97 protein-coding genes, 5 tRNA genes, 3 pseudogenes and 1 riboswitch (2 of these 106 running past the window's edge) are annotated in these 114,539 nt (G+C 72.6%); of the genes and pseudogenes, 47 read left to right on the top strand and 58 right to left on the bottom strand.

What is annotated here, in order from left to right:
• Window positions 1-566, bottom strand: the 5' portion of a protein-coding gene (locus JEK78_RS06610) for a hypothetical protein (protein ID WP_200263172.1). It extends 166 nt beyond the left edge of the window; only the first 566 of its 732 coding nucleotides appear in the window; its start codon is at window positions 564-566; its stop codon lies beyond the left edge, outside the window.
• Window positions 567-864: 298 nt separating this feature from the next.
• Between JEK78_RS06610 and JEK78_RS06615 the strand changes: the two genes are divergently transcribed.
• The 3 genes from JEK78_RS06615 to JEK78_RS06625 are packed head-to-tail and all read left to right on the top strand — an operon-like array spanning window position 865 to window position 3,917.
• On the top strand, window positions 865-2,133 hold the full coding sequence (locus tag JEK78_RS06615; protein ID WP_200263173.1) for a CBS domain-containing protein: 1,269 nt from the start codon (window positions 865-867) through the stop codon (window positions 2,131-2,133).
• A gap of 1 nt (window position 2,134) precedes the next feature.
• Entirely contained in the window at window positions 2,135-2,740 is a 606-nt protein-coding gene (locus JEK78_RS06620; protein WP_200263174.1) for a DUF1003 domain-containing protein, read from the top strand.
• 43 nt (window positions 2,741-2,783) lie between these two features.
• Window positions 2,784-3,917: an Mrp/NBP35 family ATP-binding protein gene (locus tag JEK78_RS06625; RefSeq protein WP_200263175.1), complete on the top strand. Its 1,134-nt coding sequence runs from the start codon at window positions 2,784-2,786 to the stop codon at window positions 3,915-3,917.
• 68 nt (window positions 3,918-3,985) lie between these two features.
• Here JEK78_RS06625 and JEK78_RS06630 read toward each other — a convergent pair whose 3' ends face one another.
• The 5 genes and pseudogenes from JEK78_RS06630 to sigE all read right to left on the bottom strand — a co-directional run bounded on the left by JEK78_RS06630 (window position 3,986) and on the right by sigE (window position 8,947).
• On the bottom strand, window positions 3,986-4,678 hold the full coding sequence (locus JEK78_RS06630; RefSeq protein WP_200263176.1) for a hypothetical protein: 693 nt from the start codon (window positions 4,676-4,678) through the stop codon (window positions 3,986-3,988).
• Window positions 4,679-4,916: 238 nt separating this feature from the next.
• On the bottom strand, window positions 4,917-5,357 hold the full coding sequence (locus tag JEK78_RS06635; protein WP_200263177.1) for a sec-independent translocase: 441 nt from the start codon (window positions 5,355-5,357) through the stop codon (window positions 4,917-4,919).
• Window positions 5,358-5,451: 94 nt separating this feature from the next.
• Window positions 5,452-6,669, bottom strand: a pseudogene (locus JEK78_RS06640) (trypsin-like peptidase domain-containing protein); the annotation flags it as partial.
• A gap of 539 nt (window positions 6,670-7,208) precedes the next feature.
• On the bottom strand, window positions 7,209-8,177 hold the full coding sequence (locus JEK78_RS06645) for a zf-HC2 domain-containing protein (protein ID WP_200263179.1): 969 nt from the start codon (window positions 8,175-8,177) through the stop codon (window positions 7,209-7,211).
• The gene (gene sigE / locus JEK78_RS06650) at window positions 8,174-8,947 is read right to left on the bottom strand and encodes an RNA polymerase sigma factor SigE (RefSeq protein ID WP_200263180.1); all 774 of its coding nucleotides are present in this window, start codon (window positions 8,945-8,947) and stop codon (window positions 8,174-8,176) included. Before sigE ends, JEK78_RS06645 begins: the two co-directional genes overlap by 4 nt.
• A gap of 135 nt (window positions 8,948-9,082) precedes the next feature.
• Between sigE and JEK78_RS06655 the strand changes: the two genes are divergently transcribed.
• On the top strand, window positions 9,083-9,757 hold the full coding sequence (locus tag JEK78_RS06655) for an O-methyltransferase (protein WP_200264021.1): 675 nt from the start codon (window positions 9,083-9,085) through the stop codon (window positions 9,755-9,757).
• An 84-nt stretch (window positions 9,758-9,841) separates the two neighbouring features.
• Here the strand turns inward: JEK78_RS06655 and JEK78_RS06660 are convergent, their stop codons facing one another.
• Window positions 9,842-10,009, bottom strand: a complete 168-nt coding sequence (locus tag JEK78_RS06660; RefSeq protein ID WP_200263181.1) for a DUF3117 domain-containing protein — start codon at window positions 10,007-10,009, stop codon at window positions 9,842-9,844.
• 386 nt (window positions 10,010-10,395) lie between these two features.
• On the opposite strand from JEK78_RS06660, the gene JEK78_RS06665 reads away from it, so the two are divergent.
• Entirely contained in the window at window positions 10,396-11,199 is an 804-nt protein-coding gene (locus tag JEK78_RS06665; protein WP_200263182.1) for an enoyl-CoA hydratase-related protein, read from the top strand.
• A gap of 119 nt (window positions 11,200-11,318) precedes the next feature.
• Here JEK78_RS06665 and JEK78_RS06670 read toward each other — a convergent pair whose 3' ends face one another.
• Both JEK78_RS06670 and JEK78_RS06675 read right to left on the bottom strand, forming a co-directional pair.
• Window positions 11,319-11,921: a DNA-3-methyladenine glycosylase I gene (locus tag JEK78_RS06670; protein ID WP_277953064.1), complete on the bottom strand. Its 603-nt coding sequence runs from the start codon at window positions 11,919-11,921 to the stop codon at window positions 11,319-11,321.
• Complete coding sequence (locus tag JEK78_RS06675) at window positions 11,918-12,280, bottom strand: DivIVA domain-containing protein (protein WP_200263183.1); 363 nt, start codon at window positions 12,278-12,280, stop codon at window positions 11,918-11,920. The genes JEK78_RS06670 and JEK78_RS06675 overlap by 4 nt, the downstream gene beginning before the upstream one ends.
• A 205-nt stretch (window positions 12,281-12,485) precedes the next feature.
• Here JEK78_RS06675 and folP point away from each other — a divergent pair, with 205 nt between their 5' ends.
• Window positions 12,486-13,346 (top strand): dihydropteroate synthase, encoded by an 861-nt coding sequence (gene folP / locus JEK78_RS06680; RefSeq protein ID WP_200263184.1) that lies wholly within the window; start codon window positions 12,486-12,488, stop codon window positions 13,344-13,346.
• Between the two features lie 46 nt (window positions 13,347-13,392).
• On the opposite strand, the gene JEK78_RS06685 is transcribed toward folP, so the two are convergent.
• A complete protein-coding gene (locus tag JEK78_RS06685; RefSeq protein WP_200263185.1) occupies window positions 13,393-14,148 on the bottom strand; it encodes a TIGR00730 family Rossman fold protein in 756 nt (251 codons plus the stop codon).
• Window positions 14,149-14,252: 104 nt separating this feature from the next.
• Window positions 14,253-15,332: a succinyl-diaminopimelate desuccinylase gene (gene dapE, locus JEK78_RS06690; RefSeq protein ID WP_200263186.1), complete on the bottom strand. Its 1,080-nt coding sequence runs from the start codon at window positions 15,330-15,332 to the stop codon at window positions 14,253-14,255.
• 86 nt (window positions 15,333-15,418) lie between these two features.
• On the opposite strand from dapE, the gene JEK78_RS06695 reads away from it, so the two are divergent.
• Complete coding sequence (locus JEK78_RS06695) at window positions 15,419-16,432, top strand: heavy metal transporter (RefSeq protein ID WP_242483289.1); 1,014 nt, start codon at window positions 15,419-15,421, stop codon at window positions 16,430-16,432.
• Window positions 16,433-16,559: 127 nt separating this feature from the next.
• Here JEK78_RS06695 and dapC read toward each other — a convergent pair whose 3' ends face one another.
• Both dapC and fdxA read right to left on the bottom strand, forming a co-directional pair.
• Window positions 16,560-17,654 (bottom strand): succinyldiaminopimelate transaminase, encoded by a 1,095-nt coding sequence (dapC, locus tag JEK78_RS06700; protein WP_200263187.1) that lies wholly within the window; start codon window positions 17,652-17,654, stop codon window positions 16,560-16,562.
• Between the two features lie 82 nt (window positions 17,655-17,736).
• Window positions 17,737-18,057, bottom strand: coding sequence for a ferredoxin (fdxA, locus tag JEK78_RS06705; RefSeq protein WP_200263188.1), 321 nt, complete (start codon window positions 18,055-18,057; stop codon window positions 17,737-17,739).
• Window positions 18,058-18,198: 141 nt separating this feature from the next.
• Between fdxA and JEK78_RS06710 the strand changes: the two genes are divergently transcribed.
• Window positions 18,199-19,224, top strand: coding sequence for a GNAT family N-acetyltransferase (locus JEK78_RS06710; protein ID WP_200264024.1), 1,026 nt, complete (start codon window positions 18,199-18,201; stop codon window positions 19,222-19,224).
• Window positions 19,225-19,292: 68 nt separating this feature from the next.
• On the opposite strand, the gene JEK78_RS06715 is transcribed toward JEK78_RS06710, so the two are convergent.
• The 16 genes from JEK78_RS06715 to JEK78_RS06790 all read right to left on the bottom strand — a co-directional run bounded on the left by JEK78_RS06715 (window position 19,293) and on the right by JEK78_RS06790 (window position 40,297).
• Complete coding sequence (locus JEK78_RS06715) at window positions 19,293-21,350, bottom strand: hypothetical protein (protein ID WP_200263189.1); 2,058 nt, start codon at window positions 21,348-21,350, stop codon at window positions 19,293-19,295.
• A gap of 245 nt (window positions 21,351-21,595) precedes the next feature.
• Window positions 21,596-22,027, bottom strand: coding sequence for a DUF6113 family protein (locus tag JEK78_RS06720; protein ID WP_200263190.1), 432 nt, complete (start codon window positions 22,025-22,027; stop codon window positions 21,596-21,598).
• Complete coding sequence (gene mshB / locus JEK78_RS06725; RefSeq protein WP_200263191.1) at window positions 22,024-22,890, bottom strand: N-acetyl-1-D-myo-inositol-2-amino-2-deoxy-alpha-D-glucopyranoside deacetylase; 867 nt, start codon at window positions 22,888-22,890, stop codon at window positions 22,024-22,026. Before mshB ends, JEK78_RS06720 begins: the two co-directional genes overlap by 4 nt.
• Before the next feature lie 62 nt (window positions 22,891-22,952).
• Window positions 22,953-23,147, bottom strand: a complete 195-nt coding sequence (locus JEK78_RS06730; RefSeq protein ID WP_200263192.1) for a hypothetical protein — start codon at window positions 23,145-23,147, stop codon at window positions 22,953-22,955.
• 350 nt (window positions 23,148-23,497) lie between these two features.
• The gene (locus tag JEK78_RS06735) at window positions 23,498-24,583 is read right to left on the bottom strand and encodes a dipeptide ABC transporter ATP-binding protein (protein WP_200263193.1); all 1,086 of its coding nucleotides are present in this window, start codon (window positions 24,581-24,583) and stop codon (window positions 23,498-23,500) included.
• Window positions 24,576-25,559 (bottom strand): ABC transporter ATP-binding protein, encoded by a 984-nt coding sequence (locus JEK78_RS06740; RefSeq protein WP_200263194.1) that lies wholly within the window; start codon window positions 25,557-25,559, stop codon window positions 24,576-24,578. Before JEK78_RS06740 ends, JEK78_RS06735 begins: the two co-directional genes overlap by 8 nt.
• A 6-nt stretch (window positions 25,560-25,565) precedes the next feature.
• Window positions 25,566-26,570, bottom strand: a complete 1,005-nt coding sequence (locus JEK78_RS06745) for an ABC transporter permease (RefSeq protein ID WP_200263195.1) — start codon at window positions 26,568-26,570, stop codon at window positions 25,566-25,568.
• Entirely contained in the window at window positions 26,563-27,486 is a 924-nt protein-coding gene (locus JEK78_RS06750; RefSeq protein ID WP_200263196.1) for an ABC transporter permease, read from the bottom strand. The genes JEK78_RS06745 and JEK78_RS06750 overlap by 8 nt, the downstream gene beginning before the upstream one ends.
• A gap of 8 nt (window positions 27,487-27,494) precedes the next feature.
• Entirely contained in the window at window positions 27,495-29,117 is a 1,623-nt protein-coding gene (locus tag JEK78_RS06755; RefSeq protein ID WP_200263197.1) for an ABC transporter substrate-binding protein, read from the bottom strand.
• Window positions 29,118-29,356: 239 nt separating this feature from the next.
• Window positions 29,357-30,466, bottom strand: coding sequence for a dipeptide ABC transporter ATP-binding protein (locus JEK78_RS06760; protein ID WP_200263198.1), 1,110 nt, complete (start codon window positions 30,464-30,466; stop codon window positions 29,357-29,359).
• Window positions 30,467-30,480: 14 nt separating this feature from the next.
• A complete protein-coding gene (locus JEK78_RS06765) occupies window positions 30,481-31,542 on the bottom strand; it encodes an ABC transporter ATP-binding protein (protein ID WP_200263199.1) in 1,062 nt (353 codons plus the stop codon).
• Between the two features lie 12 nt (window positions 31,543-31,554).
• On the bottom strand, window positions 31,555-32,532 hold the full coding sequence (locus JEK78_RS06770) for an ABC transporter permease (protein ID WP_200263200.1): 978 nt from the start codon (window positions 32,530-32,532) through the stop codon (window positions 31,555-31,557).
• Between the two features lie 99 nt (window positions 32,533-32,631).
• On the bottom strand, window positions 32,632-34,425 hold the full coding sequence (locus tag JEK78_RS06775; protein ID WP_200263201.1) for an ABC transporter substrate-binding protein: 1,794 nt from the start codon (window positions 34,423-34,425) through the stop codon (window positions 32,632-32,634).
• A gap of 101 nt (window positions 34,426-34,526) precedes the next feature.
• The gene (locus JEK78_RS06780) at window positions 34,527-35,573 is read right to left on the bottom strand and encodes an ABC transporter permease (protein ID WP_200263202.1); all 1,047 of its coding nucleotides are present in this window, start codon (window positions 35,571-35,573) and stop codon (window positions 34,527-34,529) included.
• 407 nt (window positions 35,574-35,980) lie between these two features.
• Complete coding sequence (typA, locus tag JEK78_RS06785) at window positions 35,981-37,897, bottom strand: translational GTPase TypA (RefSeq protein ID WP_200263203.1); 1,917 nt, start codon at window positions 37,895-37,897, stop codon at window positions 35,981-35,983.
• 153 nt (window positions 37,898-38,050) lie between these two features.
• Window positions 38,051-40,297, bottom strand: coding sequence for an ABC transporter family substrate-binding protein (locus tag JEK78_RS06790; protein WP_200263204.1), 2,247 nt, complete (start codon window positions 40,295-40,297; stop codon window positions 38,051-38,053).
• A 285-nt stretch (window positions 40,298-40,582) separates the two neighbouring features.
• On the opposite strand from JEK78_RS06790, the gene JEK78_RS06795 reads away from it, so the two are divergent.
• Window positions 40,583-40,876 (top strand): hypothetical protein, encoded by a 294-nt coding sequence (locus tag JEK78_RS06795; RefSeq protein WP_200263205.1) that lies wholly within the window; start codon window positions 40,583-40,585, stop codon window positions 40,874-40,876.
• A gap of 204 nt (window positions 40,877-41,080) precedes the next feature.
• Here the strand turns inward: JEK78_RS06795 and JEK78_RS06800 are convergent, their stop codons facing one another.
• The 4 genes and pseudogenes from JEK78_RS06800 to JEK78_RS06815 form a co-directional block, all read right to left on the bottom strand.
• The gene (locus JEK78_RS06800; RefSeq protein ID WP_242483290.1) at window positions 41,081-43,738 is read right to left on the bottom strand and encodes a SpoIIE family protein phosphatase; all 2,658 of its coding nucleotides are present in this window, start codon (window positions 43,736-43,738) and stop codon (window positions 41,081-41,083) included.
• 592 nt (window positions 43,739-44,330) lie between these two features.
• Complete coding sequence (locus JEK78_RS06805) at window positions 44,331-44,522, bottom strand: SPOR domain-containing protein (protein ID WP_200263207.1); 192 nt, start codon at window positions 44,520-44,522, stop codon at window positions 44,331-44,333.
• Between the two features lie 369 nt (window positions 44,523-44,891).
• A complete protein-coding gene (locus JEK78_RS06810) occupies window positions 44,892-45,644 on the bottom strand; it encodes a GntR family transcriptional regulator (protein WP_200263208.1) in 753 nt (250 codons plus the stop codon).
• Window positions 45,645-45,860: 216 nt separating this feature from the next.
• Window positions 45,861-46,306 (bottom strand): annotated as a pseudogene (locus tag JEK78_RS06815) (EamA family transporter); the annotation flags it as partial.
• A gap of 159 nt (window positions 46,307-46,465) precedes the next feature.
• Here JEK78_RS06815 and JEK78_RS06820 point away from each other — a divergent pair.
• A complete protein-coding gene (locus tag JEK78_RS06820) occupies window positions 46,466-48,313 on the top strand; it encodes a glycoside hydrolase family 3 protein (protein ID WP_200263209.1) in 1,848 nt (615 codons plus the stop codon).
• 147 nt (window positions 48,314-48,460) lie between these two features.
• Window positions 48,461-49,090: a hypothetical protein gene (locus JEK78_RS06825; RefSeq protein ID WP_200263210.1), complete on the top strand. Its 630-nt coding sequence runs from the start codon at window positions 48,461-48,463 to the stop codon at window positions 49,088-49,090.
• Window positions 49,091-49,118: 28 nt separating this feature from the next.
• Here JEK78_RS06825 and JEK78_RS06830 read toward each other — a convergent pair whose 3' ends face one another.
• Both JEK78_RS06830 and JEK78_RS06835 read right to left on the bottom strand, forming a co-directional pair.
• On the bottom strand, window positions 49,119-50,549 hold the full coding sequence (locus JEK78_RS06830; RefSeq protein WP_200263211.1) for a S28 family serine protease: 1,431 nt from the start codon (window positions 50,547-50,549) through the stop codon (window positions 49,119-49,121).
• 99 nt (window positions 50,550-50,648) lie between these two features.
• Window positions 50,649-54,380 (bottom strand): ABC transporter ATP-binding protein, encoded by a 3,732-nt coding sequence (locus JEK78_RS06835; protein WP_200263212.1) that lies wholly within the window; start codon window positions 54,378-54,380, stop codon window positions 50,649-50,651.
• A 443-nt stretch (window positions 54,381-54,823) separates the two neighbouring features.
• On the opposite strand from JEK78_RS06835, the gene JEK78_RS06840 reads away from it, so the two are divergent.
• Complete coding sequence (locus JEK78_RS06840) at window positions 54,824-55,612, top strand: endonuclease (RefSeq protein ID WP_200263213.1); 789 nt, start codon at window positions 54,824-54,826, stop codon at window positions 55,610-55,612.
• Between the two features lie 25 nt (window positions 55,613-55,637).
• Here JEK78_RS06840 and speB read toward each other — a convergent pair whose 3' ends face one another.
• Window positions 55,638-56,606: an agmatinase gene (gene speB, locus JEK78_RS06845; RefSeq protein ID WP_200263214.1), complete on the bottom strand. Its 969-nt coding sequence runs from the start codon at window positions 56,604-56,606 to the stop codon at window positions 55,638-55,640.
• A gap of 425 nt (window positions 56,607-57,031) precedes the next feature.
• Between speB and JEK78_RS06850 the strand changes: the two genes are divergently transcribed.
• On the top strand, window positions 57,032-58,189 hold the full coding sequence (locus JEK78_RS06850; protein WP_200263215.1) for an acyl-CoA dehydrogenase family protein: 1,158 nt from the start codon (window positions 57,032-57,034) through the stop codon (window positions 58,187-58,189).
• A 34-nt stretch (window positions 58,190-58,223) separates the two neighbouring features.
• Complete coding sequence (locus JEK78_RS06855; RefSeq protein ID WP_200263216.1) at window positions 58,224-59,099, top strand: acyl-CoA thioesterase II; 876 nt, start codon at window positions 58,224-58,226, stop codon at window positions 59,097-59,099.
• A 74-nt stretch (window positions 59,100-59,173) separates the two neighbouring features.
• Here the strand turns inward: JEK78_RS06855 and JEK78_RS06860 are convergent, their stop codons facing one another.
• Together JEK78_RS06860 and JEK78_RS06865 are read right to left on the bottom strand one after the other, a co-directional pair.
• Entirely contained in the window at window positions 59,174-59,965 is a 792-nt protein-coding gene (locus JEK78_RS06860; protein ID WP_200263217.1) for a phosphatase, read from the bottom strand.
• A gap of 91 nt (window positions 59,966-60,056) precedes the next feature.
• A complete protein-coding gene (locus JEK78_RS06865; RefSeq protein ID WP_200263218.1) occupies window positions 60,057-60,671 on the bottom strand; it encodes a TetR/AcrR family transcriptional regulator in 615 nt (204 codons plus the stop codon).
• Window positions 60,672-60,767: 96 nt separating this feature from the next.
• Here JEK78_RS06865 and JEK78_RS06870 point away from each other — a divergent pair, with 96 nt between their 5' ends.
• The 4 genes from JEK78_RS06870 to JEK78_RS06885 are packed head-to-tail and all read left to right on the top strand — an operon-like array spanning window position 60,768 to window position 66,457.
• A complete protein-coding gene (locus tag JEK78_RS06870; RefSeq protein WP_200263219.1) occupies window positions 60,768-62,384 on the top strand; it encodes a carboxyl transferase domain-containing protein in 1,617 nt (538 codons plus the stop codon).
• Between the two features lie 14 nt (window positions 62,385-62,398).
• Complete coding sequence (locus tag JEK78_RS06875; protein ID WP_200263220.1) at window positions 62,399-64,342, top strand: acetyl-CoA carboxylase biotin carboxylase subunit; 1,944 nt, start codon at window positions 62,399-62,401, stop codon at window positions 64,340-64,342.
• Between the two features lie 14 nt (window positions 64,343-64,356).
• Window positions 64,357-65,292 (top strand): hydroxymethylglutaryl-CoA lyase, encoded by a 936-nt coding sequence (locus JEK78_RS06880; RefSeq protein WP_200264025.1) that lies wholly within the window; start codon window positions 64,357-64,359, stop codon window positions 65,290-65,292.
• A gap of 4 nt (window positions 65,293-65,296) precedes the next feature.
• A complete protein-coding gene (locus JEK78_RS06885) occupies window positions 65,297-66,457 on the top strand; it encodes an acyl-CoA dehydrogenase family protein (protein ID WP_200263221.1) in 1,161 nt (386 codons plus the stop codon).
• Window positions 66,458-66,587: 130 nt separating this feature from the next.
• Here the strand turns inward: JEK78_RS06885 and JEK78_RS06890 are convergent, their stop codons facing one another.
• The gene (locus JEK78_RS06890; RefSeq protein ID WP_200263222.1) at window positions 66,588-66,938 is read right to left on the bottom strand and encodes a nuclear transport factor 2 family protein; all 351 of its coding nucleotides are present in this window, start codon (window positions 66,936-66,938) and stop codon (window positions 66,588-66,590) included.
• A 123-nt stretch (window positions 66,939-67,061) separates the two neighbouring features.
• On the opposite strand from JEK78_RS06890, the gene JEK78_RS06895 reads away from it, so the two are divergent.
• From JEK78_RS06895 to glmS, 3 genes are all read left to right on the top strand, one after another.
• Entirely contained in the window at window positions 67,062-67,841 is a 780-nt protein-coding gene (locus JEK78_RS06895; RefSeq protein ID WP_200263223.1) for a helix-turn-helix transcriptional regulator, read from the top strand.
• A gap of 214 nt (window positions 67,842-68,055) precedes the next feature.
• Window positions 68,056-68,313, top strand: coding sequence for a hypothetical protein (locus JEK78_RS06900; RefSeq protein ID WP_200263224.1), 258 nt, complete (start codon window positions 68,056-68,058; stop codon window positions 68,311-68,313).
• A gap of 14 nt (window positions 68,314-68,327) precedes the next feature.
• Window positions 68,328-70,145 (top strand): glutamine--fructose-6-phosphate transaminase (isomerizing), encoded by a 1,818-nt coding sequence (glmS, locus tag JEK78_RS06905; protein WP_200263225.1) that lies wholly within the window; start codon window positions 68,328-68,330, stop codon window positions 70,143-70,145.
• A gap of 96 nt (window positions 70,146-70,241) precedes the next feature.
• Here glmS and JEK78_RS06910 read toward each other — a convergent pair whose 3' ends face one another.
• On the bottom strand, window positions 70,242-70,769 hold the full coding sequence (locus JEK78_RS06910) for a universal stress protein (RefSeq protein WP_200263226.1): 528 nt from the start codon (window positions 70,767-70,769) through the stop codon (window positions 70,242-70,244).
• Between the two features lie 931 nt (window positions 70,770-71,700).
• Between JEK78_RS06910 and JEK78_RS06915 the strand changes: the two genes are divergently transcribed.
• From JEK78_RS06915 to JEK78_RS06935, 5 genes are all read left to right on the top strand, one after another.
• Window positions 71,701-72,945: a helix-turn-helix domain-containing protein gene (locus JEK78_RS06915; RefSeq protein WP_200263227.1), complete on the top strand. Its 1,245-nt coding sequence runs from the start codon at window positions 71,701-71,703 to the stop codon at window positions 72,943-72,945.
• A 161-nt stretch (window positions 72,946-73,106) separates the two neighbouring features.
• On the top strand, window positions 73,107-73,709 hold the full coding sequence (gene orn / locus JEK78_RS06920) for an oligoribonuclease (RefSeq protein WP_200263228.1): 603 nt from the start codon (window positions 73,107-73,109) through the stop codon (window positions 73,707-73,709).
• 129 nt (window positions 73,710-73,838) lie between these two features.
• Window positions 73,839-73,911 (top strand) — tRNA-His (locus tag JEK78_RS06925).
• Between the two features lie 321 nt (window positions 73,912-74,232).
• The gene (locus JEK78_RS06930; protein ID WP_200263229.1) at window positions 74,233-74,403 is read left to right on the top strand and encodes a hypothetical protein; all 171 of its coding nucleotides are present in this window, start codon (window positions 74,233-74,235) and stop codon (window positions 74,401-74,403) included.
• A gap of 44 nt (window positions 74,404-74,447) precedes the next feature.
• Window positions 74,448-74,639 carry a hypothetical protein gene (locus JEK78_RS06935; RefSeq protein WP_200263230.1) on the top strand — a complete coding sequence of 64 codons (192 nt, stop codon included), beginning with the start codon at window positions 74,448-74,450 and terminating at the stop codon, window positions 74,637-74,639.
• Window positions 74,640-74,742: 103 nt separating this feature from the next.
• Here JEK78_RS06935 and JEK78_RS06940 read toward each other — a convergent pair whose 3' ends face one another.
• Window positions 74,743-75,174: a hypothetical protein gene (locus tag JEK78_RS06940; protein ID WP_200263231.1), complete on the bottom strand. Its 432-nt coding sequence runs from the start codon at window positions 75,172-75,174 to the stop codon at window positions 74,743-74,745.
• Window positions 75,175-75,480: 306 nt separating this feature from the next.
• Between JEK78_RS06940 and JEK78_RS06945 the strand changes: the two genes are divergently transcribed.
• Window positions 75,481-76,866, top strand: coding sequence for a hypothetical protein (locus JEK78_RS06945; RefSeq protein ID WP_200263232.1), 1,386 nt, complete (start codon window positions 75,481-75,483; stop codon window positions 76,864-76,866).
• Between the two features lie 220 nt (window positions 76,867-77,086).
• Here JEK78_RS06945 and JEK78_RS06950 read toward each other — a convergent pair whose 3' ends face one another.
• Complete coding sequence (locus tag JEK78_RS06950; RefSeq protein WP_200263233.1) at window positions 77,087-77,686, bottom strand: histidine phosphatase family protein; 600 nt, start codon at window positions 77,684-77,686, stop codon at window positions 77,087-77,089.
• A 195-nt stretch (window positions 77,687-77,881) separates the two neighbouring features.
• Between JEK78_RS06950 and JEK78_RS06955 the strand changes: the two genes are divergently transcribed.
• From JEK78_RS06955 to JEK78_RS06980, 6 genes are all read left to right on the top strand, one after another.
• Window positions 77,882-78,883, top strand: a complete 1,002-nt coding sequence (locus tag JEK78_RS06955; RefSeq protein ID WP_200263234.1) for a phosphatase PAP2 family protein — start codon at window positions 77,882-77,884, stop codon at window positions 78,881-78,883.
• Entirely contained in the window at window positions 78,786-79,973 is a 1,188-nt protein-coding gene (locus JEK78_RS06960; protein WP_242483291.1) for a hypothetical protein, read from the top strand. Before JEK78_RS06955 ends, JEK78_RS06960 begins: the two co-directional genes overlap by 98 nt.
• Complete coding sequence (locus JEK78_RS06965) at window positions 79,964-81,556, top strand: hypothetical protein (RefSeq protein ID WP_200263235.1); 1,593 nt, start codon at window positions 79,964-79,966, stop codon at window positions 81,554-81,556. Before JEK78_RS06960 ends, JEK78_RS06965 begins: the two co-directional genes overlap by 10 nt.
• On the top strand, window positions 81,556-82,923 hold the full coding sequence (locus tag JEK78_RS06970; protein ID WP_200263236.1) for an AAA domain-containing protein: 1,368 nt from the start codon (window positions 81,556-81,558) through the stop codon (window positions 82,921-82,923). Before JEK78_RS06965 ends, JEK78_RS06970 begins: the two co-directional genes overlap by 1 nt.
• Before the next feature lie 368 nt (window positions 82,924-83,291).
• On the top strand, window positions 83,292-83,657 hold the full coding sequence (locus JEK78_RS06975) for a hypothetical protein (protein ID WP_200263237.1): 366 nt from the start codon (window positions 83,292-83,294) through the stop codon (window positions 83,655-83,657).
• A gap of 258 nt (window positions 83,658-83,915) precedes the next feature.
• A tRNA-Lys gene (locus JEK78_RS06980) sits at window positions 83,916-83,989 on the top strand.
• On the opposite strand, the gene JEK78_RS06985 is transcribed toward JEK78_RS06980, so the two are convergent.
• Window positions 83,955-85,280 carry a M6 family metalloprotease domain-containing protein gene (locus JEK78_RS06985; RefSeq protein WP_242483371.1) on the bottom strand — a complete coding sequence of 442 codons (1,326 nt, stop codon included), beginning with the start codon at window positions 85,278-85,280 and terminating at the stop codon, window positions 83,955-83,957. The two genes, JEK78_RS06980 and JEK78_RS06985, sit on opposite strands and share 35 nt — an antisense overlap.
• 519 nt (window positions 85,281-85,799) lie before the next feature.
• On the opposite strand from JEK78_RS06985, the gene JEK78_RS06990 reads away from it, so the two are divergent.
• Window positions 85,800-87,662, top strand: coding sequence for an EAL domain-containing protein (locus JEK78_RS06990; RefSeq protein ID WP_242483292.1), 1,863 nt, complete (start codon window positions 85,800-85,802; stop codon window positions 87,660-87,662).
• On the opposite strand, the gene JEK78_RS06995 is transcribed toward JEK78_RS06990, so the two are convergent.
• Together JEK78_RS06995 and JEK78_RS07000 are read right to left on the bottom strand one after the other, a co-directional pair.
• Window positions 87,638-88,735 (bottom strand): LLM class flavin-dependent oxidoreductase, encoded by a 1,098-nt coding sequence (locus JEK78_RS06995; protein ID WP_200263238.1) that lies wholly within the window; start codon window positions 88,733-88,735, stop codon window positions 87,638-87,640. The two genes, JEK78_RS06990 and JEK78_RS06995, sit on opposite strands and share 25 nt — an antisense overlap.
• Window positions 88,736-89,210: 475 nt before the next feature.
• Entirely contained in the window at window positions 89,211-89,960 is a 750-nt protein-coding gene (locus JEK78_RS07000) for a decarboxylase (RefSeq protein ID WP_200263239.1), read from the bottom strand.
• A 639-nt stretch (window positions 89,961-90,599) separates the two neighbouring features.
• Here JEK78_RS07000 and ehuB point away from each other — a divergent pair.
• The 5 genes from ehuB to JEK78_RS07025 all read left to right on the top strand — a co-directional run bounded on the left by ehuB (window position 90,600) and on the right by JEK78_RS07025 (window position 93,883).
• Complete coding sequence (gene ehuB, locus JEK78_RS07005) at window positions 90,600-91,523, top strand: ectoine/hydroxyectoine ABC transporter substrate-binding protein EhuB (protein ID WP_200263240.1); 924 nt, start codon at window positions 90,600-90,602, stop codon at window positions 91,521-91,523.
• A complete protein-coding gene (gene ehuC / locus JEK78_RS07010; RefSeq protein ID WP_200263241.1) occupies window positions 91,520-92,236 on the top strand; it encodes an ectoine/hydroxyectoine ABC transporter permease subunit EhuC in 717 nt (238 codons plus the stop codon). Before ehuB ends, ehuC begins: the two co-directional genes overlap by 4 nt.
• A complete protein-coding gene (ehuD, locus tag JEK78_RS07015; protein WP_200263242.1) occupies window positions 92,233-92,883 on the top strand; it encodes an ectoine/hydroxyectoine ABC transporter permease subunit EhuD in 651 nt (216 codons plus the stop codon). Before ehuC ends, ehuD begins: the two co-directional genes overlap by 4 nt.
• On the top strand, window positions 92,873-93,658 hold the full coding sequence (ehuA, locus tag JEK78_RS07020) for an ectoine/hydroxyectoine ABC transporter ATP-binding protein EhuA (RefSeq protein ID WP_200263243.1): 786 nt from the start codon (window positions 92,873-92,875) through the stop codon (window positions 93,656-93,658). Before ehuD ends, ehuA begins: the two co-directional genes overlap by 11 nt.
• Before the next feature lie 151 nt (window positions 93,659-93,809).
• A tRNA-Lys gene (locus JEK78_RS07025) sits at window positions 93,810-93,883 on the top strand.
• Between the two features lie 59 nt (window positions 93,884-93,942).
• Here the strand turns inward: JEK78_RS07025 and JEK78_RS07030 are convergent.
• Together JEK78_RS07030 and JEK78_RS07035 are read right to left on the bottom strand one after the other, a co-directional pair.
• Complete coding sequence (locus JEK78_RS07030) at window positions 93,943-94,953, bottom strand: SPFH domain-containing protein (RefSeq protein WP_242483372.1); 1,011 nt, start codon at window positions 94,951-94,953, stop codon at window positions 93,943-93,945.
• A 98-nt stretch (window positions 94,954-95,051) separates the two neighbouring features.
• The gene (locus tag JEK78_RS07035; protein WP_200263245.1) at window positions 95,052-95,852 is read right to left on the bottom strand and encodes an NlpC/P60 family protein; all 801 of its coding nucleotides are present in this window, start codon (window positions 95,850-95,852) and stop codon (window positions 95,052-95,054) included.
• Between the two features lie 197 nt (window positions 95,853-96,049).
• On the opposite strand from JEK78_RS07035, the gene JEK78_RS07040 reads away from it, so the two are divergent.
• From JEK78_RS07040 to JEK78_RS07050, 3 genes are all read left to right on the top strand, one after another.
• Window positions 96,050-96,123 (top strand) — tRNA-Lys (locus tag JEK78_RS07040).
• 484 nt (window positions 96,124-96,607) lie between these two features.
• Window positions 96,608-98,605: a cellulose synthase catalytic subunit gene (locus tag JEK78_RS07045; RefSeq protein WP_200263246.1), complete on the top strand. Its 1,998-nt coding sequence runs from the start codon at window positions 96,608-96,610 to the stop codon at window positions 98,603-98,605.
• The gene (locus JEK78_RS07050; protein WP_200263247.1) at window positions 98,602-100,539 is read left to right on the top strand and encodes a kelch motif-containing protein; all 1,938 of its coding nucleotides are present in this window, start codon (window positions 98,602-98,604) and stop codon (window positions 100,537-100,539) included. Before JEK78_RS07045 ends, JEK78_RS07050 begins: the two co-directional genes overlap by 4 nt.
• 59 nt (window positions 100,540-100,598) lie before the next feature.
• Here the strand turns inward: JEK78_RS07050 and JEK78_RS07055 are convergent, their stop codons facing one another.
• A complete protein-coding gene (locus tag JEK78_RS07055) occupies window positions 100,599-101,621 on the bottom strand; it encodes a glycoside hydrolase family 6 protein (RefSeq protein ID WP_200263248.1) in 1,023 nt (340 codons plus the stop codon).
• A gap of 178 nt (window positions 101,622-101,799) precedes the next feature.
• Window positions 101,800-102,372, bottom strand: a complete 573-nt coding sequence (locus tag JEK78_RS07060) for a hypothetical protein (RefSeq protein WP_200263249.1) — start codon at window positions 102,370-102,372, stop codon at window positions 101,800-101,802.
• Between the two features lie 214 nt (window positions 102,373-102,586).
• Here JEK78_RS07060 and JEK78_RS07065 point away from each other — a divergent pair, with 214 nt between their 5' ends.
• The gene (locus JEK78_RS07065) at window positions 102,587-103,366 is read left to right on the top strand and encodes an HAD-IIA family hydrolase (RefSeq protein ID WP_200263250.1); all 780 of its coding nucleotides are present in this window, start codon (window positions 102,587-102,589) and stop codon (window positions 103,364-103,366) included.
• Window positions 103,367-103,486: 120 nt separating this feature from the next.
• A complete protein-coding gene (locus JEK78_RS07070) occupies window positions 103,487-104,500 on the top strand; it encodes an SEC-C domain-containing protein (protein ID WP_200263251.1) in 1,014 nt (337 codons plus the stop codon).
• A 106-nt stretch (window positions 104,501-104,606) separates the two neighbouring features.
• Here the strand turns inward: JEK78_RS07070 and JEK78_RS07075 are convergent, their stop codons facing one another.
• Both JEK78_RS07075 and JEK78_RS07080 read right to left on the bottom strand, forming a co-directional pair.
• On the bottom strand, window positions 104,607-105,962 hold the full coding sequence (locus JEK78_RS07075; RefSeq protein ID WP_200263252.1) for a DUF445 domain-containing protein: 1,356 nt from the start codon (window positions 105,960-105,962) through the stop codon (window positions 104,607-104,609).
• A 268-nt stretch (window positions 105,963-106,230) separates the two neighbouring features.
• Window positions 106,231-106,938 carry a DUF1707 domain-containing protein gene (locus JEK78_RS07080; RefSeq protein WP_200263253.1) on the bottom strand — a complete coding sequence of 236 codons (708 nt, stop codon included), beginning with the start codon at window positions 106,936-106,938 and terminating at the stop codon, window positions 106,231-106,233.
• Window positions 106,939-107,363: 425 nt separating this feature from the next.
• Between JEK78_RS07080 and JEK78_RS07085 the strand changes: the two genes are divergently transcribed.
• Entirely contained in the window at window positions 107,364-109,826 is a 2,463-nt protein-coding gene (locus tag JEK78_RS07085) for a transglycosylase domain-containing protein (protein WP_242483373.1), read from the top strand.
• A gap of 87 nt (window positions 109,827-109,913) precedes the next feature.
• Here the strand turns inward: JEK78_RS07085 and JEK78_RS07090 are convergent.
• From JEK78_RS07090 to JEK78_RS07105, 4 genes and pseudogenes are all read right to left on the bottom strand, one after another.
• A pseudogene (locus JEK78_RS07090) lies at window positions 109,914-110,321 on the bottom strand (RNA-guided endonuclease TnpB family protein); the annotation flags it as partial.
• Between the two features lie 42 nt (window positions 110,322-110,363).
• A complete protein-coding gene (locus JEK78_RS07095) occupies window positions 110,364-110,678 on the bottom strand; it encodes an SMR family transporter (RefSeq protein ID WP_200263255.1) in 315 nt (104 codons plus the stop codon).
• 53 nt (window positions 110,679-110,731) lie between these two features.
• A riboswitch (guanidine-III (ykkC-III) riboswitch) is annotated at window positions 110,732-110,796 on the bottom strand.
• 71 nt (window positions 110,797-110,867) lie between these two features.
• Window positions 110,868-111,224, bottom strand: a complete 357-nt coding sequence (locus JEK78_RS07100) for a co-chaperone GroES (protein ID WP_200263256.1) — start codon at window positions 111,222-111,224, stop codon at window positions 110,868-110,870.
• Window positions 111,225-111,247: 23 nt separating this feature from the next.
• A complete protein-coding gene (locus JEK78_RS07105) occupies window positions 111,248-111,577 on the bottom strand; it encodes a DUF3618 domain-containing protein (RefSeq protein ID WP_200263257.1) in 330 nt (109 codons plus the stop codon).
• A 232-nt stretch (window positions 111,578-111,809) separates the two neighbouring features.
• Here JEK78_RS07105 and bcp point away from each other — a divergent pair, with 232 nt between their 5' ends.
• Together bcp and JEK78_RS07115 are read left to right on the top strand one after the other, a co-directional pair.
• Entirely contained in the window at window positions 111,810-112,277 is a 468-nt protein-coding gene (gene bcp, locus JEK78_RS07110; RefSeq protein ID WP_200263258.1) for a thioredoxin-dependent thiol peroxidase, read from the top strand.
• A 172-nt stretch (window positions 112,278-112,449) separates the two neighbouring features.
• Window positions 112,450-112,536, top strand: a tRNA-Leu gene (locus JEK78_RS07115).
• 48 nt (window positions 112,537-112,584) lie between these two features.
• On the opposite strand, the gene rdgB is transcribed toward JEK78_RS07115, so the two are convergent.
• The 3 genes from rdgB to rph all read right to left on the bottom strand — a co-directional run.
• The gene (gene rdgB / locus JEK78_RS07120) at window positions 112,585-113,187 is read right to left on the bottom strand and encodes an RdgB/HAM1 family non-canonical purine NTP pyrophosphatase (RefSeq protein WP_200263259.1); all 603 of its coding nucleotides are present in this window, start codon (window positions 113,185-113,187) and stop codon (window positions 112,585-112,587) included.
• A gap of 117 nt (window positions 113,188-113,304) precedes the next feature.
• Window positions 113,305-113,703 carry a hypothetical protein gene (locus JEK78_RS07125; RefSeq protein WP_200263260.1) on the bottom strand — a complete coding sequence of 133 codons (399 nt, stop codon included), beginning with the start codon at window positions 113,701-113,703 and terminating at the stop codon, window positions 113,305-113,307.
• A gap of 161 nt (window positions 113,704-113,864) precedes the next feature.
• On the bottom strand, window positions 113,865-114,539 hold the 3' portion of the coding sequence (rph, locus tag JEK78_RS07130) for a ribonuclease PH (RefSeq protein ID WP_200263261.1). Its footprint extends 63 nt past the window's final position; 675 of the gene's 738 nt are visible here — the last part of the coding sequence; its start codon lies off the right edge, out of view — the gene reads right to left on this strand; the stop codon is at window positions 113,865-113,867.

The raw sequence follows: 114,539 nt of genomic DNA on the forward strand, positions 1-114,539 counted from the left end.
CCGGCGCCGTCGTCCCCGGTGACGCGGACGGTGGGGACGCCCCCCAGCTCGCGGCGACCGTCCGTCCGCACGCTGCCGTGCAGCGCCAGCACCCCGTCGAGCAGAGTGTCCTTGTCGGCGAACCCCAGGAACCTCTTGTACGACGGGTCGCCGTGAGGCACCGTCACGTACTTCCCGCCCAGCGTCTCCGCCGCCGCGGCCTCGGCGTCGCCGCTCCAGAACTCCGCGTCCGCCTCCAGGAAGAGTCGGTCCCCGATCCGCAGCAGCGAGAACGAGCCGTCGCCGCTGGTGACGGTGCCCATGCCGCCCTGGGAACGCAGCCGCATGTCGAGCCGGTAGGTCCGCCCGCCGGAGGACACCTCCCCGGAGAGCCGCACGGCCGAGGCCGACTCGGCGGCGGCACGTGTCCGAGCCTCGATCTCCTGGGCCGGGAGCCGACCTACGCCGTTGGTGCCGGCGTCCGGATCCTCGGCGCACCCCGTGAGCCCGGTTGCCGCCATCGCCAGCGCGCACGCCGCGCCCACCAGAGCGCCCCAGCGGTCTCCCGGCCGGCGAGTCACAGTCACGAATCGGGCTGCCTTTCTGTCTCCGAGGAAGCGGCGGAGGCGCCGCGAGGCCGGTGCGCGTGAGGGGTCGTGGCGGTGCACCGCAGCGTACCCGCACGCCTCACGAGATCCGAGGGCACTCCGTCCGGGCCGGCCGCCAAGGCGGGGCGCTCCCGGTCGGGCTAGCCTGGAGGCCGTTCGAGCGGACGGCGCGGACGCCGCGAAGGGCGGCGACGCACGACCCCGGCACCCACGACCCCCGGTGGGCGGGCCGACGACCCGAGGTCGCCGGGGTCCACCGCCGAAAGGAGGATCCGGCATGGCAGCGGGCGCCGCCCGGATCTTCGTGTCGCACCTCTCGGGTGTAGCCGTCTTCGACCCCAACGGCGACCTCGTCGGCCGGGTGCGCGATCTGGTCGTCATGCTCCGGGTCGGACACAAGCCGCCCAGGCTTCTCGGCCTCGTCGTCGAGCTGACGACGAGGCGTCGGATCTTCCTGCCGATGACCAGGGTGACCGGGGTCCAGTCCGGCCAGGTGCTCACCACCGGCGTCCTCAACGTCCGGCGCTTCGAACAGCGACCCACGGAACGGCTGGTCTTCGGCGAGTTGCTGGATCGGCGGGTGACGCTCGTGGACACCGCCGAGGAGGCCACCGTCCTGGACCTGTCGGTGCGGCAGTTGCCCAGGCGCGACTGGGTGATCGATCGGGTGTTCGTACGCAAGGGGAGGAAGGGCGGTGCCTTCCGGCGGGGCAAGGGCGAGGCCGTCACCGTCGAGTGGTCGGCGGTGACCGGTCTGTCACTGGAGGAGCACGGCCAGGGGGCGGAGAACCTGCTGGCCACCTTCGAGCAGCTGCGTCCGGCGGACCTGGCCAACGTGCTGCACCACCTCTCGGCGAAGCGTCGCGCCGAGGTCGCCGCCGCGCTCGACGACGACCGGCTGGCCGACGTGCTGGAGGAACTCCCGGAGGACGACCAGATCGAGATCCTGGGCAAGCTGGCCGAGGACCGCGCCGCCGACGTCCTGGAGGCCATGGACCCGGACGACGCCGCCGACCTGCTGGGCGAGCTGCCGGAGGCGGACAAGGAGCGCCTGCTCGGCCTGATGCGTCCGGACGACGCCGCGGACGTGCGACGGCTGATGGCCTACGAGGAACACACCGCGGGTGGTCTGATGACCACCGAGCCGATCGTGTTGCGGCCGGACGCCACGATCGCGGACGCCCTGGCCCGGGTCCGCAACCCGGACCTGTCCCCCTCGCTGGCGGCGCAGGTGTACGTGTGCCGGCCGCCCGACGAGACGCCGACGGGCAAGTACCTGGGGACCGTGCACTTCCAGCGGTTGCTCCGCGATCCGCCGTACACGCTGGTCGGATCCGTCCTCGACGACGACCTGAACCCTCTGACCCCGGAGGCGGAGCTGCCGGCGGTCGCGGGTTTCTTCGCGGCGTACGACATGGTGGCCGCGCCGGTGGTGGACGAGTCCGGGTCGCTGCTGGGCGCGGTGACCGTGGACGACGTGCTGGACCACATGCTGCCGCAGGACTGGCGGGAGACGGACTTCCACCTCCCCGGGGAGGTGGACTGAGATGGCCTCCGAGCGCGAGACCACCCGCGACCGCGCGGTGGCCGACTCCCTGGCGGCCGACAGGCACCGACACCGGTTGGATCAGCCCCGGCCCCGGCGGCGGCGGATCTTGCCGGAGTGGGATCCGGAGGCCTTCGGCAGGATGTCGGAGCGGATCGCCCGTTTCCTCGGCACCGGACGCTTCATCGTCTGGATGACGTTCTTCATCATCGTCTGGGTGTTGTGGAACGTCTCCGCGCCGGACCACCTGCGGTTCGACCAGTATCCCTTCATCTTCCTCACCCTGATGCTGTCCCTCCAGGCCTCCTACGCGGCGCCGCTGATCCTGCTCGCGCAGAACCGGCAGGACGACCGGGACCGGGTCAATCTGGAGCAGGACCGCAAGCAGAACGAGCGGTCGATCGCCGACACCGAGTACCTGACGCGCGAGATCGCCGCGCTGCGCTTCGGGCTGGGCGAGGTCGCCACCCGGGATTGGATCCGCTCGGAGCTACAGGACCTGGTCAGGGATCTGGATCGGTCCCCGGTCGACGGGGAGGCCGAAGGCCGCGAGTCGGCCGGCGCCGGGCGTGCCCGCTCTCCGGAGAGCGGGCCGGACGAGGGCTGACTGCCTTTCCGACGAGCGGGAGGGGCGCCGTACCATCGGTCTCATGGTTACGGAAGACGCGGTGCGCGAGGCTCTGTCGACGGTGCACGATCCCGAGATCAACCGCCCCATCACGGAGCTGGGGATGGTCAAGTCGGTCGAGATCGCCCAGGACGGGGCGGTCGCCGTCGCCGTGTACCTGACGGTCTCCGGGTGCCCGATGCGGGACACCATCACCCAGCGGGTGACGGACGCGGTCTCCCGGGTCGACGGCGTCACCTCGGTCGCGGTCGAGTTGGACGTGATGAGCGACGAGCAGCGCCGCGAGCTGGCGGCGGCCCTGCGGGGCGGCCAGGCCGAGCGAGAGGTTCCGTTCGCCAAGCCGGGCAGTCTGACCCGGGTGTACGCGGTGGCCTCGGGCAAGGGCGGTGTCGGGAAGTCCTCGGTCACGGTGAACCTGGCGGCGGCCATGGCTGCCGACGGATTGAAGGTGGGTGTCGTCGACGCCGACATCTACGGTCACAGCGTGCCGCGCATGCTGGGGGCGGAGGGGCGCCCCACGCAGGTCGAGAACATGATCATGCCGCCCTCGGCCAACGGGGTGAAGGTCATCTCCATCGGCATGTTCACGCCGGGCAACGCCCCGGTGGTCTGGCGCGGACCGATGCTGCACCGCGCCCTGCAGCAGTTCCTGGCGGACGTCTACTGGGGGGACCTGGACGTCCTGCTGCTCGACCTGCCTCCGGGGACCGGCGACATCGCGATCTCGGTCGCGCAGCTGGTGCCGAACGCCGAGATCCTGGTCGTCACGACGCCCCAGCAGGCGGCGGCGGAGGTGGCCGAGCGGGCCGGGGCGATCGCGGTGCAGACCCACCAGAAGATCGTGGGCGTGGTGGAGAACATGTCCGGCCTGCCGTGCCCGCACTGCGGCGAGATGGTCGACGTCTTCGGCACCGGCGGCGGCCAGGCGGTGGCCGACGGCCTGACCCGCACGACCGGCGCGTCGGTGCCGGTGCTCGGCTCCATCCCGATCGACGTCCGTCTCCGGGAGGGCGGCGACGAGGGCAGGCCGGTGGTCCTGACGGACCCGGAGTCCGACGCCGGCTCGGCACTGCGGGCCATCGCCGGCAAGCTGGGCGGTCGACAGCGGGGCCTGTCCGGCATGACGCTCGGCATCACGCCGCGCAACAAGTTCTGACCCACCCGCCCCGCCCGGTCCGGGCGGGGCGCCTCCTGACGACGGGGACGAGCGGGCGCGGGTCCCGCTCAGGTACCGCCGGAGTCGTGGCCGGTGTGGGCGGCCACGTCCGCCACCGCGGCGAACCCCAGTCCGTAGGCGCTCATCCCCCGGCCGTAGGCGCCGAGGTGGACCCCCCGCCCGGTGCTACCGGCGAGCACCCAGCCGAACTCCGACTCCCGGTAGTGGAAGGCGGTCGGCCTCCCGTCCACGGGCAGGGTCAGCGTCGACCAGGCGTCGCCGTCGAGATCGTCGGCGAGGGCCCACGCGGTCTCGGTCTGCTGCTCCAGCCACTCGTCGCGCAGGGTGTGGTCGACCTGGCCGGGCCAGGTGAAGGACAGCAGGCCCACCCCCGCGAGCCACGCGGCGGAGGACACCGACGTGGCCTCCCACAGCACCTTCCCGTCGACACTGTGGTGGTCGGGGCTGGCCGCGACGGTGACGACCACGGCGAACCTCTCCCGGGCCCCCCGGCCGGACCCCGCCGTGTGCTCGTTGCGGATCGAGGGTTCGTCCCCGTGGCCGAGGGAGCCGTGCCGCACCGTCCCGTCGGCGGCCGTCCCGACGCGGACCGGCCAGCGCGGACCGGTGAAGGCCCCGTCGAGGGCGTACCAGTCGAAGGGCGCGCGCAGGTAGTCCTCGTAGGCGCTCGGGGCGGGGGGAGGCGGCTCCTCCGCCGCCGCGACCGTCCGCCGGGCGGCTTCCCGACTCGTCGTCTCCATGTCCCCGCGCCTCCTCGCTCTCGTCGGGCGGCGCCGCCCACGCGGGCCGCGCCGCCGGCTCACAGGGCCCGCACAACAATTCGGCAGCATATCCGCCGTAAGGAAGACGATAGGGAAATCACCCGCGCATGGGGCGCGCAGAAGGCGCGCTCGCCTCTCACGCGCCCCTCCACAGCGGGACGGAGGCACCAACGGGCGGGTTCCGCCACCCGGGTGCGGCGAGGCGGTCCGACCTCCCTCAGGTGGCGTCCGCGTCGAACGGTGGCGGGGCGTCCGGGGCCAGGGGGCCCGGGCCCTTCGTCATGTCGACCGGCTTCCGCGTGTCGACCGGACCGGAGGCGCTCGACCGGCCGGACTCGCGCCCGTTGACCGCGTCGGCCACCTCCGACATCTCCTGCCTCAGGTCGAAGCCGCTGCGGATCTCCTTGAGCCCCAGTTCGTCGTTGTCCAACTGCTTGCGCAGGAAGGTCTTGGGGTTGAGGTCCTCGAACTCGAAGTCCTTGAACTCCGGTCCCAACTCCTGCCGGATGTCCTGCTTGGCGCTCTCGGAGAACTCCCGGATCTTCCGGATCGTGCGAGCCACGTCCTGGATCATCTTGGGGAGCTTGTCCGGGCCGAAGACGAGCACGGCGAGGACGACGATGGTCACCAACTCTAGGGCGCCTATGTCATTGAACACCTGAAGCTCCTTGGGGACGTCCGGACCGGCTCCACGGTACCCGGCCGCCCGAGAGGACCGGAACGTGCCATACCTCCTGACCCGCCTGGAGCGTTCACGCCGTCCCGCCGCCGGAGGACCCCAGCACCAGGGAGACGGTCCGCGTCTCGCCGGCGCGCTCCAGGGTCAGCTCCAGACGGTCCCCGGGGCGGTGGGCCCGGGTCCGGACGATGAGTTCCTCCCCCGAACGGATCCGCCGGCCGTTCACCGAGGTGATCACGTCTCCCGGTTCGATGCCCGCCCGGTCCCCCGGGCCACCCACGCTGACCGGCGGCCCGCCGTCGCCGTCCCCCGTGTCCACCCGGGCACCGTCACCGGTGTAGTCCATGTCCAGGGACACACCGATCACCGGATGCGTGGCCCGTCCGGTGTCGATCAACTCGGCGGCGACCCGCTTGCCCTGGTTGATCGGGATGGCGAAGCCGAGACCTATGGAACCGCCTTGCCCACCGTCGGCTTCCTCGCCGTCCCCGGCGGAGCGGATGGCGGAGTTGATGCCGACGACCCGCCCCCGGGCGTCCAGCAGCGGACCACCGGAGTTGCCCGGGTTGATCGCGGCGTCCGTCTGCAACGCGTCCACGTACGACACCTCGTCGCCGTCTCCCTCGTCCCCGACGGCGGTGATGGGCCGCTCGGTGGCGCTGATGATGCCCGACGTGACGGTGCCGGCCAGGTCGAAGGGGGCTCCGATGGCGACCACGGGATCACCGACCCGCACGGTCCCCGAGTCGCCGAGGAGCGCGGGGGTCAGGTCCGACACGCCCCCGACGCGCACCACGGCGAGGTCGTACCCGCTGTCGCGGCCGACCACCACCGCCCCCGCCGAGTCGCCGCCGTGGAAGGTCACGGTGATCTCGCCGCTCTCGCCCCCCGGCTCGACGACGTGGTCGTTGGTGAGGATGTGGCCGCGGTCGTCGAGCACGAAGCCCGTGCCGGTGCCCGTGGAACCGGTGCCGCTCACGTGCAGGGTGACGACGCTGGGCAGAGCCCGCGCGGCGATCCCGGCGACACCGCGCGGCACTCCGCCGAGTGGCCCCGGGAACGCCTCGGCCCGCTCACGTGCTCCCGGGCCGCCCCCCGGGTCCAGACGGGATCCGACCAGACCGCCCACCCCTCCGGAGACGAGGGACAGGGCCACGGCGCCCACGATCAACGGACCCGCTCGGCGGCGCGCGTTCGCCGCCGTGAGGGCCGCGGGGCCCGCGCCCGGGGTCCCGGGGCGCGCCCAGGGGTCGTAGCGTGCCCAGGGTCCCGGCTCGGCGGCGGGCGGCGGCGGTCCCGGTCGGGGCGCGGCGGGGAGTGCGGGAATCCGGTGGTCGGGAGCGCCTCCGTACGGCCCCGCCGGTCCGGGGGTCGAGGCGACGCGCTCACCCGGGGGCGGCCCGAGGCGCTCCCGTGATTCCGGAGGGGGCGGTCGGAGGCGGTGGTCCCGGGGTGGCGCGGTCGGGTCGTCGCCGGCGAGCCGGCGAGCGCCCGCCGGGGCCCGCCGTGGCTCGGGACCGGCCAGGAGGTAGTCTCCGCCCGCCGGCTCGCCGGGTCGGGACGTCCCCTGGCGCGGGGCCGTGGCACCCGGCTCGTCGCCCGCCTCCGACGCGACCGCCAACCGCGGGTCCGACGGGGGGCCCTCCGGCCCCCGATGGCCCCGGCGGGACGCCCACCAGGGCTTCCCCTCGTCCATGCTCCCCCCAACCGACCGCGGCTCGGCACGTCGGCGGTGGCCGCGAATCCTCGAACACGTCCGCCCCGATGCTCGGCGGACCGGACGCCACCACGGATTCAATCAGGTACGGGACCGTCCGCGCAGGAGTCCTGTCAGGACCGCGGGGGAGTCGCCCCCGGCTGCGGCGGCGAGGCCGTGGCGGCGTAGGTCGGCGAGGGTGGCCGCGTGGTGGTCGGGGACGGCCCCGCGAGCGGGGCGGGCGGCCGGAGATCCACCGGACGGGTCGGTGCCGTCACGACGGGACCGGTCGCCGCCGTCGTCTCTCCGGTCGAACCGCTCCCGACGGGGCGGTCCGGCGGCGTCGGGACCCCCGGCAAGAGGGGTGCGGCCACCGGGAGCGGCGCCACCGGCGTGTCCCCCGGCGTCGCCCGGCCCTGAAGCTGGCCCAGGAGCGGCACGGAGCGGCGGCGCGAGGAGTCGGGGACCGTGCCGACCCCCGCTCCCTGGGTACGTGCCGGGGACACGTTGCTGCCCGAACCCGACCCGCTCCGGTCCCCGGCCGGCTCGGGGGTGCCGAGGGTGACTCCGCCCAGCGCGACGGCGGCCAGGGAGACCGCTCCGGCCGCCACGAAGACGAACCGCAGCCCTCGCGAGCCGGGCCGGTCGGAATCGGGGCGGCCGATGGCGTGGACACGGAGGCCGACATCCGCCGGCGCGGGCTCCGGCGTCGGGCGGGAGTCGGGGACCGGGACGTAGGCGAAGGCGAACCGATCGCGCCGTCCGCCCGTCGGAAGGCCGTCCCTCGCGCCGGGCCACCCGCCGATCCCCCCGTGTCCCGACCGTCCGTCGCCGGAGGCGCCGTCGACGGGCGCGGTGTCGGCCAGTCCCTGGAGTCGGGCGAGGAAGGACGGCGAGGGTCCCGGTGGGGGGGCGTCGGCGAAGACGCTCTTCAGCCGTCGTTGGGCGTCGACCTCGTCCCTGCAGTCGACGCAGGTGGCCACGTGGGCGAGCACGCGCTCGCGGGCGTCGTGGCCCAGCTCTCCGTCGACGAGCGCGGCGAGCCGGTCTCCCAGGTGCTGCTCCGCGAGGTCACCGTCGGGTGTGGGCCGTGATCCGCTCACGCGCTCGCGCCTCCCCCTCCCAGGACGGGGACGGCCGGCAGGAAGGAGCGCCGGCCGGCCCGTGCCTGGGGCGAGCGGTGTGCCAGGGCCTTGCGCAGTTGGGAACGGCCCCGGTGGATTCGGGAACGGACGGTTCCCAGCTTGACCCCGAGCGTTGCGGCGATCTCCTCGTAGGACAGCCCCTCGATGTCGCACAGTACGACCGCCGCCCTGAACTCCGGGGCGAGCGTGTCCAGAGCCTGTTGGACGTCGGCGTCGAAGTGGGAGTCGTTGAGGACCTGCTGGGGGCTGGGCTCGCGGCTGGGCAGGCGCTCGGCGGCGTCCTCGCCGAGCGCGTCGAACCGGATGCGCTGCTTGCGACGGACCGTGTCCAGGAAGAGGTTGGTGGTGATGCGGTGCAGCCAGCCCTCGAAGGTGCCCGGCGTGTAGGTGGACAGAGAACGGAAGACCCGGACGAAGACCTCCTGTGTGAGGTCCTCCGCGTCGTGCTGGTTACCGGTCAGACGGTAGGCGAGCCGGTAGACCCGGCCGCTGTGCGTACTGACGATCTCCTCCCAGCTGGGCGGAGTCCACGCCTGCCCGTCCGCTTCGGTGGTGAAGGTCGCGGTCCGGTCGCGACCGGTCGCGGGGCTGACGTCGGCAGCGGTGTCGTTCACGGATTTCGGCCTGCCCGCCGATCCGATGAGGCGCCGCAGCGCTCCTCGGCGATCCCCGGGCGGGGCCGCACCTCCCCTTGTGGCTCCGGTGGTGTCCAGTGGAGCCCCTACCATAGCCACCCCGCCCGTCAGCTCCGGATAAACGGTTTTACGCGCATTTCACCTGACCCGCGGCGACCACGAGGCCGCGCCGGTTCCCCTCGCTCTTCCAAACGACCGGTCCCGTCCGCAGGTTCCCGACGCCAGCGGATACAGTCACGCCGAGGCAACCCCCGGGGACAGGAGAGGGCCATTACCGGCAACCGGCAGACGAGCTGGGCGTTCGCCGACGCCTATGTCGCCGAGGACGAGGCACTGCGCTGGGCCCGCGACCGGGCCCTGGAGGCGGGCCTGCGTTCCGTGACGCCCAGCACCGGCGCCACCCTGGGGTTGCTGGCCGCCGCCGTGGACGCGAAGGCGGTCGCCGAGATCGGCACCGGCTGCGGGGTCTCCGGGATCCACCTGCTGCACGGGATGCGCGCGGACGGGGTCCTGACCACGGTCGATCCCGAGGCGGAGCACCAGCAGGTCGCCCGCCAGGCCTTCCGCGCGGCGGGGTTCGCCGGCAACCGGGCCCGGTTCATCCCCGGCCCGGCCCTGGACGTGCTGCCGCGCCTCGCCGACGCCGCATACGACCTCGTCTTCTGCGACGGAGACCGGCTGGAGTACCCCTGCTACCTCGCGGAATCGTTGCGCCTGCTGCGCTCCGGGGGGCTCATCGTCTTCGAGGGGGTCTTCGCGCACGGTCGGACGGTGGACGCCGGACCGCAGCCCCAGGAGGTGCTGCGGCTGCGCGAACTGCTGCGGGCGGTGCGGGAGAGCGAGGACCTGGTGCCCTCGCTGTTGCCGGTCGGCGACGGCCTGCTCTGCGCCGTGCGGCGTTGACGCCCGCTCCGGGACCGGGGAAGCCGGTCGCCCCGGTGCCGGGCACGGCACCGGGGCGACCGGTCGGGTGGGGCCGGGTGGGCGTCAGCCGACGACCTGCTTGAGGGCGTCGCCCAGCGCACCGGCCTCGTCGGGGGTCAGCTCGACGACGAGTCGACCGCCGCCTTCGAGCGGAACGCGCATGACGATGCCCCGCCCCTCCTTGGTCACCTCGAGCGGGCCGTCACCCGTCCGCGGCTTCATGGCCGCCATGCTCGTTCCCCTTCCTGATACCAGCTCATCGTCTAAGCCGACGGCCCACCAAGGGCACGCACATCCCGGCACGGGGCGTACGACACCGGCATCGAACACATTGCTTCCTGGCCATTATCCCGCATCGGCGGACCCGATGACCAACATCGGTCGGCATCGCTTGGGCAACGCACACGAGCAAAAGCCCCCAATTCGTCGACGGGCCTGCGATACTGCGCGGCTTGGATCACTTCGACCGAACGCGCCCAGACCGGAATTGTTTGACGCAGGTCACACGCACGGGGTGACGCGCGACCGGCCGTCTCCGCCATGCTGTCTCTCGCATCACGGGCCTACCCGCCGGTAGCCCCGCCGAGGAGAACACCGCGAAGCGAAGGGGATGCCTCATGGCCGACACCGTGCTCTACCAGGTGGACGAGGGACTCGCGACGATCACGCTGAACCGTCCGGAGGCGATGAACGCGCTGAACGCGCAGACCAAGGTCGCGTTCCGGGAGGCCGTCCGCGCCGCGGCCGACGACGACGCCGTGCGCGCGGTGTTGTTGACCGCCGCCGGTGATCGGGCGTTCTGCGTGGGGCAGGACCTGAAGGAACACATCGGCTTGTTGACCTCCGCCCGCCGAGGCGAGTCGGATGGCGCCATGACCACCGTACGCGAGCACTACAACCCCGTCGTGCGGGCGCTGGTGGAGGCTCCCAAGCCGGTGGTCGCCGCAGTGAACGGGGTCGCGGCGGGAGCGGGTCTCGGCTTCGCGTTGGCCGCCGACCACCGGATCGTGGCGGACACCGCGTCGTTCAACACCTCGTTCGCCGGCGTCGCGCTCACGGCCGACTCCGGCGTCTCCTGGACCCTGCCCCGGGTCGTGGGCCCCGGGCGCGCGACCGACCTGCTGCTCTTCCCCCGCAACGTCCCGGCGGAGGAGGCGCTCCGGTTGGGCATCGCCGACCGGGTCGTTCCCGCGGCCCAGCTGCGGGCGACGGCGGAGAAGGTGGCGCGGACCCTGGCCGAGGGGCCGACGGTCGCCTACGCGGCGCTCAAGGAATCCGTGGCCTACGGGATGACCCACACGCTGACGGAGACCCTGGACAAGGAGGACGAGTTGCAGTCCCACGCCGGGGCCTCGGAGGATCACGCGGCGGCCGTGCGGGCGTTCGTCGAGAAGGAGCGGCCCCGCTACGTGGGGCGTTGACCCCGGGCCGGGTGGTCCGCCCCGGCTCACCGGGGGCGGACCACCCGGCCCGGCGAAGCCTCGCGACCCGGCGGGCGGCACCGACCACGGAGCGCTCGGGGCCCGGTCGACGCCAGGGCTCAGGCGGGTTCGCGGAGCCCGCCGGACCGGGCCTCACAGGCCGCCAGGTGGTCGTCGACCAGGCCGCACGCCTGCATCAGGGCGTAGGCGGTGGTGGGGCCGACGAAGCGCAGGCCACGCCTCTTCAGCTCCCGGGCGAGCGCCGTCGACTCGGGTGTGACCGCCGGAACGTCGGCGAGTGTCCTCGGCGCCCGCCGCGCGGCCGGATCGGGCGCGTACGACCAGATCAGCGTGTCCAGCTCGTCCGGCGCCCACTCCGCCAGCCTCCGCGCGTTGGCGAGCGTGGCGTCGATCTTGGCCCGGTTGCGGACGATGCCGGCGTCGCCGAGCAGCCGGGCGCGGTCCTCCTCGGTGAAGCGGGCGACGGCGGCGATGTCGAACCCCGCGAAGGCGGCGCGGAAGCCCACCCGGCGTCGGAGGATGGTGATCCAGGACAGGCCGGACTGGAACGCCTCCAGACTGAGCCGTTCGAACAGAGCGTCGTCGCCGTGGACGGGGCGACCCCACTCCTCGTCGTGGTAGGCCGTGTAGTCGGCGGCCGACAGGGCCCAGGGGCAACGCGCCGCGCCGTCCGGTCCGACGGCGACCTCCTCCTGGCTCACCGTCGCGCCTCCCCGTCCGGCTCCGCGCCCGACTCCTCGCCCGGCGTCGGCGGGGCGGGGGCACGCGCGCCCGCCAAGGCCGACTCCAGGTCGGCGATCCGGGCGTCCCGTTCGGCGAGCTCGGCCGCGAGACGGTCGAGCGCTCCGTCGACCTCCGGCATGCGATAGCCGCGCAGAACCAGCGGGAAACGCAACCCCTCCACGTCGGCCCTCCGCAGTGGTCGATGCGAGGGCAGCGCGTCCACCCGCAGCTCGGGCGCCGCTTCCGGCAAGGGGCCGGTGCCGCCGCCCACCACGACGACCGCCACGACCGCGACCACGACCACCAGCGCGACGACGAGGAACAGGAACATCACCATCGCGGGGCCTCCAGGATCGGACCGACGGCCGCATCGGTCGGGCCGGGTGCACGGACCCGGCCCGGAACGGAGTCCGATGTGCCGTCTCCGATGGTGACATGCGACTCTGACAGCCGGGACCGCGGGCGCCGTGGCGGCGCGTGCGGGCGGCGCGCGCGGCGACGCGGGGCCGCGGCAGACGACGCGGGAGAGAGGGCCACAGGGGATGCTCAGGCTGGGCAAGCGCACGTTCGCGGCGCACGAGCCGGTAATCATGGCGATCGTGAACCGGACCCCGGACTCCTTCTACGACCAAGGGGCGACCTTCGACGACGCGCCGGCGCTGGCCCGGGTGGAGAGGGCCGTCGCCGAGGGCGCGGCCATCGTCGACATCGGCGGGGTGAAGGCCGGGCCGGGCGAGGAGGTGACCGCGCGGGAGGAGGCGCGCCGCACGGTCGGTTTCGTGGCCGAGGTCCGCCGGCGCTTCCCCGAGGTCGTGATCAGCGTCGACACCTGGCGACACGAGGTGGCGGAGGCCGTCTGCGAGGCCGGAGCCGACCTGCTGAACGACGCCTGGGGCGGGGTCGACCCGAGGCTCGCGGAGGTCGCGGCCCACCACGGCGTCGGACTGGTGTGCACCCACGCCGGGGGCACCGAGCCCCGTACCCGCCCGCATCGGGTGGCCTACGACGACGTCGTGGCCGACATCCTGCGGGTGACGCTGGGGTTGGCGGAGCGAGCGGTGGCCCTCGGTGTGCCGCGCGAGTCGGTGTTGATCGATCCCGGGCACGACTTCGGCAAGAACACCCGCCACAGCCTGGAGGCCACCCGGCGGCTGGGGGAGATGGTGGACACCGGCTGGCCGGTCCTGGTCTCCCTGTCCAACAAGGACTTCGTCGGGGAGACCTTGGACCGCCCGGTCAAGGAGCGGGTGGTCGGCACCCTGGCGACCACGGCCGTCTCGGCCTGGTTGGGCGCGCGGGTGTACCGGGTGCACGAGGTGGCGGAGACCCGTCAGGTCCTGGACATGGTCGCCTCCATCGCGGGCCACCGGCCGCCGGCGGTCGCCCGCCGGGGCCTTGCGTAGGCGCGCCTCGACGACCGCCCTCACCGGGATCGGGCCGGGGAAGGGTTCAGCGCCCCGCCTCCTTGGAGACCAGCGCGACAGCCTCTTCCACGTCGTCCGTGACATGGAAGAGGCTCAGGTCCTTCTCGGCCGCCTTGCCGTCTGCGATCACGGTGCCGCGCAGCCAGTCCACCAGCCCACCCCAGTAGGACGTGCCGAACAGGACGATGGGGAACCGGGTGACCTTGTGCGTCTGGACCAGGGTGAGCGCCTCGAACAACTCGTCCAGGGTGCCCAGCCCGCCGGGGAGCACCACGAACCCCTGGGCGTACTTGACGAACATCATCTTCCGGACGAAGAAGTAGCGGAAGTTGAGCCCGATGTCGACGTAGCGGTTCAACCCCTGCTCGAAGGGCAGCTCGATCCCGAGCCCCACCGAGACGCCGCCGGCCTCGCAGGCTCCCTTGTTGGCCGCCTCCATGGTGCCCGGCCCGCCCCCGGTGACGACGGCGAACCCCGCCTCGACCAGGCCCCGCCCGAGCAGCACGCCCGCAGCGTAGTCGGGAGAGTCGACAGGGGTGCGCGCGGAGCCGAAAACGCTGATCGCCGGAGGGAGTTCGGAGAGGGTGCCGAACCCCTCGACGAACTCCGCCTGGATCCGCAGTACCCGCCAGGGGTCCGTGTGCACCCAGTCCGTGGGGGCGCGCTCGTCCAGCAGCCGCTGGTCCGTGGTGCTCTCCTGGACCTGGTCCCGCCGACGCAGGACGGGCCCCAGACGCTGCTCCTCCGGTGGCCGCCCTCCCCGGGGCATTCCCGTCGCCATGTGCGCTCCCTCCGTCGTGCCGAACTCCACCCCAGCGTAGGTCTACGCGGGACCCGGGGGAGGCCGTCGGCGTGTCCGGCGTGCGGCGCGCCGACGGCCCCGGGTCAGGCCCCCAGCCAGGCCCGCATCCGCTCCTCGCCCGCCAGCACCTTCGCGACCTCCACCCGCTCGTCCCGGCGGTGGGCCAGGTGCGGGTTGCCCGGACCGTAGTTGACCGCGGGCACGCCCAGCGCCGAGAAGCGGGACACGTCCGTCCAGCCGAACTTGGGCGACGGCGTCCCGCCCACCGCCTCGATGAAGGCCGCCGCCGCCGGGTGGGAGAGGCCGGGGAGCGCGGCGGGGCTGTGGTCGTCGACCACGAAATCGGCCACCCCGCAGTCCGCGAAGACCTCCCTGACGTGGGCGACCGCGTCCTCCATGGAGCGGTCCGGGGCGTATCGGAAGTTGACCGTGACCACGCACTCGTCGGGGATCACGTTCCCCGCGACGCCGCCGGACACCCCCACCGCGTTGAGGCCCTCGCGGTACTCCAGGCCGTCGATCACCGGGCGACGGGGCTCGTAGGCGGCGAGGCGGGCGAGCACCGGGGCGGCGGCGTGGATCGCGTTGGACCCCATCCAGCCGCGCGCCGAGTGGGCCCGCTCGCCCGTGGTCCTCAACAACACGCGCAGGGTCCCCTGGCACCCGCCCTCGACCTGGCCGTCGGAGGGCTCCAACAGCACCGCGAAGTCCGCCTCCAACCACTCCGGGTGTGCCTCCGCCAGGTGTCGCAGACCGTTCAACTCGGCGGCGACCTCCTCGTTGTCGTAGAAGACGAAGGTCAGGTCGCGGTTGGGGGCGGGGACGGTGGCGGCGATCCGCAGCTGCACCGCGACGCCGGACTTCATGTCGCAGGTGCCGCAACCCCAGAGCACGCCGTCCTCGTCCCGTCGCGAGGGGAGGTTGTCGGCGATCGGCACGGTGTCGATGTGGCCCGCCAGCACGACCCGCTCGGACCTGCCCAACCGGGTGCGCGCCACCACGTTGTTGCCGTACCGGTCGACCGTCAGGTGGGGCAGCTCGCGCAGCGCGGCCTCGATCGCGTCGGCGAGCGTCCGCTCGGCGCCGCTGACGGAGGCGATGTCGACGAGCCGGGCGGTCAGCTCCCCGGCGTCCAGGGTGAGGTCGAGTGAGGTGTCGGCCATGGTGTCGACCTTATCGCGCCACCGGCCGGGCACCGCCGGGCATCGAAGCTCCCCCCGGGGGGAGGCGCCTCCCGTACCTTGGAGGTGTGCCACAGACCTCCCCGCCCCGCCGCCTGGGCCGGTCCGCCCGGTCCGGTGCGGCCGTCGCGGTGCTGCTCGCCGTCGCCGGCTACCTGGCGTCTCAGTACGTGACGGGGAGCGCGGGCCGGCCCGGATGCGTGGTCGTCTCCGCCGAGGACGACGGGGCGGTCCACACGATCGAACCGGAGCAGGCGGCCAACGCGGCGGCCATCACCGCCGTGGGCACCGCTCGCGGGCTGCCCGAGCGCGCGGTCACCATCGCCCTGGCGACCGCGTTGCAGGAGTCCGGGCTCCGGAACATCGACTACGGCGACCGCGACTCCGTCGGACTCTTCCAACAACGTCCCTCGCAGGGCTGGGGATCACCCGAGGAGATCATGGAACCGACGTACGCGGCCGGTCGGTTCTACGACCACCTGGCCGAGGTCCCCGGCTACACCCGGCTGCCGCTGACGGTGGCGGCGCAGCGGGTGCAGCGCAGCGCGTTCCCCGAGGCCTACGCGAAGCACGAACCGGAGGCCGCGCTGCTCGCCGCCGCCCTGACCGGACGGACCGAGGCGGCGTTGACGTGCCGAGGCCTGGACACCGACGGCCCCGGGGACCCGGAGGAGGTCCGGGCCGCGCTGGCCCGGGACTTCGGACCCGACGTGCTCCGACCCACCGGGACGCGGACCGACCCGGTCGGCGGAACCCCGGCGGCGGACGGCTCCGCCGGAGCCTCCCCCGGACCGTCCGAGTCTCGCCCGGACGACCCGACCCGACGCACGGTGACGCTGCCGGTGGGGGCCTATCCGGACGGGGGCGGCGAGGAGGAGGCGCGACGCCGCGGCTGGCAGGTGGCGCACTGGGCCGTGGCCAACGCCTCGGCCCTGGGGATCGAGCGAGTGTCCTACGCCGACCGGGAGTGGGCCGTCGGCTCGACCGACCCGGGTTGGCGGCCGGCGACGTCCGCCGAGGGCACGCCGGGAGAGGGGAGTTCCCCCGACGGCGGGGACGTGCGGATCGTGGTGTCCGGCTGATTCCACGGGCAGGAGCGGCCCGGCCGCCCCGGAGCGAGGCGTTCCCCGGAGCACCACCGGAACGCGCGCCGGCCCTCCCGGCCGGGCGGCGACCGCCGGGGTCCCACGCGGAGACCCCGGCTCGGGGTCAGCGGAGTCGGTCCGCCGCGGCGCGGACCCGCTCGTCGCTCGCCGTGACGGCCACCCGGACGAAGCGCTCGCCGGCCGGACCGTAGAAGTCCCCGGGGGCCACCAGGACGCCGCGGTCGGCGAGCCGGGCGACGGTGTCCCAGCAGGACTCGTCGCGCGTGGCCCACAGGTAGAGGCCGGCCTCGCTGTGCTCGATCCGGAAACCGTGCCCGAGCAGCGCCTCGCGCAGGGTCTCGCGCCGCGCCGCGTAGCGCTCGCGCTGGTGACGGACGTGCTCGTCGTCCCCGAGCGCCACGATCGTCGCGGCCTGAGTGGGGGCCGAGGTCATCAGGCCGCCGTGCTTGCGGATCTCCAGAAGCGGCCCCAGGACCGCGGGGTCGCCGACGAGGAACGCCGAGCGGTACCCGGCGAGGTTGGACCGCTTGGACAGCGAGTGGACCGCGATCAGCCCGTCGTGGGAACCACCGTTGACGTCGGGACGCAGGACCGAGACGGGCTCCGCCTCCCAGCCCAGCTCCAGATAGCACTCGTCGGAGACGACGAGCACCCCGTGCTCACGGGCCCAGGCGACGATCCGGGCCAGTTCCGGGCCGGTCAGGACGGCACCGGTCGGATTGGAGGGGGAATTCAGCCAGAGCAGCCTCAGCCCGGTCGGGTCCAGATCCGTCGGATCGTCGTAGGGCTCGAACTCCGCACGGGCCAGGCGCGCCCCGACCTCGTAGGTGGGATAGGCCAGACGTGGGACGGCGACCCGGTCGCCCGGCCCCAACCCCAGCTGGGTGGGCAGCCAGGCCACCAGTTCCTTGGAACCGACGACCGGCAGGACGTGACGGTGGGTCACGTTGCGCGCGCCGAGCCGACGCTCGGCCCACCCCGTGATCGCGTCGCGCAGCTCGGGAGTGCCCCAGACCGTCGGATACCCCGGCGAGTCCGCCGCGTCGGCCAACGCGCGGCGGATCGGCTCGGGCACAGGGTCGACGGGGGTGCCGACCGACAGGTCGACGATGCCGCCCGGGTGAGCGGCGGCCTTCCGCTTGAAGGGCTCCAGCTTGTCCCAGGGGAAGAGGGGCAACCGGTCGGTGACTGCGGACACGGACGAAGCTCGCTTTCTGGTACGGCGAACGCCTCGGCCCCCGACGGGACCGAGGCGGAGCGGGGTGCCGATCGCCGGCCGGTCAGCCGGCCTGCGGCGGCAGCGCGGCGATGAACGGGTGGTCCCGCTCGATCAGACCGAGCTTGCTGGCGCCGCCGGGCGAACCGAGTTCGTCGAAGAACTCCACGTTCGCCTTGTAGTAGTCCTTCCACTCCTCGGGAGTGTCGTCCTCGTAGAAGATCGCCTCGACCGGGCAGACCGGCTCACAGGCACCGCAGTCGACGCATTCGTCCGGGTGGATGTACAAGGACCGCCGGCCCTCGTAGATGCAGTCGACCGGGCACTCCTCGATGCACGCCTTGTCCTTGACGTCGACACAAGGCTGCGCGATGACGTAGGTCACGCTGTCGTTCCTCCTCGATACGGGCGCTGGCGGGCCACCTCAGGCTCCGCCGCCTGGCGCGCGGGAGCGCGGCGTCGTCGATGCCCACCCCTAGTATCTCCGTTCCGGGGCGTGATCCGAACAGGAGGGGTGTACCGACTCGTGGAAATATCGACCGGCGGCCGGCTTGAGGTCCGCATCACCCGGGCTGACGTGGGAAGACGGGTCTCCGTGCGTCGCCTGCTCACCCCTCACGGCACGGCGCACCGGTTCGCCGACGCGGTCGGGACGCTCACTTCCTGGGACGACGGTGTGCTCGTGATCACACGAAAGGACGGGGACACCGTACAGATTCCGGAATCCGCGCTCGTCGCCGGCAAGGTCGTCCCGCCTTCGCCCGCGCGTCGACGAGGAACCGTCACTTCCTTCGAGGAACTGGCCCGGGTGTCCGCGGCGGCCTGGCCGCCCGTGGAAAGCGAGCGGCTGGGCGACTGGGTGCTGCGCGCCTCCGGCGGCTTCACCCGTCGCGCCAACTCGGTTTTGCCGCTGGGCGATCCGGGGATGCCGCTGGACCGGGCGCTGGAAACGGCGCGCCGCTGGTACGCCAAGCGGGGCCTGCCGCCGCTGCTCCAGACGGCGACCGGCCCGGAGGACTCCCGGGAGTCACTGGGCGCGCGGCTCGACCGACGGGGCTGGGTGCGCGAGGGCGCCGCCGAGGTGTGGGTCGGCGCGCCGGCGCCGATCGGCGATCTGGCGGGAGGTGCCGACGTCGCGCTCTCCCGGGAGGCGGACGACGCGTGGATCGCCCGCTACGGGCGCGTCGGCGAGTCCGAGGCGGCGCGGCGTGTGTTGGCCGGCGGGTCGTCGGTGTGGTTCGCGACCGTGCCGGGGCCGTCGGCCCCACGCGCGATCGGGCGGTGTGTCGTCGAGGGCAGGTGGGCGGTGTTCGGGGCGGTTGAGGTGGATCCCACCGCGCGGCGACGCGGTCTCGCCACCGCCGTGATGGGGGCGCTCGCGGAGCGCGCGCTCGACGAGGGCGCCTCGGCCGCCTGCCTTCAGGTCGAGACCGGCAACGTCGCGGCGCGGGCCCTGTACGCGGGGATGGGGTTCGCCCCCCACCACGCCTACCACCACCGGGCGCCCGGCCCGCCCGGCGACTCCGTGCCCGGACGGGGCGATACCGCCTGACGACTTCCGCCGGGTCGGCCGGGCCGGGTGCGCACGAGAGCCCGCCCCGGTCCCCCGGGGGACGGGCGTCAGCTCGGGTCGGTGTCGATCACACCGACGCGGTCGGTGGGGCTGGTGAGGGCGGGGCGCAGCGCGGCGTAGACGTCCTGCGGGGTCACGGGGGTACGCTCGCCGTTGCCCCGGGTGACGAGCACGCCGTCGAAGGCCCCGCCGTACAGTTCCGCCAAAGCGTCCAGATCCGGCTTGTCGACGAGCTTGCCGTCGACGGCCTCCACGCCGAGGAACTTCCACAGCGAGTTCTGCGGGCTCATCGGCACCGCGGCGGCCTCGTCGGTTCGCACCACCACGTTCGCCGACATGGCCGGTTCCGCGAACTCCCGCATCATCCGGTCGACTTCCGCCTTGGTGACGGTGGGTTCCCGGGTGGTGGTGGGGACCGGCACCGGTGTGGAGCCACCGGACTCCAGTCGGACCCGGTAGGCGCGGACCACCGCGTCGGCCGCCGCTTCCACGTCGACCCCTTCTCCCGCCTCGGGATACACGGCGACGGCGCGCCCCGACTCGAAGCGGATGGACCCCTCGGTGACCGATCCGCTCTCGCCCGCCGTCCGCTCCAGGGCCGCGTACAGCTTCTCCCGGTCGACGGGGAGAACCGGTTCGACGGCGCGTTCGCGTCCGAGGAGCGAGCCGATCACGGAGACCGGGTGGTAATCGCTGCGCGCCGCCGTGGCGACGGTCGCCTGGGTGTCGAGGCGGAGCCCCGCCTGGTCCGGTCGGAGATCGACCGTGGCACCGTCGACGGTCAGCCCGAGCGGCAGCGCCGCTCGCTCGCCGAGGGCCGATTCCAGCTTCCGCACCGCGTCGTCGTGGGTACCTCCGCCGATGTCGACGCCCAGCACGGTGGTTCCCTTCGGCACGTCGGAGTGGTTCATCAACAACCCGCCGCCGTAGGCGCCGCCCACGACGAGGAGCACTCCGAGTCCGAGCAGGGCGAGTTTGTTCCGCCCCTTCGCCTTCGCCGGTGCGGACGGCTCGTCTGCCGGTGGGAGCGGATCGGCGGGCCGCGCCGTCTGCCGGCCCCGCCCGTCGCCGGGCCCACCCGGGACGAAGGGCGCGGCGCTTCGGTCGGGCGAGGGGGTCGGGAACGCGGCCGCGGGGTCGGGGGTGTGGAGCTGCGGGGTGAGCGCCGCGGTGTCCTCGACCGAACGGGCGTCGGCAGGGCCGGTGACGCCGAAATCCGGTTCCCCGAGGCTCTCGTGGTCCGGCGTCCGGGGTACCCCGGAGGGGACTCCGGTGACGCCCTGCCCGACCGAGGCGTGCGCGGGGGGACCGCCGGCGGCGAAGGGGCCCGCCGCGGTGAGGCCGCCGGGCGCCGGGTCGGGCGTCACCGGACCGCCGGTGGGCCCGGGCCGCGGGTGGCTCCGACCGTCCGCCGGACGGGTCGGGTCACCGGCCTGGGAGGCCGGATCCGTGCCGTGGGTCATCGCCCGGTCGGCGCGCGGCGCGGACCCGAGGGCGCCGGTCAGGTCGAAGGAGCCGGTGCCTCCGCCGTGTCCGGGGGCGACCGGGCCGCCGGTGGCGCTGGGCAGGTCCCCGCCCCGGGTTTGGCCGGGGCCGCTCGTGGCGCCCGGACCGCCGGTGCCTCGACCGGGCGCGGGAGGTCCGACGGTTCCGCCGGCGCCGGGCGGGACGACGGGCCCGGGGCGGCGCGGGGCGAACCAGTCGCTGGTCGGCTTCTCGCCGGCGCTCCCGGGCGGCTCGGCGGTGGCGGGACCGCCGGACGCGGCCGGGCGCGGCGTGGGAGGGGGGGACGCGGCGGGAGCCGGCGGGGCGTCGGGGGCGGGTGCGGCCGTGGTGGCCTCCGGGTCCGCGGGGCTCTCCCCGCCCCCCTCGACGGTCTTGCGCATCACGACCGGCGGGATGGGCCGCGATCCCGGGATGTTGATCCGGATCCGGGTCGTCATCGTCGTCTCGGTCCTGCGTTGCTCCGCCCGCGTGGCCGGACGGACCTCGTCCGTGCCGGCGTCGGGAGCCGTCGGTGTCCCGTAGGGCGGCGTGCCGGAGGGGTACGCGGCGTCACCGGCCCCGCCGGACCCGGCGGACGGACTGTCAGTTTCACGACTCAAGGCTGGTTCTCCCGGTTGGCTCCACCGCCCGCACTGCGTCAAGCTGGGAGTCCGCCCTGCTCGGAGAGCACGGGGCGGCTCGGCGGCGCGCTCCACCATACTGGCCGTCGCCGGCGCTCGGCCCGGGGCCGCGACGAAACCCGCCCGTACCGTGCCGCGCCGTCGGCCCCGTACTCGGCATACGGAGCGCCTTCATTCGAAGGGCCGTCGCCGGGCGGGCGGACCGCGGTCCGGCCTCGGGCGTGTCAGGCGTCCTCTTCGGTTGGTCCACCGGGGAGAGGGCCCCCGGCGGCCCCGAACCTCACCGGGGCGAGGGTGGCGCAGAGCACGGCGAGGGCGATACCGCCCAGCAGGAAGAGGTACGAACCCGCCTGCGCCGCGAAGAGGAAGTCGCCCTCCGGGCGGCTGGTGGTCAGCAGGACGACGGCCAGCGACCAGCCCGCCGCCGTCACGACGGCGGCCCCCCGGGTACCGACGAGGACGGCCGCGCCGACGCAGACCCCCACCTCTGCCGCGAGGGCGAGCAGCAGGCCGCCGGGCGGGCGCGCCGACTGCGTCAGCGCGCCCGCCGTCCCCACCACGGCGCCCGCGACGAGCAGCAGGAGGTACGCCAGGGCGCGTCCGAGGGAGGGCCGCGCCGGCGGCCGGAGGGGGCGCGGGGAGTCGACGCCGGTCATCCGACGGCCTCCGGGATGCCGGCGAAGAGGTCCGTGTGGGGCGCGCTCGGGGCGTCTGCGTCGGCGAGTTCGTACCATTCGGTGGTGAACAACGGCTGGGCCAGGCCGTTGGAGAGCGCGAAGTACGGTTCGGCCACCTCGATCTGGGTGGCGTGCGCCCGCATGGCGGCGGCCTTCGCCGCGGCGTGGGGCGTGCTCTCGGCGGCGATCCGCACGGCGACGCGGTCGTCCGCGACGACCCCGGGGACGTCGTCGAGGGAGGCCGCCCGGGCGAAGGGCAGGTCGGGCAGGGCTTCCCGCAGGCGGGCGAAGGCCCGTTCCCCGACCGAGCGCGGCACCCGGTTCCAGTAGACGCGTTCGACCGGGCAGCCGGTCTCGGCCGCTAGTGCGACGGCGCGGGTGGCGACCCGGTGGGCCTGGATGTGGTCCGGGTGGCCGTAGCCGCCGTTCGCGTCGTAGGTGACGAGGACCTGGGGGCGGACCTCGCGGACGATGTCGGCGAGCAGCGAGGCGGCCTCCTCGACGTCCGCCTGCCAGAAGCACCCCGGGTCCTCGTTGTCGGGCAGCCCCATCATGCCGGAGTCGGCGTATCGGCCCGGCCCGCCGAGCAGCCGTACGTCGTGGACGCCGAGGGCGGCGGTGGCGGCGGCCAGTTCACGGAGGCGGTGCTCGCCGAGGGCCGCTCCGGTCAGGTGGCGCAGGGCGGGCGGCACGACCTCGCCCCGCTCGCCGAGCGTGCAGGTCACCAGCGTGACCCCGGCGCCCTCGGCGGCGTACCGGGCCATCGTCGCGCCGTTGTTGATCGACTCGTCGTCCGGGTGCGCGTGCACCAGCAGCAGACGCCTGGAGGGCTCTTCCGTCATGACCCCAGCCTAAGCTCAGGTCGCGCTCACCGGGTCCGCCTCGGTGGGGCGTGGTCGGGACGTCAGAACTTGAGGCTGCCGATCATCCCCGCGATGTTGGACGTCACCTCGCTGATCGTGGGTCCGATGGTGGAGGAGGCGAGGTAGAAGCCCAGCAGCATGCAGACGATCGCGTGGCCGGCCTTCAGTCCCGACTTCTTGATCAGCAGGAAGACGATGATCGCCAGCAGCACCACCGCCGAAATCGAGAGTGCCACGGCGGCTCACCTCCAAAGAGCCCGGGGACAGAGGACGGACGGACGGTCCGCGAGGACGGGCATCGCCTCCCTCACGACCCGCACGGGTGGATCCAGTCGAGCACATCCACACGGGTAATTCCACATGGAGAGCGTCCTGTTGATACCCACCACGCACCAGTGATCATAGCCATCCGGATCCGTGCATCGTTGGGCGCACGGCCGCACGGGGGGCGCACGGCCGGGGGAGCCGGTCGATGACCTGCGCGTCCACGGCCCGCCGCGACGCCACGCCCCCGGGGGGTGGACGGCACCGGCGACGACGGAGGCCGCGGAGAGGCCCGGGCGCGACCGGGCGGTGGGGACGTCGGTCAGCGCGGGCGATCGGCCGGCGGGTCGGCCGGCCCTCCGGGGGTCCGGGCGAGGGGACGGTCGTCCGGGGGCTCGGCGAAGAGACACGCCGAGTCGTGGGCCGCCGGCCCCGACGCCGAGCGCAGCGAGACGGGTACCGTCAATTCCGGCACCTCCCACGCGCACCGCTCCCGGGCGCGGAAACACCGGGTGCGGAAGCGACAGCCGGAGGGGATGTCCGCCGGTGAGGGGACGTCCCCGGAGAGGACGATCCGCCGGCGGTGGGCGCGGGCGCCGGGATCGGGAACCGGCACCGCCGAGAGCAGCGCCTGGGTATAGGGGTGGGTGGGGTGTTCGTAGATCTCGGTGTCGCTCCCGGTCTCCACGATCCGCCCCAGGTACATGACCCCGACCCGGTCCGAGATGTGCCGGACGATGGACAGATCGTGCGCGATGAACACGTAGGACAGCGCGAACTCGCGTTGCAGCCGCGCCATCAGGTTCACCACCTGGGCCTGGACCGAGACGTCGAGTGCCGAGACGGGCTCGTCGGCCACGATGATCTCGGGGCGGAGGGCCAACGCCCGGGCGATGCCGACGCGCTGGCGCTGACCGCCGGAGAACTGGTGGGGATAGCGGTTGACGAACGACGGATCCAGGCCGACGACGTCCAGCAACTGGCGCACTCGGGCACGCCGCTCGCCCTTCGGCGCGACCTCGGGATGGATGTCGAAGGCCTCGCCGACGATGTCCCCGACGGTCATCCGCGGGTTGAGCGAGGTGTAGGGGTCCTGGAAGACCATCTGGATGTTCCGGCGGACCGCCTTCAACGCCCGGCCGGACAGCCGGGTGATGTCCTCGCCCCGGTAGCGGACGCTGCCCGAGGTCGGTCGTTCCAGGCTGACCAGCAGCCGCGCCATCGTGGACTTGCCGCAGCCGGACTCCCCCACGATGCCCAGCGTCTCGCCGGCGCCCAGGGTGAGGTCGACACCGTCGACGGCCCGGACGGCGCCGACGCGTCGGCGGAGGAGGCCACCGGTCGACAGGGGGTAGTGCTTGACCAGACCGCGGACCTCCAGGAGGGGCTCGGTGCCGGCTTCAGCCACGGAGGCACTCCTTCCAGAAGTGGCAGGCGCTGACCCGGTCGCCGTGGGCGCCCGGGATCGGGTGCGGCGGCGGCGCGTCGGCGCGGCACACGTCCCGGGCCGCCGGGCAGCGCGGGTGGAAGGCGCACCCGGGCGGCACCCGGGTGGGACCGGGCGGCAGTCCCCTGATCGCGTGGAGTTCCCCGCCCTTGCGGTCCAGGCGCGGGATCGACTCCAACAGGCCCCGGGTGTAGGGGTGGGCGGGCGCCTTGTAGAGGTCGTGCACCGACGCCGACTCCACGACCCGCCCCGCGTACATGACGACGATCCGGTCGGCGACGTCCGCGACCACGCCGAGGTCGTGGGTGATGAGGACGAGCCCCATGCGGTACTCGCGGCGGAGTTCCGCCAGCAGGTCCATGATCTGGGCCTGGACCGTGACGTCGAGGGCGGTGGTGGGCTCGTCGGCGATGATCAGACTGGGCCGGAGGGCCAAGGCCATGGCGATCATGACCCGTTGGCGCATGCCTCCGGAGAGTTGGTGCGGGTAGTGGCGCGCTCGCTGGCGGGCGGCGGGGATGCGCACCCGGTCCATCAGCTCCACGGCCCGCGCCCGGGCGTCCTTGCGGGACATCCCCCGGTGCACGACGAACATCTCGCCGAGTTGGTCGCCCACCGGAAGCACGGGGTTGAGGGAGGACAGGGCGTCCTGGAAGATCATCGCCATCTCGGATCCCCGGACCCTGCGGCGCTGGTCCCTGCCCAGGGTCAGCAGGTCGCGTCCCGCGAAGAGCACCTCGCCGCCGGTGATCCGGGCGGGTGGGCTGTCCAGGATGCCCATCACCGCCTGGGCGGTGACGGACTTGCCGGAACCGGACTCGCCGAGGACGGCGAGGGTCTCGCCCGCGTCCACGTGGAACCGGGCGCCGTCGACCGCCCGGACGATCCCGTCCCGGGTGCGGAACTCCACGCTCAGGTCGCGTACGTCGAGCAGCACGGCGGCTCACCTCAGCTTCGGGTCGAGGGCGTCGCGCACGGCGTCGCCGAGCATGATGAACGCCAGGACGGTGACGGCGAGCGCCCCGGAGGGCCACAACAGGGCGTGCGGGGCGTTGCGGATGTAGGGCGCGGCGGCGGAGATGTCGATGCCCCACGACACGCTCGGCGGCCTCAGGCCGACGCCCAGGAAGGAAAGGGTCGCCTCCAGGGCGATGTAGGTGCCCAGGGCGATCGTCGCCACCACGATGACCGGCGCGACCGCGTTGGGCGCGATGTGGCGCAACAGCAGCCGGGACGGCGAGGCGCCGAGCGCGCGGGCCGCCTGGACGTAGTCGTGTTGCCGGGCGGTCAGGACGGCGCCCCTGGCGATGCGGGAGATCTGCGGCCATCCGAGCAGCACGATGAACCCGATCACCGGCCACAGGGTGTCGCTGGTGACGACCGAGAGCAGGACGAGACCGCCGAGGACGACGGGGATGGCGAAGAAGATGTCGGTGACCCGGGACAACAACGAGTCCCACATCCCGCCGAGGAACCCGGCCAGTCCCCCGAGCACGCTGCCCAGGACCGCGACGCCGAGGGTGGCGAGGACACCGACCGCCACCGAGGTCCGGGCGCCGTACACGGTGCGTGTGTAGACGTCGCAGCCCTGACCGTTGAACCCGAACGGGTGACCTGGCCGGGCGCCTTCCTGCGCCCGCGAGAGGTCGCAGTGGAGCGGGTTCCCGGAGGCGATGGCGGAGGGCCAGACAGAGACGAACACCAGGAACAGGATCACCGTGGCCGACACCAGGAACACCGGGTCGCGCCTGAGGTCGTGCCAGGCGTCCGACCACAGCCCCCGCGCGCGGCCGGCGGCAGCGTCCGCCGGGTCCGGGAAACCGGGCGGGCCGACGTCCGACGGGCCGGGACGATTCACCGTCCCCCGACCCCTGCCCTCGGGGCCCGGTCGGTCGCCACCGGTCCCGACGACGGCGCTCCGCGGTTCGTAGGGGAGGGCGTCAGACATAGCGGATCCTCGGGTCGAGCACGGCGTACAGGATGTCGACGAGGAGGTTGGCGGCGAGGAAGACCAGCACCAGCACGGTGACGAAACCGACGACGGTCTGCGTGTTCTGACGCAGGATGCCCTGGTAGAGCTGGTAGCCGACGCCGTGGATGTTGAAGATCCGCTCGGTGACGATGGCGCCCCCCATGAGCGCGCCGATGTCCGTCCCGATGAACGTGACGACGGGGATGAGGGAGTTGCGCAGCAGGTGCCGGGTCACCACCCGACGTCGCGGGAGCCCCTTGGCGACGGCGGTGCGGACGTAGTCGCAGCGCCGGTTCTCCGCGACCGAGGCGCGGGTCAACCGGGTGACGTAGGCCAGGGACACGGACGCCAGGACCAGACCGGGGACGATCAGTTCGCCGAGACCCGCGTCGGCGGAGACCGAGGGTGTGATCCACCCCCACTCCACCCCGAGGAGCAGCTGGAGCAGGAGCCCGGTGACGAAGGTGGGCACCGAGATGACCACCAGGGTGAGCACCAGGACCGAGGTGTCGACGGGGCGGCCTCGCCGCAGTCCGGTCACCACGCCCAGGGTGACCCCGAGGACGATCTCGAAGAGCACCGCCACGACGGTCAGCCGGATGGTGACCGGGAAAGCCTCCGCCATCAGCTCCGCGACCGGCCTGCCGTTGAAGGCGGTGCCGAAGTCCCCGGTGAAGACGCTGCCGAGGTAGGCCGGGTACTGCTGCCACAGCGGCTTGTCGAGGCCGAACTCCCGCCGGAGCCGGGCCGCCGTCGCCGGGTCGCACTGCCGTTCCCCGCACAGACCGGCGACGGGGTCGCCCATCACGTTGACCATCAGGAAGATCAGCAGCGTGGCCCCGACGAAGACCGGGACCATCTGCGACAGTCGCCGGAGGACATACCGTCCCATGGCCCTCCTCAGCCGACCTTGATCTCGTGGTAGACGGGGACGCTGAAGGGGTTGAGCCGCACGTCGGAGAGGCGCTCCGAGTAGCCGGCGCTGCCGTTCTGGTACCAGAGGGGGATGGCCGCCATGTCGTCCCGCAGGACGTCCTCGGCCTGCTGGAAGGTGCGCACGGCCGCCGCTGCGTCGGTCTCGGCGTTGGCGCGGTCGACCAGCGCGTCGAACTCCTCGTTGGACCACTTGCCGTCGTTGGAGGAGCCGTCGGTGTAGTAGAGCGGCTGGAGGAAGTTCTGGATCAGCGGGTAGTCCATCTGCCAGCCGGCACGGAAGGGCCCGGACATCTTCCGCTCGCTGATCCGCCCCCGGAAGTCGGCGAAGGTTCCGACCGGGTTCCCGACGCACGCCCGGTCGTCGCCGAGGGCGTTGTTGACGGAGTGGCAGAGCGCGTCGACCCACTGGCTGTGGGAGCCGGTGTCCGCGTTGTAGGTGATCGTGACCTGGCCCCCGGGCAACCCGCCGCCCTCCTCGATCAGGCGGCGCGCCTCCTCCGGGTCGTAGTCGCACGCGTCCCCGCACAGCCCGGCCTTGAAGCCGCCGTCCGCGCCGAGGACGGGCGAGGTCCAGTCGCTGGCCGGCGTCCGGGTCCGCTGGAAGATCTTCTCGGTGATCTGCCGCCGGTCGATCGCCATGGACAGCCCCCGACGCACCTTCTCCGCGCCGTCGCGGCTCCAGGCCTCGTCGTAGTACGGGAAGGCCAGCGTCTGGAGGATGCCCGCGGGGGTGTTGATGTAGCGGTCGCCCAGGTCCCTGCCGACGTTCTTGAGCTGGGAGGCCGGCACGTCGTCGACGAGGTCGAGGTTCCCGGCCATCAGGTCGGTGTAGGCGGTGTTGCTGTCGGTGTACACCACCAGGTCGACGCCGCCGTTGAGGGCCGCGTCGTCTCCCGGGTACGCCTCCCACTTGCGCAGCGACATCCGGGCGCCCCGCCGGTAGGAGTCGACGCGGTAGGGCCCGTTGCCGATCGGCTTGGCCAGCCAGGCGTCGTGGTCCTCGAAGAACGCACGCGGCAGGGGCGCGTAGGCCGGGTAGCCGAGGGTCTCGGGGAAGGTGGAGAACTTCTGGCTCAGCCGCACCGTGAAGGTCCGCTCGCCGGTGACCTCCAGCCCGGAGAGCGTGTCGGCGGTCGGCTCGCCGCCGTCCTCGGGGTGGACCTCGTCGTAGCCCTCGATGTAGCTGAAGAAGTAGGCGTTGCGCTGGTTGTTGCGCAGGGCCGCGCCGTAGTTCCAGGCATCGACGAAGGACCGAGCGGTCACCGGCTCGCCGTTGCTGAAGGTCCAGCCGTCCTCGACGGTGACGTCGAACGTCCTGGAGTCGGAGGTCTCGATGCTCTCGGCGAGCATGTCCCGGGCCTGACCGGTCTCGGGGTCGTAGGTCTTCAGACCCCGGAAGATCATGTCCAGCACCTTGCCGCCCTGCACCTCGTTGGTGTTGGCCGGCTCCAGGGGGTTCTGCGGGTCGCCCCAGGAGGAGCTGAGGACACCGCCCCCGTCTCCGCCCCCGCCCGATCCGCACCCGCTCGCGGCGAGGACGACGGCCACCGCGCATACGGCCCACTTGCCGGGCTTGGCTCCGCGCATGGAGTGCCTCCTCGGTGGTGCGCTGTCCGTAGGGGCAACCCTGACCGTCGGCGACGGGCTCCGCACGCCGGAGACGACCGTCCGGGACGACGCCGGCTGCGGACGGGGCGGTCAACCGTCCGGAACGGGCCGCCGCACACGGAAGCGACACGCCCCCGCGGGCGGCCTCGCCCGCCCACGACGAAGCGGGGCCCGCTCCCCTGGGGAAGCGGGCCCCGCGCACACCGAGGCGGTGGGGATCAGGCGTCGCCGGACCCCTTCGCGAGCGAGGGCCCGGCCTCGGCCGTCGACCCGGCGGCCGTGTCGGGCTCCTCGGGGAAGTGGCACGCCGTCAGGTGGCCGTCCTCGTTGCCGGAGATCCGGACCAGCGGGGGCTCCTCCGTGGCGCACTTGTCCTGCGCCTTCCAGCAGCGGGTGCGGAACCGGCAGCCCGACGGGGGCATGATCGGCGACGGCACGTCGCCCTCCAGGCGGATGCGCTCGCGCGGCGCCTCCCCCTCGTCGTGCACGGAGACCTCGGGCACGGCGGACAGCAGGGCGTGGGTGTAGGGGTGGCGGGGTCGGTTGTAGATCGAGTCCCGATCGCCGACCTCGACCACCTTGCCGAGGTACATCACCGCGACGCGCTGGGAGAAATGCCGCACGATGGCGAGGTCGTGGGCGATGAAGACGAACGCCACGCCCAGCTCCGCCTGGACCTTCTGGAGCAGGTTGACGACCTGGGCCTGGATCGACACGTCCAGCGCGGAGACCGGCTCGTCCGCGACGATCAGCTTCGGGTTCAGGGCGAGCGCGCGGGCCACGCCGATCCGCTGGCGCTGCCCCCCGGAGAACTCGTGCGGGAAACGGTTGTAGTGCTCCGGGTTGAGACCGACGGTCTCCAGCAACTCCCGGACCCGCTTCTCCCGGCCGCCCTCCGGGTCGATCCCGTTGACCTCCATCGGCGACTTGATGATGCTGCCGACGGTCTGCCGCGGATTCAGCGAGGAGTACGGGTCCTGGAAGATCATCTGGATCTCGGACCGCACGGGGGCCAGCCGCCGCCGGTTGGCGTGCGTGATGTCCCGGCCCGCGTAGGTGATCGTCCCGGAGGTCGGCTCCAGCAGGCGGGTCATCAGTCGTCCGGTGGTGGACTTGCCACAGCCGGACTCGCCGACGAGACCGAGGCTCTCGCCGTGGGCCACGGTCAGGTCGACGCCGTCGACCGCCTGCACGGCACCGACCCGGCGCTTGAAGGGGAAGCCGCCGTAGATCGGGAAGTGCTTGGTCAGGCCCCGGACCTCCAGGAGGGGTTCCGCGCCGGCGGCGGTGGAACTCTGCTGTGCGGGGAGGGTGAGGTTGTCGCTCATGATCTCGGTTCTCCCTAGCGCAGCCGGGGCTGGATCTCGTCGATGAAGATGGTCTCCCGCTGCTCCGCCGTCAGGTGACAGGCGGCGGCGCGGCCCTCGCCCAGCCCGGGCCGGGTGTCGGTGCAGAGCGTGCCGGCCACCTTGCCCCGGTGGGCGCAGCGCGGGTGGAAGGGGCAGCCGGTCGGCGGATTCAGCAGCGACGGCGGCGACCCGGGAATCGGCGTGAGCTCCGCGTGGACGTCGCCGTCCAGCCGAGGCATGGAGCTGAGCAGACCCCAGGTGTAGGGGTGCCGGGGGGCGCCCAGCACCTCCCGGGTCGAGCCCCGCTCGACGGCCCGGCCGGCGTACATCACCAGCAGGTCGTCGGCCACGTCGGCGATGACACCGAGGTCGTGGGTGATGAAGATGATCGCCGAGCCGAACTCCTGCTGGAGGTCCTTGAGCAGGTCCAGGATCTGCGCCTGCACCGTCACGTCGAGCGCGGTGGTCGGCTCGTCGGCGATCAGGAGGTCCGGGTCGCACATCAGCGCCATGGCGATCATGGCACGCTGCCGCATACCGCCGGAGAACTGGTGCGGGTAGTCGTCGAAGCGCGTCTTGGGCTGGGGGATGCCGACCTTCTCCAGCATCCGCACCGCCCGGTCCTTCGCCTCCTTCTTGGAGGCGCCGGTGTGCTTCATGAACGGCTCGGAGAGCTGGCGACCCACGGTGTAGTAAGGCGAGAGCGCGGTCAACGGGTCCTGGAAGATCATCGCCATCTTGTTGCCCCGGAGCTTCTCCAGCTCCTTCTCGGGGGCGGTGACGAGTTCCCGGCCGTCGAGGACGATCTCCCCGTCGACGGTGCTGGTGCGCGGGTTGTGCAGACCCAGGATCGTCAGGTTGGTGACGGACTTCCCGGAGCCGGACTCGCCGACGATGCCGAGCGTCTTGCCGCGCTCGACGTCGAACGACAGGCCGTCGACGGCCTTGACGACGCCGTCCTCGGTGGAGAAGCGCACCCTCAGGTCACGGACCGAGAGAAAGCTCTCGGACCCGGTCGGGGCCGGGGCGTTCTCAGTGGTGGTCTGTGTGGTCACGGTGGTGTCTTCCTAGGAGAGACGGACGCGCGGGTCGATCCAGGCGTACGCGATGTCGACGAGCATGTTCATGATCAGGATGAAGAACGCCCCGACCAGCATGACACCCATCGTCAGCGGGAGGTCCTTGTGAGTCGCGGCGTCCACAGCGAGGCGCCCGAGGCCCTGCAGGGAGAAGGTCAGCTCCGTGACGACGCCGCCACCGAGCAGGGCGCTGATGTCGATGCCGAGCACGGTGACGATCGGGATGAGCGAGCCGCGCCAGGCGTAACGGAAGAAGACGTACTTGCGCGACATGCCCTTGGCGCGCGCGGTGCGCACGTGCTCCTCCTGGAGCTGCTCGATCATCGACGACCGCGACATACGAGTGTACTGCGCGGTGAAGATGGTCGACATGACCAGGATGGGGATCGACAGACCGACCATCCACCCCACCGGGTCCTCGGTGATCGGCACGTACTCGGGGTCGTTCATCCAACCGGTGCTGTACACCAGGACGAGCAGCGCGATCGGCCCCAGGAAGTAGATCTGGAAGGAGCTGAGGACCATGGAGGTACCGGTGGCGATCTTGTCCACCATCGTGCCGCGGCGGTAGGCGGCGAGCATGCCGGCGCCGACGCCGACGAGCAGGAAGCACACGATGCCGCCGACGGTCAGCGAGAGCGTCAGCGGGAGACGGTCGAGGATGAGGTCCCAGACGTTCTCGTTGTAGTAGAAGGACCGGCCCAGGCACGGCGCGGGGCAGTCGCCCTGCGGGAAGTCACGGCCGGCGACGACACCCGACATGAACTCCCAGAACTGCTGGGCCAGCGGCTGGTCGAGTCCCAGCGCGTGTCGGATGTCCTCCAGTCTCTCCGGCGAGCAGTCCTTGCCACAGGCCAAGGAGGCGTAGTCGGACGGCGCGGCGACGAAGAGGAAGAACGTCGCGGCGCCGATCAGGATCAGGGTCATGGCGGCACCGACTGAGCGCCGGATGATGAACTGAAGCATGGCGGTGGGGGCTGCTCTCTGCGGAGACGGTGGACGGTTGCACGGAACCGCGGGAGCGCGCTCCGCCTGGTGCGCGCCCCCGCGATCAGCCGTGGAGAGTTACGACTTCAGGAACAGTCGGGTGAGGTCCATGTAGCTGGCCTCGGTGCTGTAGCGGGCACCGCCGACGTTCGAGCCGAAGAGCTGGAACTGCTTGACGTACCACAGCGGAGCGGCCGGGTTGACCTCCTCCAGGATGTAGTGGTGCGCCTCCTCCCAGGTCTTGGCCGCCTCCTCGGGCTGCTGGTTCAGGGCCTTCGCGATCAGCTCCTGGACCTTGGGGTCGTCGATGTGCGAGTAGTTCGAGTTGCCATCGCCCACCTGGTCACCGTCGTAGACCGGGGTGACGACCGTGGCCGGGGACGGCCAGTCCTGGCCCCAGCCGGTGATGTACATGTCGTACGGGTTGTCGAGCTTGCCGATCTGCTCGTAGAAGCTCGCGGAGTCGATCTCCTTCGACACCACGTCGATGCCGACCTTCTCCAGCGCGTCCTCGATGGCGACCTTGCGCTTCTGCCCCTGCTCGGAGTTGGGGTAGGCGAAGACCAGCTTCTTGTCCTCGGCCGGGACGTCGGCCAGCAGCTCCTTGGCCTTCTCGATGTTGCCCTGCGGGGTCTCCAGCCGGCCGTAGGGGTCGTAGTCCGCGACATAGCCCGGCAGGGTGGGCGCGAACAGGTTCGGCGCGACGTCGCCGCCGTAGGCGCCGCCCTCGCCGGCGATCAGCGAGTTGGAGTTCACCGCGTAGGTGATGGCGTCGCGGACCGTCTTGTTCTCGACCCGGTCCAGGTTGAAGGTCAGCTGCATGACGTAGGGCGCGTAGCCCTCGATCGTGCGCTCCTTGACCTCCGGGTCGCCGATGACGTCCTGGATCTGGGTGGCGTCGACGGTGCCGGTGAACTGGACGGCGTTCTTGGCGTCGCCCTGGTCGGCGATCAGACGCTTGGTCTGGGTGGACTCGGTGACACCGAACTGGAAGTCCCAGCCGTCCACGTACTGGTGACGCACGGCGTCGGTCGCCGGGTCCCAGTTCTCGTTGCGCACGAGTTCCATGGACTTGCCGGCCTTGAACTCGGCGATCTTGTACGGACCGGTGGCGACGGGCGCCTGGTCGTACTTCTCCTTCGTGTCGGTCTCCTCCGGCACCAGGGCGTAGCCGGGCATGGCCAGGGCCATCGGCAGGTCGGGGCGCGGCTGGTCGAAGTGGAAGACGATCGTCTTGTCGTCCGGGGTCTCCAGGACGCTGTCCGGCAGGTGCTCGTCGTCGAAGCCGCCCTCGGGCAGGGACTCGCGGTAGTCCGGGCCGCTCAGCCAGGTCTGCACGAACGTCGGGCCGTCGAAGATGAACTCGGCGTAGAGCCGCTCGATGGTGTGCCGGACGTCGGCCGAGTCGATCGGGTTGCCGTTCTCGTCCTTCAGGTCGTCCTTGAGGGTGAACGTCCAGGTCTTGTTGTCGTCGGAGGCGGTGCCCGAGTCGGTGGCCAGGTCGCCGACGACCGCGAGGTTGCCCTCGCCGTCCTCCTGGAAGTTGGTCAGGCCGCGGAAGACGAGGCTGGTGAACTGCTTGCCGTCCGAGACGTAGATCTGACCCGGGTCCATGTGGGTCAGGGCCGACTCCTGGTACACCGTGACGGTGCCGCCGGACTTCGCGCCCTCGACCTCCTCGGCGGGGCCGGTGGAGGCGGCGGCGTCCAGGTAGGCGACGCCCTGCGCCTGCTCCTTGGCCTTCTTCTGGTCTTCCTTGGAGTCCTTGCCCGAGCTGCCGCCGGTGTTCTCCGAGCAGCCGGTCAGAGCGAGGGATCCGGCCGCGATGGCGACCAGAATGGCGCGCGCTCTGCGCGAGTTGAGCGACTTCATGAGGTTGATGCACCTACCTGTCGTTGTTTTCCGTGATTACTGCCTGTCGCGGCTGGTAGGCCGACTCGGGGGCGGCAGCCACCCCCCACCAACGGACGGACTCAGCGCCCGGACTTGGGGTCGAAGGCATCCCGTACGGAGTCTCCGAGGAGGTTGAAGCACAGGATGAAGATCACCAGGGCCACGCCCGGGAAGAAGATGAACGCCGGGTCCTGCTGGGTGTACTGCGCGCCGGCGGCGAAGAGCCGGCCCCAGTCCGGGGTGGGCTCGACGAAGCCGACACCCGCGAAGGACAGGAAGGCGATCGTCAGGATGGTGCTGGGCAGCTGGTACGTGTACTGCACGAGAACCGGAGTGACGATGTTCGGCAGGATCTCCTTGCGCACGATCCGGGCGGGCGAGGCCCCGGAGACCTTCGCCGCCTCGATGAACTCGCGATCCCGCAGGGCCAGCACGACGGACCGGACCAGACGTGCCATGCCCATCCAGCCGAGGATCCACAGCACGATCAGGATGGCGAGCGCCCGGAAGTAGGTGGGCGTCTCCTCCCGCGGGTCCACGAAGAACGCGGTGACGACGGGCATGAAGGCGATGAAGAACAGCTGCGACGGGAAGGACAGGAAGAAGTCCGTGACCCGACCGAGCCAGTAGTCGGTCCGACCGCCGAAGTAGCCGCCGACGACGCCGATGATCACTCCGGTGACCGTTAGCAGGGTGGCCACGCCGACGGCCATGTACAGCGACGTGCGCATGCCGTACATCATCATCGCGAACAGGTCACGGCCGTACTGGGGCTCGACGCCGAACCAGTGGTCGGCGGAGACGCCGCCGAAGTACCCGAGCGGCAGGCCGAACTCGTCGAGCACGGGCCTGTCCGCGAAGGTCGGGTCCTGGCCGTAGAGGGTGTACGGGTTCGTCCCGCTGATCGCGGTGAGCAGGGGCGCCAGCAGCGAGATGACGAAGAAGAAAATCACTACGCCCGCGCAGATCATGCCTGTACGGTCACGCTTGAAGCGCTGCCACATCAACTGCCCGGGAGAGCGGCCCTCGAGCTTCTTGGGGCTCTCGGCGACCTCGGAGGTCGCGTCGAGTTCGGGGTCCAAGGCGGCCACGGACCCGGAGCCCTCGGCCTTCGTCGGACTTGTCATCAGTGTTCTTCCCCCGGGATGGAGAGTGGAGCGCAGCACAGATACCGGCAGGTTCTGTGGTTTGGGGGAACTTTCGCCAAGCGACTCAACGCGCGTCAAGGGTGGAAGACACAGGGATCTCCCTACCGTCGATATTTTGAGCAAAAATTGCAGCTATCGACACCTCAACGCGCTTGACAGCCGCACTTCGAAGCGGGCGAATCAGACATTTTTGGAATTTTTTTCGTTTACATGTCCGAAACTTGATCCACTGATCACCGATATACGAACAGCTGCCGTGTAGGGCGTGTACGCCCCCGGCGCGAGGGATCGGCGGGGGCACTTCCCGGCCGGCTCGGGGCATGCCGAGTCCCGGCCCGTCGCCCCGATGGACTACGGGCCGGGACTCGGCCGCGGGCCTCTCGCCCTCAGCCGTGCTTGGCGCGGCTGGCCGCCCTGGCCCGCTCGCGGGCGTCCAGGTTCACCTTGCGGATGCGAACGGCCTCGGGGGTCACCTCGACGCACTCGTCGTCCCGGCAGAACTCCAGCGACTGCTCCAGGGAGAGTCGCCGGGGCGGGACGATGGACTCGGTCACGTCGGCCGTGGAGGAGCGCATGTTGGTGAGCTTCTTCTCCTTGGTGATGTTCACGTCCATGTCGTCGGAGCGTGAGTTCTCACCCACGATCATGCCCTCGTACACCTCGGTGCCGGGGTCGACGAAGAGGACGCCCCGCTCCTGGAGGTTCGTCATCGCGAACGCGGTGACGGCCCCTGCGCGGTCGGCCACCAGCGATCCGTTGTTCCGCGTCGTCAGGGTGCCGAACCAGGGCTCGTGACCCTCGTGGAGGGAGTGGGCGATGCCCGTGCCGCGAGTCTGGGTGAGGAACTCGGTCCGGAACCCGATGAGCCCCCGGGAGGGCACCACGAACTCCATCCGCACCCATCCCGAGCCGTGGTTGGACATGTTGTCCATCCGCCCCTTGCGGACCCCCATGAGCTGGGTCACGGCACCCATGTGCTCCTCGGGCACGTCGACGGTCATGCGCTCCACCGGCTCGTGGAGCTTGCCGTCCACCTCCTTGGTGACGACCTGCGGCTTGCCCACGGTCAGCTCGTAGCCTTCCCGCCGCATCGTCTCGACCAGGATCGCCAGCGCCAGCTCGCCCCGCCCCTGAACCTCCCAGGCGTCGGGACGGTCGGTCTCCAGGACCCGCAGACTGACGTTGCCGATCAGCTCGCGGTCCAGGCGGTCCTTCACCTGACGAGCGGTGACCTTGCGATCCTTGACGGCCGCCTTGGCCTCCGCGCCCTTGCCACTGCCGCCGCGGCCGACCAGCGGCGAGGTGTTGGTGCCGATGGTCATCGAGATCGCCGGCTCGTCGACCGTGATCAGGGGCAGCGGAACCGGCGTCTCGGCGTCGGCCAGGGTCTCGCCGATCATGATGTCGGGGATGCCGGCCACAGCGCAGATGTCACCGGGCCCGGCCTTCTCCGCGGGCTTGCGGGCCAGCGCCTCGGTCATCATCAACTCGGAGATCCGCACCGAGGAGACGGAACCGTCGCGCTTCATCCAGGCGACGGTCTGCCCCTTCTTCAGCTCGCCCTGGTGGACGCGGAGGAGCGCGATCCGGCCGAGGAAGTTGTCGGCGTCCAGGTTGGTGACGTGCGCCTGGAGGGGCGCTCCGGCGTCGTAGGTGGGGGCCGGGATGTGCCCCAGGATCGTCGAGAAGAACGGCTCCAGGCTGGTGGAGTCACCCGGCACGGTGCCGTCGTCGGGCTTGGTCAGCGAGGCGATGCCGTCCCGGCCGCAGGCGTAGACGATCGGGAACTCGATCTGCTCCTCGTCGGCGTCCAGGTCCAGGAAGAGGTCGTAGGTCTCGTTGACGACCTCGTCGATCCGGGCGTCCGGCCGGTCCGTCTTGTTGATGCACAGGATGATCGGCAGCCGCGCCTGAAGAGCCTTTCGCAGCACGAACCGAGTCTGCGGCAGCGGGCCCTCGGACGCGTCGACCAAGAGCACGACGCCGTCGACCATCGACAGACCCCGCTCGACCTCGCCGCCGAAGTCGGCGTGGCCCGGGGTGTCGATGATGTTGATGGTGACCGGGTCGCCGCCGTCCTTCGGGTGATACTTCACGGCCGTGTTCTTGGCGAGAATGGTGATGCCCTTCTCGCGCTCCAGGTCGTTCGAGTCCATGACCCGGTCGTCGACGGAGTCGAGCTGGTGGGCGGCGAAGGCGCCCGCCTGCTTGAGCATCCCGTCGACGATGGTGGTCTTGCCATGGTCGACGTGGGCGACGATGGCGACGTTGCGGATGTCGTGACGCGTTGAGGTCACAGCCATGGTGCGGCGTACTCCCGGGGTGGTGAGGGCGGCCCTGCTGCGCGGGTGCTGCGCGGACCCTGCCGGGCGGAACATGCCACGGCCTCACCCCATGGTACGGGGCGGCGCCGGGGGACGTTCGCCGGAGGGGAGCCCCGACGCGGGGGCCGGACCTCAGCTCCCGGAACCGCTCGGCCCGGGGCCGGCGGACCCCTTCTTCCTCAGGAAGCCCATGTCCTCGTAGATCGGGGTGGCGAATCCGAAGGCTCCCGCGTTGGCGAGGCCGACGCGCGCCGCGGTCAGCTCGGGCCGCTGGTACAGCGGGATCGACCCGGCCGTCGCCCAGATCCGCCGGTCGGCCTTCCTGAGCAGGTCCCGCGCCTTCTCCTCGTCCAGAGTGCCGAGCGCCTCCGCGAGGAGCTGGTCCACCCGGTCGGTGCCGACCCGTGTGTAGTTCTGGCCGACGTTCAACGAGCCGTCCGCCGCGGGGACCGGCTTGCGGTGGATCGGCCCCGCGTCGGTCGCCGGATAGGCGGAGGACGGCCAGGAGTAGAGCGCGAGGTCGTACTGGCCCGAGGCCACGTGGTCGGTGAAGTAGCCGTCGTCGGAAACCTTGTCGATCGTCGTGTGGATGCCGACCCGCCCCAGCATCCCGGCGATCCGGTCGGCGACCGTCCGCAGCGACCGGGAGCCGGGCCCCGACGGCACCACGAAGCGGAGAGCGAGGGTCCGACCGTCCTTGGCCAGGGGCACCGCCCGCGAGCCGCCGGGGGCCGCGGTGCCGCCCGGGGCGTACGCTCCGGGCGCGCCCCCGGGCGCCTTGTCCCCGGCCGCGCTGTCGCCCGCCTTGTCGTCCGAGGGCGCGGACGGATCCTCCTCGATCCGGACACCGCCGGGGCCGTCGTCGCCGCCGCTCTCGCCGGATCCGCTCTTGTCGTCGCGGCCGACGATGTACGTGCCGTCGTCCCCTCCCGGCGACGGATCCTCCTCGGTCTCCGCGGCCGCGCCCTGGCCACCGGCCGCCTCCTCCGCCGGTTCCTCGCCCTTCTCCGTCGCCGCGCCCGGCTTCCAGCCGGCGTCCGCCAGCAGCGCCCGGGCCTCCTTCACGTCCGGTCTGCCGAGGGCACCGCTTCCGTCGGCGTAGGCCGCCTGACCGGAGAGGGCCAGGTGGCTGCCGACCGGGCGGGCGGGCAGCCCCAGCGGCCCGAGCACGGCCGTCGCCAGCTCCTCCCGGTCGATGGCCCTGGCCACGGCCCGCCGCACCCGCTCGTCGGCGAGCGGACCGTCCGCGCCGTTCAGGGCGAGCTGGGTGTAGGCGGGCTCCAGCGACTTGCGGACCCGGTAGCGCCTCAGTCGCTCGCGACGGTCGTCCTCCTCGGCGACGGCCTCCCGCCGCTCCTCGCGCGCGAGGCCCTCCGCCAGCGCGGCCTTCTCGTCCGAGCCGTTGGCCACGGCCCAGGACCGCAGGGCCTCCGCGGGCGCCTCGCCCTCCGGCCCCCGGTGCGGCGTGCCGAGCGGCATGCCGGAGCGCCCCGACCTCCCGGGTGCGGCGGCCTGGACGGCGCGGGCGTCGCCCGGCGTCAGCTCGGCGAGGTCGACGCTCCCCTCGACGAGGGCGTCGAGCCGCTCGTCGTAGGGCACCGCCTTCCACACGATCCTCTCGAGCTTGGCAGGGCTTCCCCACCACCTGGGGTCGCGGGCGAGCACGACCTCGTCGGCGTCGCGGTCGGTACGCAGGATGGTGAACGGGCCGGCGGTGACCTTGAGCTTGCGCCGTGCTCCGTCGTTGAAGGCGTCCGGGGTCCCCATGACGTCCTTCGGGTACAGCGGGGTGAAGAGCGACTTCCAGTCGGCGTAGGGGCGGGCGAAGGTGACCTTGACCTCCAGATCGTTCGCGCCGCGCTCGACCTTCGAGATCCGGTCGTATCCGGCGTTGCGCGCCGTCCAGTAGGCGCTGTCCCGCCCGGAGAGGGCCCGCCACTGGGCGGCGAAGTCCGCCGCGCCGATCTCGCGTCCGTCGCTCCAGACGGCCCGCTGGTCCAGCTTGTAGAGGACGACCTGGCGCGGTTCGGTCTCCACCACTCGCGCCGACTCGAGGAAGTCGGGATTGCGCGCGGGACGACCGGAGGCGTCCGTCCGGTACATCGACGGCAGCACGGCCTGGGCCAAGCGGGAGGTGGTCGCGTCCGCGTCGGCCTGGAAGGTGTTCAGGGTGTCCGGCAGCGAGTCGACGGCCCAGCGCAGCGTGCCGCCGTCGGCGATCCGGTTCCGGGGGGCGGCTGCGGTGTCCGGGGCGGCCAGGGGCTCGCCCGCCGGGTCGTCGGAGCCGCAGGCGGCGAGGAGGGGGACCACCAGCGCGCCCGCGGCGAGGAAGGCGACCGGGCGGGCGAGCGCGCGGGGTCCGACACCGGCGTGGGACATCTCTGCTACCTCCGGAAGCCGAGGGGCGGTATGATCGCATTTGGTGGTATTTGGAGTTGATCATTTGTATGCACATCCCTGCGGCCACTGAAGAGGAATCGGTTCGGCACCCGCCGGCGACACGGCGGCCCCACCCGCGAACCCACCCGGGCGGCGCAACACGGTGGCGGCCGGCCTCTTCCGCGAGAGCGCCGAACCGGGCCGCGGGGAAGGCGACACCGGCGGCGGGGCGCCGGCGGACCACACACCACGGATCGCCACCCGCGAGGAAAGCGAGGCCCTGCCATGTCCGCCCACCAGGAGCTGAACAACGCCCGACACGCCCTCGACGACCTGCTCAGGTCGGTGGGGAACCTGGAGCGACGGATCGGAGGGGAGGACCCGGGCATCCGTCGCGTCCGCACCGACGTCGATCACCTGCGCGAGGACCTCGCGGCCTTGTCCGACACCTCCGAGGAGCCGGAACCCGCCGGCCGTCCCGACATGGTGCCGATCCCCGACACTCCCTACGACCCGGCGATGTGGACGGACAGCGACGACGCCGAGGGGCTCGGGGTTCGGGATCACCACGCGCCCTGAACCGGCCCCGGCGAGCGCCGCGCCCGAGAGCGCCCCCGCACGGATTCGACCACTCGCGGGCCCGCCGGTCCGAGCCGGCCCCGAGCACGCCGCGCCGTGCGCGCCCACCTCCGCCGGGAAAGGCACGGACCGACTCCGGTCCCGTCCGACTCGGTCGGGCGGCGCCGATCGGCGCCGTGACCGCGAACCGGTCGCGGCCCCCGGTCAGAACAGACCGAGCAGGGCCTCCGCCTGATCGGCGGTACCGGCGTCGTCGCCCGGCGGGGAGAGTTCGAACCACACCGTCTTGCCGCCCCTGGCCCGCCGTGAACCCCAGGCGGCGCTGAGCATCCCGACGAGTTGCAGGCCCCGCCCCCCCTCGTCGGTGTCGCGGGCCCGGCGCCGACGAGGCTGCACGAGCCCGGAGTCCCAGACCTCGCAGACCAGCGTGCGGTCGAGCAGCAGCCGCAGTCCGATGTCGCCCTCTCCGTAGCGCAGGGCGTTGGTGACCAACTCGCTGACCAGGAGTTCGGTGGTGTCGGCGAGCGACTCCAGACCCCAGGACCGCAGACGCTCGCGGGCGTGCGCGCGGGCCCGGCCCACGCTGCGAGGCTCACGAGGCAGCGTCCAATCACCCACCGACTCGGCGGGCAGACCCCGTACCCTCGCCATCAACAGCGCGATGTCGTCCTCGCCGTGGTGACTGTCGAGGGTGTTCAACACGTGGTCGCAGACGTCCTCCAGCGGCCGGTCGGGGTCCCCGAGGGCCCCGACGAACGCCTGGAGCCCCTCGTCCAACGGATGATCGCGGCTCTCCACCAGGCCGTCCGTGTACAGAGCGAGCAGGGCACCCTCGGGCAGTTCGACCTCGACCTCCTCGAAGGGCTCGCCGCCGACACCGAGCGGCATCCCCGGCGGCACGTCCAGCATCAGCGCCGGCTCACCGGGTTCGACCAGGACGGGCGGCGGATGGCCCGCGTTGGCGAAAGTACACCGCCTGGTCACCGCGTCGTAGACGGCGTAGACACAGGTGGCCAGGTAGACCTCGGACAGGTCGGCCTCACGGGGGCGACGGGCGGCCCGGCCGGCCTGCTGCACGCCACCGGGAGCGCCGAGCCCTCGGGCGATCTCGTCCAACCGGCCCAGGACGTCCGCCGGTTCGAGATCCAGTTGGGCCAGCGTCCTGACCGCCGTGCGGAGTTCGCCCATGGCGACGGCGGCCCGCAGACCGCGTCCCATCACGTCGCCGACGACCAGAGCCGTTCGATGCCCGGGCAGCTCGATGACGTCGAACCAGTCTCCCCCCACCTCGCCCGTCCGGCCGGTCGCCGCGTTGCCCGGAAGGTAGCGACAGGCGATGTCCAGACCGGACGCCTCCGGGTCGCCGGGGGGCAGCAGGGAACGCTGGAGTATCAAGGCCCGCTCATGCTCCCGACGGTAGAGCCGGGCGTTGTCGATACAGACGGCCGCGCGGGAGGCCAGCTCCACAGCCATGTCGCGGTCCCGGTCGCCGAAGGGCTCACTGCCCTTGACCCGGGCGAAACGCACCAGGCCGACGACGGTGTCGTGGGCGACCATCGGCACCGCGAGCGCGGACTGGACCAGATCGCCCTCCTCGGCGGGCACCGCGCGGGGACGCGCGGTCCTCAGGGCCTCGGCACAGGGCGAGTTGAACGCGTAGCGGTGGACGGCCCCCACCCCGACCCGATCGGCGGACCCCTGAAGCGGTGCCTCCGACACCGCGCTGGCGTAGGCGACACGCCGCAGCTCGGCACTGCCGTCGGCGAAGCCGCGGGGCGCCTCGTCGCCGGCCAGCAGTCCTTGGTACAGGTCGACGGTGGCCAGATCGCAAAAGACGGGGACGGCGACGTCCAGCAACTGACGCGCGGTGACCTCCAGGTCGAGCGAGTTGCCGATGCGGGCCCCGGCCTCGTTGAGCAGGGCGAGGTTTCGACGTGCGGTAGCGGCCTCCCGGGCGGCGGCACGGCGGGCGGTGACGTCGGTGCCGAGCCAGGCCACACCGATGGGGTGGCCGGAGCCGCTGTGCACGCGGTAGAGGTTCACCGACCAGTGCCTGCGCTCCTCCGAGTCGGGCACGAACCCCGTGACGTGCAGGTCGGTGACGGCCTCGCCGGTCTCCAGGACCCCCCTCAAGGTCGCCGCCACCCGGTCGGCCTCGCCGGGGGAAAGGTAGTCGTGGACCTGACGGCCGGTGTGGTCCTCGGGGTCGCCGCCGAAGACCGAGGCGAACTGCCGGTTGGCGCGGCGCACCCGCAACTCGGCGTCGAGGAGCAGAAAACCGAAGGGGGACTGGTCGAAGACGGCGCCCGACGCCGCGAGGTCGGCCTCGACGGAACGCAGCGCGCGTACGTCCACGACGACGCAGACGGCCGCCCGCTCGCCGTCCCGGGTGCGGGTCGGCATGACGTAGACCTCGGCGAACCCCCGGGTCGCGCGCACCGCCGCCGAGGCCCCCTCGCGCCCGACTCCCCCGCTTCCACCCGGTGTCGCCCGCCCGACGGGTCGACCCCGGCCCGAACCCGCATCGCGTCCGTCGGGCGAGCCGCCGCCGGAGGGGAGCAGGACCGGGACGACGCCGGTCCACTCCCGGCCGTCGAGGATCTCCGCCATCTTGCGGCGCCCGCTCGGGCGGAGCGCGGGATCGACGAGGACCTCGATCGGGTCCATGCCCACGGCATCCGACCCGCCGATTCCGAACAGTCGCTCGGCCCGTAGGCTCCACTGGTCGACAAGCCCGTCGGGGCCGACGGAGAAGGACGCGACGTCGACGTACTCGTAGAGGGAGCCGGGCGCCTCGCGCTGCCACACCACGTCCCGGGCCGACCTCCCGTCGGGCCCCACCCTCGCTGGTATCTCGCTCACGCGAACCGTCCCCTCCAGCTCACCGCGTCCGGCACCGGTCACCGAAGGCGGCTGCCCGCAGTATCCAGCACTACGGGGCCACGCCACACGGTGTTCACGATCACAACACGGCCGGGGGCGCTTCCGACCCCGGTCGTGACGTCACTCCTCGTCTTCTAACCGGGCCGCGCGCCCTCGAACCCCGCCAGGGACGCGGGGCATTTCGGGGAGCGCGGGCGCGGCGCTCGACGTGCCGCCCTCGCGCCGACTCGGCCGGGGGGGCGGTCGCCCTCGGACGCCTTCGGGCCCGGCCGACCGGCGGCGGGTCACGGCTCCGCGCGTGACGCCGGGCCACGCGTGGCGGGTTCGCGCCCCCGCCCGGCCGGTCCTCCTCTCGGCGGTCGACACCGGCACGCGGGGCCCCACCGGTGTCCGCACGCGGTCCGGGGCCGGGCGTACCCGGCCCGTGTGCCCGTGCGGGGCGCACCACCGCGCACGGGGGCACACCCGGCGCGTGGCGGGCCCGGGCACCGGGTGCCGCCGCGCCGCCCCGTGCCGCACGCTCCCGGGCGGGCGCCCTGTCCGGCCTCGCGCCGGGACTCGCTCGGGTCGCTCAGCCCTCGCCGCTCGCGATGCCCTGACCGACGTGTTCGACGCAGTACGTCCGCTCGGGGCCGGGCTCGTCGAGGCTGTCGGCGATGCGTTGTGCCTCGGCCCGGGTCGCGTACCTGCCCACGCGGTAGCGGTTGCCGTTGTCGTCCTCTCGGACGACCGACCAGGGCAGAGCGACCGTGCCGTCGTTCATCGCGCCCCTCCGCTTCCCGTCCGTCGACGCCGCGCCCCGCCCGCTGAGGAAACCGCTCTCCGCATATGCCCGAGCCTACGCCCAACCTTCACGCAGCGAACACGCCTTCGCACAAGGAGGTACGCGACCGGTCGCGGAGCGGGAACGCGGCGCCGCACGCGCCTCGCGCCTCTCGGAGCCGCCCCCGCTCGACCGGCCACCGCCGGGGGAAGCCCCATCCGGGTCTCACCCGATTCCCACCAGGCAGGACGACACGGCCGCCCGGAGGGGGCGCGCACGTGCGGAGCTAGGCGCGCGGGCCGCGAGGACGAAACGGTTCCCCGGGGGCGTGCGCCATCTCACACCCCGAGAAGAACGCGCGCCGGGCGGCTATCTCACGGGCAGGTGGTAGGCCACGCGGTACCGATCGGCGGGCACGACCAGATCGGCCGTCTCGACGGCGCGGCCCGAGGCATAGAAAGTGCGGTGGACGACCACGACGACGTGGCCGGGGACGCCACCGAGCTCCAGCAGCTCCTCGGCGAGCCCGGGGCGGGCGCCGACCTCCTCGGTCACGTTGTCGACGACGACGTCGATCGCGGCCATCCGCTCCACCACGCCCATCCCGCCGAGCGGCCCCTCCTCGGGCAGCATCACCGGGGTGCGGCCGGTGAGCGAGAGCGGCTCCCAGGAGGTCGAGAGCATCATGGGCTCCCCGCCCTCGCGGAAGACGTACCTCGTGCGCATGACCCGCTCGTCCAGCCCGACCCCGAGTCGCTTCGCGATCTCCTCGGTCGCTCCCACCCGCTCGCTGCGGGACTCCCACGTGCCGCGGGCCTCCCCCTCCGCCTGCTCCTGCCGGAAGGGGGTGGCCCCGGAGGCGGGACGGTATCCGGAACGGGCGACCCGACGCGGCACCGGCCGCTCCCGGACGTACGTGCCGGAACCCGAGCGCCCCTCGACCAACCCCTCGGCCATCAGGACCTTGCGCGCCTCAAGCGCCACGGTGTCGGAGACCCCGTACTCCTCACGGATACGGGCCTGGGAAGGCAGGCGGGCGTGGGGCGGCAGCGAGCCGTCGACGATCTTCTTGCGGAGATCGCCCGCAACGCGCAGGTACGCCGGCCGCTCACCGATTGTCACTGGCCACTCCCATCAGGTTGTACGGACAGCGACAGAGTGACAACGCCTGGTTGGGCCGGGCAAGCGAAGGCCAAAGAACCACTCGATGTGATGACTTCTGGCCCGATCCCCTTCCTCGCGGGCGGCGCCCGCCCTCCCTCCCTCGCTCCCCGCGCGGCGGCCTGCGAGGCAGGACCGATCGCTTCCGGGGTCCGGGCGACGCGGCGCGACGCCGCCTCAGCGGGAGCGGGGAAGGGCGGTCGGCCCCGCCCCGGCCACCAACAGGGCACCCGCCACACCGCGAGCGACGGCGTGACCGACTCGCCGAGGAAGACCGCGGCGCCAAGCCGAAGACCGGGACCAGGAGGGAGAACGGGCGACCGCGGACGCCTGGTGGCGGCGGGGCAACCGGCCCCACGCCCCGAACCCCGGGACCGTGGACACCCGGGCCACGAACAGGACAGCGCCGACTCCGGACCACTCCAGCCCCCGGAGCGCGGCGAGATCGCGGGCTGCGCCCTCGGTCAGCGGGGACAGCGCCAGGACCGGCAGGACCGGCACGACACTGACCCGGACCATGAAGTTCAGCGCGTCGGGCGGGGCCGCCACGCGGGTCAGGACGTTCGACACGCCCACGCGGCGACGCCGAGTGCGAACGCCCCGAGCGGACCCGCCGCGCCCTCCCCCGCCGGCCGCGGTGCGGGCGCTGCGCGAGAGCGCCGCCGGCCGGTCGCCCCGTGCGCTCCCTTGACCGGCGGATTCATCCCGGATATTGGTGACTCGTCCCACTATCGCCTCAGGACGGTTCCCGGTGTCGAGCCGGACCTCGGGGAGGAGCACAGGTGCAGGTCAGCCGAGCGGGGAGTACCGGCCCAGGGACGGGGCCCAGCAGGCGTGCGGTGTTGGCGGCGACGGGCGGGGCCACCGCCGCCCTGGCCGCCGGGGCGGCGCCCGCGCACGCGACCGGCGGCCGTCCGGGCGACGACGGACTGGCCTCCCTCGTCTCCCGCATGACGCTGGAGGAGAAGGTCGGCCAGCTGTTCGTCACGCGGGTGTACGGGCACTCGGCCACCGACCCCGACCAGGCGGACGTCGATGCCAACCTCCGCGAACTCGGGGTGCGCACCGCGGCGGAGCTGATCGCCCGCTACCGAGTGGGCGGCGTCATCTACTTCTCGTGGGCGGGCAACACCCGCGATCCGCGTCGGATCGCGGACCTCTCCGACGGGATCCAGCGGGCCTCCCTCGGGCAGGACGGCGGGGTACCGGTCCTCGTCTCCACCGACCAGGAACACGGCGCCGTCGCCCGGGTGGGCCGACCCGCCACCCTTCTCCCGGGCGCGATGGCGCTCGGCGCCGGGGGCTCCACCCAGGACGCTCGCACGGCCGGCCGCATCGCGGGCGCGGAACTGCGCGCCCTGGGCATCCACCAGGACTACGCCCCGGTCGCGGACGTCAACGTCGACCCGGCCAACCCGGTGATCGGGGTACGGTCCTTCGGCGCCGACCCACGAGCCGTGGCGGGCCTGGTCGCCGCACAGGTGACGGGGTACCAGCGAGCGGGCGTCGCCGCCTGCGCCAAGCACTTCCCCGGACACGGCGACACCGCGACCGACAGTCACACCGGCCTGCCCGTCATCACCCACAGCCGAGAACGGTGGGAGGAGTTGGACGCGCCGCCGTTCCGCGCGGCGATCGAGGCCGGAGTCGAGTCGATCATGACCGCTCACCTCCTGGTGCCCGCCCTCGACGACTCCGGCGACCCGGCCACGCTGTCCCGCCCGATCCTCACCGGTCTGCTCCGCGAGGAGTTGGGCTACGACGGTCTGGTGATCACCGATTCCCTCGGGATGGCCGGGGTCCGCACCAAGTACGGTGACGACCGGGTGCCGGTCCTGGCCCTCCTGGCCGGAGCGGACCAGTTGCTCAACCCTCCCGATCTCGCGCTGGCCCACGCCTCCGTGCTCGGGGCCGTGCGAGAGGGTGAGTTGACGGAGGCCCGGATCGACGTCTCCGTCCTGCGGGTCCTTCGGGCGAAGGCGCGACTCGGACTCTTCCGCGACGCCTACACCGAGCCCCGTGACGTCGAGCGCGTCGTCGGCGCCCGCGCCCATCTCGTCGCCGCCGAGCGGATCGCCGCGCGGACGACGACCCTGCTCGTGAACGAGGGCGAGGCGCTGCCGCTGTCCCGACGCCGGACCCCGAGGGTCCTCGTCGTCGGGGCCGACCCGGTCTCGCCGACCGGCACCACGGGGCCCCCGACCGCCGTTCTCGCCCAAGCCCTGTCCGAGCTGGGCTTCTCGGCGACCGCGCGATCCACCGGCGTCGCCCCGACCCCGGCCGCCGCGGACGAAGCGGTCACCGCCGCCGAGGACGTCGACGCCGTCGTCGTCGCCACCTACGACGTCGAGGAGGGCGACGGGCAGGGGAGACTGGTCGGACGGCTGGTCGCGACCGGTCTGCCGGTCGTCGCGGTGGCGATCGGCACACCGTACGACGTGGGCCGGCTGCCACGGGTGTCCGCCTCGCTCGCCACCTATTCCTGGACCGATGTCGAACTGCGCGCCGCGGCCCGGGTGATCGCCGGCCGGGAGCGACCCCGCGGCAGGCTGCCGGTCCCGGTGACGCGGGGCGACGACCCGGCGACGACGCTCCACCCGATCGGGCACGGTCTGTCCTACCGGGGTTGACCTCCCTCGTACCGGGCGCGTAGGGGGACTACGACGCCACGCGGGGGGAGCCCTCCCGTTCCCTGCGTGACCGTCCTCGCGCCGCTGGCGTGTCCCCTACCGCCGGGCCCAGGCTGGACGGGCTCGCAGGAGTCGGGGGAGGACGCGATGCGCGCGACGGACCATCCGGTCGGCGTGGGGGCACTGCTGCTCCTCGCCGTGCTGACAGGCTGCCGGACCCCCTCGGCGACTCCGGCCGAGGGGGGACCGCCCGGGACGGCGGGGCCCGCGACGGTCCGGCCGGCGGCGTCCGGCGGGGTGTTCCTCGACCGGGGCGAGTGCGGCGCCCCCACGGGGACGAACGGCTTCGCCGAAGCGTCCTGCGCCGGCGGACGCGCCACGGCGCTGGTCCTGGCCCGGTACGAGGGCCGGGCCCGGGCCGGACCAGCCTGTCCGACGGACACCGACTTCATCCTGCACCTCAGCGCGCGCAGCCCGTCCCTCGACGAGGACGGCGACGGCAGCGTCCCACGCGGCTACGCCTGCATGCGCAACCTGCGCCCGCCGCACCCCGGCGACCCGGGCGGCGGGGGCGGTCCGCACACGGTCGTCGGCGACTGCGTCCACGAGTCGGCGGAGGGCCGGGTCAGGGAGACGGCGTGCCGGGAAGTCGGAGGGCCGGAGCGCCGCTACCGGGTGACGGACGCCGTGACCGACCGGGCCGAGTGCCCGGCGTCCACCACGTTGTACGTGCGGCTGGGCGGTTCCCGGCCCGTGGGCTGCGCCCGGCCGCTGTGAGGGTCCCGCGGCGGCCGGGCCGGACGTCTCAGGGGCGCAACACGGCCTCCCGGCGCGGCTCACGCCGGTCGAGGCGGCCGTCGTAGGCGGCCAGCGGCCTGGCCGTCTCCGGGTCGGCCCGCACCCTGGCGGGGGCGACACCCGCCCAGTCCAGGATGCGGGCGGTGGCCAGGGCACGCTCCTTCGGGGCGAGCCCGGCCACGTCGGCGCCGTGGTTCATGCCGGGCGCGGTGAGGACGTGGGAGTCGCGCGCGCCCGCCCCGAGGCGGAACGGCTCCGCGCCCCAGGGGTCGTTCTCGCCGTTGACGAAGAGCATGCGGTGCGCGTGGTGACGCACCCAGCGGTCCACGTCGCGCATGGCGCCCGGACGGAATCGCATCGGGATCTCGCGGGGAACGAAGTGCCGCGGCGGCTGGTATCCGTAGCGCACGTACTCCCGCTCGATGTGCGGGAAGCGGATGTCGGGTGAACCGAGCTGGGTGCCGGCCTGGTAGAAGTACGGCGTGTACGGGGCGAGCATCTGGTCGGTGTAGAAGGCGAATCCGGAGTGGGAGTCGACGGACTCCCAGATCGCGTCGTCGCCCGCCCGCTCGGCGTCCGCCGGGACGGCGGCGCAGTCCTCCACCGAGCCGTACTGCCAAAAGCCCCAGAGGTAGTCCAGGACGACGGCCTCGTAGGCCCGGTCGAGCCCGCCGATGGTGCCGAAGGTGTACCCCTCCCGAGCGGCGTGTTCGGCGTACCGCCGCTTCAGCGACTCCCGACGCACCAGCGCCTCGCGCTGCACGCCTTCGAGCCGCGCTCGGCACTCCGCCGTGCCGACCGTGGCGAAGAACCGGTCGTAGGCGGAGTCCTCCCGGTCGACGACGTCGTTCGGTGCGACGTAGGCGACCACGCCGTCCATGTCGCCGGGGTGGAAGCGCTCGTAGTAGGTGGCGGTCATGCCACCCTTGGAGCCGCCGGTGGCCAGCCACTTGCGGGGGTAGATCGGCTTCAGGGCCGTGAACAGCCGGTGTTGGTCGTCGGCGGCCTGTCGGATGTCCAAGGTCGACCAGTCGGCGGGGTTCGGCCGGGAGGGGGTGAAGAACCGGTGTTCCAGGGAGACCTGGTTGCCGTCGACGATCTGGGTGGGCTCGCGCCGACCGGGCGTGGTGGAGACGTGGTAGCCACTGGTGTGGAAGACGGTGGGACGGTCCACGGCCTTGTGCAGCACGGTGAGGCGCTGTCGGAACGTCCCCCGGTCCGGATTCCGGTGGTCGACCGGCTGGGTGTACTCAAGGACGAGGAAACGGTAGCCCGGGTACGGCTTCTCCTCGATCAGGCGCATGCCCGGGATCGAGAGGAGTCGCTCCCGGATGTCGGCGGACGGCGAGGTCTCCGACGCGACGGCCGTCCGGCCCGCCGTGCCGGCGGCGGCCAGGAGCACCACCAGTGCCAGGAGTGATCGGAGCGCTCTGCGCATGCACCCTCCCTGTGGGACAGCTGTGCGAGCGGAAGCTACCCGAGCGGCTCCCCGGCGCGCCAGGGGAGGCGGCCGAACCGGCCGGCGTCCGACGGTCCGTCAGCGGGTGGCGGTGACCGGCTCCTCCGGCCCGGCGGCGCCGACGAAGGTCCTCCACAGCCCGGCGTACCGGCCGTTCCGCGCCAACAACTCCTCGTGGGTTCCGTCCTCGACGACGCGCCCGCGGTCCATGACGACGACGCGGTCGGCGCGGGCCGCGGTGGTCAGCCGGTGGGCCACGACCAGAGTGGTGCGCCGGCCGGCGACGCGGTCGGCGGCGCGGTTGACCTGCGCCTCGGTGGCCAGGTCCAGCGCGGCGGTCGCCTCGTCCAGCAAGAGCACGTCGGGGTCGACCAGTTCGGCGCGGGCCAGGGCGATCAACTGCCGCTGGCCGGCGGAGAGGTTGCGTCCGCGTTCGGTGACCTCGTGGAGGTAGCCGCCCTCCAGGGTGGCGACCATCTCGTGCGCGCCGACCGCGCGGGCCGCCGCCTCCACCTCGGCGTCGGTGGCGTCCGGACGGCCGTAGGCGATGGAGTCCCTGATGGTGCCGGGGAAGAGGAACGGCTCCTGCGGGACGACCCCGAGCCTGCGCCGGAACGCGGACGGGTCGAGCGTCCGCAGGTCCTTGCCGTCCACGGTGACCCGGCCGCCCGTGGGGTCGTAGAACCGTGCGACCAGCTTGACGAGGGTCGACTTGCCCGCACCGGTCTCCCCGACGAAGGCGACGGTCTGACCGGCGGGAATCCGCAGGTCGACGCCGGACAGGGCGTCCTGGTCGGGGCCGTAGGCGAAGCGAACGTCCTCGAAGGCGATGTCGCCGCGGAGGGTGTCGACCGCGCGGGGCCGCTCGGGCGGCGGGGTGGAGGTCGGCTCACGCAGGAGCTGCCGGACCCGTCCCAGGGAGACGGACGCCTGCTGGTAGCCGTCGAACACCTGGGAGAGCTGTTGGACGGGGGCGAAGAACAAATCGATGTAGAGCAGGTAGGCGACGAGCGCGCCCGCGGTGAGGGTGCCGCCCTCGACCCTGGCGCCGCCGACGACCAGCACCGCCACGGCGGCGACGGACGAGAGGAGTTGCACGAACGGGAAGTAGACGGAGATCAGCCACTGTCCGTGCAGGCGCGCGCGGCGGTATCCGTCGCTGTGGGCGGCGAAGTCGCGGGCGCTGTCCCGCTCGCGCCCGAAGGCCTGCGCGATCCGCAGCCCGGCGATCGCCTCCTGGAGCCCGGCGTTGACGGTGGAGATCCGTTCCCGAGCCAGTTCGTACGCCCGGACGGTCCCCCGGCGGAAGAAGACGGTGGCGACGATCAGCGGCGGCAGCGTGGCGAAGACGACCGATGCCAGGTGGACGTCGATCACCAGCAGGGCGACCGTGATCCCGGAGAAGGTCACCAGTGAGACGAGCGCTGTGACCAGCCCCGTCTGGAGGAACGTCGAAAGGGCGTCGACGTCGGTGGTCATCCGGGTCATGATGCGGCCGGTGAGCTCCCGCTCGTAGTAGTCCAGACCGAGCCGTTGCAGCTGCGCGAAGATCTTCAGTCGCAGCGCGTAGAGGATGCGCTCGCCGGTGCGTCCGGTCATCCGGATCTCCCCGGTCTGTGCCGCCCACTGGGCCACCACGGCGACGAGGGCGAGCAACGAGGCCGCCCAGACCGCTCCCAGCGCCGCCTCGGTCACTCCCGAATCGATGCCGTGCCGGATCAGCACGGGCAACAACAGTCCCAGACCCGCGTCGGCGGCGACGAGGGCGAGGGCGACGAACAGTGGGGGCCAGAACCCGCGCAGCAGCCGGCGCAGGCCGTAGGACGTCTCCGGCCGGGCGGCGCGCGCCTCGTCGACGTCCGGCGTCCCGGTCGCCGCGGGCAGCGCGTCGACCCGGGCGAGCAGTTCGGGGGTGGCAGGGCTGCCGTCGAGTGCGGCGTCGCGGGGTTCACGGGCCCCGGCCCACAGGCGGGGCGTGACACCTCGCTCGGGGTCGAACTCCGCGTCGAGGTCGGCGTCCAGCTCCTGGCGGGGACAGGCCGCCTCGGGCGGCTCGGTGGACGGCCGGGGTCCGGGGGAGACGCCGGTCGGCTCGTCCGGCTGGGTCAGCAGCCGTCGGTAGAGCGCGGACCGGTGGCGGAGTTCCTCGTGGGTGCCGATGTCGACGAGTCGGCCGCCGTCCAGGAGGGCGACGCGGTCGGCCAAGTGAAGGGTGGACCGACGGTGGGCGATCAGCAGCGTGGTGCGACCTCGCATGACGCGGCGGAGGGCCTCGTGGATCTCGTGCTCCACCTGGGCGTCCACGGCCGAGGTGGCGTCGTCCAGGACCAACAGCCGGGGGTCGGTCAGCAGGGCGCGCGCCAGCGCCACCCGCTGCCGCTGGCCTCCGGAGAGCGTGAGCCCGTGTTCGCCGACGGTCGTTTCGTAGCCCCGCGGGAGCGCGGCGATGAAGTCGTGGGCGCGCGCCGCCCTCGCGGCGGCCTCGATCTCCTCGTCGCCGGCGTCCGGTCGACCGTAGGCGATGTTGCCGCGCACGGTGTCGGAGAAGAGGAAGGAGTCCTCGGGCACGAGCCCGATGGCCGCCCGCAACGAGGCGAGGCTCAGCTCGCGCACGTCCCGACCGCCGACCCGGACGGCGCCGCCGGTGACGTCGTAGAACCGGGGCAGCAGCAGCGAGACGGTCGACTTCCCGGAGCCGGAGGCTCCCACCACGGCCAGGGTCTCGCCGGGCCGGATGCTGAAGGAGACCCCGTCGAGGACGGGCCGTTCCGGGTCGTAGCCGAAGGACACGTCGTCGAACTCGACCGTGGCGGGCGCGTCCCGCGGCAGTTCCCGCGTGCCGTCTCGCAGGGTGGGCGCGGTGTCCACGAGTTCCAGGACGCGCTCGGCGCCGGCTCGGGCCTGCTGCCCGACGGTGAGGAACACGGCGAGCATCCGCACCGGGCCGACGAGCTGGGCGAGGTAGGCGGAGAACGCGACGAAGGTTCCGAGCGTGATCGAACCGCGAACGGCGAGCCAGCCGCCCAGCGCCAGCATGGCCACCTGGCCGAGCGCGGGGACGGCCTGGAGAGCCGGGGTGTAGCGGCTGTTCAGCTTGACGGTCCGCAGCCGGCCCGCGAAGAGCCTGCGCCCGACGGCCCGCAGCTTGTCCGTCTCCTGTTCCTCCTGCCCGAAGCCCTTCACGACCCGGACCCCGCCCACGGCACCGTCCACGACCCCGGCGACGGCGGCGGCCTGGGCCTGGGCGTACCAGGTGGAGGGGTGCAGTCGGCTGCGGCTGCGCCGGGCGATGAACCAGACGGCCGGGGCGACGGCCAGGGCGACCAGGGTGAGCGGCGGCGACAGCCAGGCCATGACCACCAGCGAGATCACGAAGAGCAGGATGTTGCCGATGGTCATGGGCAGCATGAAGAGCAGCCCCTGGATCAGTTGGAGATCCGTGGTGGCACGCCCGACGACCTGTCCGGTGGACAACTCGTCCTGCCGCCGGCCGTCCAGGCGGGTGACGCTCCCGTACATGTCGGTACGCAGGTCGTGCTGGATACCCAGGGCCAGACGCCCTCCGTAGTACCGCCGGAGATAGGTGAGGACGTAGACGACGAGGGCGGCGACGACCAGCAGCCCCGCCCAGGTCGCCATCGGCCGGGTGCCGTCCCCGATCACGTCGTCGATGATCACCTTGGTGACGAGCGGAACGAGTGCCATCACCGCCATGCCCACGAGCGAGGCGCCTAGGGCGAGGACCACGTCACCGGGGTGACGCCAGGCGTACTCGGCGAGCCTCCGCACCCATCCCCGCTGCGCTTCCACCCGTTGCCTCCGTCTTCGCGATCCCGACCGTCTCCGCCCTGCCGCTGGTCACCAACGCGCGGGGGCGGGGTTTTCATCCCCACCCTCCGTTCACACCCGTGTGACATCACCTCCACCACCACCCTCCCCGTTTCACCGTTCCCCCTTCCGTGACGGAGGGCTCCGGGCATGAGGACCTCGGCACGCCCGGGCCCGCGGGGTGGGTGGGGTCGTGTCGCCCTCGCGTCGGCAGGGGTGTCGTCGCAGTTCGGAGGGGCTTGGGAGAGGCAGCTCCGCGTGGTTCGGACCGAGCCGCGAAGCCGCGCGAATCTCGCTCGGGGCGCCCCCGAGGAGGCGCGCCAAGCCGCCACGGACCCGACACCGGACGTTCACACCATCATTCACATGCTCATGTCACTATCGGGCGATCACTCCCCCACCCCCGCGTTGACCGGAGGTCCCCCATGCCCGCGACGCACACCCGCCCCTGGAAGGCGGTGGCACTCGGCGCCTCGGCCGTCCTGGCCGCCCTCGTCCTCCCCGCCGCCGGAGCGGCCCCGGCCACCGCCTCCGACGACTACTACGCGGACGCGGCCGGCAGGACCGGCCCGGACCTGAGGGACTCGCTGCACGCGATCATCAGCGACCACACGAAGATCTCCTACACGGCGGCGTGGAGCGCGCTGCGGGACACCGACGAGGACCCGGCCGACAGCGGCAACGTGATCCTGCTCTACTCAGGCGAGTCCCGTGACAAGTACCTGAGCGGCGGCGACATCGGGGACTGGAACCGCGAACACGTCTGGGCCAAGTCTCGCGGCGACTTCGGGACCGCCACCGGCCCCGGCACCGACCTGCACCACCTGCGCCCCACCGACGTCACCGTCAACAACGTACGCGCGGCGAAGGACTTCGACGACGGCGGCGACCTCGTCTCCGGCGGCGGAGGCAGCCGCACCGACGGCGACTCCTTCGAGCCGCGCGACGCCGTCAAGGGCGACGTGGCGCGCATGATCTTCTACATGGCGGTCCGCTACGAGGGCGACGACGGCTGGCCCGACCTGGAGGTCGGCGACGACGTGGGCTCGGGGAACATCCCCCTCACCGGCCGGCTGAACGTGCTCAAGGAGTGGCACGAGCAGGACCCGCCGGACGCCTTCGAGGAGCGCCGCAACGACGTCATACAGGCGGACTACCAAGGCAACCGGAACCCGTTCGTCGACCACCCGGAGTGGGTCGAGTCGATCTGGTAGCCGCGGGTCGGGGCCCGGCCCGACCTCACCGCGAGCGTGCCTCGGCGATCTGCCGGGACATGATCGTCGTGAGTTCGTAGGCCGTGTGGGAAGCGGCGACGGCGGTGATCTCCGCGTGGTCGTAGGCGGGGGCCACCTCGACGACGTCCGCCGACACCAACCGGCAGGAGGACAGGCCGCGCAGGATCTCCAACAGCTCGCGCGAGGTCATCCCACCGGCCTCCGGCGTGCCGGTGCCCGGCGCGTGGGCCGGGTCCAGACAGTCGATGTCGACCGATATGTAGAGCGGACGGTCGCCGACGCGCGCCCGCAGTTGGTCGGCCACCTCGTCCACGCCCCGCCGCATCACGTCGGCCGAGGTCACGATGCCGAAACCCATCTTGGTGTCGTCGTCGAGGTCCTCCGGGCCGTAGAGCGGCCCCCGGGTGCCGACGTGGGAGAGGGCCTCCGTGTCCAGGAGGCCCTCCTCCACGGCTCGCCGGAACGGGGTGCCGTGGGTGTACTCGGCGCCGAAGTAGGTGTCCCAGGTGTCGAGGTGGGCGTCGAAGTGGAGCAGGGCGACCGGCCCGTGCCGCCGGACCACGGAGCGCAACAGCGGCAGGGCGATGGTGTGGTCCCCGCCGAGGGTCATCAGACGGGCTCCGGTGCCCAGCAGTTCGTCGGCGGCGGCCTCCACCGTCTCGACGGCCCGGTCGATGTCGAAGGGGTTCACCGCGATGTCGCCCCCGTCGGCGACCTGCGCCAGCGCGAAGGGCGAGGCGTCCTGCGCCGGGTTGTACGGCCGCAGCAACCGGGAGGCCTCGCGGATCGCGTTGCCGCCGAAGCGCGCTCCCGGACGGTAGGAGACACCGGAGTCGAAGGGCACGCCCACGACCGCCACGTCCGCCGCGCCGACCTCGTCCAGCCGGGGCAGCCTGGCGAAGGTCGCCGGTCCGGCGTACCGGGGGACACGGGAGGAGTCGACGGGCCCTCGGGGCGTCTGGATCTCGCTCAAGGCTTGCCTTCCGGTCGTTCGTCCGTTGCCGGGACCCGGTGTCGAGGCGGGCGCCCCGGCACGCCCTCACGGGCGGCGTGCGTACGGAGCCGGACACGGTCTCGCCGGGTCCGCGGGCCGGGTGCTCCAGGGGCGTCGGGCCCGGATCGTCGATCGTCTCCCCCCGGTCCCGTGTCGATCGTACCGGTGGCCGGGGAAGACCCGACCGCGGACCTCGCTCCGGCCCCGGGCCCGGCTCGTCCGAAGCGGCGGGGTTCCTCGCGGCCGACCCTGGACGGAGAACCTACTCGCCGGTACGGTGGTATGTGAGCAAGCGCTTGGCCAGTCTGCTGACAGTGCCTCGATCGCGGTGATCGCGGCCCGTGACGGCGAGCGACCAGGTAGCCGAGAGCGGCGCCGGTTCCGGCGCGGAGGAGGGTGGCGCTGTGCGCCGTACGGTGTTCAACGAGGATCACGAGGCGTTCCGAGAGACCCTGCGCGCCTTCATCGAGGCCGAGGTCGCGCCCGTCTACGACGACTGGTTCGCCGCCGGCCAGGCGCCCCGCGAGTTCTACTACAAGCTCGCCGAGCTGGGTCTGTTCGGGATCAACGTCCCCGAGGAGTACGGCGGCGCCGGCCTGGACACGCACAAGTTCGAGGCGATCCAGTACGAGGAGGCCTCGCGGGCGGGCGTCAGCTTCGGCGGCTCCGGCGTCCACGTACTGCTCGCCCTCCCGTACATCAAGATGCTCGCCACCGAGGACCAGAAGAAGCGCTACCTGCCCAAGTTCGTCTCCGGCGAGGAGATGTGGGCGATAGCCATGACCGAGCCGGGCACCGGATCGGACCTGGCGGGCATGAAGTCCACGGCGCGCCTGAGCGAGGACGGCACCCACTACGTCCTCAACGGCGCCAAGACCTTCATCACCGGCGGCGTGCACGCCGACAAGGTGATCGTCTGCGCCCGCACCGCGCCGCCGACGGCGGAGGACCGGCGCCACGGCATCTCGCTGCTGGCGGTGGACACCAAGTCCGAGGGGTACTCCGTCGGCCGCAAGCTCGACAAGCTGGGGCTCAGGACCTCCGACACGGCGGAGCTGGCCTTCGTCGACGTCAAGGTGCCGGTGGAGGACCTGCTCGGCGAGGAGAACAAGGGCTTCCACTACCTCGGCGCCAACCTCCCCTCCGAGCGCTTCGGCATCGCCTTCGGCGCCTACGCCCAGGCCAAGGCGGCCGTCCGTTTCGCCCAGCAGTACGTGCGGGAGCGCACGGTCTTCGGCAAGCCGGTCGCCGCCTTCCAGAACACCAAGTTCGAGCTGGCCTCCTGCCAGGCGGAGGTGGACGCCGCCGAGGCCGTCGCCGACCGCGCCCTGGAGGCGCTGGACGCGGGCGAGCTGACCGCCGCCGAGGCCGCCAGCGCCAAGCTCTTCTGTACCGAGGTCGCCCACCGCGTGATCGACCGCTGTCTGCAACTGCACGGCGGATACGGCTACATGAACGAGTACCCGATCGCCCGCCTCTACGCGGACAACCGCGTCAACCGAATCTACGGCGGCACCAGCGAGGTCATGAAGATGATCATCGCCAAGAACATGGGCCTGTGAGGACCGGCCCACGACACCCGGCACCATCGAACCCGTGAACGAAGCACTGGAGACCCTGCTCGATCTGCTCGACCTGGAGCGGATCGAGCAGGACATCTTCCGCGGTCGGTCCCGCTCGGCCCTGGTCCCCCGGGTGTTCGGCGGACAGGTGGCGGCCCAGGCCATGGTCGCCGCGGGGCGGACCGTCCCCGAGGACCGGCCGCCCCACTCCCTGCACGCGTACTTCCTGCGTCCGGGGGACCCGGGCGCGCCGATCGTCTACGAGGTCGACCGGCTCCGCGACGGACGGTCGTTCACCACGCGTCGGGTCGTCGCCGTCCAGCACGGCAAACCGATCTTCGGTCTCTCGGCGTCCTTCCAGACCGACGAGGAGGGGCTCGAACACCAGGCGCCGATGCCGGCCGCACCGGACCCCGAGACCCTCCCCACCGGCGAGGAGCGGCTGAGCCGCTACCCGCACCTGGACCCCGAGGTGGTGGACCGATATCTCCGCTCGCGCGGGGCGATCGACATGCGCTACGCCGACGACCCGCCGTTCGGCAGCTACGGGGAACCCCGGGAGCCGCACTCGCAGGTGTGGTTCCGCATCAGGGGCAAGCTCGCCGACGAGCCGCTGCTCCACGCCGTGCTGGCCACCTACGTGTCCGACATGACCCTGCTCGACTCGGTGTTGCTCGCGCACGGTCGGGGCGGCTGGGCCGTCGGCGACGTGGTGGGGGCGTCGCTGGACCACGCCATGTGGTTCCATCGCCCCTTCCGTGCCGACGAGTGGCTTCTCTACGACCAGCAATCGCCGTCCGCCCACGGAGGTCGGGGCCTGGGGCAGGCCCGCATCTACACCCACGACGGCCGACTGGCCGTCTCGCTGGTCCAGGAGGGCGTGGTCCGGGTCCCCCACGAGGAGCACTGAGGAACGCCCCGCCCGGGGGCTGCGGGCCCCGGGGGGTCCGGGGCCCGCAGGCGTCGGACGCCCCGCGCCCGGGCCTACCCGGCCAGCCCCGCCTCGGCCAGCAGGTACGCCGTCATGGGGTCGTAGTGGCGCGGCGTGGCCACGTGGTCGTCCAGCGGGACGACGACCTGGACCGTCCCCTCCGCCTCGGCGAGGAAGAGCGCCGGATCGTTGCTGTCCGCGTAGCCGACGGAGTCGACGCCGTGCCGGCCGGCGTACCCGGCCCATCCGTGGTCGGCGACGACCAGGTCGGGGAGCGGGCGCCCCTCGCGCTCCAGGCCGGTCAACACCGCCCTCATCGGCTCGCCGGAGTGGGTGTGCCACAGCGTCGCGCCGCGCTCCACCACCGCGACGTCGGCGAACTGCACGACACTCCCCTGGTCCGTCGACAGCCCCTCGGGGACGACGACGATCTCGCACCCCGCGTCGCGCAGCGCCGCGGCCGTCGCGCGGTGCACGTCGAGCAGCCCCCCCGGATGACCGGTGGCCAGCAGCACCCGCTGCCGCCCCTCGGCGGCCTTCCGCAGCCGCCCGGCGAGCCGCTCCAGACCGGCCACGGTCGACTCCGGGTCGATGGTGTCCCGGCCGTGCCGACGAGAGGGGTCGGGGTCCACCCCGACCCGCTCGGCCATGACGGCGAGGACGTCCCGCTCGTCGCTCCAGCGGTCGCCCAGCTCCAGACCGAGCCAGAAGCCCCGGTCGCCCTCGGCGAGGGAGCGGTAGTGGGAGAGGTTGTTCTCGCGAGGAGTGTCCACGTCGCCCGCGACGCGAGTGCGGACGAGGTGGTCGAGCAGTTCGGCGCGGCTGGGTGTCCCGGTTGTCGACATGCCCCCATTCTGACGTCCTCCTCGCCGGAGGAGGCGGGGATTTCGCCGACCGGGGGGGACCGTCGGGCGACGCGCCGCCGGGCGGGTGCGATCACCCGAGGGGAACCGGCCGCCCCTCGGCCGCCGCCGCCAACGCCCCCCGCGCCATCCGGTGGAGCAGTGCGGCGGTGACCTCCCGGCCCGGCGGGGCGTCGGCGCGCCCCAGGTGGGGGGTGGAGTTGATCAGGCCGAAGACCGCGTGGACGGCGGAGCGCGCACCGGATTCGTCGAGCACGGGGTAGTGGCCGCGCACTACCGACACCCACAGCTCCACGTACCGGCGCTGCAGGCGGCGCACGGTCTTGCGGTCCGCGTCCCGGAGGCGGTCCAGCTCACGGTCGTGCAGGGTGATGAGCGGGCGGTCGTCGAGCGCGAAGTCGATGTGGCCCTCGATCAGCGAGTCGAGGACCGCCTCGGGGACCGAGCCGTCGGCCTCCGCCAGTCGTCGCCGCGCCCCCGTGAGGAGTTGATCGCTGATGCCGACCAGCAGCTCCGCGAGCATCGCGTCCTTGCCCGCGAAGTGCCGGTACAGGCCGGGGCCGCTGATGCCGACGGCCGCGCCTATCTCGTCGACGCCCACCCCGTGGAAGCCACGCTCGGCGAAGAGTCGCGCGGCCTCGCGCAGGATCTGTTCGCGGCGGGTCGGGGCGTCCGTCCTGGTGGCCATGGAGACGATTCTAGACAGCACGGTTAGCGCTCGTTAACCTGGCGACATGCGTTAACGCTCATTAACTGGTGGACCACTGGGTGAGGGGACCGCACGATGCATGAGGCACCGGAGCTGACGAGCGCGGCCGACCCCGCCTCCGAGGCCTTTCGGGCCAACGAGTCGGCGCACCGCGCCCTCGTCGAGGAACTCCGCGGCAAGCTGGCCGAGGCCAGGATGGGAGGCGGCGAGCGGGCCAGGGCCCGACACACCGCCCGCGGCAAGCTGCTGCCACGGGATCGGGTGGACGGCCTCCTGGACCGTGGCTCGCCGTTCCTGGAGTTGGCGCCGCTCGCGGCGGAGGGGCTGTACGAGGGCCAGGCCCCGGCGGCAGGCGTGATCGCCGGCATCGGGAGGGTCGCCGGCCGGGAGTGCGTGATCGTGGCCAACGACGCCACCGTCAAGGGCGGCACGTACTACCCGATGACGGTGAAGAAGCACCTGCGGGCGCAGGAGGTGGCCCTGGAGAACCGGTTGCCGTGCCTGTACCTGGTGGACTCCGGGGGCGCCTTCCTCCCCCTCCAGGACGAGGTCTTCCCCGACCGGGACCACTTCGGCCGGATCTTCTACAACCAGGCCCGGATGTCCGGGGCGGGCGTTCCGCAGATCGCCGCCGTCCTCGGCTCGTGCACCGCGGGCGGCGCCTACGTACCCGCGATGAGCGACGAGGCGGTGATCGTCCGGGACCAGGGCACCATCTTCCTGGGCGGCCCCCCACTGGTGAAGGCGGCCACCGGCGAGGTGGTGACCGCCGAGGAACTGGGCGGCGGCGAGGTCCACGCCAGGGTGTCGGGGGTGACGGACCACCTCGCGGAGGACGACGCGCACGCGCTCCGCATCGTGCGCGACATCGTCGCCACGCTGCCGCGTCGAGGCGCGCCCCCTTGGAGCGTCTCCCCCGCCGTCGGGCCGGCGGTCGACCCGCGCGGACTGTACGGCGCGGTCCCCGTGGACTCCCGCACCCCGTACGACGTGCGGGAGATCATCGCGCGGGTGGTCGACGGGTCCCGTTTCGCGGAGTTCAAGGCCGAGTTCGGACAGACGCTGGTCACCGGCTTCGCCCGGATCCACGGCCACCCCGTGGGGATCGTCGCCAACAACGGCATCCTCTTCTCCGAGTCCGCCCAGAAGGGCGCGCACTTCGTCGAGTTGTGCGACCAGCGGGGCATCCCGCTGCTCTTCCTCCAGAACATCTCCGGCTTCATGGTCGGCCGGGACTACGAGGCGGGCGGCATCGCCAAGCACGGCGCCAAGATGGTCACCGCGGTGGCCTGCACCCGGGTGCCGAAACTGACGGTGGTCGTCGGCGGTTCCTACGGCGCCGGGAACTACTCCATGTGCGGGCGGGCGTACTCGCCGCGCTTCCTGTGGATGTGGCCCAACGCCAAGATCTCCGTGATGGGCGGCGAGCAGGCCGCCTCCGTGCTGGCGACCGTCAAACGGGACCAGCTGGAGTCCCGCGGCGAGGCCTGGTCGGCGCAGGAGGAGGACGCCTTCAAGGCCCCGGTCCGGGCCCAGTACGAACGCCAGGGCAGCGCCTACTACGCGACGGCGCGCCTGTGGGACGACGGTGTCATCGACCCGATGGAGACCCGTCAGGTGCTCGGGCTCGCGCTGACCGCCTGTGCCAACGCGCCGCTGGGCGAGCCCCGGTTCGGCGTCTTCCGGATGTGAGGGGAACGGACATCATGTTCGACACCGTCCTTGTGGCGAACCGCGGCGAGATCGCCGTCCGGGTGATTCGCACACTGCGTTCCATGGGCGTGCGTTCGGTGGCGGTGTTCTCCGACGCCGACGCCGACGCCCGCCATGTCCGCGAGGCCGACACCGCCGTCCGCGTCGGGCCGCCGGCCGCCGTCGACAGCTACCTGTCCATCGAGCGGCTGCTGGAGGCAGCCGCTCGCACGGGCGCCCAAGCGGTCCACCCGGGGTACGGCTTCCTCGCCGAGAACGCCGGGTTCGCGCGGGCCTGCGCGGAGGCGGGGCTCGTCTTCGTCGGGCCTCCGGCGGACGCCATCGCCCTGATGGGGGACAAGATCCGGGCCAAGGAGTCCGTCCGGGCGGCCGGCGTGCCGGTGGTCCCCGGCTCCAGCGGCAGCGGCCTGAGCGACGCCGAACTCGTCGCGGCGGCCAGGGAGATCGGCACCCCGGTGCTGCTCAAACCCTCCGCCGGCGGAGGCGGCAAGGGGATGCGCCTGGTGCGCGACCCGTCGTCGGTCCAGGACGAGATCGCCGCCGCCCGCCGTGAGGCGCGCGCCGCCTTCGGCGACGACACGCTCCTGGTGGAGCGGTGGATCGACCGCCCCCGGCACATCGAGATCCAGGTGCTCGCCGACGCGCACGGCCGGGTCGTGCACCTCGGGGAGAGGGAGTGCTCGCTGCAACGCCGGCACCAAAAGATCGTCGAGGAGGCGCCGAGCGTCCTTCTCGACGAGGCCACCCGGGCGTCGATGGGCGAGGCCGCGGTCCGGGCGGCGCGCTCCTGCGGCTACAGAGGCGCGGGCACGGTGGAGTTCATCGTCCCCGGCGACGATCCCTCCGCCCACTACTTCATGGAGATGAACACCCGCCTTCAGGTCGAGCACCCGGTCACGGAGCTGGTCACCGGCGTGGACCTGGTGGAGTGGCAACTACGGGTGGCCGCCGGCGAGCCCCTCGCCCTCGAACAGCGGGACGTCCGGATGAGCGGACACGCGATCGAGGCCCGGCTCTGCGCGGAGGACCCCGCGCGTGGGTTCCTTCCGTCCGGAGGCACCGTACTGCGCCTCCGTGAGCCCGAGGGCGCGGGCGTCCGCACGGACTCCGGGCTGAGCCAGGGCACCGAGGTGGGCAGTCGCTACGACCCGATGCTCGCCAAGGTGATCGCCCACGGCCCGGACAGGGCCACGGCCCTGCGCAGGCTCCGGGCGGCGCTGGCGGAGACGGTCACCCTCGGCGTCCAGACCAACGCGGGCTTCCTGCGCCGCCTGCTGGCCCACCCCGACGTGGTGGCCGGGGACCTCGACACAGGGCTCGTGGAGCGGGAGGCAGAGGGCCTCGTTCCCGCCCACGTGCCCGAGGAGGTGTACGAGGCGGCGGCGGCGGTCCGGCTGGAGGCGCTGCGGCCGAGCGGCGAGGGCTGGACCGACCCGTTCTCGGTGCCCAGCGGCTGGCGCATGGGCGGGACGCACCGGCCCGTCTCCTTCCCGCTCAAGGCGGCCGGGGACGCGGTGGAGCACACCGCGCGCGGCACGGCGGTCGTCACCGAGGAGAGGGTGGCCGTGACCCTCGACGGGGTCCGGCACACCTTCCACCGCGCGGGCGAATGGCTCGGCCGCGACGGGGACGCCTGGCACGTACGCGACCACGACCCGGTGGCCGCGGCCCTGTCCCGCGCCGCGCACGGCGCCGGCGACTCGCTGACCGCCCCCATGCCCGGCACGGTGACGGTGGTCAAGGTCGCCGTCGGCGACCGGGTGAGTGCCGGGCAGCACCTGGTGGTGGTGGAGGCGATGAAGATGGAGCACGTCGTCTCCGCGCCGCACGCCGGCACCATCGCCGAACTCGACGTGACCCCCGGCACGGCGGTCGCCATGGACCAGGTCCTGGCGGTCGTCGCCCCGGACGACGACGCGAAGGAGGAGCCGGCGTGATCGGCGAACTGCCCATGGTCGTCCCGGAGCCGGGGCTGCCGGGCCGGGTCCGGGTGCACGAGGTGGGTCCCCGGGACGGACTGCAGAACGAGTCCGCGACGGTGCCCACCGAGGTGAAGGCCGAGTTCGTCCGGCGGCTGGCCGAAGCCGGGCTCACGACGATCGAGGCGACCAGCTTCGTCCACCCGAAGTGGGTCCCGCAGCTGGCCGACGCCGAGCGGCTGTACCCGCTTCTGTCCGGACTGGACGGGGTCGACCTTCCCGTGCTGGTGCCCAACGGGCTTGGTCTGGACCGGGCGCTCGCGCTCGGCGCGCGGCGGGTCGCCGTCTTCGCCAGCGCCACGGAGTCCTTCGCGCGGGCCAACCTCAACCGCTCGGTGGACGAGTCCCTGGCCATGTTCGAGCCGGTGGTGACCCGCGCCAAGCGGGCGGACGGACACGTCCGCGGGTATCTGTCGATGTGCTTCGGCGACCCGTGGGAGGGCCCCGTCCCCCTCGCACGCGTGGTGCGGGTCTGCCGCGCCCTGCTCGACATGGGTTGCGACGAACTGAGCCTCGGCGACACCATCGGGGTGGCCACTCCGGGGCACGTCACCGCGCTGCTGGAGGCGCTCGCCGAGGCCGGCGTCCCCTCCGGCGTGCTCGGCGTGCACTTCCACGACACCTACGGGCAGGCTCTCGCCAACACCCTGGCCGCCCTCCGGTCGGGCGTCACCACCGTCGACGCCTCCGCGGGCGGCCTGGGCGGCTGCCCCTACGCCCGGTCCGCCACCGGCAACCTCGCCACCGAGGACCTCGTGTGGATGTTGCGCGGGCTCGGCATCGAGACCGGCGTCGATCTCGGCCTGCTGGTCGCCACCAGCGTCTGGATGTCCGAACGGCTGGGACGGCCCAGCCCCTCCCGGACGGTGCGCGCCCTCGCGTCCGCCGACTCCCACAAGGAGCAGTGACCCCATGGACCACAACCTCTCCCCCGAGTTGGAGGAACTCCGCCGCACCGTGGAGGAGTTCGCCCACGACGTGGTGGCGCCGAAGATCGGCGACCTGTACGAGCGCCACGAGTTCCCGTACGAGATCGTGCGCGAGATGGGCCGGATGGGCCTGTTCGGGCTGCCCTTCCCCGAGGAGTACGGCGGCATGGGCGGCGACTATCTCGCCCTCGGCGTCGCCCTGGAGGAACTCGCCCGGGTGGATTCCTCGGTCGCCATCACCCTGGAGGCGGGGGTCTCGCTGGGCGCGATGCCGCTCCACCTGTTCGGCACCGAGGAGCAGAAGCGGCGGTGGCTGCCGCGGTTGTGCTCGGGCGAGGCGCTGGGCGCCTTCGGCCTCACCGAACCGGACGGCGGATCCGACGCCGCGGCCACCCGCACCACGGCCCGCCTGGACGAGACGACCGGGGAATGGGTGATCAACGGCACGAAGTGCTTCATCACCAACTCGGGCACCGACATCACCGGCCTGGTGACGGTCACGGCCGTCACCGGCCGCAGACCCGACGGCGGGCCGCTGATCTCGGCGATCATCGTCCCCTCGGGGACCCCGGGGTTCTCGGTGGCCGCCCCGTACAGCAAGGTCGGCTGGAACGCCTCGGACACCCGGGAGCTGTCCTTCGACGACGTGCGGGTGCCCGCCGCCAATCTGTTGGGAGAACAGGGCCGCGGCTACGCCCAGTTCCTGCGCATCCTCGACGAGGGCCGCGTCGCGATCGCGGCCCTCGCCACGGGCCTGGCCCAGGGCTGCGTGGACGAGTCCGTCCGCTACGCGCGGCAACGCCACGCCTTCGGCCGACCCATCGGCGCCAACCAGGCCGTCCAGTTCAAGATCGCCGACATGGAGACGAGGGCGCACACCGCCCGCCTCGCCTGGCGGGACGCGGCCTCCCGACTGGTGGCGGGCGAACCCTTCAAGAAGCAGGCGGCTCTGGCGAAGCTCCACTCGTCCACCGTCGCGGTCGACAACGCCCGGGACGCCACCCAGATCCACGGCGGCTACGGTTTCATGAACGAATACCCGGTCGCCCGGATGTGGCGGGACTCCAAGATCCTGGAGATCGGCGAGGGCACGAGCGAGGTGCAGCGGATGCTGATCGCCCGCGAACTGGGCCTGCCGGGCTGAGGGGTGTCGGGAGGTACTCTCGGCCCCCGGCCCTGGGCGGCCGGGGGCGAGAGTCGGGCCCGGAAGGCGCCGGAGCTTGGACGACGCCGGGAGTCGCGGACGCCCCGGACCGCGCCCGATGAGGACACCGTCAAGCCGGCACCCTGTCCAGGAAGCCGTACACGTCCTGGATCCGGCCCGCCTCGTCCAGCACGAGGACGTCGAACCCGACTATCGCCGGCTCGGCTCCCGCCGGGCCGAGGCCCCAGCGGAAGCGCACCTGACGATGGTGGGCGTCGACCTCGCCGACCGGGGTGAACACGAACCCGGGAAACCGCTCCCGGGCACTGTCGACGAGTGCCGCGATGTCCTCGTGGCCCGCGACCTCCGCCAACGGATCGGTGTAGGTCGCCTGGGGCGACCAGTGCCGGGAGAGCAACGCCGCCCGCTCCTCGCGGGTCGCGTTCCAGGTGGCCAGGTACCGCTCGACGACAGCCTTCATGATCGTCCTCTCTCGGTCGTCTCGGTCTAGAACCGCTGCCGGAATCCTGACGCGGCCCGGCCGCGAGAGCCATGACCTCACCGGTCATGGCCACGCCGGACGCGGCCCCCTAGAGTCGTCGGCATGAGCGTGACAGGCGAAGTCCCACCGGTCGGCGCGCTGCTGCGGACCTGGCGTGAGCGACGCCGCCTCAGCCAACAGCGGCTTTCGGATCGATCGCGGGTCTCCACCCGGCACCTCAGCCGGGTGGAGACCGGCAAGGCACACCCGACACCGGGGATGCTCATGCGCCTGGCCGAGCACCTGGACGTGCCGCCCCGGGATCGAGACCGACTCTTGCTGGCCGCCGGATACGCTCCGCGCCACGGCTCCCAGCGAGGCGACGACGCCTCGATCGCGGTGGTGATGGACGGCCTCCGTCGTCTCCTCGAAGCCCATCTGCCCTATCCGGCTCTCCTGTTGGACGATCACTGGGACATCGTCGACGCCAACGCCGCGGCCGACCGACTCCTGGTCGGTTGCGCACCGGAACTGCTGGAGCCACCGGTCAACGTGGTCCGGGTCTGTCTCCACCCGGACGGGCTGGCCGGCCGGATCGGCAACCTCGCCGAGTGGGGCGGCCATCTGCTCCGGCAGGCGAGTCACCGTGCCGAGCGCACCCATGATCGCCGCCACCACGAGTTGGCCGCGGAGATCGCCGACCGGATCGGCGGGGCCGACGCCTCCGCGCCACCCACCGGACCGGTGGTCGCCCTCCAGCTCGACGTCGACGGACGCCCCCTCCGGTTCTTCAGCGCCTCCGCCACCCTCGGCACTGCCACCGACGCCACACTGGAAGGACTGCGCCTGGAGACGTTCCTCCCGGCCGACGACGAGACACGACGCCGACTCGGCGGACGGTAGCGCGTCGGCTCCACCGCACTCCCTCGCGTCGTCGCCCCGGGCCGACGCCCTCCCGTCGACCCCCGAGCGCTCTCGGGATTCCGTCACGACCCCGACGGACGGAACGCGAGCGAAGGCGACACCCGACGACTCCGACCGAAGGAAGACGGTCGATCCTGCCCGGATTCGGGCAGACGGCTTGCGGAACGGCCACCGCTCCCCGAAGATCGAGCGGGTGCACGAGGAACTCGTCGATCACCTGACCCGCTCCACCCCCCTGAGCCGGGGTGAGGCGTCGCGCGTGATCCAGGACGTGCTCGCCTACTTCGACGAGACGACCGAGGAGTTCGTCCGTCGCCGCCACCGCGAACTCCAGGCCCGAGGCATGGTGAACGCGACGATCTTCGAACGGATCGAGGCGGAGCTGAGATACCGGGCGGTGGCACCGCCGGAGCTCACCCTGCGGCAGCTGCGCCGCGTCGTCTACGGATAGGAAAGCCCACCCACATGTGCGGAATCGTCGGCTACATCGGCAAGCGGGACGTGGCGCCGCTCCTCCTGGAGGGCCTCCAGCGCCTGGAGTACCGCGGCTACGACTCGGCGGGCATCGTCGTCACCTCGCCCAAGGCCGCCGGCCTGCGGATGGTCAAGGCCAAGGGACGCGTCCGCGACCTCGAGGCCAAGGTACCCGCGCGCTTCAAGGGCACCACCGGCATCGCGCACACCCGTTGGGCGACCCACGGCGCCCCCTCGGACGAGAACGCCCACCCCCACATGTCGGCCGACGGCGAGGTGGCTGTGGTCCACAACGGGATCATCGACAACGCCTCGGACCTGCGCCGCAAGCTGGAGGCGGACGGCGTCGAGTTCCTGTCCGAGACCGACACCGAGGTCCTGACCCACCTCGTGGCCCGCTCCGAGGCCGCCACGCTGGAGGACAAGGTCCGCGACGCCCTGCGGGTGGTGGAGGGGACCTACGGCATCGCGGTGATGCACGCCGCCTTCCCCGACCGCGTCGTGGTGGCGCGCAACGGCTCGCCGGTGGTCCTGGGCATCGGCGAGAAGGAGATGTTCGTCGCCTCGGACATCGCCGCCCTTGTCACCCACACCCGCCAGATCGTCACCCTCGACGACGGAGAGATGGCGACGCTCAAGGCCGACGACTTCCGCACCTACACCACGGAGGGCACGCGAACCACCGCCGAGCCCACCACCGTCGAGTGGGAGGCCGCCTCCTACGACATGGGCGGCCACGACACCTACATGCACAAGGAGATCCACGAGCAGGCGGACGCCGTGGACCGGGTGCTGCGCGGACGCGTCGACGACCGCTTCTCCACCGTCCACCTGGGCGGGCTCAACCTGGACGCCAGGGAGGCCCGGCGGATCCGCCGCGTGAAGATCCTCGGCTGCGGCACCTCCTACCACGCGGGGTTGATCGGCGCCCAGATGATCGAGGAGCTGGCCCGTATCCCCGCAGACGCGGAACCGGCGTCGGAGTTCCGCTACCGCAACGCCGTCGTGGACCCCGACACGCTCTACGTCGCCGTCTCGCAGTCGGGCGAGACCTACGACGTGCTCGCGGCCGTGCAGGAGCTGAAGCGCAAGGGGGCCCGGGTCCTCGGCGTGGTCAACGTGGTCGGGTCGGCCATCGCCCGCGAGGCCGACGGGGGCATCTACGTGCACGCGGGCCCCGAGGTCTGCGTGGTCTCCACCAAGTGCTTCACCAACACGACGGTGGCCTTCGCTCTTCTCGCCCTTCACCTCGGGCGGACCCGGGACCTGTCGGTGCGGGACGGCAGGCGGATCATCGACGGTCTGCGCAGGCTGCCCGAGCAGATCTCCCAGATCATGAAGCAGGAAGAGGAGATCAAGAGGCTGGCGCTGCACTACGCAGAGGCCCGCTCGATGCTCTTCATCGGCCGCGTACGGGGCTACCCGGTCGCCCGCGAGGCCTCGCTGAAGCTCAAGGAGGTCTCCTACATCCACGCCGAGGCCTACCCGGCCTCCGAGCTCAAGCACGGCCCCCTCGCCCTGATCGAACCCGCGCTGCCCACGGTGGCCGTCGTGCCGGACGACGACCTGCTGGAGAAGAACCGGGCCGCCCTGGAGGAGATCAAGGCTCGCAGCGGCCGGATCCTCGCGGTGGCCCACCAGGACGAGCCCAAGGCCGACCACACCGTGGTGGTGCCGAAGAACGAGGACGAACTGGACCCCATCCTCCTGGGGATCCCGCTGCAACTCCTCGCATACCACACGGCCCTCGCCCTGGGGCGGGACATCGACAAGCCGCGGAACCTCGCCAAGTCCGTGACGGTGGAGTAGTCACCGGAGGCCGCGAAGGGACCGGGCTCCGGGCGCACCACACGCCCGGAGCCGTCCGTCGGGAACTCGCGAGCCCCTGGGCGGTCCCGGCCGCGGTCAGGGAATGACCACCACCGGCCGACGCGCCCGCTTGGCCAACCGCCCGGCGACCGAGCCGAAGAGCCGCGCGAAGAGCCCGTGGGCGCAGCCCACCACGATCGCGTCGGCCTCGTACTCGCGTCCCACCTGCTCCAGCTCGTGGCAGATGTCCCCACCGCGCTCGACCAGGATCCACGGCACCTCGCCCAAGGGCTCGGCACAGGCCAGCTCAAGGCCCAGGACTTCGGTGCGGTGGTCGGGGACGTCCACGAAGACGGGCGGCTCACACCCCGCCCAGACCGACGCGGGCAGTCGGTTGGCGACATGGACGATGATCAGTCCGGCGGCGTGGCGACGCGCCATGCCGACGGCGTAGGCGAGCGCGCGCTCGCTGGATCTGGAGCCGTCGAAACCGACGACGACCCCGTGCCGGAAGGCGGGGTCGCACGCCTGGCGCGATTCCTCCGCCGCCAGGGGCTCGCCCGATCCGGGTTCGGCGAGGGGACGCTTGCGGTCCGCGGGTTCGAAGAATTCGTGACCGGTCATGGCTGTCTCGGGGTGGCAGTCCTCTTCGGGCGGGACGACAGGGTGTGGCGCCTGTGTCCGGGAATCATCTTCCCAACCCCATACCCCCAAGGGTACGACCGCACTCCTCCCCCGGCGGATTCCGCGACGCGCTGTCGCGAGACACCCACCGGAACGTGTCCGGCGCCCCGTTCGCGGCGCGATGGCCGGTACGTCGCACTCGGGGGCGCCGGCCCGGCCGGTGCCCCAGGCGTCCGCGACACCCGACCGCCCGCGAGACGCCGCCCCCTCGCCCGGATCGGCGGCCGGCATCGCGGAACGCGCCCCTCCACGATCCCTCGGAGCCGGCCCTCGGCCGGCGGATCCCGCGCCCGCTCTCCGGCCACCGATCCCGAATCCCGGATTCCACGGCGGCTGCCGCCGAGGCCGGGAGTGACGGACCGGCGACGACCACGCGTACGCGCCCCGCACGTGCCGCGCCCTCCCAAGCCGGGCGACGGGGAGGGCGGCGGGCGTCGACGGACCGCGGGGAGCCGACGAGGGCGGGATCAAGGGCTATACACCGGGCGGCTGACCGGTTTCCACGCCCACACGCGCACCTTTTCAGCCAACTTTCGAAGAAGGGCCTCACCCTCCCCCGGCGACCCCCCATTCAGGCCCCCACCTGCATGAACAAGGCCGCTCGAGCCCCCCGGACCCTACGGGGACAAGCCACCACCCCGAGGCGCACTTCCCAGCGACGCCCCAGAGTGCAACGCTTCGTGATCGAATGCTTCACGCCAAGTTGCCATGTCGACAATGTCCGAAGTGCCGAACCAGCCATCCGGGCTCGACGCGACACAGTAGATTCGATCTTGACTGTCCACGGCGGGGGACCCGTGCAGGACCGAGGGGAAACGTGCAGGAGCGACATCACCGGGGAGCCGCGACCATCGAGGGGGGCTTAGCAGAAATGAGCCACGACGCCACCGCCGCGCCGGAAGCCGCGGCCCGGAAGCTGTCCGGGCGTCGGCGCAAGGAGATCGTCGCGGTGCTGCTCTTCAGCGGCGGTCCCATCTTCGAGAGTTCCATACCACTGTCGGTGTTCGGGATAGACCGCCAGGACGCCGGCGTACCGCGCTACCGACTGTTGGTGTGCGCGGGTGAGGACGGCCCCCTGCGGACCACAGGGGGTCTGGAACTCACCGCGCCACAGGGCCTGGACGCCATCGCCCGCGCGGGCACGGTCGTCGTGCCGGCCTGGCGTTCGATCACGTCGCCTCCGCCGGAGGAGGCGCTCGACGCGCTACGCCGAGCGCACGAGGAGGGCGCTCGTATCGTCGGACTGTGCACCGGGGCCTTCGTCCTGGCCGCCGCCGGACTCCTGGACGGGCGCCCGGCGACGACCCACTGGATGTACGCGCCGACCCTGGCCAAGCGCTACCCGTCGGTCCATGTGGACCCCCGGGAGCTCTTCGTCGACGACGGCGACGTCCTGACCTCGGCGGGCACGGCGGCCGGCATCGACCTCTGCCTGCACATCGTGCGCACCGACCACGGGAGCGAGGCGGCCGGCGCGCTGGCCCGCCGGCTGGTGGTGCCACCGCGACGCAGTGGCGGCCAGGAGCGCTACCTGGACAGGTCTTTACCCGAGGAGATCGGCGCCGACCCACTGGCCGAGGTCGTCGCCTGGGCGCTGGAACACCTCCACGAGCAGTTCGACGTGGAGACGCTGGCGGCGCGCGCGTACATGAGTCGTCGGACCTTCGACCGGCGGTTCCGTTCCCTGACGGGCAGCGCCCCCTTGCAGTGGCTGATCACCCAGCGGGTCCTGCAGGCACAGCGCCTGCTGGAGACCTCCGACTACTCGGTGGACGAAGTCGCCGGGCGGTGCGGCTTCCGCTCCCCGGTGGCACTGCGCGGTCACTTCCGGCGGCAGCTGGGCTCGTCGCCGGCGGCCTACCGGGCGGCCTACCGGGCCCGCCGGCCACAGGGGGAACGCCCCGCGGACCTCGGCGCCGTCTCGATGGCGTCGCCGCGCGGGACGGGCCCCGGCGAGGGCCCGGTCCCGGTGACGCCCCCGCAGCCGGAGCCCTCGGTGCCCTTCCCGCCCCGTCGGACCGCGGCGCCGGTCGGCGCCCCGATCCTGTCGGAGCACGCCCGCGACGGCTATCTGCCCGTCCGCGCCGGGGTGCCGGGGCAGCGCGGCGGGATGTGACGGTCCCGGTGTCCGACCGCCCTGCCCGGTGGCCGGACACCCGCGGGGCATCGGCCCCCCGGCCCTCGCCCGCGTGTGACACGCGGGCGAGGGCCGGGGGGCCGAACCCCTTCGCGAACCCGCCCCGGGGAGGAGTGAGAGGTGCGGAATACAGTGGTCGCATGAACGATCGCATGGTGTGGATCGACTGCGAGATGACCGGCCTCTCGCTGTCGGACGACGCACTCATCGAGGTGGCCGCCCTCGTCACCGACTCCGAGCTGAACGTGCTCGGCGACGGCGTGGACATCGTCGTCCGGCCGCCGGACCGGGCGCTGGAGACCATGCCGGACGTGGTGCGGGAGATGCACACGGCGTCGGGGCTGCTGACCGAACTCGCGGACGGCACGACGCTGGAGGACGCGCAGGAGCGGGTGCTCGCCTACGTACGGGAACACGTCAAGGAGCCCGGCAAGGCGCCCCTGTGCGGCAACTCCGTCGGCACCGACCGGGGCTTTCTCCTCAGGGACATGCCGGCGCTGGAGTCCTATCTCCACTACCGGATCGTCGACGTGTCGTCGATCAAGGAGCTGGCCCGCCGCTGGTATCCCCGGGCCTACTTCAACAGCCCGGAGAAGAACGGGAACCACCGCGCGCTCGCCGACATCCGCGAATCCATCGCGGAGCTTCGCTACTACCGGGAGGCCGTCTTCGTCCCGCGGCCGGGCCCCGACTCGGACACGGCCAAGACCATCGCGGCCAGGCACGTCCTGCCCGCCTCGTAGGCGTCGCCCCGGCTCCCCCGGCGGCGGCGCCGAGCGAGGTGCGCGAGCACACTCCGGGACCCTGTACACTTCTTCTCGGCCGGTAGGGGAGACCCACCGACAGCCCCTCGGGGCCGGCGACCGGTCGTGGTGGGTGTAGCTCAGTTGGTAGAGCACCTGGTTGTGGTCCAGGTGGCCGCGGGTTCAAGTCCCGTCACTCACCCTGATGAAACAGCGGTCGGGCCCGGCGCTTCCATGGAAGCGCCGGGCCCGACCGCTTTCCGCCCCGCGAGCACAAGCCCCGCACCGCGGCCCTCCTCTCCTCCTTCGTCGACCCCGCCGCCCGGGATGCGCGGGGAACCGGGGGCGAACACCCCTCGACGGACGACGGTCGAGGCAGTCGCGGGGGTCCACCAGAGGGGGGATGCCGGCGGGCCCTACCGGGCCAGTCGAGTTTCGTCGAGCCGCGGGACAGACACGCGAGGTCGGCCGTCCTAGCCTCGGTAAGTGGGACAACCAAAGGACGACAGAAGGAGAGCAACCGATGACCAGCACGATCAAGGACCTCCCGGGCAGCCCTCTCGACGAGACCGAACAGGGAACGATGGTCCGCTCCGGGTTCGTCGTCAGCGCGACCTTCACCATCTACGTAGGGGTCGCCGTCGGTAGCTTCGGGCTCTCGCTCGGGGTGGGACACATGGTCGCCAACGGCTGAGAAGCACTCGACGCGACACGTCACCACATCACAAGGAGACTCAGATGGACCTGACCACACTCGTCCGGCACCTCGACGAGACCCGCCCGGAGTTGGTCGAGGGCGACCCCGGACTCTCACCGCTCGACTCCACGGTCGTCTCGGCCGCACCCGCAGTAACCTTTGCCGCCGCCTTCTTGGTGGGGGCCGGTGCCGGGATCGGCGCCTTGGCCGGCGGCATCAGCTTCGGAGGTTGAACCCTTCCTCCCCGACCCGAAGGCCGGGGAGGCCTCGAAGGAGGCATGATGCCGCGGAGCGAGTGCGGCAGTCGGGGTGCCGGAGGGAGTCGGCACCCCGCCGCTATCGGGGCGAAACCGGGCAGTTAGCCACCCCGCAGGCATCAGCGACCCGGATCAGCCGCGCCGCCTCCCCCAGCGCGGCACGGAGAACGACGGGATCCGTCGTCTCCTCCACCCCCCGAGGCGGCAGCAGCCACTCCGCTCCGTCCGGCGGCGGGGAGGAAGTCGTGCGGCGCCCCGCCCCGGAAGCCCGAGAGCACGTGCTGCCGGGCACGTCCCAGTCCGCCGCCGTCCCGGCCGGCACCAGGAAGCCGAGGGTGTCGCGGCCGTCGTCGTGCAGCACCGGCCCGACGGCCTCGCGGTCGCCCCTCCTGAGAATGTCGACCGCTTCCAGACCCTGACGCACCGGAACGGTGACCACGTCGCAGCCGACACACGGGCCACCGCGATCACGGCGGCGCACGATCCGGTCGGACTCGATCCCGGTCTTCATACCGGCCTCCACCACGGAACTCCTCCTCGGAACCAGACACCCGGGGGTCGGCCGCCTCCCGGTCGTCCGGTCCAACGCGTCGCGTCGTCAACGGCTACGGCGGAAGTTGGCCGCAAAGGATGGCAGTTCATGGCGGATCACGGATGAGATATCCGGTTTGTAGCCAAACATCGCATGGCGCGGTCGATACAGCGGGTACGTTCGTGCTCGCCGGAAACAGGGTGGCAAACGGGACGACTTCTCACATCACCCCCCAACCCTCCCCGGTCCGGCATGGTTCGACGGTTCGCACGAGAGGGCCCGGCCATGGCGTCGTCAACGGTGACCCCACCTCAACCCGAGCGGTCACCGCAACCCAACACGGTCTTCCGAGGCCTGCGCGGTCGGCGCTCGCCCGCCGAGTTCGCGGCGGCGGTCCGCCGGGCCGCCCGGGAGATCGGCGAGCGGGTCAGTTGTGACGCGCGGTACATCGGGCGGGTCGAGTCGGGCGAGATCCGCTGCCCCAACTACGCCTACGAGCGAGTGTTCCTGCACATGTTCCCCGGACGCTCGCTCACCGACCTCGGCTTCGCCTCACGGTCGTCCGTCCGAGGACGCCGGATGCGCGAGTACGGAGGGCAGCCCGGATCGTACGGGGCGCCGAACCCCCTCATCACGCAAGACGACTACGAGGAGAGCGACGTGCTGCGTCGCGCGTTCATGACCGGAGGAGGCGCCACCGTGGCCGCCGCCTCCCTGGGCCCGATGGGCCTCACCCGGGAGGCCGCGGCCGTGCCACGCGCGCGGCGCCCCGGGTCCAGTGACGTGGGAGCCCTGGAGGAAGCCGTCCGCCGCATCCGCGTACTGGACGACCGGCACGGCGCCGACGGCCTGTACCAGCGGGCCGCCGCGCCGCTGCGCGCGGCCTACGCCCTGCTGGACGCCGGGGCCACCCGGCAGCGGACCGCGGACCGGCTGTACTCGGGAGCGGGTGAACTCGCCATCTCGGTGGGCTGGCTGGCCCACGACTCCGGGCGGTTCGACGACGCCCGCTCGCACTACGCGGAGGCGCTGGCCACCGCCCGCACCAACGGGGACGCCGGGCTGGAGGCCCACGCCTTCTGCAACACGGCGTTCCTGGCACGCGACACCGGCCGCCCCCGAGAGGCGGTCCGCGCGGCCCAGGCGGCCCAACGGGCCGCCGACCGGTTGGGCTCCCCCCGCCTGCTGTCCCTGCTGGCCCTGCGCGAGGCCGGCGGATGGGCGGGGCTGGGCGACCGGACCGCCTGCGCCCAGGCGCTGGCCCGCGCGCGGGCGCTCCACGCCCGAGGACCCTCGGACGACGACCCGGAGTGGATGACCTTCTACGGGGAGGCCGAGTTGGAGGCGCTGGAAGCTCAGTGCTGGTCGGCGATGGGCGACTGGTCCCGAGCCGCACGGCACGCCCGGCGCGCGGCCGACCCGCAGGACCCGCACTTCGCCCGGAACGCCGCGCTCTACGCGGCGGAACTCGCCGACGACCTCGCGCGCGGCGGACGCCCCGACGAGGCGGCGGCGGCCGGGACGCGAGTGCTCGACCTGTCGGACCAGGTCCAGTCCGCGCGGGTACGGGCGATACTGGACGGTACGGCCCGGGTGTTGGCGCCGCACCGACGGGCGAGCGGTGTCTCGGCGTTCCTGGAACGGCACGCGGCCCTGACCCGATCCACGTGATCCACCCAGCTTCGCTTCACCACCGGGCTGAAGCCCGGTGCACTGCGAACAGCCCCTTGGCGAACCGAGCCGTCCCCTCACGTGAGCGAACCGAGGCACGGGCCAGGTGTGGCGCGGCGGCGTCGACCACTTCTCCCATCACGCCAGGAGGCCGGTCGCCTTCGCCACCCTCCACGCCCCGCCGCCCCGGAGGGGAAAAGCAGCCGCACGGCCCCTCCGGTCAGACCTCCGTCAGGTGCCCCACGTCGTTCCAACTCTCGATGGCGGGTTCCCCGTAGGCCCAGCCGAGCACGGAGAGGGAGGCCGGACTCAGCCGGATCCGCGCCCCGAACCCCACCGGGAGCCCCAACCACCGCGCCCCGACGGCCCGCAGGATGTGGCCGTGGGCGAAGACCAGCACATCGCGGTCGGCCTCCCTGGCCCAGGCCACGACCTCGTCGGCGCGGGCGGACACCTCCGCCGGGCTCTCCCCCCGCGGCGCGCCGTCCCGCCAGAGCAGCCACCCGGGCCGGGCGGCGGCGATCCTCGCGGGGGTCAGTCCCTCGTACGAGCCGTAGTCCCATTCCCGAAGCACGTCCCAGGTGCGGGCGCGTTCGCCGAACCCGGCGAGTTCGCACGTCTCCCGGGCACGGCGGAGCGGACTGGTGCGTACCTCCAGGCCGGACGGGGCCTCCGCGTCGATCCCGAGGAGCCGCGCGCCGAGCGACTCGGCGCCGCGCCGCCCCTCGTCCAGCAGCGGCAGGTCCGTCGCGCCGGTGTGCCTGCCGGACAGCGACCACTCGGTCTGCCCATGCCGGGCCAGCAGGACGCGCGGTGCCATGGGGGCCCTCCGGGAAGCGAGCGGACGGTGCCGTTCCATCATCGCGCACCGCGCCGAGGGGCAACCCTCGGGGGGATCGAGGCGTCTCTCAGGGTCGGGGGCTCCCGGGGGAGGACACGCTCTACGCCGTTAGAGTGACACGTCCGGCCGGCGCCGGGGCGCTGGAGAACACCGACGAAGGGGGCGGGCGACCGGATGCGGCACACCGACATACCGGACGCCGAGGCGACCGCCCGGCTCCGCTGGTGGACCGAACTCCCGTTGATCCTCGTGGTCTACGCCTGCTACTCCGTCGGGCGCCTGCTGGTGCGCGGCGACGTCTCGGACGCCGTCGACCACGGGCTGGCCATCCTCCGGATCGAACAGGCGCTCCGCCTCGACGCCGAGCACCCGCTGAACCGACTCTTCACCCGCGAGCCCTGGATCGGCGTCCCCGCCGACTTCTGGTACGCCTCGCTCCACTACCTGGTCACACCGGCGCTGCTGGTGTGGCTCTTCCGGTCCCGGCGGGTGCGCTACCGGGCCGCCCGGACCTGGCTGATGACCTCGACCTTCATCGGCATGATCGGCTTCACCGCGCTGCCCACCTGCCCGCCGCGGCTGCTGCACGAGCGGTACGGCTTCGTCGACACGATGGCGCAGTACAGCTCCTGGGGGTGGTGGGGCAGCGAGGCCAGCGCCCCGCGTGGTCTGGGCGGCATGACCAACCAGTACGCGGCGATGCCCAGCCTTCACGTGGGCTGGGCCCTGTGGTGCGGGGTGATCCTGTGGCGGTACGGGGGCACGCGCGCGACCAAGGTGATCGCCGTGGTCTACCCGCTGGTGACCACGGTGGTGGTGATGGGCACCGCCAACCACTACTTCCTCGACGCCGTCGCCGGGGCGGGCGTGATGGCGGTGGGGCTGTGGTTGACCCCCCACGTCACCCGCGGTGTGGACCGGCTCCGCACCCGGGTCGCCGAGCGGGCACCGGACCGCCCCTCCACCTCGATCACCGGTCCGAGGCCCGTCGCCGTGACGCCCTCTCCCATCCCGGTTCCCCGGTCCGGTGGCGAAGCGGAACCACCCGCTGTCGGTCGCGGATGTCACACTCTCGCGCGTGAGCGAATTCCACGCGGGCGCGAGCCCGGGATCCCCGCCGAGGCCGACGCCGCTCCCGCGGGCGCGGGGGAGGGCGCTGCGGCACCGACTCGCTGAGCTGCGAGGCCCCGGCACGCCCGCGAAGCCCCTCGACGCCCGCGCGCTGGCCGCCCTCGCGGCCAACCCGGGCTGCGCGCGCCGGACCGTCCTCGACGGCGCCGGCGTCGACAAGGCGGCACTGGCCCGTGCGCTGGGCGCCCCCGCCGTCTTCGGCCGATCACAGTTCGCCTTCGCCCGGGGGAACGCCTTCGAGGCACGGGTGAAGGCGGACGGCGGCGCGCAGCTGCTGGGGCTGGTGCGCGATCTGCTCGCTCCGGACACCGGCCGGCCCGGGGAGGCGGAGGTGCCCGATCTCACCGCGACCGGCCCCGAGGGGCGGGTTGCCCGCACCGCGCTCGCCCTGCGGGAGGCGACCGCGGCCGGACGTTGGACCCTGCTGGACCACCCCCTGCTCGTCCTCGACGTCGCGGGCGTACCCGCGTTCCTGGAACCGGACGCGGTGGTCGTCCACCCGGACGGCGTCTGGACGGTCGTGGAGGTGAAGTCCTTCCCCATCCTCGACGGCACCGCGGACCCGGCGAAGGTGGGCGCGGCGGCCCGACAGGCCGCGGTGTACGTCCTGGCGCTGGAGGAGGTGGCCGGCAGGCTGGGCCCGACGCGGCGGGAGCGGGTGGACCCCCGGATGCTCCTGGTCTGCCCTCGTGACTTCGGCAACTCCCCGACGGCGTGCGCCGTCGACGTCCGCCGGCAGCGGGCGGCGACACGCCGGATGCTCGGCCGGCTGACCCGGGTCGAGGAGATCGCCGATTCCCTGCCCGAGGGGATCCGTTTCTCCCCCGAGCTCCCGGCGGACCGGCTTGCGACCGCCGTGGGCGCGGTGGAGGCGGTCTACGTCCCCGAGTGCCTGGCCACCTGCGAGTTGGCCTTCCACTGCCGGGCGGAATCCCGGGACTCCGGAGCCGTGACCGCCCTGGGGCGGCCCGTGCGGGCGGAACTCGGCGCGCTGACCGGCGTGGCCGAGGTCCTGGCGGCGGCGCGTGGCGAGCGCGGCGACCCGGACGATCCCACGGTGGCGATGCTGCGCCGAGCGTCCCTGCTGCGCGCCGAGGCACTGGCGAGCACGGATCGGGGGGCGAGGTGTCACTGATCGGAACGCTCGCCCGACTGGAGGCGGTCTCGGTCGGGCGCGCCCGACCGAACGCCACGGTGCTGCACCGGCACCTGTCCGACCGGCCCCTGGTCCTGGTGCCGTTCACGACCGCGGGAGAGGTCGGAGCACCGGTGGGCGCACTGGTGGGCACCGACCGCGAGGCACCGCGCCTGCTGGTGGTACCGCAGCCGCGTGATCGGGAGCTGAGGTTCGGCTTCCTCGCCGAGCTGGCCGACGTGGTCCTGCCGTACCTGGAGTCGCACGCGAGCGTCGTGGAACCGGCCGAGCGCGCGGACACCGACCCGGAGACGGGCCGACGGGTCAAGGTCGAGGTGGAACTGTGCGCGGACGCCGGTCAGCTGATCGTGCCGAGTCGGGCGGGGATCGACCTCGTCCGCCTGTTGGGCCGTTCCACCCGCTTCCGGCGATCGGCCGAGCAGGATCCGGAGGCTCCGTACCCGGCGCCGCCGGGGGTGCCGCTGCTGGGGCGCTGGCTGACCCACTACGGGGAGCGGGCCCGGGTTCCCGGCTCCTCGCTGCTGCTGGCCGTGACCGACCTGCTGGCCCGACACTGGGCGACCGGCCAGTCCGCGCTGGAGGACCGGCATCTCGGCGCCCTGCTGGCCTGGATCGACCCGCCGAAGGGGGTGTCGGGCGCGGCGGCGGCGCTCCACGCCGAGCTGGCCAGGGACGCCGACGGCCAGCTGCTGTGCCCACCGGCCGGGCCGGCCACCGATCCGGCCTTCGACAACCGTCGATTGGCACCGGCCGTCGAGCGGTACGACCGGGCGCGCGCGGCACTGGCCACGGCGGTGGAGGGGCAGGGCGCCGACCGGCTCCTCGGCGCGGTGTCCGAGGCGGAGGGGGAGATCGCCGCGCTGGTGGCCGACCTGGCGCGGCCCACCTGGGAGGCGGTCTGGCGAGGCCTGGACCTGTTGCGGACGCTGCCCGTGGGCGCGCGTGTCGAGGAGCGCTGGACCCGGGACCGCTGGTCCTTCACGTCGCATCGGGATCGGGTCGTCGCGGGCGAACCTCCCCGACCACGCCACGACGACGCCGTCACGGCCGCGACCAGGCTCGCGGGCCGGGAGCGGGAACAGGCGCGGCTCGATGCGCAGGAGGCCCTGGACGATCCGCTGGTGATGGCCGGCCGCCGGCTGGCGGGAGAGGCGTTCCGCGGCGAGATCGTGGAGGTGGTGATGGCGTACGGGGAGGGCAAGCGGCCCGTGCCGCGCCCATTGATCACGGTGCGCACCGACGACCGGCCGCGGTGCGACCCAGGGACCAGGGTCCATCGCTCGCTGGACGGTCGGCCGCAGACCGCGGAGTTCGTCCGGGAGGAGGGCGAGGGGGTCCTGGTCCTGCGGATCCTGGACCGGATGGGTCGCGGGCGGGAGCCGGCCGCGGGCTCGGTTCCCGAGCGGGGGGAGAGCGTCTGCTTCACCCTCTTCGCGCATGAGCAACGCGGTGGGCCCCGGCTGCCCGACCCCTCCCGGACGCCTTGGACGCACGGGGGACCGCGCGGCGGGGAGACCGAGGCCGAGGCACCGGACACGGACACCGAGGAGGACGTTCTGTGATGGCGACGGCGACGGAGCCCGATTCCGCCGGCCCCGGTGGCGCGGTAGACCCGGGGGCCGAGGCCGCCCGGGCCACGGCGGCGATCCTCCGGGACACGCTGCACGGCTCCGCGCGCGGGGTCGTCGTGGACTCCCCGCCCGGGGCCGGCAAGTCCACCCTGGTCGTGCGGGCGGCCCTGGAGCTCGTCGCCGCCGGCCGCCCGCTGATGGTGGTGGCGCAGACCAACGCACAGGTGGACGATCTCGTCCTGCGGATCGCCGAGCGAAGCCCGCGGCTTCCGGTGGGTCGCCTGCACAGCAGCGACGCGGACCCCTACGACCCGGCGCTCGACGCGCTGCCGCAGGTACGCAAGTCGGCCAAGGTCTCCGAGCTGGACGGGCTCACCGTGGTCCTGTCGACCGCGGCGAAGTGGGCCCATGTGCGGGTGGACCGGCCGTGGCCGCACGCGATCGTCGACGAGGCGTACCAGATGCGCTCGGACGCGCTGCTGGCCGTGGCGGGCCTGTTCGAGAAGGCGCTGTTCGTCGGCGATCCCGGACAGTTGGACCCGTTCACCACGGTCGACGGCGACGAGTGGGCCGGGCTCTCCCACGATCCGTCGGCCTCGGCGGTCTCGGCGCTCCTGGCGCACCATCCCGGCCTGCCACAACACCGGTTGCCGGTGTCCTGGCGACTTCCGGCGTCGGCGGCTCCGCTCGTCTCCGCCGCCTTCTATCCCTTCACCCCGTTCCGCAGCGGCACCGGACCCGGCGAGCGCGAGCTGCTCTTCGCGGTCCCGCCGGACGGCTCGGGACCGGACCGGGTGATCGACGAGGCGGCGGCCACGGGGTGGGGGTTGTTGGAGCTGCCCGCGCGGCGCACCCCGAGGACGGACCCGGAGGCGGTGGGGGCGGTGGCCTCGGTGGTGCGCCGGTTGCTGGACCGGCGTGGCGCCGCGACATCCGAGCGCGGCCCGGATCCGGTCCCGCTGACCGCCGATCGGATCGCCGTGGGCACGGCCCACCGGGATCAGGCGGCGGCGGTGCGGGCCGCTCTGGAGCGGCTCGGGGTCGTCGGGGTGACCGTCGACACGGCCAACCGCCTGCAGGGGCGCGAGTACGACGTGACGGTCGTGCTGCACCCGCTGTCCGGCCGACCCGACGCCACCACCTTCCATCTGGAGACCGGCCGACTGTGCGTGCTGACGTCGAGGCACCGCCACGCCTGCGTGGTGGTGTGCCGCGCCGGTGTCGACGACCTGCTGGACGGCCATCCCTCCACCGAGCCCGTACGGCTGGGCGTGGTGGTCAGGTTCCCCGACGGATGGGAGGCCAATCACGCGGTGCTGGCCCACCTGGCGCGCCACCGGGTGCCCTGGTCGGGCTGACGGCGTGGAGGTCGGCCGTGCCGGGGCCCCCGCCGCGGCGGGGCACCGGGCGAGTGCGCGGTCCCCGCTTCGGGCACCCGGTGGGCGCGGACCGGGGTCCGGCGGCGAGCGGCGCCGGAGGATCGGGGCCGGGGGCCGTCCACCCGGTGGGTGGTGGGCTCGTCGGGGGGCGGGCCACTCCGCCGGTCTCCGGCCGGAGGATCGTGGTCGCCGCCCGGTCGGGGCCGACGGCGGCCGGTCGGGGCGAGGGTCCGTCCCACCGGCCTTCCGGGGGCGCCGGCCGGCCCGACCTTCGTCGGTGGCCGACGCGCTCTTGCCCACGGGCGGGACAATGGATGGCGATCGACGACGTACGAGAAGGAGACACCATGGCGGAGCCCAGGCCGAGCCGGGACGGGGCGCGACTGCGCCCCGCGCCGCTGCTCTTCGAGCCCGCCGCCGCGGCGGGCGACCCCGAGCACTTCTTCGACCTGGAGTCCATCGACGACCCCGGGGCGCTGCTGGAGCGCGCGACGGAGCTGACGCGGGCCTTCCGCGCGGCCACCGACCGGGCGATGGAGTTCCAGGCCATGGCGGCGGCGCAGCTCGCCGATCCGCGCCGGTTCGACCGGCTGACGGCGGACGGCATCGCCGAGCGCGCCGGATGGACGGAGGACTACGCGGTGAGGATGGTGGAGTTCGGGCGGGGCCTGTTGCGGGGAGACGGTGGGGGCTCGGGCGTCGACACCGGGTGAGGCCGCCCGAGCCCGGGGCGGTCGGTTTCGGCCCTCCCGGCCCGAGAACCGTCTCGTACGACCGGGCTCGGGGGCGGCCGAGCGGGCGTTCGGCGTGCGGGGCGTTCGGACCGGGCGGTGCGGGCCTCGGTCCGAGCGAGGGTGGCGGGCCGGGGGTACGCGGGGCCGCGGAAGGCCGCGGGGCGTGCCCCCTGGCTCCCCGGGGAGATCGGTTTCCCGTCGCGCCGGCCCGGATGCTAAGGTCTACGACGTCACCAGGCGCCGCTAGCTCAGTTGGTTAGAGCAGCTGACTCTTAATCAGCGGGTCCGGGGTTCGAGTCCCTGGCGGCGCACGACACGAGGGGGGCCTCCGTTCGGAGGCCCCCCTCGCTTGGGTCGGGCGTCCGTCGCTCCCAGGGCGCGAGCGGGACGGGACGGGCCTCCGGGCGTGATGATCACCGTCCATGTTCCCGCCGCCGTGGGTCCCTCCGCCCGCACGCGGACGCCCTCCCCCGGCACCGTGAAGGTCTCTCCCGCCGCCACGGGCGCGTCCGCCAGCGGCGGGTAGACCGATCTCGTCGGGCACGCCGACGTCTTGGGATGGGCGTCGACGACCTCGATGGGCCCCTCGCCCGACGGGGTCCGGCTGCGCACCCGGTACACCAGCACCCCCTCCCGACAGGCGTGCCGATCACTGCCGGCGCGCCCGCGTACCTCGAAGGCGAGGGCCTCGGTCGGGCCGGTGCGCACCACCGCGAGCTTGGTGCCGCGCCCCAGGCCGAAGGCCGCCCGGCCGTCGCGCCCGGGCACCGCGACGCCCGGCCCGGCGGCCAACGGCTCCAGAGTGAGTCGGGTCGACCCCCGGCCCCGTACGCAGGCCACCTGTCGGGGGCGCAGCCAGCCGAGTTTCCACTTGTGCCAGCCGAACAGGTCCGGCGCCGATGCAAATTGACTACCCATCAGATCCCAGTCGCCGACGTGCGTGTCCCAGTCGCCCGTCCCGTCGGCCGGGCGGCGGTAGAGGTCGGGCAGGTCCAGGGCGTGCCCGGTCTCGTGGGCCAGGACGAGCCGATCGGGCGGGTGGTTCTCGAAGACGGTGACGACCCGTCGGACGTCGGTGCCGTCGGCGCGCAGCGGACGGTCCAGGTTGACGACCTTGGTGGCGTCCGCGTTCACGCCGGGGGCGTTCGGGTCGGCGACGAAGTACACGATGTCGTACCGGGAGAAGTCCACGCGCGGGTCGGACGCGGCGAACGCGTCCCTCAGGTAGGCGGCGCGGTCCGAGGGGGCCCAGTCCCGCCGAACGGCGTATGCCGTGGACGGTCGGGGCATGCGAATCCACTCGCGGAGCGGATGGGGGCGGAGCGTGAACGCGCCGTAGGAGGCACGTCGGAAGAAGCGGGTGGTGGTGGGGAAGTGGTCGGCGACCAACCGCGTGGGGGTGGCGCGGGGGCGGGAGTCGGGGAAGGACAGGAACACCATCACCGCGTCGAGGTCCTTGACGGGCCGCGGGTAGTCCGCGTTCCAACTGTCCAGCCCCTCGGAGTGGTGGGCTCCGGTGCGCGGCAGGGCGCACGGGTCGGGAGAGAAGGGTTCGGCGAGCGTGCCCGCGGTCATCAGGCAGGTCGCGGCGACGGCGGACAGGGTGGTGACGACGGCGGCCGAACCGTGCCACCGGGCACGGCCCCCGACCGTTCGCCGGGCGCGCGCCGCGGCGCCTTCGCGCGCCCGGCGGGGCACTCGCCTCGGCGGCGACTGGGGCGGCACGAGCACCTCCGGGGCGGTTCGTCATCCTCCGCGCCCAGTTTGTGACGGTTTGTCGTATGCGACCTGTTCGGGTACATCGAACGGGTGAGTTCGCATGATTTTCGCCCCGCCGGCGTTTCCAGATGCTCACAGAGCGTCACAACCAGTCGAGAGAGTTTAGAACCTGGCCGCAGGCGAGCAGAAACGATCCGGTGGGGTCTTGTTGTCGCGCGGCGTGCCGGGCGCCGGCTGGAAGGCCCCCGGACCAGCCTCTATGATCGGCACACTTTCCTGCACGGACAGCGATCGAGTGCACTGCGGGAGCGAGCGGTGAGCGGAACGTCCGAAGGGCCGACGCCCGAGGCAGACCTCGAACGATCGACAGTCACAGAGAGTGATATCAAGCTGGCTCCTCGTATGGGATCGACTCCCCTCCTCACGGAAGGCGGCAGGCCGGGCGCGACCATGGGACCCGGCACCGACGCCGCCCCGCGCCACCCGGCGCTCGTCTCCGGGGCACCCGCGCCGGAGACCCCCCCGGAGACCCCTCCCTACCGCTCGATCTTCGCCCACGCGCCCCTGGCGATGGCCGTGATCAGCCCGCGGGGCACCGTCGTCAGCGCCAACGAGACCCTGGGCACGCTGCTCGGCGTCACACCCGAGGGGCTCGTCGGTCGGGCCGCGGCCGATCTGGTGGACCTCGCCGCCGACGGCCGCACCTGGAGCGCCTACCGGGAGGTCCTGGCCGGGGACCGGTCACGGCTGCGGTGCACCCGCAGGTTGCGGCGCCCGGACGGTCAGGCGCTGTGGGCGCAGGTCACCGTCGCGCCGCTGGACGGGGACGCCCCCGGGCTGCTGTTGTCGGTCGCCGACATCAGCGCCCGGCGTGAACTCCAGGCCCGGCTGCGGCACCTGCAGTTGCACGACCCGGTGACCCTGCTGCCCAACCGGGCCTTGTTCTTCGAGCAGCTCACAGCGGCGCTCGACCCGGAGGCCGACGCCTACGGGGGCACCGGCCGAGTCGGCCTCTGCTACCTCGACCTGGACGGCTTCAAGGCGGTCAACGACACGCTCGGCCACCGCGTCGGGGACCGCCTGCTGACCGCCGTCGCCGAACGACTCACCCGCTGCGCGGAGGAGGCCTGGCAGAGTCGGGCCGGCGCCCCCCTCGTGGCACGGTTGGGCGGCGACGAGTTCGCGCTCCTGGTGCGGGACTCCACCGGGACCGACCAACTCGCCGACCTCGCGGAGTCGGTGCTCGACGCCCTCCAGGAGCCCTTCGACCTCTCCGACCGCCGCCTGTCCGTCACCGCGTCGGTGGGTGTCGTCGAGCGCCGGGTCACCGGCACCACGCCGACCGCGCTGATGCAGGCGGCCGACACCACGTTGTACTGGGCGAAGGCGGACGGCCGGGCCCGCTGGACACTCTTCGACCCGGAGCGGAACGCGCACCGGATGACCCGCCAGGCCCTGGCCGCGACGCTCCGGCCCGCCATCGAGCGCGGCGAGTTCGCCTTGGAGTACCAGCCGCTGGTCGGCATGGCGGACGGTCGGCTGCGGGGGGTGGAGGCGCTGGTCCGTTGGAACCACCCGCAGTTCGGCGTCCTGACGCCGAATCGGTTCATCGCGCTGGCGGAGGAGGACGGCGCGATCGTTCCGCTCGGTCGATGGGTGTTGCGAACCGCCTGCCTTCAGGCCCGCCGCTGGCAGCTCGACCATCCGGGCGAGCCGCCGATCTTCGTCAGCGTCAACGTGGCCGTGCGTCAGGTGTGGGACTCCGACCTGGTCGCCGACGTGGCCAGGACCCTGGAGGAGACGGGGCTGGCTCCCGAACTGCTCCAGTTGGAACTGACGGAGTCGGCCCTGATGGGGTCCGCCGGCCGCCCGATCCAGGCTCTTCGGGCGCTCAGCGGGATGGGCGTGCACATCGCCATCGACGACTTCGGCACGGGCTACTCCAACCTCGCCTACCTCAGCCGCCTCCCGGTATCCGTCCTGAAGCTGGACGGCTCCTTCGTCCGGGGCTTTCAGTACGACAGCCGGGGAGGCGGCCGGGAGGCCGAGTCGAGCCCGGCGGACGAGGTGATCGTGGAGGCCATGGTGCAACTCGCCCACCGGCTGGGCCTCAGCGTCACCGCCGAGTGCGTGGAGACCTCGGACCAGGCCGCCCGCCTGCGGCGCATCGGCTGCGACACCGGCCAGGGTTGGCTCTATTCCCGCCCCGTGGCCCCCGGTCGCATCTCCGACCTGCTGGCTCAGGCCGCCGTCGGCAAGCCGTAGGCGTCGGCGATCAGCTCGTAGGAGCGCAGACGTACCTCACCGGCATGCGCGTTCGCCGTGATCATCAGCTCGTCCGCCCCTGTCCGACGGGCGAGGTCGTCCAGACCCTGGCGGACCTGCAGCGGGGTGCCGTACACGACATCGGCCATCCACGAGGAGACGAACTCCTCTTCGAGCGGACCGAAGTCGTGGGCCTCCGCCTCCTTCGGATCCGGAACCAGTCCGGGTCGCCCCGCACGCAGTCGCAGCATGGCCAACGCCGAGGCGAGGACCTGCCGCCGCGCCTCACGCTCGTCCTCGGCCGCCAAAGCCGACACGCCGATGAGCGCGTAGGGCTCGGCGAGCAGGGCGGAGGGCCGGAAACTCTCCCGGTAAAGATCGAGCGCCGGCACCGTGTTCCGGGCCGAGAAATGATGCGCGAAGGCGAACGGCAGGCCCAGGGTGGCCGCCAGCCGGGCGCTGAACCCGGACGAGCCCAACAGCCAGACCGGCGGCCGGTGGCGGGACTGCACGCCGCCGGGAACTGTGGCCTGCACGGGGCCGGGCACCGCGTGAACGCGCCGGTAGGGGTGCCCGTCGGGGAAGTCGTCGTCCAGGAAACCGGTCAGCTCGGCGAGCTGACGGGGGAAGTCGTCGGCGGCCTCCGCCGGCCGCTCCGTGCGACGCAGCGCGGCGGCGGTGGCGCCGTCGGTCCCGGGCGCCCGTCCCAGACCCAGGTCGATCCGGCCGGGCGCCAGCGCCTCCAGGGTGCCGAACTGCTCGGCGATCACGAGTGGGGCGTGGTTGGGCAGCATCACACCGCCGGAGCCCAGGCGTATGCGATCGGTGTGCGCGGCGAGGTGGGCCAGGATCACCGCCGGGGACGAGGAGGCCACGCCGGGCATGGAATGGTGTTCCGCGACCCAGTACCGGTGGAACCCGCGCCGATCCGCCATGCGGGCGAGATCCACGCTGGTCCGCAGGGCGTCGGTGGCGGTGCGACCGGTGCCGACGGTGACCAGGTCGAGGACGGAGAGGGCGACGGGGGCGGTGCCGAGAGCGGCGCCCCGAACCTCCTCGGCGACTGCGGACATGGTGCGGTGCCTCCTGTGGTGGGTGTCGCTGGCCCCGGCGACAACGGGGGAGCGCGACGGGCTATTCCCCGGTGACCTCCGGGTCGGCCGATCGGCCCGAGGGGGCCCCCGCCCCGAGGCGGGGCGGCGGATGCGTCCGGGTGGGGGAAGCACGCGTCGCGCCGTGCGCGGCACGCTCCGGGGCTGGCGGACCTCTCGGGGCCGTGCGCGTGGTGCGGCGCGCCCCCCGAGAGCGCACCGATCCTCCGGGATGCGTGGGACCCGCGCCCGCGCTATGATCACCGTACGCCGGTCACCGGAACAACTTTCGTGCCGCGTAAAGGCGTTGGTGGTCCAAGGAAAGACGCCCCGCTTCCTGCGGGGAGATGCAGGTGCGAGGCCTGCCCAGCGCTCCATCCGAAGCCCGGTCCGTCTCGGCGGCCGGGCTTCGCCGCGCCGCCCACGCGTTCCGCTCGGGCCTTCGCCGGCTCCGTGGTCACGGAGCCGGCGGGACCACACCGACCTGCACGATCGGCTCCCGATCGAACAGCGCCCCGAGGTCGGGAGCGTTGACCCGGCGGTCCGCGAGGCGCAACCCCTCCCACACCGTCACCTGGTGGGCCGTGAGCACGGGCTTGGCCAGTCGTGCCTCCAGGACGGGCAGGTGGGACACGGTGTACAGGGCGGCATCGGGCAGGAGCACCGCCTCCGCGTCGGGGCGATCCGCCTCCACCGCTAGACCCAGGACCTCCTCCTTCCGCCAGGCTCCGGCGTCGGCCGCCGTGAGGGCCCCGGAATCGTGGACCGCGACGACCTCCAGACCACCGGCGACGAGAAGACCGACGAACAGGCGCACCACCTCCGGCGAGTGGGTCGCGCCGACGGCGATCCGGCGTACCCGCAGCTCCCGGGCCGCGTGGACGAACGCCAGGGCGGTGGACGAGGCCGGCACACCGGCCGCCGCCGCCAGCGCGCGGGTCGTCTCGTGGGCGCCGGCCCAGCCGGTCACCAGAGCGCCGTCACTCGCCCACACCGCGGCGTCCACGCCGGCGCGGAGCAGCTCCGGGACGCCGGCCGTGAGCCGCGGCGGCTCGCCCATGGACCGGAGTCCCGCCAGGTCGCGCGCGTTGCCGCCGGTATCGGCGCGCACCACGTCGACCCGGATGTCGCTGCCGAGCAGCTGCTCGGTCCGGGGGTAGTCCTCCTGGCCCCACCGCCCGGGGTCCAGGACTCCCAGTGCCGTCATCGAGGCCCTTCCCGCGAGGTGCCCGCTCCGGTGAATCGGCGTCTCGCGCGCGTCCGCGTGGCGCCGCGAACCGGCCACTCGTCGGGGCCGGCCCGACCCGACGGACGCCCTCGGAACACCGAGTACCCCGCCGAAGCGAACCGCCACCCCCGCGCCCCGAGGGAGGACCGCGCCGGGGCGAAACGTCCCCCGCCACCGAGTCGCCCCGGTCCGCCGCGCTCCCTGGACACGGCCGGCGGGAGCCCCCTACGGCTGCCCCTGCCCCTGCCTCGGGGGCCGGTGGCCACCCGGACGGAGGAGCTCGGGGCAGGGGCGCTACGGCCGAGCGGACGCCGGGTGGTTCGTTCGCCGCCGGGAGTGGGAGTAGTGCGTCGTGGACGTCGCGCGCGTCCCGCGCGCGGCGGACGCGCGGGACGCGCGCCGGTCCGTCGGTCGCGGTGGCGCGGACGACCGGACGGCGATCGTCCGACCGTCGGGACCGAGCCGGTCGCGTCCCATATGACCAGGGGAGTTCGATGAGGCGATCAGTGCTGGTGCACAGGGCGGCGGGCTCGGACTCCTCGGGGGCGTGCGCGCCCGGGCGATACCGTTCCGGCATCGGTCCGCATAAGTCGTATCGGCGGGGGTAGCTGCGCGGCCATGGCTTCTCCACCGGACAGAACTCCACGGACGGAAAGACGAGGAAGCGCGCCCCGGCCCACGCGCCGGTCGCTGCTCGCGGGGGTGGCGGCGCTCGGTGCTCTGGGCGCCGCGGGGTGCTCGCGGGTGGCGACCGGTTCCGGTGCCGAGGGAGGCGATCTCCTCGATCGGCTGCGCGCGCAGGGAGTGGTGCGGCTCGGCATCGCCGGGGAGATCCCCTTCGGCTACATCGACAGGAACGGCGAGCTGACCGGCGAGGCGCCGGAGGTGGCCGAAGTGATCTTCAAGCGGCTGGGGGTGGACCGGGTCCAGCCGGTGCCCACGGAGTTCGGTTCCCTGATCCCCGGACTGAAGTCCCAGCAGTTCGACGTCGTGGCGGCGGGGATGTACATCAACCCCGACCGCTGCGAGCAGGTGATCTTCTCCGACCCCGACTACCAGATGCTGGACTCCTTCATCGTCCGAAAGGGCAACCCCATGGGGCTGCGCGACTACGCGGACGTCGTCGAGCGGGGCGCCCGGTTCGCGACCGGGAGCGGCTACGCCGAGATCGCCTACGCCGTGGAGGCCGGCTACCGGGAGAGCGACATACTGATCGTCCCCGACCAGGTCGCCGGACTGAACGCCGTGGAGGCCGGACGCGTCGACGTCTTCGCGGGTACCGCCCTGACCACGCGCGAGGTGGTGCGCAAGTCCACCAAGGCCGAGGTCACCGAGGCGTTCCGACCGATCGTCGGAGGCGAGCCCCATGTCGACGGGGGCGGCTTCGCCTTCCGGCCCGGCGAGACGAATCTGCGCGACGCCTTCAACGAGGAGCTGCACCGGCTCAAGGACAGCGGCGAACTCCTCCGAATCCTCCGCCCCTTCGGCTTCACCGAGGACGAGATGACGGAGCTGACGGCGAAGGAGCTCTGCGGCCGATGACACCGGGACTGTGGGAACTCGTACTGAGGGGTGTCTGGGTCACCGTCCAGTTGCTGGTCCTCAGCGCGCTGCTGGCGACCGCCGTGTCCTTCGTCGTCGGTGTGGCGCGCACCCACCGACTGTGGATCGTGCGCTTCCTGGCCGGTTGCTACACCGAGGTCTTCCGCGGCACCTCGGCACTGGTGATGATCTTCTGGGTGTTCTTCGTGATGCCGCTGCTCCTCGGGTGGCAGTTGGTCCCGCTCTGGGCGGGGACCCTGGCACTCGGGCTCACCTACGGCGCGTACGGGTCGGAGATCGTGCGCGGCGCGCTGGGCGCGGTCGACCCGGCGCAGCGGGAGGGCGGGATCGCGCTCGGTTTCACGCCGTGGCAGCGACTGCGGTTGGTGCTGTTGCCCCAGGCGGTGCCGGAGATGATCCCGCCCTTCTCCAACCTCCTGGTCGAGTTGCTCAAGGGGACCGCGCTGGTGTCGATCATGGGCATGGGAGACCTGGCCTTCAGCGGACACCTGGTGCGCCTCGCCCTGCAGGAGAGCGCCGAGATCTACACCTACATCCTGCTGATCTACTTCGTGATCGCCTTCCTGCTCACGCGGGGGATGCGGGGGCTGGAGAGAAGACTCAAGGAAGGCGTCGGGCAGCGTCCGGCGCGCGGCGGCGGGGGGCCCGCTCGTCCGGCGCCGACCGGCGCGGGCACGGGGGGTGCCGCGTGAACTGGGACTGGAGCGTCGTCTCCGACTTCATGCCGTACTTCCGGGACGGCCTGCTGGTCACCCTCCAGGTGCTGGTGATCGGCTCCGTCGTCTCCTTCTCCCTGGGACTGGTCTGGGCGCTGCTGACCCGGGTCCCCAGCCGTTGGGTGACCTGGCCGGTCGGGGCGGTGACGGAGTTCGTCCGGAACACCCCCCTGCTGGTGCAGCTCTTCTTCCTCTTCTACGTCCTGCCGGAGTGGGGACTGACCTTCTCCGCCCTCACCACCGGGGTGATCGGCCTCGGCCTGCACTACTCCACCTACACCATGCAGGTGTACCGGGCCGGCATCGAGGGGGTTCCGGTAGGCCAGTGGGAGGCGGCGACCGCGCTGAACCTCCCGCTCCGCAGGACCTGGACCGCGGTGATCCTCCCGCAGGCCATCCGCCGCGTGGTGCCGGCGCTGGGCAACTACGTCATCTCGATGCTGAAGGACACCCCGCTCCTGATGGCGATCACCATCCTGGAGATGCTCGGCGAGGCCCGGCTCTTCTCCCAGCAGAACTTCCAGTACACCGAGCCGCTGACGGTGATCGGCATCGCCTTCATCGTCATCTCCTACCTGGCCTCCCTTGCCCTGCGAGCCCTGGAGCGACGCCTTGCCCACTGACACGCTGCCCAATCCCGAGAGAAACCCCGCGAAGCCCACCGGAGAGCTGATCCGGTTCGAGCAGGTGACCAAGCGGTTCGGTGACAACACCGTCCTCGACCACCTCGACTTCGCCGTGGAGGCCGGCAAGCACGTGACCCTGATCGGCCCGTCCGGGTCCGGGAAGACGACGATCCTGCGTCTGCTGATGACCCTCCTCAAGCCCGACGAGGGGCGGATCACCGTCGACGGGCAACCGCTGTTCCCGGCCTCCGAGAAGCGGGTCCGCGAGGTCCGTAAGAAGATCGGCATGGTGTTCCAGCAGTTCAACCTGTTCCCCAACATGACGGTGCTGCGGAACGTCACCGAGGCCCCGGTGACGGTGCTGGGCCTCTCGAAGGACGAGGCCGCCGAACGGGCCAGGGAGCTGCTGGATCTGGTCGGGCTGGCCGACAAGTGCGACGCCCACCCCTCGCGGCTCTCCGGCGGCCAGCAGCAGCGCGTCGCCATCGCCCGGGCCCTGGCGATGCGCCCCAAGGTCCTGCTGCTCGACGAGGTCACCTCGGCACTCGACCCCGAGCTGGTGGCGGGCGTGCTGGACCTCCTGCGGGACATCGCTCGCACCACCGACATCACGATGTTGTGCGTCACCCACGAGATGACCTTCGCCCGGGACATCTCGGACCACGTCCTGATGTTCGACTCGGGTCGGGTCATCGAATCGGGGACACCCGAGAAGATCTTCAACGATCCCGACCACGAGCGGACCCGCGAGTTCCTCGGCGCGGTCCTCTGACCTCCTCACGGCGCCACCGCCCCCGGTCGCCGGGGGCGGTGGGCGGCCGTCCCCGGGCGGCCCCCGGGGAGCGGTCGTGACCACCCCCGGCGACCGGGTAGTATTCTCCCGACGCCGCTCACCGGACACTATCCGGGACGGCGGGAGTCACGCGCCGCTAGCTCAGTTGGTTAGAGCAGCTGACTCTTAATCAGCGGGTCCGGGGTTCGAGTCCCTGGCGGCGCACCGACGGCACAGGCCCTCCGCTACGGCGGGGGGCCTGCGGCGTGTCCGCCCCGGCGCCGTCAGTGCGGGCCGTCCGACCGCCCCGCGCAGAACGCCACCGTCAGCTCCCTCACCAGCGCCGTCCGCTCACGGTCGTCGAAGTCGACGAGCCCCCGCGCGGTCAACCGGTTCACCGTGTCCTGCACCGCGTCGACCACCGAGGCCAGGACGCTCGCCCGCTCCCGGGCGTCCAGTGCCGCGATCCGCCGGCGACGCATCGCGGCGGCGACCTCCGGCGCGTACTCCACCCGGACCGGGCGCACCGAGAAGACCTCCAGTCCGACCGTCGCCGCCTCCTCCGCCACCAGCCGGGTCAGCGACCCGGCCACGTCGCGGGCCTCGCCGGCGGCCTCCAGGGGAACCCGGATCAACGCCGCCTCGACGCAGGCACGCACGTACGCCTCGTGGTCCGTGACACTCCACAACGCCCGCGCGGTGTCCCGCACCCGCCACACGACCAGGAGCACCGTCCGCAGCGGCACGCCGCTCGCGTCCGCGGCGGGCATGGGCGCGCCGCGCCAGTGCCGGAGTCGCACGTCGACGCGGCGGCGCCGGAGCAGGGGGTTGACCCAGAGCAGCCCGGTGCGGCGGACGGTGCCCCGGTACCGCCCGAAGAGGCAGAGGACCCGGGCCCGCCCGGCGTGGGAACGGACCAGTCCGCCGAAGCCGAGGAGCGCCGGCAGCAACCAGGCCCCGCAGATCGCCCACGCGGCGGCGCCGCCCCACGTCGAGGAAGGGGTGGAGAGGGCGGAACGCGAGAGCCACCACGCGGTGACGGCCGCGCCGGCCAGCGATCCGGAGCCGACGAGCACCCCGAGCGCGCCGGGGAGTACCCGGGCGGGACGCTCGACGAGGTCCGGTTCGGGTTCGGGCGCCGAAGGGTGCGCCGAGATGACGGGGGGAGACGACCGATCCTCCGGGTCGTGCTCGCGCGTCGCCCTGCGGGGGCCGACCGGCGGCGGCAGCTGTCGCGCCGCGTCGCGGAAGAGCAGGTGCACCGGGATCTCGGTGGTCGACTCGCTTCGGATCAGGCGCTCCGGGCGGGGCTGCTCGTCCGCCGGCCGACTGTGCGGATCGGGCCCTCCCCCGGCGGGGCGCGAGGTGGCGGAGGGGGTCGGCGGGGTCGCGCTCACGGCGCTCCGGCCTCCGCGCGCGAGGCGGCTCGGAGCGGCCCCTTGAGCCCTTCGCCGGTCGGACCCTCCTCGACGAGCCCGTTGTAGCGGTACGGGACGTATCCGGAGGAGTTCCGCCAGTAGGCGTAAGGGGTGACGCGGCCGACGGCGTGCGGGGGCGTCTGTTCGTAGGCGAGGTAGGACTCGCGGGTGTCGTCCGTCCAACCGGCGAAGATCACCACGTGGGAGCCGGACGAGGGGTTGGCCGGGTTGTGGAAGAGCAGGATGTCGCCGGGGAGCAGTTCGTCCTTGGTGATCCGCTCGCCGAAGTGGTGGAGGCTCCCCGTCCATTCGTTGCCGGTGAGTCCCCAGGCCATGGACACGTATCCGGAGCAGTCCTGTCGGTAGCCGTCGTACCAGTACCTGCTCATGCTGTAGGGAACCCGTGCGGAGACCCAGGTCCGGGCCCGCTCGATGATCCGGTCACGCGTCGTGGGGGGCGTGTCGACCGCCCACATCGGCGTCACGTCCGGGTCGACGCCGTAGAGCGGCGCGCGGGGTCCCTGCGGGGTCTCGCCCGGTTCGATCGCCTCGACCTGCGGGGCTGCGGAGGGGGTGTCGTCCGCGGGGAGTGCCGCCGCCTGACCCGCTCCCGCCACGGCCAAGGGCGTCGCGGTCGCGGCGACCACCGTCCGGACGACCGCCGGGCGGGCGAGCGCGCCGCCGCGCGACGCCCTCGGCGGGATCCGCGTGGCAAGGCACCCCGCGCACGCGCACGCGGGGTCGGGAGCGACTTCCTCGAATTCCGGAGCCTCCATGAGACACCCCTCACATTCCAGGCGGAGAATCGTCACCGCGGTACGTGTCGGCAAGCCTCTCAACCGGCGCCCGGGAACGCATGTTGACGGTCCGAACGACGTACCGGGCGCCGCACGTGCCGGGCGGGCGCGGGTCGGGGGCGGGCGGACCGGGGCGGGTGAGCCTCCGCGGTCGGGTAGAGTGGGCACGTCAGCGAGCGCCGCTAGCTCAGTTGGTTAGAGCAGCTGACTCTTAATCAGCGGGTCCGGGGTTCGAGTCCCTGGCGGCGCACCGACGGCACAGGCCCTCCGCTCCGGCGGGGGGCCTGTGCCGTGTCCGGAGCCGTCGAGTTCGCGTGCGCCGTGGTCCGTGCGGCCCCTTTCGGGTCTTCGCCGGGTCCTTTCCTCTTCGCGATCTCCCGTCGCGGTGACCCTCACTGTCCGGATATACCGCCGATCGAGCGAAAAGGGCGCCGTTCCCATGTTGCGATCATGCCGGGTGCCGTAGAACCCTGTTCCGGTCGGGGGCGACGGAGCCGACCGCGGGGGCCGAGGAGTGCCCGGCGGGCCGGTATACACGAGGGCGGGGCCCGCGCGGAACAGGATGCCGAAAGGGCGACCTGCAACCGGTGGCCGGCATTCCATGTCTATAAAGTGGTGCACGACGTGGTGACTGCGGGCCGCCACCAATACGCCTGCCCACGGTCGAGGGGGACCGGTCGCGGGCGCTGGAAGCTACGAAACACGCGGGTTCGCCGCGTGTGGGGGGAAGACTCATGGCGTCGACGCCGTCGGGCGACCGACAGGACTTCGATGCGTCCCAAACCACCCAACTCAGGGTGCCGACGCATCGCAACACCACCACCGGCACCTTCCGCCGCATCCGGAAGACACTGCCTCGCTACGACTACGAGCACTACAGCCGACTCTCGGGCCCCCTCACCCAGCCCGATCCCGACAAGCCCTACCGGGTGCGGTACCGCTCGCTCATATCCCAGGAACCGCACCGCGTCCGCATCGCGTTGATGCTGGCCGCCGCGCCGGTACTGTCCGTCGTACTCCTGGTCTGGCTGCTCCAGCCGGAGCACTGGACGGAACGGGACTACCCGGCGTTCGAGTGGCTTCCCGCGCTCGACGTGGTCATGCTCGTCTCGATCGGACTGATCGAGTTCTTCCGCTGCATGAACGTGGTCTCCAACGCCCACGCCACGCTGGTCGCCCGGGACCCGATCCCGGTGGTTCCGGAGACCGGCACCCGGGTCGCCTTCCTCACCTCCTTCGTCCCCGGCAAGGAACCGCTGGAGATGGTGACGAAGACTCTGGAGGCGGCGGTCAAGATCCGCCACCGCGGGACGATGCACGTGTGGCTGCTCGACGAGGGGGACGACCCCGAGGTGAAGGCGGTCTGCGAACGCCTGGGCGTCCACCACTTCTCCCGCAAGGGCGTCGCGAAGTGGAACCGGGAGAAGGGCCCGCACCGCAAGAAGACCAAGCACGGCAACTACAACGCCTGGCTGGACGCGCACGGCGACGACTACGACTTCTTCGCCTCCGTCGACACCGACCACGTGCCGCTCCCCAACTACCTGGAGCGGATGCTCGGCTTCTTCCGCGACCCCGACGTCGGCTTCGTCATCGGACCGCAGGTCTACGGCAACTACGACAACTTCGTCACCAAGGCGGCGGAGTCGCAGCAGTTCCTCTTCCACGCGCTGATCCAGCGGGCGGGCAACCGCTACGGCTCGCCGATGTTCGTCGGCACCTCCAACGCCGTACGGATCAAGGCGATCAAGCAGATCGGCGGTCTGTACGACTCGATCACCGAGGACATGGCGACCGGCTTCGAGATGCACCGGGCCAAGAACCCGGCGACCGGCCGCAAGTGGCGTTCGGTCTACACCCCGGACGTGCTCGCCGTCGGCGAGGGCCCCAACGCCTGGACGGACTTCTTCACCCAGCAGATGCGCTGGTCCCGCGGAACCTACGAGACGATCCTCAAGCAGTACTGGAAGGGCTGGTACTCGCTCCCGCCGAGCAAGCTCTTCAACTACACGATGATGATCATCTTCTACCCGATGTCCGCCCTGAACTGGATTCTCGCGGCGCTGAGTTGCGCGCTCTTCCTGGGTCTCGGCGCGTCGGGCGTCAACATCGACCCGGCGGTCTGGCTGATGCTCTACGGCAACGCCTCCGCCCTCCAGATCGGCCTCTACGTCTGGAACCGCCGGCACAACGTCTCCCCGCACGAGCCCGAGGGCTCCGGGGGCGTCGCGGGCATGGTGATGTCCGCGCTGTCCGCCCCGCTCTACGCCAAGGCCCTGATCGACTCGGCGCTCCGTCGCAAGAGCAAGTTCGTGGTGACGCCGAAGGGCGACTCGGCCAGCCCGGACACGCTGTTCGGGACCTTCCGGTACCACTGGTACTTCATCCTGATCTTCGGTGCCTCGATCGCCGCGGGCTTCGTCTTCGGCAACTCGCATCCGGCGATGATCATCTGGGCCTCGTTCGCCCTGCTGATCACCGCAACGCCGATCTTCGTCTGGCGCCACTCGTTGCGGAACCTCAAGCCCGACCCCGGCCCGTCGGCCGAGCCGGCGGTGTCGGAAGCGACACCCGGCACCGTCTCCGGCGCGACCGGGATCCCGGAACCGGCCGCCGGTGGCGAGCGGCGTCAGCGGCCCGCTTGGGCCGACCCGGACGGCAGCGACGGAGGGAACGACCAGACCATGCAGATCACCCTTGGCGGAAGCGGACTGAGGGGACGTGACGAATGAGGGACCGTGCCGGCCGCCGGCGTGCCCGTCGCTTCGCGATAGGCACGACGGTGGTGGTAGCGCTGGCCGGGATGAACGGGCCGTGGCTCTACCGCTTCGGATCCGAGAAGTACCACCAGTACACGATCAACAAGCCCGAGTACAAGGCCGAGAACGGCAAGTGGGAAGTGGTCGAGTTCCCCGCGAAGTATCGGCAGAACACCATCCACGCGGCACTGCTGCACACCGGGAAGGTCCTTCTCGTCGCCGGGTCCGGCAACGACCAGGAGAACTTCGACGCCAAGCAGTACGACACCCGCGTCTGGGACCCGGTCGAGGGCACCGTCAAGAAGGTGCCCACCCCGAACGACCTCTTCTGCACCGGGCACACCCAACTGTCCAACGGGAACCTGCTGATCGCCGGTGGCACCAAGCGCTACGAGAAGCTCAAGGGTGACGTGGAGAAGGCCGGCGGCCTGATGATCGTCCACAACGAGAACCCCGACAAGCCGATGACGCTGCCCGCCGGCACGATCTTCACCGGCAAGGAGAACGGCAAGACCTTCGTCTCCAAGGACCCGGTGCTGGTTCCCCGGGCGGAGAAGAACTTCGACGAGGAGACCGGGGAGTTCCTGGGCAACACCCCCGGCTACGGCCGGATCTACGTCGAGGCGCAGAAGAAGGGCGCGGAGTACGAGACCGGGACCCAGGACAACTACCGCATCGAGGGCCTGGAAGGCGAGGACGCCCGCAACACCTACGGGATCGCGGAGAAACTCGCACTGGACAAGAAGGACTTCCAGGGAATCCGGGACGCCTTCGAATTCGACCCGGTCGCCGAGAAGTACGTCAAGGTCGACCCCATGCACGAGGCCCGCTGGTATCCGACGCTCACCACGCTGAGCGACGGCAAGATCCTCAGCGTCTCCGGCCTCGACGACATCGGCCAGCTCGTGCCGGGCAAGAACGAGGTCTACGACCCCGAGACCCAGGAGTGGACCTACACCGAGGAGGAGCGCCAGTTCCCCACCTACCCGGCGCTGTTCCTGACGCGAGAAGGCAAGATCTTCTACTCGGGCTCCAACGCGGGCTACGGCCCTGACGACGTCGGTCGCGACCCGGGTATCTGGGACGTGGAGACCAACGAGTTCACCGAGATCCCCGGCATGAGCGACGCGAACATGCTGGAGACGTCCGCGACCGTCCTGCTGCCGCCGGCTCAGGACGAGCGGTACATGGTGGTCGGCGGCGGCGGCGTCGGGGAGTCCCGGCTGGCGAGCGAGAAGACCCGCCTGGTCGACCTGAGCGCCGACGAGCCCCGCTTCACCGACGGCCCCTCACTGGAGAAGGGCACCCGCTACCCGCAGGTCTCCGTCCTCCCCACCGACGAGGTGCTGGTCTCCGGCGGCTCCGAGGACTACCGGGGCCGGAGCGACTCCAACATCCTCCAGGCCCGGATCTACGACACCGAGGCCGACGAGTTCCGGCGGGTCGCCGACCCCCTGGTGGGCCGCAACTACCACTCCGGTTCGATCCTGTTGCCGGACGGGCGCGTGATGTTCTTCGGCTCGGACTCGCTCTTCGCCGACAAGGCCAACACCAAGCCCGGCGAGTTCGAGCAGCGCATCGAGATCTACACCCCGCCCTATCTCTACGGCGAGGACCGGCCGGATCTGGCCGATGGGCCGGAGAGCATCGGGCGCGGGGAGTCGGGGACGTTCACATCGAGCGTGGCGGAGTCGATCGAGAAGGTCCGCCTGATCCGGCCGAGCGCCTCGACCCACGTCACCGACGTCGACCAGCGGTCGATCGCCCTGGACTTCGAGGCGGAGGGGGACCGGCTGACGGTGACCGTGCCCGAGAACGCCAACCTGGTCCAGGCAGGGTGGTACATGATGTTCGCCACGGACGGCAACGGCGTGCCGAGCAAGGCCCGCTGGGTGCGGGTGCCGTAGGCGCCGGGAGCAGGGCCCCGGTGGGGAGTGGGGGTGCCTCCCTCCCCACCGGGGCCCTCTCAGTTCGCCGACCGGGCTAGCCCCAGGGCGTACTCGGGCCACCACTCCCCCGCCTTGGGACCGCCCTTGCACTCCCCGTCCGATTCCCCGGGGCGCTTGATCCACAGGTAGGCGTCGACCAGGGGATCGGCGGTGTCGCGGGTGGGTGCCTCGCCCAGCGCCCGGCCGGGCGGATTGCACCAGCGCTCGCTCGCATCGCCCCCGGTGTAGGGGCCGTTGCCGTTGCGGCTGGTGTCGATGACGAAGGGCTTCCCGCCGACCTTGGCGGACAACTCCTTGCCGTAGGCGATCGAGTCCTCGGTGGTGTAGTAGTTCGAGACGTTGACCGAGAAGCCGTCGGCCCGCTCGACGCCCGCCCACCGCAGCGGTTCGAAGATCTGGTCCGGCTCCCCCCAACCGGCGTTGCCCGCGTCGAGGTAGACGGTGGTGTCGGGGAGCGCCTTCAGGGTGGCGATCGCTTCCCGCAAGAGCGCGTAGCGCTCCTCGTGGTACACCTCGGGCGTGCAGCCGTCCACGAGGTGCAGCACCGCGTCCGGCTCCAAAATCACCGTGGCCGGCCGATCGTCGATCCCCTCGGCCACGGCCTCGACGAAGGCGCGGTAGGCCGCGCCGTCGACCGCGCCGCCCTGCGAGTACTGGCCGCAGTCCCGGTGCGGGATGTTGTACAGCACGAGCAGCGCCGTGCGGTCGACCGCCGCGGCGGCCTCGGTGAAACCGCGGCTCTGGGCCTCGGCTTCCTCCGGGCTGATCCACTCGGCCACCGGCCGTTCGGCGATCCGGCGGATCAGGTCGGCCTCCTCGTCACGGCCGTCCCGCTCCAGTTCCGCCAACTCGCGCGCGGCGGTGCCCTCCGGGTTGACCCAGTAGGGGGCGGATCCCGCGGGCTGCCGGGCGGGCGCGCCGTCCCCCTCGGCATCGCCGGCGTCCGCGTCCGAGCAGCCCGCCAGGAGCAGCACCGCCCCGACCGCCGCCGCGCGGACCCGGGCCCCGCCGATCCTTCCGACGCCCCTGGTGCCGTCCATCCAACTCCCCCTAGGGTGCACTCGGTCGAGGCTCAATCCTGACATACGCCCCGCCCGCCCCGGGGCCCTCACGCCCGAGGGGCGAGGTTTCGGGGCGGATTCGCCACGAAACGGTCGCGGTGAGGTGGGCCGATACGACCGCCTTCGTCGAGGAGCGCGCCGGAGAAGGCACGGCCGGTCATTCCGTCCCTCGGCCCCGGCGGACGCCCCGCACCGCCACGGCCACCGCGGCGGCCCCGGCGAGCACCAACCCGATCACCGCGTGGACGGTCCCGGGGCCCTCGGCCCGGGCGTCGTCCTCCCCCGCGTCGACGACGGCCAGGCGGACGATGCCGCCGTCGCCCGTGTCCGCGGACGCCACCGGCGATCCGGGCGACCGATCGGGCGCGGTACCCGACTCCGGGACGGAGGGCGGTCGTCCGGTGACGTCGAGCGTGGACGTCCGTTCCTCCGCGCCGCAGTGGATCCGCACCGGGTGGGAACCGGCCGTCGAGGTCGCGCGCACCCGCGCGGTGCCCACCAGTTCCCCCGTGCCGCCCGTCAGGGCCAGGCGGACGTCCGAGGCGAAGGCGGGCGACCCGGCCAGGGCGGTCCGCTCCGGGCAGTCGGCCAGGCGGAGCGTGACGTCGGTGCCGGGCGCGGGACGGGCGGGTGCCACCGTGACACCGTCGCCTTCGGCGCCGTGTGCCACGGGCGCCGCCACGGCGGCCACCGCCACTCCGGCACAGAGCGTCGTCCTGAGTGAGCCCATCGTGAACCTCCCGTGTCCGCAGGCTCTCCCACCCGCTCGCCACGCGCATCCGCCGGACCGATCCGTCTCCGCCGATCGGGTGACGAGGATCCGGCGAGCGCCCGGCCCGAGGAGAGCGCACCCGACCCACGAAAAATCGAACACGCGTCGGCGGTAGGGTCTACGCCGAGGACAAGCCGCCTCGTACAACGCGTCCGGCAGGAGAGTCACCCCTATGGCAGAGCGCAAGCCGATCGAGTCGTGGCTGACCGACATGGACGGGGTGTTGATCCACGAAGGCACCCCGATCCCAGGCGCCGAGGAGTTCCTCAAGCGGCTGAGGGAATCCGGGAAGCCGTTCCTGGTCCTCACCAACAACTCGATCTACACCCCCCGGGACCTGCACGCGCGGCTCGCGCGCATGGGCCTCCAGGTGCCGGTGGCGAACATCTGGACCTCGGCGCTGGCCACCGCGCAGTTCCTGGACGACCAGCGCCCCAACGGCACCGCCTACGTGATCGGCGAGGCGGGGCTGACCACGGCGCTGCACGAGATCGGCTACGTGCTGACCGACCAGGAGCCCGACTTCGTCGTCCTCGGGGAGACCCGGACGTACTCCTTCGAGGCCATGACGAAGGCGGTCCGGCTGATCAACGACGGCGCGCGGTTCGTCGCGACGAACCCGGACGAGACGGGGCCCTCCGCGGAGGGGGCGCTGCCGGCGACAGGGGCCGTCGCGGCGCTGATCACGGCGGCCACCGGCAAGAAGCCGTACTTCGTCGGCAAGCCCAACCCCCTGATGATGCGCGCCGGTCTGAACGCCATCGGCGCCCACTCGGAGACCTCCGCCATGATCGGCGACCGGATGGACACGGACGTACTGGCCGGGCTGGAGGCGGGGATGCGCACCTTCCTCGTCAGCACCGGCGTGACGCGGCCGAGCGAGGTCGACCGCTTCCCGTACGGGCCCTCCAAGGTCGTCGAGTCGATCGCCGACCTGGTCCACGAGGTCTGACCCCGCCCCCCGACGCCGGCACCCGGAGGTCGTCCCGGGGGCGCGGGCGCCGGGACGAGCACGTCGTCGGGACCGGCGGCGCGCTCCGGTTCGTCACCCCATCGCAGTACGGTGTTCCCCATGCGCCCCGACACGCCTGCCGAGAACGTCGACCACCCCGCCGAAGCGGCGCGCCTGGAGCGGACCGCCGGCCTGTACCCGGAGGACGCCGAGGCCCTGCTGCTGAGGGCCGCCGCCCACCACGAGCTGTCCGGCGACCGACCCGCCGCGACCGCGCTCTACGACCGGCTGCTGTCCTCGTCCGGGAAGTTGGAGGATCCCGTACTCGTACGGGCCCGGAAAGCGGCCAACCTCTGGGAGTACGGCCACGAGGCCGAGGCGCGGGCCATCATCGACGGCGTGCGCGCGGCGGCGCCGCGAGACCCGGCGGCGTGGGTGATCGTGGCGGAGGCGCTGGAGTCCCACGACGAGTTGGAGGCGGCTCACGAGACCTTCACCGAGGGGGCGCGGTCGCTGGTGGCGGAGGGTGAGGAGCCTCCCCGGGTCACGCACCCTCTGTTCTTCGGCCGACACCGCGTCCGACGCATGCTGGGTCTCCCGCACGACGCCTGGGACACCCTCGCCGACACCCTCCACTCGATGCCGGTCTCGCTGGACGAGCTGCACGACCCGGGCCGCGTCTGGACACTCGGCTCGAACGACCCGGCGGACCTGGAGGCGGAGATCTCCCGACTCCGCGCGGAGCTGGGTGCCCACCGGGCAGCCCTGTCGCGCCCCTTCCCGGTCGCCATGCTGCACTGGCCGGCCGAGGAGTTGGCGGAACTGCTGGCGGACCACCCCTCGCTGACCGCCGAGTACCCCTCCTACGAGGAGCACGTGGCGACCCTGGAGACCGCCCTGCGGGAACTCGCCTCGTCCGGCGCCGCCCGACTCGGCCTGGTACGGGGCACGGTCCCCTCCTACGAGGCCTTCGCCGCGTCCGAGGGCTCCTCCCCCGGCGACGCCTCCCTCCTGCCCCAGTACGCCACGACCCTGGCCGCCCGAGGGCGCGCCGAGGCATGGCCGCCCGGACAAGCGGACGCCTGCTGGTGCGGGACGGAGCGGGCCTACGCCGACTGCCACGGGACGGGGTGAGGCCCGGCGGGGCGGCGGGAGGCGATACCGACGGGCGGGCGCCCGCCGTCACCACCGCGGCCCCGCGACCGGTAGGCGCCGCCAGGCGCCTGCGGGTGACGGTAGGTCAGGCACCCAGGGCTCGGGCCGCGGAGTAGATGACCAACCCCGCCAGCGAACCCACCACCGTGCCGTTGATCCTGATGAACTGCAGGTCCCGCCCGATGTTCGCCTCGATCTTCCGTGTGGTGTGCTCGGCGTCCCACCCGGCCACCGTTTCGGTGATCAGCGAGGTGATCTCCCCCCGGTAGGTGGTGACGACGTACACCGCCGCGTTCTCCAACCAGGTGTCCACCTTGCCCCGGATCCGGTCGTCGGCGACGAGCCGCCCGCCGAGCGCCAGCAGCGAGGCACGGACCCGCAGTCGCAGTTCGCTGCGCTCGTCCTCGGCCGCCGAGACGACCGTGGACCGCACGGCGGTCCACACGGAGGCGATCAGGTCCTGGACCTCGTCCCGGCCCAACACCTCGCTCTTCAGCCGCTCCACCCGCGCGCGGGTGTCGGGGTCGGACCGCAGCTCGCTCGCGAAGTCCGTCAGGAACCGGTCGAGCGCCTCGCGGGCCGGATGCTCGGGCATGTCCCGCATCTCGGTCACGAAGCGCAGCAACTCCTTGTGGACGCGGTCGCCCATCTTCCGGTCCACGAACCGCGGCGTCCAGGCGGGCGCCCCGCCCTGGACCGCGCCCGTCACCGAGTCGCCGTGCAGCACCAGCCAGTCGTGGGCGCGCGCCACCACCAGGTCGACGGCCCGCCGATGCCCGCCGTCGGCGACGACCCGCTCCAGCAGTCTCCCCATCCCCGGGGCGATCTCCACGGCGTCGGCCCGGCGGGTGACGGCCTCCCCGACCACGGCCTGCACCTCGGAGTCGCGCAGCACGGTCAGGGCGGCCCGCAGCGCGGTGGCCGATTCCTCGGTCACCCGGTCCGCGTTGTCGGGGACGGCGAGCCAGGCGCCGAGCCTGGCCGCCATCCCGACGGCGCGCAGGCGCTCCCGCACGACGTCCTCGGAGAGGAAGTTCTCTCCGACGAACTCGCCGAGCGAGACACCGAGCTGGTCCTTCTTGGTCGGGATGATCGCGGTGTGCGGGATGGGCAGGCCCAAGGGGCGTCTGAAGAGCGCGGTGACCGCGAACCAGTCGGCGAGGGCGCCGACCATGCCGGCCTCGGCGGCGGCGGACACGTATCCCGCCCAGGGCCCGGCACCCGCGTGGGAGGCCCACTCGGTGAGGGCGTAGACCACCGTGACGAAGATCAGCAGCCCGGTCGCGGTGATCTTCATACGGCGGACGCCGCGTCGCTTCTCCTCGTCGGCGGGGCTGAAGGTGGTCATCGCCCGGCCCGCGGCGGTCGCGGCGCGGTCGCCCCCACCGAGGCGACCGGCCTCTCCCGTGCCCACCGGGGCCCCGGTCTGCGTTCGTTCCATGTGCTCCACCCGTTCGGCGATTACGGGCCATTGTCCTCCCGGCCGGGCGGCGCCGGCGCGACGGCCGGGTGGCACGCGCGCGGCGGGCGCGGGCCGACCGAGGAGCGGACGGCCCGCGCGCCGGCGCCCGGGGCCCTCACGACGCCGGGCGCCACCGGTCGAGGGCGCTTCGCCGGCCGCCGCCACCGATGAGCGGCGACGCCCCGGAACGCCCCCCGCCGCGGCTCACGGGTCGACCACGACCGGCCCGCGCCGGGCGGTACCTGGTTCAGCGGTCGCGGCGGCGGCCGTCCTCCACCTCGGACCGGGCCTCGCCCGACCGAAGCCTCTCCCCCCGTGCCCTCTCCTTCGGCCCACGTTCCGAGCGGGGCGGCTTGCGCTCCACACCCACCCCGCCCCAGAAGGCGAACCCGGTGACGATCACGCGGGGGGCACCGGGATCACCGGGAACGCCATCCTCCCGTTGGTCGAAACCGCCCATGACGCCGATCCCTCGCACGATCACCTCGACCCCGGGGGGCACCACCACGCTGGCACCGCCCATGATCGCGACGCAGTTCACGACCGTCTCGCGCGCGGTGAAGTCGGCGTCCCTGAGGTCGATCTCCCCACCGCCCCAGAACGAGAACGTCGTGAAGCGCCTGGGCACGGTCCAGCGCCCCTTGCGCCGGAAACCCGACATCACGGCCACCGCCCAGGTCGACGTCGGCTCGGCCCCGGTGATGCGGCTCGACCAGCCGCCCGCGCGGTCCGGTTCCTTGGTCGTCGACACCCGGGGCGCGGGGGTCGCGCCGGCCGGGAGGTCCCGGGTGATCGGGGCGAGCTCCCCGTAGGTCCGCGCCCGATACGCCGCCTCCAGGCGTTGCTCGAACTCGGTCATGTCCAGCCGCCCCTCGGCGAGGGCGTCCCGCAGGACCTCGGCGACCCGTTCGCGGTCGGTGTCGGATGCGCGCAGTTCCGGGGCGTCGTCGCTCATGCGGAGCAGCCTACGAGGTGAGGGCCCGCCACACTACGGCCTCGGGAAGTCCGAGGTCCGACGGCCCCTCCCCGGTCGGCACCGGTTCCCTCTCCGCCTGCGCCCCGCACCCGACCGCGCGAGCGGGCGTACTCCGCATGCCACGCCATCCCCCACGACACGACGCCACACCGGGCACGGACCGCCCCCATGAGCGAGGCTTTTGCACGGGGCGGACGCGCGAGGACCGACGACGAGCACCGACGCAGCCACCACAGGGAGGCTCAGCGATGAGCGACGAGCCACGGCCGAGACCGCCGATTCCGGGCTGGGCGCGCCAGGGGGACCCGAACCCCGGGTCCGCGGGGTCGGAAGGCGCGGCACCGTCCGGGCGCGGGGGCCGGCGGCGTCGCACCGGCGCGCGCCGCCTCCTGCCGACCTGGCGGATGGTGCTCGGCGGTGTCGCCGCGGTGGCCGTGCTGCTCGTCGGGGGCTTCTTCCTCGGCTACCACCTGGTGAAGATCCCGTCCGCCAACGCCCTGGCCACCCGGCAGAACAACATCTACCTGTACGCCGACGGCACCGTCCTCGCGCGCGACGGCGAGGTGAACCGGGAGAACGTGGCGCTCTCCCGCGTCTCCGAAGCCGCCCGACACGCCGTACTGGCGGCCGAGGACCGCGACTTCTACTCCACCTCGGGGGTCGACCCCCAGGCCATGCTCAGGGCGGCCTGGAACACGGCGACGGGCAAGGGCAGGCAGTCCGGCTCGACCATCACCCAGCAGTACGTCAAGAACTACTACCTCGTGCAGGAACAGACGGTCACGCGCAAGGTCAAGGAGTTCTTCATCGCGATCAAACTGGACCGCGAGACCGGCAAGGACGACATTCTGGAGGGCTATCTCAACACCAGCTACTTCGGCCGGGGCGCGTACGGCGTCCAGGCCGCCGCCCACGCGTACTACGGGATCGACGCCGCCGACCTGGACGCCGGGCAGGGCGCCTACCTCGCCTCGCTGCTCAACGCCCCGAGCCGGTACGACGTCGTCACCCACCCGGAGAACCGCCCGGCGGCGGTACGCCGTTGGAACTACGTCCTGGACGGGATGGTGGAGCAAGGCTGGCTCGGCCCGGCCCGGCGGGCCTCCCTGAGCTTTCCCGACCCCGACCGCACCACCGCGCCGAACAGCCTGTCCGGACAGCGCGGTTACGTGGTGCAGATCGTGAAGGAGCAACTCGCCGCGGACGGCGTCCTCCGGGAGGGGGAGCTGGAGGCCGGCGGCTACCGCATCACGACAACGCTCCGCGAGGACGCGCAGGACGCCTTCGTCGCCGCCGTGGAGGACCGGCTGATGTCCCGCCTTGACGACGCGCGGGAGGCCGACTCCTACGTACGGGCGGGCGGCGCGGCCGTCGACCCGCGCAGCGGCGAGGTCGTGGCGCTGTACAACGGCGTCGACTACGTGAAGCAGTACACCCCGAACGCCACCCGTCGGGACTTCCAGGTCGGCTCGACCTTCAAGCCCTTCGTCCTGGCCTCCGCCCTGGAGAACGACGCCGAGACCCAGGACGGCAGGTCGATCACCCCGGCCACCCGCTACGACGGCACCAGCGAACGCACCGTCCAGGGCTGGTCGGGGCAGCGCTACGCCCCCGAGAACGAGGACCACCGGGACTACGGGGACATCACCGTGCGGGAGGCCACCGACAAGTCGGTCAACGCCGTCTACGCCCAGATGGCCGCGGACGTGGGGAGCGACCGGGTCGAGGAGACCGCCGTCGCCCTCGGGCTCTCCCCCGACACACCGGAGCTGGTCGCCGCCCCCTCCATCGCCCTCGGCACCGCCACCGCCTCCCCCCTCGACATGGCCAAGGCGTACGCCACCCTGGCCAACCACGGCCGTCACGCCGGGTACACCCTGATCGAGCGGATCACCCGCGGCGGTCAAGACGTGCCACTGCCGTCGCGGCCGGACGATCGCCAGGTGATCGGCCGGGAGGCCGCCGACACCACCACCTGGGTGCTGCGCGGGGTGGTGGAGCGGGGCACCGCCACCGCCGCGCGGGCGGCCGGTCGCCCGGCCGCGGGCAAGACCGGCACCGCCGAGGAGGACACCGCCGCGTGGTTCGCCGGCTACACCCCGGAACTCGCCACCGTCGTGGCCGTCATGGGGCAGGACCCTGACACCGCCGCGCACAAGTCCCTCTACGGCGTGATGGGGCTGGGCAGGATCAACGGGGGCGGGGTCCCGGCCGAGATCTGGGCCCAGTTCACCCGCGAGGCGCTCTCCGGCACCCCGGTCACCGCCTTCGACCTGCGAGTGAGGCGCGGCGTCGAGGAGAGTGGTGGGCCCTCGGACCGCCCCTCGGGGTCCGACCGTGAGCGCGACACCGACGAGGAGGACCGTTACGGGGACGACGACCCGTGGGACACCGAACCCGGCGACGGCGCCTGGGACTCCGGCCCCGCCGCCACACCGCCCGGCGCGACGGGAGGTGCCGAGGGCGCCCTCCACGACCGTGGCGGCGCGGGCGGTGGCGTGGCCGCCGCCCGCGACACCGACGCCCCGGAAGCCGTCCGACCGACCGTCGACGCCCCCGGGCCCGGCGCCGTCGTCGGACCGGAACGCGTGTCGACGGGCTCCGGCGAAGACCCGGGAGGCGGTGGGGCCGAGGAACACGGGGGGCCCGGCGCCGAGACCCCGGGCGACGACCCGAACCCGCCACGCGTCCCCCAGAGACCGGACGGGCCGGACGGGAGGCCCGGGCCCCCGAGACCGGACGGCCCCGGCGGCCCCGAAGGAACGGGCGGCGGCCCGGTGCCGGGCGATCCGGACGGGGAGCACGCGGCGGAGAGACCCGGCGACCCGGGAGAGCCGGGGCGGCTTCCCCTCCCCGACCACGCCTGAGCCACCCGGGACCGCGCCCCGGTCCGCGCCAGGCAGAAGGGTGCTCGGTGCGCCCGGTCAGTGTCCGGAGTTGACGTGCTCCCCGCCCTAGAGGACGGGGATTCCAGCCTGGGCCGTCTGGCCCTTCTGGTGGCTTCCTGCTTCAACGCGCTGCGCCGGGACGGACCCGGTCTTAACTCCGCTCCACGAGGCGTTTGGCCTGTCGGCGCGTCCCGCCGCCAGGATGTTGTGTGCTGCGTTGATGTCGCGGTCGTGGACGGTCCCGCACTCCTGGCAGGTCCACTCGCGGACCGACAGGGGCTTGGGGCCGTCCTTGATGCCGCAGGCCGAGCAGACCTGAGAGGTCGGTTCGAACCGGCCGATCCTGCCGAAGTGCCGGCCGTGTCCGGCGGCCTTGTACTCCAGCATGCCGACGAACTGAGACCAGCCCGCGTCGTGGACGGACTTGGCGAGCCGGGTCCGCGCGAGCCCCTTGACCGCGAGGTCTTCGACGTACTGAGGTTCCCCCTGCCCTGAAGGACAGGGCTTGCGCCGGCATCATCCGGTCAACTTGAGTCCGACGACTGCCACCAGCAGCAGGCAGACGAAGAAGATCCGCGCGGCGGTGGCGGGCTCCCCCAGCGCCACCATGCCGACCACCGCGGCTCCGGCGGCCCCGATGCCCACCCACACGCCGTAGGCCGTGCCGACGGGCAGCGTCCGCACGGCGTACGACAACAACAACAGGCTGCTCACGATCCCGGCGCCGGTCAGCAGGCTGGGAACCAAGCGGGTGAAGCCCTCGGTGTACTTCATCCCCACGGCCCAGCCGACCTCCAGCAGACCGGCGAGAAGCAACAGGACCCAGGCCACGACGGCACCTCCGGAGGAGACGGACGCGGCTGCGTCAGCCGCGTCGGGACGGTGGTGCGTCGTCTTTTCCTCACCCGGTACGGCGCGTCTCGTCGGGTCCCTCCAACCTAGCAAACACGACGGGAGGGGGGTGGGGCGGCGATCGCCGCCCCACCCCCCTCCCGTCGAACCACGCGAAGAACGCGCCGGTCAGAGGTACAGGCCGGTGGAGTCCTGCGAGCCCTCGAAACGGTCGGCCGCCACGGCGTGCAGGTCACGCTCCCGCATCAGGACGTACCCGACGCCCCGCACCTCGACCTCCGCCCGGTCCTCGGGATCGAAGAGCACACGGTCGCCGGGCTCCACCGTCCGGACGTTCTGCCCCACGGCGACGACCACGGCCCACGCGAGCCGCCGCCCCACCGCGGCGGTGGCGGGGATCAGGATCCCGCCGCCGGAACGCCGCTCGCCCTCGCCGCTGTCCTGCCGCACCAGCACCCGGTCGTGCAGCATGCGGATGGGGAGCTTGTCGTGCGGAATGCTCTGGTCGTCTCTCTTGGCGCTCACGGCTCGAACCTACCCGCTCCGCCTCACGCCCCGCGGCGCCGGGTGGACACCACCAGCAACCCCACCACGCCGACCGCCACCATGACCACCGGCACCACGCGCTCCGGCCTGGGGGCACCCTCCTCGTCCACGAGGCCCGCCCGCACCTCGCCCACCACGCGGCTGGCCCCGACGTAGGCCCGCCCCAGGGTGTGGTCGACCCGGGAGACGATCCGGGCCTTGGCGTCGCCCACGAGGGTCCTGGGGTGCGCGCGCACCCCGATCTCGTCGAGCGTCTCGGCCAGCACCTCGCGACGGCGTCTGATGTCCGCCTCGATCTGCGCCGGGGTTCTGGTGTCCGACGTGTCCGCCACCGTACGGCCTCCGAAGTGAGGTGGGTCTTGTCCTGGACAGTCTGTCAGCTCGGGGCCGGACCGCACGGTGAGGACCCCCCGTTACATTGGGGGCGACGGAGCCCGTATCCGGGGAACCCGCCGGTCCGCCCCGACGCCGGCGGCCCCGCCCCCGGAGCCTCCGTCGCCTCCCCGCGATCGAGCGGCACCCCTCCCGGCCCGGAGGCCGGGGCTTCCACGAAGGAGAGACCTGATGAGCGAGCGACTGCGACCCGGGGACACCGCCCCCGCCTTCACGCTCCCGGACGCCGACGGCAACGAGGTGTCCCTCGCCGACCACAAGGGCCGCAAGGTCATCGTCTACTTCTACCCGGCCGCGCTGACACCGGGCTGCACCAAGCAGGCGTGCGACTTCACCGACAACCTGGAGCTGCTCGCCGGGGCGGGCTACGACGTGATCGGCGTCTCGCCCGACAAGCCCGAGAAGCTGGCGAGGTTCCGGGAGGCCGAGTCCCTGCGGGTCACCCTGCTCGCCGATCCGGACAAGGAGGTCCTGGAGGCGTACGGGGCCTTCGGCGAGAAGAAGAACTACGGTCGCACCTACCAGGGTGTCATCCGGTCCACGATCGTCGTCGACGAGGACGGCAAGGTGGAGCGGGCGCTGTACAACGTCCGGGCCACCGGGCACGTCGCCAAGATCATCAAGGATCTGGGCATCTGACGCCCGACGGGGTCGGGTCGCGCTCCCTCGGTCGAACGGCAGCCCACCGCAAGGGCGGTGACCGCCGGTGGGTCTCTCCGGCGGCCGGCCGCTCCCGCGTCGGGGAGGCGCCCCCGGGAGGCGGGGCGGGAGCGAGGCGCCCGGCCCCCGCCCGGTACGATGACCCGCACCGGCGGCGGTGGCGCAATGGCGACGCAGCAGACTTAGGATCTGTGGCCCTTGATCGGGCTTGAGGGTTCGAATCCCTTCCGCCGCACCACGGCGGCCCGAGGCACCCCTGCCGATCGGGCCGCCTCTTCGCGTCCGATCAGCCGAGCAGCTCCCGGACCACCGGGACCAGTGCGCGGAAGGCCTTCCCCCGGTGGCTGATCGCGTTCTTCTCCTCGGCTGTCAGCTCGGCGCACGTCCGGTCCTCGCCCTCCGGCTGGAGAATCGGGTCGTACCCGAAGCCGCCCGTGCCGGCCGGGGTGCGTCGGAGCACCCCGCGCATCCGCCCTTCCACGACACGCTCCGTGCCGTCGGGCAGCGCGAGCGCGGCGGCGCAGGCGAAGTGGGCGCCGCGGTGCTCGTCGGCGATATCGGAGAGCTGGGCGAGCAGGAGGTCCAGGTTGGCCCGGTCGTCACCGTGCCGACCGGCCCAACGGGCGGAGAAGATCCCGGGTGATCCGCCGAGGACGTCCACGCAGAGCCCGGAGTCGTCGGCGACGGCCGGCAGGCCGGTGGCCCGGGCGAGGGCGTGGGCCTTGAGGAGGGCGTTCTCGGCGAAGGTGACGCCGGTCTCCTTGACGTCGGGCACCTCGGGGTGGGCCTCGGCGCCCACCAGTTCGTGACGGAGGCCGGCACCGCCGAGGACTGCCCTCAGTTCGGTGATCTTTCCGGCGTTGCGGGTGGCGAGGATCAGGCGGGTCATGGGCCCAGTATCCCGGGACCGAGCGAGCGCCCGGCACCTCGCGGCGAGGCCGGAACGTACCCGAGGCGACCCGCAACGGCCCGAGCGGGGTTCCCCGGCCCTCCGGCCGGGGAGCTGTCAAGGCGTGCAGACCTTGGTGAGTTCACCGGCGGCGTCGGTGACGGGGCCGAGGTCAGGGGTCGGGTCACCGCCCTCGACGGCCGCGCGGACGCTGTCGACGGCCGCGCCGAGGTCGTCGACCGCGCGACCGACGTCGGCGTTGTCGGTCTGATCGCCGATCTGTTCGAGGTCCTGGTCGATCGAGGCCAGGGAGTCCAACAGGCGAGTGGGGTCCTCGGTGGCGCTCTCCACGGCCTGCTGCATCTCGGTGACGTTGTCGGCGACGGCGTCGGCGGCCTGGACACAGTCCAGAGCCTTGCCCACCGCGTCACAGCCGGTGGTGAGGCCGACGGCGAGCCCGGCGGCCAGCACGGTGGCTATGACGGTATGACGACGGCTGCGTCGGGTGACGGCCATGGGTCTCGGTCCTCCCGAGGGGAACGGGCCGGGTGGCCCTGAAGGCGGCGACGGTGTGGGCGCGCGGAACCGAGCCGCGCGCCCACACTGTGGTGGACGCCTCGACGACGCGGAGGGTTGCGCGCCCCCGGCTTTTTCTTGGTCGGCGCTTGGGGCGCCCTTTACTCGGCGCGGGAGGCGGCGAGGGCTCGGCGCTGGAGATCGGCGAGCTCCGCGCATCCGGCGGTGGCGAGGTCGAGCAGCGTCCCGAGTTCCTCGCGGGCGAACGGCTCGGCCTCGGCCGTGCCCTGGACCTCGACGAACCGCCCGTCTCCGGTGCAGACCACGTTCATGTCGGTGTCCGCCCGGACGTCCTCCTCGTAGCGGAGGTCGAGGAGCGGCGTGCCGTCGACGATGCCGACGGAGACGGCGGACACGGTTCCGGACAGGGGTTCGCGACCGGGCCGGATCAGCTTCCGCGACCGGGCCCACGCGACCGCGTCGGCCAGCGCCACCCAGGCCCCCGTGATGGCGGCGGTCCGGGTGCCGCCGTCCGCCTGGAGCACGTCGCAGTCCAGGACGACGGTGTTCTCTCCGAGCGCCCGGTGATCGACGACGGCACGGAGGGAGCGCCCGATCAGACGGCTGATCTCGTGCGTGCGCCCGCCGACGCGCCCCCGGACGGACTCGCGGTCCCCCCGCGTGTTGGTGGCGCGCGGCAGCATGGAGTATTCCGCGGTCACCCACCCTTCCCCGCTGCCCTTGCGCCAACGGGGGACGCCCTCGGTCAGGGAGGCGGTGCAGAGGACCCTCGTGTCGCCGAAGGAGACGAGGACGGAGCCCTCGGCGTGCTTGCT

Source organism: Streptomyces sp. HSG2 (assembly GCF_016598575.1).
GTDB lineage: Bacteria > Actinomycetota > Actinomycetes > Streptomycetales > Streptomycetaceae > Streptomyces.

Bases quoted from the DNA above. Each gene is read 5' to 3' on its own strand.
- JEK78_RS06805 (WP_200263207.1), bottom strand. From the start codon at position 44,522: ATGAACGACGGCACGGTCGCTCTGCCCTGGTCGGTCGTCCGAGAGGAC.
- JEK78_RS06940 (WP_200263231.1), bottom strand. From the start codon at position 75,174: ATGAAGACCGGGATCGAGTCCGACCGGATCGTGCGCCGCCGTGATCGC.
- JEK78_RS06660 (WP_200263181.1), bottom strand. From the start codon at position 10,009: ATGGCGGCCATGAAGCCGCGGACGGGTGACGGCCCGCTCGAGGTGACC.
- orn (WP_200263228.1), top strand. From the start codon at position 73,107: ATGAACGATCGCATGGTGTGGATCGACTGCGAGATGACCGGCCTCTCG.
- JEK78_RS07085 (WP_242483373.1), top strand. From the start codon at position 107,364: ATGGTGCTCGGCGGTGTCGCCGCGGTGGCCGTGCTGCTCGTCGGGGGC.
- JEK78_RS06625 (WP_200263175.1), top strand. From the start codon at position 2,784: ATGGTTACGGAAGACGCGGTGCGCGAGGCTCTGTCGACGGTGCACGAT.
- JEK78_RS06615 (WP_200263173.1), top strand. From the start codon at position 865: ATGGCAGCGGGCGCCGCCCGGATCTTCGTGTCGCACCTCTCGGGTGTA.
- JEK78_RS06775 (WP_200263201.1), bottom strand. From the start codon at position 34,425: ATGAAGTCGCTCAACTCGCGCAGAGCGCGCGCCATTCTGGTCGCCATC.
- JEK78_RS06745 (WP_200263195.1), bottom strand. From the start codon at position 26,570: ATGTCTGACGCCCTCCCCTACGAACCGCGGAGCGCCGTCGTCGGGACC.
- mshB (WP_200263191.1), bottom strand. From the start codon at position 22,890: ATGACGGAAGAGCCCTCCAGGCGTCTGCTGCTGGTGCACGCGCACCCG.
- JEK78_RS06945 (WP_200263232.1), top strand. From the start codon at position 75,481: ATGGCGTCGTCAACGGTGACCCCACCTCAACCCGAGCGGTCACCGCAA.
- JEK78_RS07045 (WP_200263246.1), top strand. From the start codon at position 96,608: ATGGCGTCGACGCCGTCGGGCGACCGACAGGACTTCGATGCGTCCCAA.
- glmS (WP_200263225.1), top strand. From the start codon at position 68,328: ATGTGCGGAATCGTCGGCTACATCGGCAAGCGGGACGTGGCGCCGCTC.
- JEK78_RS06935 (WP_200263230.1), top strand. From the start codon at position 74,448: ATGGACCTGACCACACTCGTCCGGCACCTCGACGAGACCCGCCCGGAG.
- JEK78_RS06720 (WP_200263190.1), bottom strand. From the start codon at position 22,027: ATGACCGGCGTCGACTCCCCGCGCCCCCTCCGGCCGCCGGCGCGGCCC.
- JEK78_RS06995 (WP_200263238.1), bottom strand. From the start codon at position 88,735: ATGTCCGCAGTCGCCGAGGAGGTTCGGGGCGCCGCTCTCGGCACCGCC.
- JEK78_RS06755 (WP_200263197.1), bottom strand. From the start codon at position 29,117: ATGCGCGGAGCCAAGCCCGGCAAGTGGGCCGTATGCGCGGTGGCCGTC.
- JEK78_RS06865 (WP_200263218.1), bottom strand. From the start codon at position 60,671: ATGGCCACCAGGACGGACGCCCCGACCCGCCGCGAACAGATCCTGCGC.
- JEK78_RS06840 (WP_200263213.1), top strand. From the start codon at position 54,824: ATGCCCGCGACGCACACCCGCCCCTGGAAGGCGGTGGCACTCGGCGCC.
- JEK78_RS07075 (WP_200263252.1), bottom strand. From the start codon at position 105,962: ATGGAACGAACGCAGACCGGGGCCCCGGTGGGCACGGGAGAGGCCGGT.
- sigE (WP_200263180.1), bottom strand. From the start codon at position 8,947: ATGGTAGGGGCTCCACTGGACACCACCGGAGCCACAAGGGGAGGTGCG.
- JEK78_RS06675 (WP_200263183.1), bottom strand. From the start codon at position 12,280: ATGGTGATGTTCCTGTTCCTCGTCGTCGCGCTGGTGGTCGTGGTCGCG.
- JEK78_RS06875 (WP_200263220.1), top strand. From the start codon at position 62,399: ATGTTCGACACCGTCCTTGTGGCGAACCGCGGCGAGATCGCCGTCCGG.
- JEK78_RS06860 (WP_200263217.1), bottom strand. From the start codon at position 59,965: ATGTCGACAACCGGGACACCCAGCCGCGCCGAACTGCTCGACCACCTC.
- JEK78_RS07000 (WP_200263239.1), bottom strand. From the start codon at position 89,960: ATGACGGCACTGGGAGTCCTGGACCCCGGGCGGTGGGGCCAGGAGGAC.
- JEK78_RS06795 (WP_200263205.1), top strand. From the start codon at position 40,583: ATGTCCGCCCACCAGGAGCTGAACAACGCCCGACACGCCCTCGACGAC.
- JEK78_RS06825 (WP_200263210.1), top strand. From the start codon at position 48,461: ATGCGCGCGACGGACCATCCGGTCGGCGTGGGGGCACTGCTGCTCCTC.
- JEK78_RS06990 (WP_242483292.1), top strand. From the start codon at position 85,800: ATGGGATCGACTCCCCTCCTCACGGAAGGCGGCAGGCCGGGCGCGACC.
- JEK78_RS06950 (WP_200263233.1), bottom strand. From the start codon at position 77,686: ATGGCACCGCGCGTCCTGCTGGCCCGGCATGGGCAGACCGAGTGGTCG.
- JEK78_RS06910 (WP_200263226.1), bottom strand. From the start codon at position 70,769: ATGACCGGTCACGAATTCTTCGAACCCGCGGACCGCAAGCGTCCCCTC.
- JEK78_RS06780 (WP_200263202.1), bottom strand. From the start codon at position 35,573: ATGACAAGTCCGACGAAGGCCGAGGGCTCCGGGTCCGTGGCCGCCTTG.
- JEK78_RS07050 (WP_200263247.1), top strand. From the start codon at position 98,602: ATGAGGGACCGTGCCGGCCGCCGGCGTGCCCGTCGCTTCGCGATAGGC.
- JEK78_RS06790 (WP_200263204.1), bottom strand. From the start codon at position 40,297: ATGTCCCACGCCGGTGTCGGACCCCGCGCGCTCGCCCGCCCGGTCGCC.
- JEK78_RS07070 (WP_200263251.1), top strand. From the start codon at position 103,487: ATGCGCCCCGACACGCCTGCCGAGAACGTCGACCACCCCGCCGAAGCG.
- JEK78_RS07125 (WP_200263260.1), bottom strand. From the start codon at position 113,703: ATGGCCGTCACCCGACGCAGCCGTCGTCATACCGTCATAGCCACCGTG.
- rdgB (WP_200263259.1), bottom strand. From the start codon at position 113,187: ATGACCCGCCTGATCCTCGCCACCCGCAACGCCGGAAAGATCACCGAA.
- ehuC (WP_200263241.1), top strand. From the start codon at position 91,520: ATGACACCGGGACTGTGGGAACTCGTACTGAGGGGTGTCTGGGTCACC.
- JEK78_RS07065 (WP_200263250.1), top strand. From the start codon at position 102,587: ATGGCAGAGCGCAAGCCGATCGAGTCGTGGCTGACCGACATGGACGGG.
- JEK78_RS06930 (WP_200263229.1), top strand. From the start codon at position 74,233: ATGACCAGCACGATCAAGGACCTCCCGGGCAGCCCTCTCGACGAGACC.
- JEK78_RS06760 (WP_200263198.1), bottom strand. From the start codon at position 30,466: ATGAGCGACAACCTCACCCTCCCCGCACAGCAGAGTTCCACCGCCGCC.
- JEK78_RS06630 (WP_200263176.1), bottom strand. From the start codon at position 4,678: ATGGAGACGACGAGTCGGGAAGCCGCCCGGCGGACGGTCGCGGCGGCG.
- JEK78_RS06620 (WP_200263174.1), top strand. From the start codon at position 2,135: ATGGCCTCCGAGCGCGAGACCACCCGCGACCGCGCGGTGGCCGACTCC.
- dapE (WP_200263186.1), bottom strand. From the start codon at position 15,332: ATGGCCGACACCTCACTCGACCTCACCCTGGACGCCGGGGAGCTGACC.
- folP (WP_200263184.1), top strand. From the start codon at position 12,486: ATGCTCAGGCTGGGCAAGCGCACGTTCGCGGCGCACGAGCCGGTAATC.
- JEK78_RS06970 (WP_200263236.1), top strand. From the start codon at position 81,556: ATGGCGACGGCGACGGAGCCCGATTCCGCCGGCCCCGGTGGCGCGGTA.
- JEK78_RS06750 (WP_200263196.1), bottom strand. From the start codon at position 27,486: ATGGGACGGTATGTCCTCCGGCGACTGTCGCAGATGGTCCCGGTCTTC.
- JEK78_RS06880 (WP_200264025.1), top strand. From the start codon at position 64,357: ATGGTCGTCCCGGAGCCGGGGCTGCCGGGCCGGGTCCGGGTGCACGAG.
- JEK78_RS07080 (WP_200263253.1), bottom strand. From the start codon at position 106,938: ATGAGCGACGACGCCCCGGAACTGCGCGCATCCGACACCGACCGCGAA.
- JEK78_RS06885 (WP_200263221.1), top strand. From the start codon at position 65,297: ATGGACCACAACCTCTCCCCCGAGTTGGAGGAACTCCGCCGCACCGTG.
- JEK78_RS06895 (WP_200263223.1), top strand. From the start codon at position 67,062: ATGAGCGTGACAGGCGAAGTCCCACCGGTCGGCGCGCTGCTGCGGACC.
- bcp (WP_200263258.1), top strand. From the start codon at position 111,810: ATGAGCGAGCGACTGCGACCCGGGGACACCGCCCCCGCCTTCACGCTC.
- JEK78_RS07060 (WP_200263249.1), bottom strand. From the start codon at position 102,372: ATGGGCTCACTCAGGACGACGCTCTGTGCCGGAGTGGCGGTGGCCGCC.
- JEK78_RS06685 (WP_200263185.1), bottom strand. From the start codon at position 14,148: ATGGCGACGGGAATGCCCCGGGGAGGGCGGCCACCGGAGGAGCAGCGT.
- JEK78_RS06890 (WP_200263222.1), bottom strand. From the start codon at position 66,938: ATGAAGGCTGTCGTCGAGCGGTACCTGGCCACCTGGAACGCGACCCGC.
- JEK78_RS06915 (WP_200263227.1), top strand. From the start codon at position 71,701: ATGAGCCACGACGCCACCGCCGCGCCGGAAGCCGCGGCCCGGAAGCTG.
- JEK78_RS06955 (WP_200263234.1), top strand. From the start codon at position 77,882: ATGCGGCACACCGACATACCGGACGCCGAGGCGACCGCCCGGCTCCGC.
- JEK78_RS07035 (WP_200263245.1), bottom strand. From the start codon at position 95,852: ATGGAGGCTCCGGAATTCGAGGAAGTCGCTCCCGACCCCGCGTGCGCG.
- JEK78_RS06870 (WP_200263219.1), top strand. From the start codon at position 60,768: ATGCATGAGGCACCGGAGCTGACGAGCGCGGCCGACCCCGCCTCCGAG.
- typA (WP_200263203.1), bottom strand. From the start codon at position 37,897: ATGGCTGTGACCTCAACGCGTCACGACATCCGCAACGTCGCCATCGTC.
- JEK78_RS07055 (WP_200263248.1), bottom strand. From the start codon at position 101,621: ATGGACGGCACCAGGGGCGTCGGAAGGATCGGCGGGGCCCGGGTCCGC.
- JEK78_RS06770 (WP_200263200.1), bottom strand. From the start codon at position 32,532: ATGCTTCAGTTCATCATCCGGCGCTCAGTCGGTGCCGCCATGACCCTG.
- ehuB (WP_200263240.1), top strand. From the start codon at position 90,600: ATGGCTTCTCCACCGGACAGAACTCCACGGACGGAAAGACGAGGAAGC.
- JEK78_RS06830 (WP_200263211.1), bottom strand. From the start codon at position 50,549: ATGCGCAGAGCGCTCCGATCACTCCTGGCACTGGTGGTGCTCCTGGCC.
- JEK78_RS06665 (WP_200263182.1), top strand. From the start codon at position 10,396: ATGGCCGACACCGTGCTCTACCAGGTGGACGAGGGACTCGCGACGATC.
- JEK78_RS06975 (WP_200263237.1), top strand. From the start codon at position 83,292: ATGGCGGAGCCCAGGCCGAGCCGGGACGGGGCGCGACTGCGCCCCGCG.